Source organism: Brevibacterium sp. SMBL_HHYL_HB1, assembly GCF_018208375.1.
Taxonomy (GTDB): Bacteria; Actinomycetota; Actinomycetes; order Actinomycetales; family Brevibacteriaceae; genus Brevibacterium; species Brevibacterium intestinavium.
The window spans coordinates 4,025,866-4,141,208 of record NZ_CP062936.1; the positions used below are offsets into that span (position 1 = coordinate 4,025,866).

Genomic DNA, 115,343 nt, shown 5'->3' on the forward strand with positions numbered 1-115,343 from the left:
CCGAGGCGGGAGTGCAGCGTTCCAGATTGACGCGATCGCCTGCCTCGAGGCTGCCGAGTCCGGTCAGACGCAGGGTCTCGCCCATCACCTCGGCGGTGAAGAGTCCCGGTCGCCCGGAGTCCTCCTGCCGCGACGACGTCAGGCAGACGCCGTTGACGGCCAGGGACCCGCCGAGGTCGAGGTCGGCGACGAGATCGCCGGCGTCGACGGTGATCTCGGCCGAGTCGTTCGTGTGTTCGATGGCCTCGACGGTGCCGAGTCCTTCGATGATTCCGGTGAACATGTGCCTCCGTGGTGCTGCTTGCTGAATCCTGGTTGGTGAGTCTTGGCTGGTGAGTCGCAGATGCTGAGCCGTGGGCTCCTGCGGTGTGCCCGATCGACGCCGGCTAGGGCGCCGGAGCCGAGTCCGCGACGAAGTGGAGCAGGAAGTCCGGCCCGAGTCTTGAGACCGCGGGCACCTCGGTGTCGTCGGGGAGCAGGCGCAGGGCGTCGGCGAGGGTGTCGATGCCGAGCCCGTCGACGCTGCGCCGGCCCGGACCGATGAGCAGCGGAGCCTGGTAGCAGAAGACCTCGTCGACGGCCCCGGCTGCGAAGAAGGCGCCGAGGACCTGCGGCCCGCCCTCGACGAGGAGGTGGCGGACGCCTTCGGCATGCAGTCGATCGAGGGCCTCGCCGATGTCGTGGGTGGGCAGCCGGAGAGTGTCCGGGTTGAGCGCGAGGAAGGACTCGGGCGGCAGCGGCGAGGTGCCGAACACGACCGGCCGCGGTTGGTCCGGCAGCGGGGAGCCGTCAGCGGCGCGGGCGTTGAGCCGGGGGTCATCGGCCAGCACGGTGCCGGTGCCGACGAGGATGGCGTCGACGCGGGAGCGGATCTGATGCGCATGGGCCCGCGAGTCCGCCGAGGTGATCCACTGACTGGTTCCGTCCGCGGCGGCGACGGCGCCGTCGAGGCTCTGCGCGATCTTGGCCGTGACGAAGGGGCGGGAGGCGGTCATGGTCTCCACCCACCGGGCATTGAGTTCGTGGGCGCGGTCGCGGTGCAGTCCCGAACGCACCCGCAGCCCCGCCTCGGCGAGGATCCGACCGCCGCCGGAGGCGAGTGGGTTCGGGTCGGGGGAGGAGAAGACGATCGATGGGATCGACGCCGCGATGATCGCCTCGGTGCACGGACCGGTCCGCCCCCGGTGGGAGCAGGGTTCGAGGGTGACGAACAGCGTCGAGGCGCTCAGGTCGATGTCGAGGTCGTGGGCGGTGGTGATGACGTCGACCTCGGCGTGGGCGGTTCCGGCTCCTGCGTGATGGCCGGTGACGATCTTCCCGTCCGCGGTCAGGATCGCGGCGCCGACCAGGGGATTGGCCCCACGGCAGCCTTCGCGGGCAGCGTCGAGGGCGGCCGACATCGCCGTGGATTCGAGTTCGGTGAACTCCGCGTCCAATGGAAAACCTCCCGAGCCTTCGCCGGGAGGGAGGATATTGCGGGTGCAACCATCAGGGCGGTCGGACGTGTGCGACGGTGCCGTCGTATGCACCGAACACAGCGGCCGAGGCCACCATGCTCCTCCCATCCAGACTCTGACTGTCGGTCTCGGAATTTCACCGAATCAGCCGCCGGCATGAAGCTGGCGGGTCGCGGACTGTCACCGCCGGTACGGAATTTCACCGTCCCCGGAACATGTGAGCCCAGATTAGCACGCCGATCGTCGAGGCGGGAATGCTCCTGGTCACAGACTGAGATATCGGCGCCGATCCGATGCGCGGGCGGATCGACGCTGGTGTGGGCGCGCGGAGCATCTGAGGGCGGCGAGGGTCAGTTCGTGCCGAGGGCATCGATTTGCGTAGGTGCATAACCTGGGTATATAAGTAGGTTATGGATGATGTGGATTCAGCGGAACTCGTGTCGCGGCTCGTCGTCGTCTCTTCGCGTCTGACCCGAGCGTTTCGGCGAGTCATCGGCAATGAGAACTCCTTGGCGACCCTGCGTGCGCTCGCCGCCGTCGAACAGTATCAGCCCGTTCGAGTCGGCCATTTCGCGCAGGGATACCTGAGTTCGCAGCCTGCGGCGACGAAGCTTCTCGCCCGGCTCGAAGAGGCCGGCCTCGTGCTCCGGGAAGCGAGCCCGACCGACGGACGCGCCTCGCAGTTCTCGCTGACCGATGCCGGCCGGCAGCGGCTGGCCGAGAACCGGGAGATCATGACCGAGCAGATGCGACCCTACTTCGAATCCCTCACACCGGAGGAGCGATTGAGCGTCGACCACGCTCTCGGTCTGGTCTCGGCCTACCTCAGGGACCGGCACCCGGTCGATGTCGGCGAGGAGGACACGCGCGACGACACCTCCACGGCGGGCGAAGCCGCTGGGAACGACTCCGCAGGAGCCGGGCCCGAGGAGGGCGAATCCACCGAGGTCGAGCCCGCCTGAACCGGGCGCGACCGCGCACCATCACAGATTCTGTCAACAAGCACCACAGGGAAGGGGCCGCAGCCACCAGATGAGAGCGTCAACAGACAACGACGCGTCAGGAGACACCGGAGCGGGAGCGTCCATTCTGCACCAGCCGCGTGCTGCGTGGGCCGTGGCCTTCGCCGCGGTCATCGCGTTCATGGGCATCGGCCTGGTCGACCCGATCCTGCCGGCCATCTCGGCCGAGCTCGATGCCACACCGGCGCAGTCGATGCTGCTGTTCACCAGCTACCTGTTCATCACCGGTGGCATGATGTTCTTCACCAGCTACCTGTCCTCGCGCATCGGCGCCAAGACCACGCTGCTCGTCGGCCTCGTCCTCATCGTCGCGTTCTCCGCCCTCGCCGGATTCTCCGGCACGGTCGATCAGATCATCGGATTCCGCGCCGGCTGGGGCCTGGGCAACGCGCTGTTCATCTCCACTGCGCTGTCGACGATCGTCGGAGCCGCCTCCGGTGGTGCCGATAAGGCGATCATCCTCTACGAAGCGGCGCTGGGCGTGGGCATCGCCACCGGGCCGCTGCTCGGCGGCCTCCTCGGCGGCCTGTCCTGGCGCGGGCCCTTCTTCGGCACCGCCGTGCTCATGGCCATCGGCTTCATCGCCATCATCGTGCTGCTGCCGGGTGGAGCGAGCTCGAACGGCCCCACGGCCGAACCGATCGCCCTCAGCGCCACCTTCCGGGCCCTGGCCCGGCCGGGTGTGGCCGTGCTGGGAGTCTCCGCACTGCTGTACAATTTCAGCTTCTTCATCCTGCTGGCCTACAGCCCCTTCCCCGTCGAGGCGGCCGCCGCGAAGATGGGCATCGAGGACTTCGGCGCCATGGGACTCGGCTACGTCTTCTTCGGCTGGGGCATCTGCGTGGCGATCACCTCGGTGTTCGGCGCTCCGCTGCTGACGAAGCGGATGGGCCGTCGTCGCAGTCTCATCGTCACGCTCATCGGCCTGGCCGTGCTGCTGGCCGTCATGTCCTTCCTCATCGAGTCCTTCATCGGCATCATCGTCTGCGTTGTGATCGCCGGACTGCTGCTCGGCCTGCTCAACACGGTCTTCACCGAATCGGCCATGGAGGTCAGCGACCTGCCGCGTCCCGTCGCCTCGGGCACCTACTCGGGTGTGCGCTTCATCGGCGGTGCCGTGGCCCCGATCGTCGCGGGTGCGGTGTCCGAATCGATCAGCGCCGGCGCCCCCTACCTCTTCGGCGCCGGAGCCGTGCTCCTGTCGGTCGTGGTCGTCTCTCTCGGCTGGAAGGCGCTGCGTCGAGTCGACGGGCACATCGACGAAGCCCCGGTCGACGAAGCCTATGCGCTGACCGGAGGCGATTCCTGAGGTCTGGCTCTGCCGAGGCGGCTCCCCGCGCCGTCGAGGCGGGGGAACAGGGGAGTTGCAGATCTGAAACCGGTTCGTCACACGATCGAGATGCGCTGTAGGGCAGAATGGTCACAGTGCTCCCTGGAGGCGGACTGAAAGAATCCTGACAGTCGCCGACGGGGCGCATCGGACAACCATTCCCTACGAACGAAGGCCATCATGACCTACGACGCGAACGCAGCATACACTTCCGGAGCAGGAAATCCCGGCCCTGGAGCAGGCATGCCCGGACCCGGCGGGCAGGGCTTCGGGGGCGCACCTCGCGGAGCCGCCAGCCCCGACGACCTGTCCCTGCCGCTCTACGGTGCGTCCTTCGGTCAGGCCGTCAAGCGCTTCTTCAAGAACTACACGAAGTTCTCCGGACGCGCTTCACGCAGCGAATACTGGTGGGCGACGCTGTTCTGTGCCCTCATCGCGCTCGTGCCCTACATCCTGCTGATGATCGGCGTGGGGGTGGCGGCCGCCTCGGTCTCGAACGACCCCTATGCCTCACCGTCGGGTGCCGGCATCGCTCTGATCGTCATCGGCGGCGGGCTCATGGCGGTCTTCGGGCTCGCGGTCCTCGTGCCCTCCATCGCCGTCGCATGGCGACGTCTGCATGACGCCAACTTCTCCGGCCTGTTCTATCTGCTCAACCTCACGAGCATCGGCGGCATCGTCGTGCTGGTGATGACGATCATGCCGCCCAAGCCCGAGGGCCAGCGCTTCGACGCCTGAATTGCCGGCTGGCCCGCAGGCCCCGGCGCCGGCACCATCACGCCCCGCCCGTGCCGGCACGCACCGTTGCAACGGTGTGAGCCGGCACCGGCGGGGCGCTGTGCTGTGCGAAGGCGGTCAGCGGTCGCGGATGGTCCGGACGAAGGAGGCGACCATGGCGGAGAAGACGATGGCCCAGACGACGAGTCCCACCCAGAACCAGTGCTGACCGATCCACTCGATCGGCGGGACTCGATCCGATCGGCCCAGGTAGATGCTGGCCACCGAGTACATTCCCAAGGGGAACACCATGCTCCACAGTCCCGCCGAATAGGTCATGGGCACACGGTGGATGAAGTGCCGCCAGGCACCGGCGAGGACGAAGGAGGGGATGAGCCAGGTGGCGAAGGCCCACAGCAGCGCCGAGGAGCTGCTGACCAGCAGACGCGTGGCGTCGAGGATCGGAGTGGACTCGAGTTCGAGCAGCCGTGAACCGGCAACGATCGAGATCGCCAGGGCGCCCATCGTCACCCAGTACGGGGCGTCGAGGTCCTCGGGCCCGAACCTGTGCAGCAGCACCCGCATGCCGACGAACAGGGCACAGGCGATGTAGAGCGCCAGCCCCACGGCCCACATGATCACGGCCACCAGGGTGAGTGCGACCACGAGACCGGGCGAGGGGAAGGACTTCGGCAGCTCGAGCGCCAGGCTGGAGGCGACGACTGCCACGGACTGAGTGGCGACCACCCAGACGAACCAGGTGCCGTTGACCCCCTTGACCACGGGGCGGATGCTCGAACCGAGCACAGCGGCGAACGGGATCCCGTAGCCGAGCACGAGCCACAGCAGTGCGCCGATGCCGAAGAGGACCAGGGCCAGCGGAGCCATTCCGAGACCGACCAGGGCCGTGGCGATGACATTCGTGCCGGCGATCGCGGTGAAGAAGCCGAAGGATCGAGTCGGATCGTGCAGGTCGGCTCTCAGCGATTCGCGGAACCGGATCGCGCGTATGACGGACAGGGTGATGAAGAACAGATAGAGGGCCACGGCCAGCCAGAACAGTGCGCCGGAGAGCACGGGCAGGCCCTTGAGCTGCGCCCCGATCGATACGATGCCGGTGGCCATCACCGAGGCGAAGCATCCGGGGGCGAGCGTCGACGGGCTCAGGCCCCAGTCCCGGTGCAATCGCGTGAGATTGCGATCAGCCGTGCTCATCCGCTCCTCGCTCTCGTCTTCCTCGGTCCGCCCGCTCGGTTCCTGTCGCCTGTCCGAGCTTCGACGCTTTCGATATTACGGCCCTCATCGGATTCCTGCTCTCGGGCGGTCGCCTCGGTGTGCGATTGCCGACATCTGGGGCCTTCAGATTTCGATTCACGGGAGAATTCACTAGAGTTACCCATGAGTAACGTCAAGTGTGTCGACCCGTCCCATCCCGCCCCGCGCCCACGGTGGCGTAGTCTCCATTCACATGGGCGGGTGCACAAGCGCCCGGCACGCACTGAGTCGAAGCGGGCACAGACGATTGGGAGCCATGGCAATGGAGAGCACAACGGACACTCTCACCGAACATGACGATATCGACGACACGGCGGTTTCGCTGAGCGGGTGGTCGATGTCGGGCAAGCAGGGCAGCGTCTTCAGCGATATCGACCTCGAGCTTCCGACCGGCGCGATCGCGATCGTCCGGGGCCCGGCCGGCAGCGGCAAGACGTCCTTCCTGCTGTCGCTGGCCGGACGGATGCGGCCCTCGGAGGGGCAGGGTCGCCTCGGCGATCTGGACGTCCGCAAACAGGCCCGAGCCGTGCGTGAACGGGTCGCTGTCGGACACGTCGAGGGGCTGACCGACCTCGAAGGCGATTTCACGGTCGCGCAGCACATCGCCGAGCGGCAGATCATGCTCCAACCCTGGTACAAGCCGTGGGTGTCGAAGAGGTCCCTGCGCGAGGTCATCAGCCTGATCCAGGACACCTTCCGCTCGGCCTCGGACTTCATCGACGACCTGCCCGAGGGCACGTTCTCGACCACGGACGCGCGGGAGGCCGACTTCCTCATCGACGATGAAGGCGAGGTGTTCGTCTCGGACCTGAGCGAGCTGCAGAAGTTCTTCCTCGAATTCGGCCTTGCCAGCCTGAGCCGCCCGCCCATCGTCGTCGTCGACAACATCGACTACCTGCGCGAAGCCTCCGACCGGGCCCGCGCCTGGGCCGGACTCCTCATCTACCAGCAGCTGCGCAGGTCGTGGGATCCTGAGGACCCGCTGACGTTGATCGTCTCCTGCGAGGACTCCGGCGAGTTCGACATCGCCGCCGAGTCCCTCGGAGCGCAGGCAAAACCGGCGGCGGTGGTCGAGCTGGAGATGGTCGCCCACCACCGACCACACGAGCATTCGCGCCACTGACGAGTCCCGGACCGCTGCGCCGCCCGCGCCGAGGCAGCACTTGAGACCGGTCCGACCCCCACAGCAACCACTGCACCACGAATTCGAATAACAGGAGATTCCCGGATGTTCTCCCTTCCCTGGTTAGAGCTCTCACGATTCAAGCGGCACGCGATCACGCGCCTGGCGATGATCGTCATCGCCGTCATCCCCGCGATCTACGGTGGTCTCTACCTGGCCTCGAACTGGTCTCCGACCGACAACCTCGACAAGCTCCAAGCGGCCGTGGTCAACGAGGACACCGGCGCCGAGAAGCCGGACTCCGATGGCGAGACCCTGCACGCCGGTGATGAGCTCGTCGATGAGATCACACCCGAGGGCGAGGGCGGCTTCGACTGGGAGGAGACCTCCCAGGAGGAGGCTGATGAGGGACTGGCCGAGGGCAAGTACTTCGCTGTCCTCGAGATCCCCTCGAACTTCTCCGAGCGTTTGGTCTCCACCGGCGGCGACGACCCGGAGCAGGCAGGGCTGCAGCTGCGCACCGATGACGCCCACAACTTCATCATCGGCCAAATGGCCGGAACCGTGCTCACCGAGATCAAATCGAGCCTGAACAAGACCACCACGGCCGAATACGTCTCGGAGGTCTACGTCGGCTTCAACGACATCCACTCCAAGACCGAGGAGGCCGCCGACGGAGCCTCGCAGCTCCACGACGGCTCCGTCGAACTCCACGACGGCACCGGCGAGCTCGTCGACGGCACCACCGAACTCGACGGTGGTGTCGGCAAGCTGCAGAAGGGCATCGGCGAGCTCGATGACGGTGCCGGAGAGCTCGCGGACGGCAGCGGCGAGCTCAAGACGGGGGCGGACACCCTGGCGAAGTCCACCACCGAGGCGAAGGACGGTTCGAAGGAACTCGCCGACGGCGCCGGGCAGGTCGCCGACGGGACCGGACAGCTGCGCGATGTCGCCGACGGTGCCACCGACAAGGCCGATGATCTCAAGGAGCGGGCCGATGACCTCGTCGACGGGACTCGACCCAAGCTCCAGCAGGCCGAGGACGACTTCGAGGGAGCTCGGACAACGGTCAGAGGCGACGTGGACGACCGGGTCAGGAAACTGCAGGAGAAGTACCCGGACGATCCGGACGTCGCGAAGCTCGCCGATGACGTGGACAGCCTCGGCGGGGAGCTCGACGACGCGCATTCGAGGGCGAAGAAGGCCACCGACAAGGCCAAGGACCTCGAGGACCGGGTCAGGGATGCCGTCGACGGCGTCATGGACAAGATCCACGAAGCCGATAGGAAGATCGGTCAGCTCGACAACGGGGCGCAGCAGGTCGCGACGGGTGCCGATGATCTGCATTCGGGCCTGGTCAAGCTCGATGCCGGCGCGGGCGAGCTCGCCACGGGTGCCGGTGACCTCAATGACGGAGCCAAGCAGCTCAAGGACGGAACCGAGCAGGCGAAGTCCGGCGTCGGCGACCTCAAGGACGGCTCGTCGCAGCTCGTCGACGGGTCGAAGGAACTCGACTCGGGCGCCGGGGAACTCGCCGACGGCTCCGGGGAGCTCGCCGACGGCCTCGAGGAGGGGCTCAAGCAGATCCCGACCTATGACAAGAACGACCGCGATCACCGTTCGGATGTCGTGGCCGTGCCGGTCGATGCCGACAAGGTCGAGGACAATCCGGTCGACGCCTATGGTGAGGGCCTGGCGGCCTTCTTCGTCTCACTGGCGCTGTGGATCGGCGGAATGATCACCTATATGGTCATCAACGCCATCCCGTATCGGGCCCTGGCGTCTTCGGCGAAGTCCACGCGCATCGCCTGGGCCGGCTATGTGCCCGGTCTCCTCTTCGGCGTCGCCCAGGTCGCTGTGCTCTACCTCGTGCTCACCTTCGCCCTCGACTTCTCGGCCGGCGCGTGGCTGTGGACTCTGCTGTTCTCGATCCTCGTGGCCGCGTGCTTCCATGCCGTGCACCAATTGTGTGTGGCGGCGCTCGGCGGTGTCGGCAGGCTCATCGCCCTGGTGCTGCTGATGATCCAGATCGCCTCGGCCGGAGGGACCTATCCGGTCCAGACGGCTCCGGGGATCTTCCAGATCATCTCGCCCTTCCTGCCGATGACGCATGCAGTCAACGGACTGCGCACGCTCATCGCCGGAGGCGACATGTTCATCGCAGCGCAGGCGGCAGTGGTCCTGCTGCTGATGCTGCTGATCAGCCTGGTCGCGACCGTCATCGTCTGCAGCCGCAAGCGCATGGTCACACTCACGCAGCTGCATCCGAGCCTGCAGCTGTAGGCCCGCAGCGAGAACCGACGCCGAGGAGCTGGGGGCCTCCTGAGGCGCTGTCTTCCGAGAAGTGGTCGCGTTCGGATACCGAATCGCCGATTTCCTATCCGAACGCGACCAGTTCTCGCTGTGTCCAGTGCCGCGACAGACGGCGGCGGTGCAAGCGCTCGGACGATCCCGCGACCGGGCCTCCCGAGGCCCGGTCTACCCGAGAGCCAGGCGCACCGCGAGGATGACGAGCACGATCGCGATGATCACATCGAGGACCTGCCACACCCTGGGCCTGGCCAGATAGCGGGAGAGCCCACGGGCGCCGTAGCCGATGCCGAGGAACCACGTGGCCGAACCGAGCATCGCGCCGATCGTGAACGGTCCGACGCCGCCGTGGCCCTGCTGGTGCGCGAGATTGCCGAGCATGACGACCGTGTCGAGGTAGACGCCGGGATTGAGAAAGGTCAGGGCCAGGGTCGTGAGGACGATCGACTTCAGGCTGCGCTGCTGGGTGTCGGCTTCGAGCCCGGATGCCGTCCGAGCCGATCTCAGGCTGGTCCACGCGAACCACAGCAGATAGGCCACCCCCAGCCACCGCAGGACCTCCAGGGCCCACGGTGCGAGGAGGACGATCGCCCCGATGCCCACGGTTCCCGCGCCGATGAGCAGCACATCGGCGAGGATGCAGATCCCGACGACGACGCCGAGGTGCTCGCGCCGGATCCCCTGTCGGAGGATGAGTGCGTTCTGCGGTCCGACAGCGATGATGAGCGACCACCCGGTGAGCAGGCCGGCGACGAGATGAGTGAGCACGGACCCAACAGTAGGGACCGAACGCAGAGAAGGAAAACAACAGAATATGTAATTGATGCACAATTGCTTCATGAACATCGAGCACGTCAAGGCCCTCGCCGCCGCCGTGGACGAAGGCACCGTCGAAGGTGCGGCCTTCGTCCTCGGCATCACTGCCTCGGCGGCCAGCCAGCGCATCCGCACCCTCGAGTCCCGCCTCGGGCAGGTGCTCATCCGACGGACGAACCCGATCACCGTCACCGAGGCGGGGCAGGCCATCCTGCGCTATGCGCGGCAGGTCGAGCTCCTCGAATCCGAGGCCCTCGACCGTCTGCACGGCATCGATGCCGATGCGCTCGGCACGGACGGAGGCAGGCGACGCGAGCCCACGGTGCTGCGGATCGGAGTCAACGCCGATTCGATGGCGACGTGGTTCCGCCCTGTCTTCGCCGAGGCGGCCGGCTGGGACGACGTCGTCATCCGCATCGAGATGGTCGACCAGGACAAAGCACTGCCGCTGCTGGCTTCGGGGGAGGTGCTGGGCACGATCACCTCGGATAGGACCGGGGGATACGGCACGCGCGTCGACGAGCTCGGGACGATGCGCTATGTCGCCGTGGCGCAGCGCTCACTGCTGGAGCGGCACTCACCCGATGCGAATGCGGATCTGACCCGACTGCCGATGGTGAACTTCGGGCAGGACGATGATCTGCAGTTCGAGTTCCTCCGTCGCTGTGAGGCAGAGGGGCGGCCGCCGGTGTCGGTCGTGCCGGGATCGGCCGAGTTCGTCGCCGCGGTCGCGGCCGGACTCGGGTGGGGAATGGTTCCGATCATGCAGCTCGAGGCACTCGACGCCGACCTCGTCGAGATCGGTGAGAACCCACATATCGACGTTCCGCTGTACTGGCACCACTGGACGCTGGCGTCCGACAAGCTCTCCCGGCTGACCGAGGCTCTGCGCCGCGCGGCCGCCGCCATGCGCTGATCCCCGGCGGCCTGAGCCTTCGACGGGCCCGGGTCAGAGGCCGAGGATCCGGCCGATCGTCCACGTGAGCTGCTCGTGGGCGGCATCGACCGTCATGGTCTCGGGCGTGATGATCGAGTGCAGGGCGATTCCGTCGATGGTGGTGAACAGGGCCGTGGCCGCCGGCGCCGTCTCGGAGGGGTCGAGGTGGCCTTCGGCCGCAAGAGTGTTCAGCCAGCGGTGCAGGCAGTCACAGGTGACCCGATGCCCGTGCTCGAGGAGCCGGCGGGAGACCGCTGCCTTCTCGGGTCCGAGAGCGTGCAGGTGCATGGAGAACCAGAGTTCGAGCTGGAGCTCGCGACGTTCGTGAGTGGGCAGGAACTGGGCACAGCACTGAAAGAGACGCTGACCGGGGTCGATCGATGAGTCGGTGATGGAGAAATCGCTGATCACGGTGTCGATGGACCGCAGCGCGACGGCCTCGTGGAGTTCGGACTGAGTCGGGAAGTAGTGGCGCAGCGTCGACGCACCGACTCCGGCCTCGGCGGCGACGGCACGCACGCTGAGATTGGCCTGTCCGGGTTCCGATCGCTCGGCCAGGCGAATAGCCGCGGCGATGATGTCCTCTCGTTTCGACAACTGCCCTTCTTCCTCATTGACAGCGGTGGTTCCAGCCAGTGTATAGTGCGCTGTACTAGTACGGCGTGCTAAAGCGTTCTCAGGCGTTGCGAGTGCGGTGTGCCAGTCCGACCGGAGGACCCGAACGGAAGAAGAGAGCCCTCATGATCGACAGCCTGCAGGAATTCGCCGGAGCCATCCCCGTCTGGCTGCAATGGGCGGGCATTCTGCTCGTCTCCGCCATCCCCTTCGTCGAGTCCTACTTCGGTTCGGTCATCGGCGTGGCGATCGGCATGCATCCGGTCGTCGCCATCCTCATGGCCGTCATCGGCAACGTCATCTCGATGCTCGTCTTCGTCTACGGGGCCGGCGCCATCCGCGACAGAGCGACGAAGAACCGGCAGGCCGAGGAGAAGCCGAAACGGCAGCGCCTCAAGCGCATGTTCGACAAGTTCGGGGTGCCGGGAGTCTCGCTGCTCGGCCAGACGCTCCTGCCCTCGCAGATCACATCGTCGGCGATGGTCGGATTCGGCGCGAACCGCAACGTCGTGGCCATCTGGCAGGTCGTCTCGATCATCCTCTGGGGTGTGCTCTTCGGCGTGCTCGCGACGCTGGGCATCGAGCTCGCTCTGCGCTGAGATCGGCGGGCACGGCCCTCGCGACCGGGACCGCACGGCCCCCGCGACCGGGACCGCACGGCCCCCGCGAGCAGGACCGCACGGCCCCGCGAGCAGGACCGCACGGCCCCGCGGTCGGGCGCGCACGCGGCGCCCGCGACCGGCGGTCATGTCAGTGCCCCGGCCTAGACTGGGCCCATGACGGAAAGCGCACCGACGACCCCGCCCCCGACGACATCGCCCGAGTCCTCCGCCCACGATGACTTCGCCGCCGCGGCTCAGCGGATCCTCTCCGAGCTCACCGCGGACCCGGACGCGCAGTTCCGCGATGGCCAGCTCGAGTCGATCCGCGACCTCGTGGAGTTCAAGAAGCGCGTCCTCGTCGTCCAGCGCACCGGTTGGGGCAAGTCCGCGGTGTACTTCGTCGCCACCCGAATGCTGCGCTCGGCCGGCACCGGCCCCAGCCTCATCATCTCCCCGCTGCTGGCGCTCATGCGCGATCAGATCGCGGCCGCGCAGCGGGCCGGAGTCCGCGCCGCCAGCCTCAACTCGTCCAATGTCACCGAATGGGACTCCGTGCTCGAGGACCTGCGGGCAGGCAGCCTCGACGTTCTGCTGGTCTCCCCGGAACGGCTGAACAACCCGCAGTTCCGCGACGAGGTGCTTCCTCAGCTGCTGTCCTTCCTCGGCCTCATCGTCGTCGACGAGGCCCACTGCATCTCCGACTGGGGGCACGACTTCCGCCCCGACTACCGACGCATCGGTCACATCCTGGCCGAACTGCCCGCGAACACCCCGGTGCTGGCGACCACCGCCACGGCCAATTCGCGCGTGGTCGCCGACGTCGCCGAACAGCTCGGTCACGACACCACCGTCGTCCGCGGCGAACTCGCCCGCGACTCCCTGCGCCTCGGCGTCCTGTCCGGCCTCGATGCGAGTGCCCGGATCGCGTGGCTGGGCTCCCACCTGTCCGATTTCACCGGATCGGGCATCGTCTACACGCTCACCGTCTCCGCCGCTGAGGACATCACCCGGATGCTGCGCGAACAGGGTCACGAGGTCCGCTCCTACACGGGACGCACCGATGCCGAAGAGCGCGCCGAACTCGAGGGCCAGCTCAAGGACAACCGACTCAAGGCGCTCGTGGCCACCTCGGCGCTGGGGATGGGCTTCGACAAACCCGACCTCGGATTCGTCATCCACATCGGCGCGCCGTCCTCGGCCGTGGCCTACTACCAGCAGGTCGGCCGTGCCGGCCGCGCCACGGACTCGGCCGATGTGCTGCTGCTGCCCGGGGCTGAGGACGAACAGATCTGGGAGTACTTCGCCACCGCCTCGATGCCGAATCAGGCTGATGCGAATGCCGTGCTCGCGGCGTTGGCCGAGGCGGACGGTCCGCTGTCCGTCGCCCGCCTCGAGACACTGGTCGGGACCAAGCGATCCCGCCTGAACCTCCTGCTCAAGACCCTCGAGGTCGAAGACGCGGTGATGAAGGTCAAGGGCGGATACGTCTCGACCGGGCAGGGGTGGACCTACGACCGGGAGCGCTATGAGAAGGTTGCGGCCGTGCGTGCCGCCGAGGCCCGGGCGATGCTCGACTACGAAGCAACCGGCCAGTGCCGGATGGAGTTCCTCATCCGTCAGCTCGACGACCCCGATCCGCGCCCCTGCGGCCGCTGTGACAACTGTGCCGGAGTGTGGTTCTCGCCCGAGATCTCCGATGAGCAGCGCCGGGCCGCGGCCGGGAATCTGCACAGGATCGGCCTGCCCATCGAACCGCGCAGCACCTGGCCCAGCGGACTGGCCAACATCGGCGTGCCGCTCAAGGGCCGGATCCCGGCCGAGAAGCTCGCCGAGGAGGGGCGAGCGATCGCGCGTCTGTCCGACCTCGGGCAGGGTCAGACCCTGCGGTCCTTCCTCGCCCCCGATGCGCCCGATGCCGAGGTGCCGACGCAGATCGGCCAGTGGTGCCTCGAGGTGCTCGGGAAATGGGACTGGACCACCCGCCCCGAGGTGGTCGTATCGATTCCGAGCGCCCGCCGTCCCATGACCGTGCGATCCTTGGCCGCGAACCTCGCAGCGGCCGGTCGCCTCGTCGACGGCGGTGAACTGCTGCAGGTCGGTGATCACGGGACCCCGGACGTCAACAGCGCCTTCCGCGTCAAGGACCTCTTCGAAGCCTTCGTCGTCCCGCCCGAGATCGAACAGGCGGTGGCCGGCAGGTCCGTGCTTCTCGTCGACGACGAGGTCGTCTCCCGGTGGACGATGACGATCTGCGCACGCCTGCTGCGACAGGCCGGAGCCGCCTCGGTGCTGCCGTTCGCCCTGGCTCTTCGAGCCTGAACTCGTCCCGGTCCTTACGCTCTGGCCCTTACGCCCTGAAGCGAGCGGCCGGGCCCGAGCACGACTGGGCGAGCCACAGGGTCGCCTCGGCGCCGGTCACGGATTCTGCTGCAGCTGGAGCGTGGCACCTTCCGGATCGGTGACCGTGGCGATGCGCCCGTAGGGGGAGTCCTCCGGACCGGCGAGCACCATGCCGCCGAGCGCGGTCACCTTCGCGGCGGTGGCGTCGACATCCTCGACATTGATGTAGGTGCGCCAGAACGACACCTGCGTCCACTCGCTGGCATCGCAGATGCCGGCCACGGCATCATCACCGGCCCCGTGGGTGGCGTACGGGAACCCCTCCATCGGGATGATGTCGAAGGAGAAGACGTGGCCGTAGAACTCGTTGGCGACCGGGTAGTTGACGGTCATGAGTTCGAACCAGACCGGGGTGCCCGGCGTCAGGGGAGTGTCGAAGCCGGAGAACTCGCCGGGCTGCCACATGCCCACTCCGGCGCCGGTGGGATCGGTGATCACGGCGATCTGGCCCAGTGGGCCGACGGCCATGGGCTCGGCGATGGGGGCGGCACCGGCTTCGAGCGATGCGGCATAGACGCCGGAGACGTCATCGGTGTGGAGGTAGGTCGTCCACATGGCCGGAGCCAGCGGATTCGGGGTGCCGTCCATATGGACCGCGCGCATCGCTCCGCCGACGGTCGCCCCGCCTTTCGTGATCATGTTGTAGTGGCCGAAGTCGGGGCCCTGGTCGGTGAACTCCCACCCGAAGATCTCCGAGTAGAAATTCGTGGTCGATTCGAATTCCTGGCACGTGTAGTCGATCCAGGTGGGCTGTCCTTCGCGGGGGCTGGTCGGCATGGCGGCTCCTCATCGGTTGCAGTCTCTAGTGCCACGTACGGGTGAAATCGGCGAAGCAGTCGGTCAGTGCCGCCTGCAGCAGCGGACCGAAGGTCACGCGACCGACTCCGAGCTCGGTGAGCTGGGTGAGATCGAGCTCCTCGGGGACCGCTCCCTTGATCGGGTGGGCCGTGACGTTCAGCGGCAGGGTGACCTGGGACAGGATCGACTTGAGTGTGTCCACATCGGGAAGCCGGACGGGGTAGACGGAGTCGGCGCCGGCCTCGGTGCACAGGCGGAGACGGCGGACCGCCTCGGCGGTGGGGTCGTCGAAGTCGCCGGGGTACTTGAACACGTCCGTGCGGGCGTTGATGACGACATGGACCCTTTGGGCATCGGCGGCCCGGCGCAGACTCCAGATGTACTCGGCGTGCTCCTCGGGACTGCGCAAGCTGCCGCGGCTGTGGATCGTGTCCTCGATGTTCACCCCCACGGCGCCGGCCTCGAGGAGACCGGCGATGAGATCGGGGGCGGGGGTGTCGTACCCGGATTCGAGGTCCGCGGTGACCGGAACATTCACCGCCGAGGTGATGCGGGAGATCCCCTCGAGCGCCTGCTCGAGGGTCATCGCCTCCCCGTCGGCGTGCCCGAGCGAATCGGCCAGAGGGTGCGACCCGATGCTCAGGGCGTTGAACCCGACATCGACCATCGCACGAGCCGACCAGGCATCCCAGACGGTCGGCAGCACGAGCGGCTCGTCCTGGTGATGGCCCTGCAGCAGGGTGAAGGCGCGTTCGGCGAGAACCGTGTAATCGACCATGGGCAATACTGTTCCACCCCGAGGGGGCGACACGCCAGAGCTCGGAGGCGTTCACCAGAAGGTCTCAGACTCAGGCGTTGATACCATGAACGTCAACCGAGGTTGTCGCAGGGAGGGACCGAGGTGGCCGGTGCGGGCACCATTCGCGTTTCGCCCAAGCCCGAGCGGGTCTGGGCACTTCTCGCCGTGCTCGCAGCCATGATCTGCCTGCTCATCGAGATCCCCGCGGCCCTGGCCGCCGAAGGCGACTATTCGTTCGTGCGGCAGTCGATCAGCCACCTCGGGATGACCGGATGCGGACAGTGGGGAGACTCCGAACCCCCGCTCGAGGTGTGTTCGCCGGCTCACCCGCTGGTCAACGGCGTCTTCATCCTCTCCGGTTCGATGCTTGCGGTGATCGCCTTCGTCTGGCACGACTGGATCTCCCCGACGGCCCTCGGCCGGTGCGGGTCCTTCCTGCTCGCCGCCGGCGGGATGCTCCTGGCCGGAACGGGCATGGTCCCGGCCGATATCGATCCCACCATGCACGCGGTGCTCGGCTTCGGCGGCGCCGTGGTGGAGAACATCGGCCTGCTCACCGTCGGGATCGCCATGACCGCATGGTCGAAAACGCGTCGGATCGGACGCGTCGAATTCGGTGGGCTCACGATCGGCCTGGGCGTGCTCGGGCTCGTCGGGACCGCGCTCATGGCGGTCCCTCCGGAATGGGGCCTGCCGGTCGGGATCATCGAACGTCTCGCGGTCTACCCGTTCCTCATCTGGTTCGTCCTCGCGGGGTGGATGCAGCTGCGCGATGCCGCGAGGCGCCGGCGGCAGCTGGAGGCGCGAAGCTGACTGAAGAGGCATCGCGCGTTTGTGTGATACCCTTAGTGAACAACGTTCACAAAGGAACTTCATGAAGATCCTCATCCTGGCGCCGGGATCGCGCGGCGATGTCGAACCTGCCCTCCGCATCGCTTTGGGGCTCATCGCCGATGGGCATGAGACAACGATCGTCGCTCACGCCGACTACGAACATTCCGTCACTGCTCTCGGATGCTCGTTCGTACCCTTCACAATGCCCCTCGAACCACCTGCTGCCCCCGATGGGAAGGCTCCGGGTGCCCGCGGCTACCTCGCGCACCTGAAGACCTATATGTCCGACCATGCACGGGCCGCGCTCGCAGCCGCGCAGGTCGGCGGATTCGGGGCGGTCATCACGAACCCGATCTCTCCATACGGTCATGACATCGCCGAGGTTCTGGGTGTCCCCTCGGCAGAGGCCCTGCTGCAGCCGTCCGTGCCGAGTCGCGCGTATCCGCCGATGATCGCCTCGAATCTCGATCTCGGGCCCGTACTCAACCGCGGCCTCGGGAGTCTGCTGGGGCGAATCCCCGCACCCGTCGACGCGGCTGTCGCGCATATCCGCAGTGAACTCGGTCTGCCGCGAGAGAGCCGTCACGCCGCTGTTCGTCGCCGGATGCGTGCCGGACTGCCCGCCCACCACGGCATCTCACCCGTGGTCCTGCCACGACCCAAAGACTGGCCGAGCAACCTCAGCCTCGACGGATTCTGGTGGCCCGTCGTCGATGAGGACTGGGCGCCCGAACCCGACCTCGCGGAGTTCCTCGCCGCCGGGCCGCCGCCCGTTCTCATCACTTTGGGCAGCGTCGACGTCCGGACCGGCGGTGATTCGGCCGTCGCCGACTTCGTGCGCACCACCGACCGTCGCGTCATCGTGCAGGGGGCGTCGGGTCTGGTCCTCGCCGAGGCGGCCCCGCACCGGGTCTTCGCCGCCGGTGATGTGCCCCATTCCTGGCTGCTGCCGCAGGTAGCAGCGGCTGTGCACCAGGCCGGCGCCGGGATCACCGCGGCGTGCCTGCGTGCCGGAACCCCGGGTCTGCCGATCCCACAGCACACCGACCAGTTCTACTGGGCGGGCCGGGCACACGCGCTCGGGGCCGCTGCGGCTCCGCTCAAAGGCAAGTCGAGCACTGCCGCAGGGATCGCCGCCGGGGTCGACCAGGTCATCGGAGACGCAGGGTTCGCCCGCCGGGCGGCACGGATCGGGGCGCGACTCGAGGACGGTGACAGCACGGCGCCGCTGCGCCGGTGGGCGGCCGAGCACGATGGCTGAGAGCGCGGCGGATGAGAGCACGGCGACTGAGGGCAGCGGTCGCTACGAAGGAAGGACAGGCCGTCCGGCGCGGCTGAGTCGGATCAGCATCGTCCGCACGGCGATCGGCCTCGCCGACCGCAGCGGCCTCGAAGCAGTGACCATGCGCGCCGTGGCCGCCGAACTCGACGGTGTCGCCGCCGCCCTGTACCGGCACGTGCGCGGCCGTGACGAACTCATCGACCTCATCCGAGACGAAGTACTGGCAGAACGGCGGGAGGTGATCGAGACAGGGGATTGGAGGGCAGACCTGCGTGACTTTGTGCGCGGACTCCTGACCATCCACGAGGCCCACCCGTGGCTGGCGACCGACGGCCTTCCCTCACGCCTTGGTCCGCGGGCGCTCGCCACCACGGAGACCGCAATGTCGCTGCTGTCCTCGCATCCGGCGGGCCGCGACCAGAAGTATTCGGCCATTGCCGTGCTCTTCGAACTCATCTCCGGCTTCGCTCGCAGCGCCGCCGCGACCCGAGCGCTGACGGCTGACGTCACATCGGAATCCGACAGCGGCTCTACTGCAGCTCCGGGTGACCAACCGAGCCCCGTCGCGGCCGAGCGCGATCACGCGATCACCGTCGCGACTCGGCGCGACCATGCGATCGCCGTCATCCTCGCAGCTGTGACGGGGGTCCTCGACGATGAAGAGGTCGGTTCCTGCTCACCGCACTGATGCGCCGGTGGCCGAGAGGCCCCTACAGCCGCGGGGTTCGCGGCGGCACCTCGCGACGCTTGCCCGTGGCCTCGAAGGCCGCGGCGATCTCGATCAGGGCGGTGTCGTCCCAGCCGCGGCCGGCGATCGTCAGCCCCACCGGGATCCCGGTGTCGGCCATCGTGCCCATCGGCACCGTCACCGACGGGATCCCGAGGTGGCGGGGCACGAGGTTGCCGTTGGCCACCCAGGTGCCGTTGCGCCAGCCGAGGTCGGCCGAGGCTTCGCTGACGTCCATATCGGCCGGGCCGACATCGGCCATGGCCGGGAAGATCACCGCGTCGAGGCCGAGCTCGTCCATCCACTCCTCGAGGTCGATCCGGCGGGTCTCCTCGAGTCCGCGGAGACCGGACTCGAGCAGCGGGATCTCGGTCGGAGACGAGTAGCCATTGGCTCGCACCTGCTCGGGATAGGTGGCGATGTCGTCCTCGAAGCCGGTGTAGCGGTCCGGCAGCGCGCCCGGCGGCTGCGGAAAGATCTTCGCACCGTCGACCTCGGCGAGCGAACTGAGCTGCGGGTCTCCGTTCGCTGAGAGGAAATCGTCCCAGGCCCAGGAGGAGAGGTCGTTGATCTCCCGGTCGAGGTACTCGGCGCTGACGAGACCGCGGGTGCGGATCGTCGGTGCCCCGGGGCGGTCGCCCTCGTAGTTGCTCACGACGGGGAAGTCCGTCTCGACCACCTCGGCGCCGGAGGTCTCGAGGTCACGTCGGGCGGCCTCCCACACCTGAATCACCGAGGCGCGGGTGTCGATCCGCTGTCCGGTGGGCCCGCCGATCCCTCCCTCGGGGTTCGTGCCGGCCTCGGGATCGGCGTTGATGTACATCCTCGGCACCCCGAGGCGCTTGCCCGCCAGCGTCGAGGCCGCCGCCCGAGCATCGACCGGCAGCAGCGCGGCATAGGAGTCCGGGCGCACGGCCGCTGCCCGCGGGATCTCGACCCACGGCTGCACACGCCAGAAGTCACCGCGGGTCTCATCATCGTCGGTGACGATGACGTCGAGGACCTCGCACAGATCGGCCATCGTGCGGGTGTGGGGGACGACGACGTCCATGGTCGGCACGAGCGGCCAGTTCCCGCGCACACTGATCACCCCGCGCGAGGGAGTGTAGGCGATGAGCGCATTGTGCGAGGCCGGAGCGCGACCGGACGACCAGGTCTCCTCACCGAGGCCGAAGGCCGCGAAGCTCGCCGTCGTGGCCGTGCCGGACCCGTTCGAGGAACCTGAGGCGAAGGCGCTGGTCAGCCAGTCCGCGTTGTACGGGCTCTCGGCGCGACCGTAGAGACCGCGCTGCATGCCGCCGTTGGCCATCGGCGGCATGTTCGTAAGCCCCAGGCAGATGGCGCCGCCGGCGCGCAGGCGCTCGATCGTGAATGCGTCCTTCTGGGCCACGAGATCGGCGAAGGCCGGCGAGCCCGAGGCGACGGTCAGCCCGGCCACCATGTAGCTGTCCTTCGCGGTGTAGGGGATTCCGTCGAGGGGGCCCAGCGTGCGACCGGCGGCGCGTCTGTCGTCGGCGGCGGCCGCCTCGGCCAGGGCCTGCGGGTTCTCGACGACCACGGAATTCAGTTGGGTCTCGGACTCCGGGCCGTCGAAGGCGCTGATCCGGTCCTGATAGGCCTCGACGAGTTCGACCGAGGTGGTGGTTCCGTCTTCGAGGGCCGTCCGCAGATCGGCGATGGACGCTTCGACGACATCGAACTTCGACATGTTCATCCTCCGGGCACTCGACGGACGTGGGTGTGTTCCTGCCCAGACTAGCCTCGATCCGCTCGAGGCGGGCTGCGGAATCCGTCGCCCCGAGGTCTGGACGCTAGTTCTACCAGCGGTAGAATGGCGGTGGAGATGGGCTCCACGTTGCTCCTCATCGAGCCGGTCGCAAGGAAGTGGTGACATGCCGCGAAGAGTGAACGATCTTCGAGGGCTGGCCGAGGTCAGCCGGGTACTGCTGCTGGGAGCTGTGCAGAAGCATCCGGGCAGTCGACTCAAGGAACTCGCCGCCGAGGTGGGTCTGCACATCAACACCGCCCGTGACCATCTGCACGTGCTCGTCGACGAGGGATTCATCTGCCAGCGGGCCGAATCGTCGGGCACCCGAGGCAGGCCGCCGATGGTCTATCTGCCCGTCGACGATCCCGAGACGAATGCGGCCGCCGCCGAGCGCATCGCCCGCGCCCGCAAACATCATGAGACGCTGCGCCGGATCGTCGCCGACGAGGATCTGCGGCCGGCCGCGCTCGACGGCCTCGGGGACGTCGCCGGGGCCCAGTTCGATGTGCTCTACGAGCATCTCGACGACTCGGGGATGGAGCCCGAGCCCGATGACGAGGAGCTGCGGATCTCGTTGGCCCCGTGTCCGCACTACCGGATGGTCGGCGAGGACCGGGCGATCGCCTGCGGCGTCCACGCGAACCTCGTCCGGGACCTCCTCAAACAGGTGCCGGGTCCGCTCGAGCTCGATCGGCTCCACCCCTATGTCTCATCGGACAGATGCCAGATCCTGCTCCGCCAGCGCCGATGCCCGAACCCGACCGAGGCGGAGCGGACCGAGGCCGGGACCGATTCCGAGTCCGCGGCCTCGGGGGAGACCCCCACTCCGACGGCTCCGACCGGGACGCTCAGTAGTCGATGCGCTCCCAACCGCGGCGCTCGGGCTGGGTCTGCCGGTCCTTGGAGCGGTAGATGATGTACGGACGGGTGATGTAGCCCAGCGGTGCGGCGAAGACGTGGACGAGCCGGGTGAAGGGCCACAGCGCGAAGATGAGGATCGCGGACATGACGTGGATCTGGAATCCCAGCGGTGCCGAGGCCATGAGATTGACGTCGGGCTGGAACATCCAGAACTGGCGGAACCACACCGACACGCCCTCGCGGTAGTCGTAGTCGCTGAGTGCGGAGTCGAAGATCGTCGAATAGACCCCGGCGAGGATGACGACCGAGAGCATGAGGTACATGAGCTTGTCGAGCCGCGTCGTGGCGCCGAAGACGCGGTTGTTCGTGCGTCGGCGGTAGATGAGCAGCGCGAGCCCGCCGATCGTGGCCGCGGCGGCGCCCAACCCCACGGTGATGGCCATGAAGTGGTACATGTGGTCGGTGATCCCGACCGCCGATGTCCACGACTTCGGGATGCCGAGGCCGATGACGTGTCCCAGGAACACGAAGATGATCCCGTAGTGGAACAGCGGCGAGCCGATGCGCAGCAGCTTGGACTCGTAGATCTGCGAGGATCGGCTCGTCCATCCGAACCGGTCACGGCGGAAGCGCCAGATATGGCCGAGGACGAACACGGCCAACGCCATATAGGGGATGATCACCCACAGGAACGTTTCGAGTACTGTCGGCGAGGTCATGATCGCTCTCCTGTCACATCGCTCAGCGGAATGAAGGTGTGCTGCCCGCCGGCCGAGCAGCCGCCCGGGGCCGGTGCGGACGAGCCGTAGCCGCCGAGCCCGTCGAGGCCGACGGTCTCGGTGGCCGGTCCCTCGGCGGCCAAGCGCTGGACCGCGTGGACGTCGTCACCGTCGAGGGCCGGAAGAGTGGAGCAGACGGCGCGGATCGTGCCCGCCCAGGGGGAGTCGATCTCGGTCAGATGCAGGCGCAGCAGCTCGATGCCGGCCCGGTGGGTCAGCAGGATCCGCACCCCCGCGGCCAGGTCGTGCCCGGCCGCGAACTCGAGAACGTAGGTCAGATGGTCGGGCAGCTGCGATTCGTCCATGTCCAGACCCGCCGACCGGTAGATCTCCTTGATCTGCAGCAGCGCCTGCCCCCGCTTGCGCGTGTCCCCATTGGAGAAATAGGTCAGGAACAGGCAGCCGCGCCGCCGGGTGTCGAAGGTCTCGACATAGTCGGCGCGCATGCCGATGGGATCGACGGCGCCGAGGTGGCCGATCGTCTTGTCGAGATCCTCACGCAGGTGCGCGGGCACTCCGGCCCGGTCGAGGACTCCGGAGATCGCCGGCAGCCGCTCCAGCAGCTCGTCACCGGGATAGTCGATGAGCCACGAGGCGGCGGCGTAGACGGCCCGCAGCGCCTCATCGCTGATCCCCTGAGCGGTCTGCCCGCCGGACTCGGCATGCTCGGCGGCGCGCTTGGTCCATTTGGACAGGAACTTCAGCGGACGGTACATCTCAGGCTCCGGCCGGTCCGCCGGTGGTCGGGAACAGTCCGGCGGGCCGTCCCTTCCCGTCCCAGCCCAACAGGTTGAGTCGACCGCGCAGATGCGAGCGGTCGGCATTGCGCTCGGCCAGCGGATCCGACATCCCCGAGGTGCCGGCGAAGCCGACGTCGGGCATCTCGTTCATCCCGGGTCCGCCCTCGGCGTTGAGCGGGCAGTCGGTGCTGATGCCCTCGAGGCTGTGGGCCTGTTCGGAGTGCCCGGCGGGGATGACATAGCGCTCGTCGTACTTCGCGATCGCCAGCAGCCGGTACATGTCCTCCATCTCCTCCGGCTCCATCCCCACCGCGTGCGGGATGCGCTGGTCGGGTTCGACGCCCATGTTGATATCGCGCATGAACGCGCGCATGGCCGCCATGCGCCGCAGCACATCGGCGACGATATCGGTGTCGCCGGCGGTGAAGAGGTTCGCCAGGTACTCGATGGGGATGCGCAGCTCGTCGATCGCGGCGAAGAGGTTCACCGCGTTCTCCGCGTCGTAGCCGGTGTCCTTGACCACGTCGACGACCGGCGACAGCGGCGGGATGTACCAGACCATCGGCATCGTCCGGTACTCCGGATGCAGCGGCAGGGCGAGGTCGTAGTCCTTGATCAGCTTGTACACCGGTGAGCGCTGGGCGGCCATGATCCAGTCGTGGGGGATGCCCGCGCGTTCGGCCGCATCCATCACCTCGGGATCGTGCGGATCGAGGATGAGGTCCTTCTGCGCGGCGAACAGGTCCTTCTCATCGGGCACCGAGGCCGCCTCGGTGACGCGATCGGCATCGTAGAAGACCAGCCCGATATAGCGCAGCCGACCCACGCAGGTCTCGGCGCACACGGTGGGTTCACCGTTCTCGATGCGCGGATAGCAGAACGTGCATTTCTCGGCCTTGCCGGTGCGGTGGTTGAAGTAGATCTTCTTGTACGGGCAGCCGGAGATGCACATCCGCCAGCCGCGGCAGGAGTCCTGATCGACCAGCACGATGCCGTCTTCTTCCCGCTTGTAGATCGCACCCGAGGGGCACGAGGCCACGCAGGAGGGGTTGAGGCAGTGCTCGCAGATGCGGGGCAGGTAGAACATGAAGGTCTGCTCGAACTCGAGCTTGACCTTGTCCGAGATCGATTTGAGCATCGGGTCGAGATCGGCCTTGGCATAGGTGCCGCCGAGGTCGTCGTCCCAGTTTCCCGACCATTTGATGTCCATGCGCTCGCCGGTGAGCAGGGATTTCGGCGGCGCCGTGGGGATGTGCTCCTGCTCCGGGGCCGAGAGCAGGTTGTCGTATTCGTAGCTCCAGGGCTCGTAGTAGTCCTCGATGCCCGGCAGCTTCGGGTTCGAGAAGATGGATGCGAGCTTCTTCAGCTTGCCGCCGGCCTTGAGCTTGAGCCGGCCGTTCTTGCTCAGCGCCCAGCCGCCCTGCCACTTCTCCTGGTCCTCGTAGCCGCGCGGGTAGCCCTGGCCGGGCCGGGTCTCGACATTGTTGAACCACACGTATTCGGTGCCCTTGCGGTTCGTCCACGCCTGTTTGCACGTGACCGAGCACGTGTGGCAGCCGATGCACTTGTCGAGGTTCATCACCATCGCCATCTGCGCCATGATTCTCATCGCCGTGCCTCCTGTTCCCGAGTCTGTGTCCGGTGCTGGTCGTGTGTGTGGGCCATGGCTTCAGTACTCCACGTTCTGATTGCTGCGGCGGCGGATCACGGTGACCTCGTCGCGCTGATTGCCTGTGGGCCCGTAGTAGTTGAACGCGAAGGACAGCTGCCCGTACCCGCCCACGAGGTGGGTCGGCTTGATCATGATCCGCGTCAGGGAGTTGTGGATGCCTCCGCGCTGCCCGGTCGTCTCCGTGAGCGGAACGTTGACCGTGCGCTCCTGGGCGTGGTGCATGAACGCCGTGCCCTTGGGCATGCGGTGGGAGACGACGGCGCGGGCGGCGACGACGCCGTTGCGGTTGATCGCCTCGATCCAGTCGTTGTCGGCGATGCCCACGGCCTCGGCGTCCTCGACGCTCATCCAGATCGTCTGCCCGCCGCGGCCCAGGCTCATCATGAAGAAGTTCTCCTGGTACATCGAGTGGATCGCCCACTTGTTGTGCGGGGTCAGGTAGCGCACTGCGATCGAGGTGCCGTCCGAGTCCCCGATCTGCGGCTCACCGAACAGGGCGTTCATGTCCAACGGCGGCCGGAAGGTCGGCAGCCCGTCGCCCATCTCGAGGAATCAGTCGTGATCGATGTAGAACTGATAGCGACCGGTCAGCGTGTGCCAGGGCTTGAGTCTCTCCACGTTGATCGTGAAGGGGGAGTAGCGGCGCCCTCCGGCCTCGGACCCGGACCATTCGGGCGAGGTGATCACCGGCACCGGGGCCGCCTTCGCGTCCTCGAACGAGACCTGCTTGCCCTCGTGCTCGCCCGAGAGGTCGGCGAGCTTCTGCCCCGTGCGCTGCTCGAGCTTCTTGAACCCTTCGGTGGCCATGACGCCGTTCGTCGTCCCCGACAGGCCGAGGATGTAGTCCGCGGCCCGCCGGTCCGTGTCGAGACGGGGCTGGCCCTTGCCGGCGCCCTTGGTCGCGACTCCGTTGAGCCGACGCAGACGCTCGACGTGGTGGTCGACGTCGTAGCGGATGCCGCGGGCGTTCATCCCCTGGGACTCGAGCAGGGGCCCGATCGTCGTGTACTGGTCGTAGATCGCCGTGTAGTCGCGTTCGACCTCGACGAGCTTGGGCATCGTCCTGCCCGGGATCGGTTCGCATTCGCCGAACTTCCAGTCCTTGACCCGACCGTGCGGAGTGTTCAGCGCATCGGGGCTGTCGTGCTGCAGGGGTGCGGCCACGACGTCCGTGCGGGTGCCCAGGTGCGTGCGGGCGAGTTCGGAGAACTTCTCCGCGATCGTCGCCCAGGTCTCCCAATCGTTGCGGGACTGCCAGGGGGTCGAGATCGCCGGGTTGAAGGTGTTGACGAAGGGATGCATGTCCGTCGTCGACAGATCGTGCTTCTCGTACCAGGTCGCCGCCGGCAGCACGACGTCCGAATGCAGAGTCGTCGTGGTCATCCGGAAGTCGAGGGTCAGCAGCAGGTCGATCTTGCCTTCGGGGGCCTCTTCGCGCCAATCGACGTCGCGCGGCCGCAGGTGCTCAGGCGTCTGTTCGGCGGACACGGAGTTGTCCACGCCGAGGAGATGCTTGAGGAAGTACTGATCGCCCTTGGCCGAGGAGCCCAGCGTGTTCGCCCGCCACATCGACCAGATGCGCGGATAGTTGTTCTCCGCGTCCGGATCCTCGGCGGCGAACCGCAGGCGACCGCCCTTGAGCTCGTCGACGATGTGCTCGGCGCTGGTCTTGCCCGCGGCCTTCGCCTCCTCGGCGAGGTCGAGGGGATTGACGTCGAAGGTCGGATAGTACGGCTGCCAGCCCAGTCGGGCCGACTGGGCGATCGCATCGGCGGTCGACATGCCCTTGAACTTCCCCTGCCCGGCCCGGGCCGAGAGCATATCGGCCCCGAACTGGTCGTAGCGCCACTGGTCGGTGTGCATGTACCAGTACGTCGTCTGCGTCATCTGCCGTGGTGGGCGCGCCCAGTCCAGGGCGTTGGCCAGGTGCAGCCACCCGGTGAACGGGCGGATCTTCTCCTGGCCGACGTAGTGGGCCCAGCCGCCGCCGTTGACGCCCTGGGTCCCGCACAGCGTGGTCAGGGTCAGAAACGTCCGATAGGTCTGGTCGGAATGGAACCAGTGGTTCGTGCCGGCGCCCATGATGATCATCGAACGCCCGCGCGAGTCGCGTGCGTTGGCCGCGAACTCGCGGCCGATGCGGGCGGCCGCCTGCCACGGCACACCCGTGATCGCCTCCTGCCAGGCAGGGGTGTTCGGGCACGTCGCGTCCTCGTAGTTCTCCGCCCAGGTCCCGGGCAGGCCCTGACGGCCGACACCGTATTCGGCGAGCATGAGGTCGAAGACCGTGGTCACCACCCGATCGCCGATGCGGACGACGGGGACCCCGCGGGTGACCTCGTCGATCTCGCCCTGGGCGGCGGTGTCGAAGCGCGGCAGACGGATCTCGGCGGTCCGGTCCGCATCGATGGTGCCGCGGTCTCCGGCGGTCGCCTCGGCGATGGACAGGGCCGGGTCGATGTCCTCGAGGTCGAGGTTCCACTTGCCCTGACCGTCGGCGGCGAAGCGGTGGCCCAGGGTGCCGTTGGGGATCGTGACCCGACCGGTGCGCTTGTCCCAGACGGCGGGCTTGAACTCGGCGTCGGCGGTGTCGGCCTCGGCGGTGACGGTGCTGCCGAGGTCGGAGGCGGTGACGAAGCGGCCGGGCCGGTAGCGGCCGTTGCCGTCGTCTTCGAGGTCGACGAGGAAGGGCAGGTCCGTGTAGGAGCGGACATAGGAGTCGAAGTAGTCGGTCTTCGCGTCGACGAAGAACTCCTTGAGGATGACGTGGCCCATCGCCATCGCCAGGGCCCCGTCGGTGCCGGTGGCAGGGGCCAGCCATTCGTCGGCGAACTTCACGTTCTCCGCATAGTCCGGGGCGATGGAGATGACCTTCTGCCCGTGGTAGCGGGCCTCGGCCATCCAGTGGGCGTCGGGGGTGCGGGTCAGGGGCACGTTCGAGCCCCACATCATCAGGTAGGAGGAGTTCCACCAGTCACCGGATTCGGGAACATCGGTCTGGTCGCCGAAGACCTGTGGGGATGCTGGGGGCAGGTCGGCGTACCAGTCGTAGAACGACAGCATCGAACCGCCGATGAGCTGGTGGAAGCGGGCACCCGAGGAGAACGAGACCGGACTCATCGCGGGGATGGGGGAGAATCCGGTGGTGCGGTCGGGTCCGAGGTACTTCACGGTGTAGACATAGGCGGCGGCGACGATCTCGACGGCCTCGGCCCAGGTCGCGCGCACGAGTCCGCCCTTGCCGCGAACCGATTTGTACCGGCGGGCCTTGACCGGGTCCTCGACGATGGACTTCCACGCCAGGACCGGGTCGTGTCCGTTGGCGGCCTTGGCCTCGCGGAACAGGCGCAGCAGGGCGCCTCTGACATAGGGATAGCGGACACGGGTGGGGGAGTAGGTGTACCACGAGAACGATGCGCCGCGGGGGCAGCCGCGCGGCTCGTACTCGGGCATATCGGGGCCCGGGCTGGGGTAGTCGGTGGCCTGGGACTCCCAGGTGATCAGTCCGTCCTTGACGTAGACGTGCCAGGAGCACGAACCGGTGCAGTTGACTCCGTGGGTGGAGCGGACGACCTTGTCGTGGGACCAGCGGTTGCGGTAGAAGGAGTCGCCCTGGCGCCCGCCCTTGAGGTGGAGCTCGCGCTTGTCGTCTGAGACCTCGGCCCGCGGGGTGAAGAACTTCCGGCTGCCGATGAGCGCATCCATGAGCGAATTGTCGGTGCCCGGGCGGTCGGTCCTGGGCACCGAGGACTCCGCAGACGTGTGCCCTGCGCTGCGCTGTGCCATGTTCTCGGTGGTCATGACCGTGTCTCCTTGTCGTCGTCGCTGGTCTGTGGCTGCGTGGGGCCGCCCTCGTCCGCGGTGTCGCGGGGCCTCGAGGCGGTGTCACCGGCGGCTGCGGCTTCGGGCGCCGGCGGGTTCGTGCCGATCCAGAGTGTGATCAGGAGCGCGATCACCGTGAAGCCGGCGAGCAGCAGCAGCCCCAGTGAGTAGTCCTGGGTCGCCGACCACATCGCGCCGAGCAGGATCGGTGGGACGAATCCGCCCAGTCCTCCGGCGGCACCGACGAAGCCGGTGATCGAGCCGACCCGGGCCGGATCAGAGCGTTGGGCGATGAGCGCGAAGGTCGCGCCCGAGGCCAGACCGAAGCCCGCCGACATGGCGATGAATTCGGAGGTGTAGACGATGAATGCCAAGGGGTGGAACGACAGGGCGATGGCGCAGATGGCGATGATCGAGTAGGCGACGCCGAGGGTCTTGACCGCACCGAGGCGGTCGGAGAGGACACCGCCGATGGGGCGGGTGGCGACGGCGACGATGACGAAGCCGGCCATGCGCAGGGAGGCATCGGTGGGTTCGAGATCGTAGGAGTTGTTGAGGAAGGTCGGCAGGTAGACGGAGAACGCGACGTAGCCGCCGAAGGCGAGCGCGTAGAGGTAGGCCGCCTGCCAGGTCAGCTTCACCGACATCGTCTGGCCCAGGGTGGAGATGAGGCTCTGGCGCACGGGCTGCCAGTCGGGCGGGTTGCGCATCATCGCGAAGGCCAGCACCGCGTAGACGATGAGGACGACGGCCGCGACGACGAAGGGCAGCTGCTCCCAGATGTTGTGCAGGGGCACGGTGGTGAAGGCCGCGATCGCGGTGCCGCCCATGCCCATTCCGTAGACGCCGATGGCCGATCCGCGCGATTCCTTGGGGAACCAGCGGTTGACATAGGGCACGCCGACGGCGAAGCTCGTGCCGGCCACGCCGAGGAAGAACCCGCCGACGATGAGTGTGGCGTAGTTGTACTGGCCGATGAAGCCGATGAAGAGCACGGGGATGACCGTGATCAGGGCGATGAATGACATCATGAAGCGCCCGCCGAGGCGGTCGGTCAGCGCTCCGACGACGATCCGCCCGAGCGATCCGACGAGGACGGGCACGGCCACGAGCAGTGCCGAGTCGTCGGTGAGCTCCTCGTTGACGAAGTGGGGGCCTAACGGGCTGATGATCGACCAGGCCCAGAACGTCACCGTGAACCCGAGGGTGGCGAAGATGAGTGCTCGGGTCCGCTGCGCGTTCGTCACCGGTGCTGATGACCCGGCCGTGCCGGTCTGTGATCGAGACATTTCAGGCTGTGACATCTTCCACCCTCCTGGACGAATGTGCCGTATGTCTTCGATGACAGCAGAGTTGGTCGGAAAGTGGAACTGTTTCCACCGTGTTTAATCCCCGAGGCCGACAGATGCGCCCGAACAGGGGCTGAAACATCGCCTCACAAGGTCACGAAGTGATTTAGGATACACTTCCGTGATCGATTCTACAGTTCGTAGAAAAGCGTATGATCGTACCATGTCGATCACGGTGATGATTCTCAGCGGCGGCCGCTCCCGGCGGTTCGGCGGCGTCCACAAGCCCGGTGTCAGCCTCGGCGGGCAGACGGTGATCTCGAGGATTCTCGGCACCGTCCGTGCGGCCGTGCCGGACGCGAAGGTATGGGTGGCCGGCACGCTCGAGGGGCTGACCGCCGCCGAGGCGGAATCGGTCGGAAACGTCAGGGAGGAACCCGAGTTCTCGGGGCCGCTGGCCGGAATCGATGCCGCGGCCCAGGCGATGGGCGAGTCCGAGGTCACGCTGATCCTGGCCGGGGACATGCCGCTGGTGCCCGCGGTCCACCTCCGGGAGCTCATCGCGGCCTGCCGGGCCTCCGGCCTGCCCGCGGCCGGAGCCGACGACCGCGGCAAGCTCCAGTTCCTCTGCGCCGCCTGGCCCACCGCGCTGCTGCGCCGGCGCCTGGCCGAGATCGGTCGGACACAGGACCGGGCGGTCAAGCTCCTCTTCGACGGGCTCGAGGTGGCACCGGTCGACGTCGACCCGTCGACGATCGTCGACTTCGACACCCGTGAGGAGTACGAGCGCATCCGCGGGAAGCTCGAGTCGGCCGACCCGGACGCGGGCACGGAGTCCGTGGGGGCGGATGCTCCGCGAGGCGGCCGGCCCGTTCCCGATCAGGTGCTGCGGATGCGCGACCGTGCCGCGGCCGAACTGCCGGCGGGGGCGTCGATGAGCGATGCCGAGGTCGCCGCCGTGCTCGAATTCGCCTCGCACATCAAGCATTCGGACTCATCGCTGAGCCCGGTCGTCGCCGCGTTCCTCGCCGGCAGGCTCCATGCCGCCGGCTCGGACGGGGCGTCGGTGACAGAGGCTCTGGCCGAGGTCGAGAGGATCCTCACTCGGTCTCGCGACTGAGCCCGCCCACGAGGTCGTCGACGAAGGACAGCCCGCGGTCGTTGAGATCGGTGCAGGCTGCGGAGTCTGTGCGGCTCGAGGGGTCTGCATCGGCGGCGCAGCCGGCGAGGAAGGTGCCGAAGGGCCCGGCCGCTCGGGTCCCCGTGTCGGCGGACCACCGTGCGCTGGCGCCCAGCAGGGCTGTGACGAGTTCGCCGGCGCGGGTCTTCGTGAGTGGGATCCCCAGCTCTCGAGCGGCGTCGCAGAGCTCGTCCCTCATCGTCGCGATGCGCTCCGGTGAGTAGTCCTTGGCCATGTCGTCCTCCTTGGGCATCGAGACTAACGCAGTCGCAGCCGGCCAGGCGGCGGTTTCGACCGTGACTAATCCTCGGCGAAAGACTCGGTGAGACTCGTTACCATTGACGGGCGAGACGGCGGAACAGACGAGTGCGGGGGTGGTGCCATGGGCAAGCGCAGACTCAGGGAAGCGGTGCCGGTCATCCTGCTCACCGGCTACCTCGGCGCGGGGAAGACGAGCCTGCTCAACCACCTGCTGCGCCATCCCGACGCCCGCATCGGGGTCGTCGTCAACGATTTCGGCGAGCTCAACATCGATGCCGGCCTCGTCGTCGGTCAGGTCGACGAACCGTTCTCGATCTCCGGCGGGTGCATCTGCTGCCTGAGCGACGACTCCTCGCTGGAGGATGCGCTGGTGGCGATGACCGACCCGAGCCTGCGCCTGGACGCGATCATCGTCGAGGCCAGCGGGTTCGCCGAGCCCCTGACACTGGCGCGGATGGTCACGCGCATGGGCCACCACCGATTCCACCTCGGCGGGGTCATCGATGTCGTCGACGCGCCCATGCACTTTCACACCGTCGACACCTCGGACCTGCCGCCGCTGCGCTATGCCGCCACGACGCTGGTGCTGGTCAACAAGCTCGACCAGCTCCCGGCCGGCGAACGCGAGACCGCGGTCGAGGCCGTCCGCGACCGCGTCCACCAGCGCAATCCGCGCGTGATCGTCATCGGCACTCATCACGCCCGACTCGACCCCGCCCTGATCTTCGACCCGGGGGCGGGGGAGCGCGACCACCGGCGCCGAGGTGCGGGCGAGCCCGACGCGGAACCGATCCAGCCCGAGCTGCCGATCCGCGAGCTGCTGCGTCAGGCCTATGCGGAGGCCGCGGGCGATCAGTCCGGCGAGGAGGCGAGGCCGCACCGGCATGCGCAGTCGGTGACCGTCACCGGCACCGGACCGGCCGATCCGGATGCGGTGATGGACTTCGTCGAGGATCTGCCGGCCGGGGTGTACCGGGTCAAGGGGACTGTGCTGATCCGGGATCGCGGGCGCAGCCGGGCCTTCGGAGTGCAGGCCGTCGGCCCGAACGTCTACGTCGCCGATGACAGCCGCCTGCAGGCGCCGACCGGCGACGGCAGCGTGCTCGTCGTCATCGGCGAGGACTTCGATGAGGACGCGGTCCGCCGCCGTGCCGTCAGCGCCCTCGAACCGGCCGGAGACGCCGCGGCCCCGCGCGGTGCCGGAGTCGAACGACTGCTTCACCACGTACGACTTCACAGCTGAGTCCGCACGGTCGGGACGTGCGTCCCTCGAGCGTCGTCGTTCGGGCGGCCGCGCGGGCCGGCGGTGGCTCTCAGGCCTCGGACAGGCCGGGCAGCTGCGCGGCGGCGAAGCGGATGTGCTCTTCGGTCAGCTGCGCGGCGTCCTCGCCGCGCCCGGCGACGATGGCGGCCGTGATCTCACGGTGCTGCGCCTGCAGTCGGGACATCAGGGCCTGCTGGTCGTCGACCCTGTTGAAGGCCGCGAAGATCGATCCGCGCAGGGACGTGCGGATCGCGGCGGTGAGGTCGGAGAAGAGCTGGTTGCCCGCCGCCTGAGCGATGGCGACGTGGAACGCGGTGTCGGCATCGTTGAAGACCTCGAGGCTGACGCCCGGTGTGTCCATCATCGCCAGCTGAGCGTTGATCGCGGCCACGGCGTCCTCATCGGCGCGCGCGGCCGCGAGGACCGCGCTCGAGCGTTCGAGCTGGACGCGCGTGTCCAGCACATCGCTGATACTGAAGTTCGCCAAAGCGACGTGGAGGCGGAGGAAGCGGGTGAGCGCGGCCGAGGGCATGGCGGCGATGAAGGTGCCCGCACCCCGGCCCGAACCGCCGGCGGATCGGACCACGCCGAGGCTGTCGAGCACGCGCAGGGCCTCGCGGACGCTGGCGCGACTGACGCCGAGCTTGTCCGCGAGATCGCGTTCGGCCGGCAGGGGGTCGCCGACTGTCAGGGAGCCGGCCATGATCTGCTCCTCGACGGCGTCGATGACCAGCTCATAGGTGTTCGCCCGGGACACGGGCCTCCACATCGGACTCGCGGGCGCCTCGGCGCCGTCCGATCGCTGCTGCCGAGTCTCGTCCCTGTCTTCACTCACGGTCTCTCCCACCCGGCCATCATGTCATGCCCCTCCTCACGCCGCCTCCTGCGTTCTCGCGCTCCTCGCCTTCTCGCGCGCCTCCCGGCCCGACGGTGGGGAGCGGCCCGACGGTGGGAAGCGTCCGACGGTCGGAACCGCACGGCGGCGGCAGCCGTCCGCAGGACCATTTGACGCAGCTCACGTATCGGTTCTATTCTCACATTAATGGTCTGACCTCACTGAGGTCATGCTGAAAACGTTCATTCATTCGAGTTCGGAGCGCGTTCACAGGGGAACCGCCTCAACGTGGGCAAGCACCGGCTGTGTTGGAGAGTTGATGTACACACCCGAAATCGCGCCGGTGGCCGACAGTCTGCTGTGGTCCGCGCTGCTGGCGATCCTGCCCCTCCTGACGATCTTCATCACCCTCGGTGCCCTCAAATGGAAGGCCCACTGGGCCGGGCTGACCGCTGTGGCCGTCGCGCTCATCGTCGCGATCGCTGCCTACGGAATGCCGGTCGGACTGGCTGGGCTGGCGGCGACGCAGGGCTTCGCCTTCGGCCTGTTCCCCATCATGTGGATCGTCATCACCGCGATCTGGCTCTATGAGCTCACTGTGCGCTCGGGCCATTTCGAGGACCTGCGGCTGGTCATCAATGTCATCTCCGATGATCCGCGCATCCAGGCGATCATCATCGCCTTCTGCTTCGGCGGCCTCCTGGAGGCGCTCGCCGGCTTCGGCGCACCCGTGGCGATCACCGGCGTCATGCTCGTCGCCGTGGGCTTCACCGCGATGCGTGCGGCCGTCGTCGTGCTCGTGGCCAACACCGCTCCCGTGGCGTTCGGGGCCATCGCCATCCCGATCATCACCGCCGGGACCCTGACCGGCATCGACTATCAGGACATCGGTGCCATGGTCGGTCACCAGACCCCGTTCCTGGCCGCGGTCGTCCCGCTCTTCCTCGTGATGCTCGTCGACGGACGGCGCGGACTGCGCCAGATCTGGCCCCTGGCGCTTGTCGTCGGCATCGTCTTCGCCATCACCCAGTACATCTCCTCGAACTTCCTCTCCGTCGAGCTCACCGACATCATCGCCTCGCTGGTCGGCCTCGCCGCCGTCGTCGTGATGCTGCGCTTCTGGAGTCCCCAGGGCGGAGGGCAGGCTCTCGACCGCATGGCAGACGAGCGCGAGCACGAGGACGCCGATGCCCCGGACGCCGGCGGTGCGGCCGCAGCGGTGGCGACCGACGTCGAGAAGCAGACCGCACCCCTGACGGGGTCCCGCGTCTTCCTCGCGCTCTTCCCCTACCTGCTCGTGATCGTGATCTTCTCCGTGGCCAAACTCGTGCCGGCCCTCAACGACTGGCTCGCCTCGACGGATGTCACGATCCCGTGGCCCGGTCTCGACGGGAACATCCTCGAGGCCGGCGGCGAGGCCTCGTCGAGCACGATCTTCAACTTCCAGTGGCTGTCGTCCCCGGGGACGCTGCTGCTCATCTCGGGCATCATCGTGGCCATCGTCTACAGGATGACGGCCAGGGACGCGATCGACGTCTTCATCGTCAACGTCGTCAAGATGCGGTTCTCGATCCTCACGGTCGGCTCGGTGCTCGCACTGGCCTATGTCATGAACCTGTCGGGACAGACCATCACGATCGGCACCTGGATCGCCGGCACCGGAGCTTTCTTTGCCTTCCTCTCGCCGATCCTCGGCTGGCTGGGCACGGCCGTGACGGGTTCGGACACCTCGGCCAACGCCCTGTTCGCAACGCTGCAGCAGACCGCGGCGCATGAGGCCGGCCTCAACCCGCTGCTGCTCGTCGGCGCCAACAGCTCCGGCGGTGTCGTCGGTAAGATGATCAGCCCGCAGAACCTCACGATCGCGGCGACGGCCGTCGGCCTGCTCGGCAAAGAAGCATCGATCTTCCGCCGCGTCATCTGGTGGTCGCTCGGTATGCTCGTCGTGATGTGCCTGCTCGTCGGGCTCCAGTCGACCGTTCTGTCCTGGATGGTCCCCTCGGCCTGACACCGGCCGGCACCCACGCACCGCTCCAGACCCCATACGGACCCGACACCCACCCATACCCCACACCCACCCAGACCCATCGCGATAGTAAGGAGCGATACACCATGGTCAAGAGGCAGATCCCCCAACCGGCCGAGATCTTCGATCTGATGAAGTTCAAGAAGTTCGAGCTCGACCCGAAGAAGCGCCGTCTGGAGAACGCGCTGACGATCGAGGACCTGCGCCGGATCGCCAAGCGGCGGACACCGGCTGCCGCGTTCGACTACACCGACGGCGCCGCCGAGGGCGAGATCTCGATGGCGCGTTCGATGCAGTCCTTCCAGGACATCGAGTTCCATCCCTCGATCCTCAAGGACGTCACCAACGTCGACACGAGCACCCAGATCATGGGCGGCAGCTCGGCGCTGCCCTTCGGGATCGCACCGACCGGGTTCACCCGACTGATGCAGACCGAGGGCGAGGTCGCAGGCGCTTCGGCCGCCGGTGCCGCCGGCATCCCGTTCACGCTCTCGACGCTGGGCACGACCTCGATCGAGGACGTGAAGAAGACCAATCCGAACGGTCGCAACTGGTTCCAGCTCTATGTCATGAAGCAGCGCGACATCTCCTACGGTCTCGTCGAACGGGCGAAGAACGCCGGATTCGACACCCTGTTCTTCACCGTCGACGCTCCCGTGGCCGGTGCTCGTCTGCGCGATACCCGCAACGGCTTCTCGATTCCGCCGCAGCTGACGCCGCAGACGATCCTCAATGCGATTCCCCGTCCTTGGTGGTGGTGGGACTTCCTGACCACTCCGAAGCTCGAGTTCGCCTCCCTGTCCGAGACCGGAGGGACCGTCGGTGAGCTGCTCGACTCGGCGATGGACCCGTCCATCGACTTCGACGACCTCGCCGAGATCCGCGCCATGTGGCCCGGGAAGTTCTCCGTCAAGGGCGTGCAGACGCTCGAGGACGCGAAGAAGCTCGCCGACCTCGGCGTCGACTCGATCGTGCTGTCCAACCACGGCGGACGTCAGCTCGACCGTGCGCCGGTGCCGTTCGAACTGCTGCCCGAGGTGGCTCGTGAGATCGGCAAGGACGTGGAGATCATCATCGACACCGGCATCCGCAACGGTGCCGATATCGTCGCCTCGCTGGCCCTCGGTGCCGACTTCACGCTCATCGGCCGCGCCTACCTCTTCGGTCTCATGGCCGGCGGCCGGGAAGGCGTCGACCGCACGATCGAGATCCTCGGCGAGCAGGTGGAGCGGACGATGCGCCTGCTGCAGGTCGCCGATGTCTCCGAGCTCAACCCCGCTCATGTGACGCAGCTGCGTCAGTTCAACCGCGACGACAGAGCCGAGATCATCGGCTCCCGCCCCGCCCGAGGCTGAGTCCCGCGGCGAACGTCCGACGAACAGATCGGCCGGTGTCGAAGGATCGCATGATCGTCGACACCGGCCGATCTGTCTCTGTCCGGGACGGGCATCGCGCCAACATGTGTCTGATCGCACGGAACCGACTCATCCGCCCCGAGAATCCGGGCCTGGCGGGTGTGCTGCAAGAATTCTCTCCCCGCCGGAATAAAACCAGCCTCAGCAAAGTTGAGTCTAGTGTACGCAACTTTGATGAGGTCGACTTGACGGTCGAAATCTCGAAGAGAATACTTGAGTCCGGTTGGCTCAATGTGTGCGGTCGAGTGGGTCCGCTCTTCGTCCCGCGGCAGGCAATGTCGTGGATGCTCGAACGGCGGATCCGCCCGATCGCGCACATTGGGGCCGCAGGAACTCACTCAATGTAAGGAGAGAACACATGGCACGTGCAGTCGGAATCGACCTCGGAACCACGAACTCCGTGGTCGCAGTCCTCGAAGGCGGTGACCCCAAGGTCATCGCGAACGCGGAAGGCGGTCGCACGACCCCGTCCGTCGTCGCTGTCAACAAGAACGGCGACTCGCTGGTCGGTGAGATCGCCAAGCGCCAGGCCGTGACCAACACCAAGAACACGGTGTCGTCGGTCAAGCGCCACATGGGCACCGATTGGACGACGGAGCTCGGTGACAAGAAGCTGACGGCTCCCGAGGTCTCGGCACGCATCCTCCAGAAGCTCAAGCACGACGCCGAGGAGTACCTGCAGGAAGAGGTCACCGATGCAGTGATCACCGTTCCCGCATACTTCAACGACGCCGAGCGCCAGGCGACCAAGGACGCCGGTGAGATCGCCGGCCTCAACGTCTCGCGCATCATCAACGAGCCCACCGCGGCCGCCCTGGCCTACGGCCTCGAACGCGGCAAGGAGGACGAGCTCATCCTCGTCTTCGACCTCGGTGGCGGCACCTTCGACGTCTCCCTGCTGGAAGTCGGCAAGGATGAAGACGACTTCTCGACCATTCAGGTCCGCGCCACCTCGGGCGACAACCGCCTCGGCGGCGATGACTGGGATCAGCGGATCGTCGACTGGCTCGTCGGTGAGGTCAAGAACGGCTACGGCGTCGACCTGAGCAAGGACTCGACCGCTCTGCAGCGCCTCAAGGAAGCCGCTGAGCAGGCCAAGAAGGAACTGTCCTCGGCCACCAGCACGAACATCTCGCTGCAGTACCTGTCCATGAGCGAGAACGGACCCATCCACCTGGATGAGAGCCTGACCCGCGCGAAGTTCGAGGAGCTGACCAAGGACCTGCTCGAGCGCACCAAGGCTCCGTTCCACGCAGTGATGAAGGACGCCGGCGTGTCCGTCAAGGACATCGACCACGTCGTCCTGGTCGGCGGTTCGACCCGTATGCCCGGTGTCTCCGCAGTCGTCACCGAACTCACCGGAGGCAAGGAGCCCAACAAGGGCGTCAACCCCGATGAGGTCGTGTCGATCGGCGCTGCCGTGCAGGCCGGTGTGCTCGTCGGCGAACGCAAGGACGTCCTGCTCATCGACGTCACCCCGCTCTCGCTCGGACTCGAGACCAAGGGCGGCGTGATGACCAAGCTCATCGAACGCAACACCCCGATCCCGACCAAGCGCTCGGAGACCTTCACCACCGCAGAGGACAATCAGCCCTCCGTGTCGATCCAGGTCTTCCAGGGTGAGCGTGAGTTCACCCGAGACAACAAGAACCTCGGCACCTTCGAGCTGACCGGAATCGCTCCGGCTCCGCGCGGTGTGCCGCAGATCGAGGTCGCCTTCGACATCGACGCCAACGGCATCGTCCACGTTTCGGCCACCGACAAGGGCACCGGCACGGAGCAGTCGATGACGATCACCGGCGGTTCGGCACTGCCGAAGGAAGACATCGAGCGCATGGTCCGTGAGGCCGAGGAGCACGCAGAAGAGGACAAGAGGCGCCGTGAGGCCGCCGATGTCCGCAACAATGCGGAGAACCTCGCCTACCAGACCGAGAAGCTGCTGACCGACAACGACGACAAGCTGCCCGAAGAGGTCAAGACCGAGATGCAGGGCGATGTCGACGCTGTCAAGGAAGCACTCAAGGGCGAAGACGACGATGCGGTGAAGACCGCGTACGACAAGCTCGTCGCCAACCAGCAGAAGATCGGCGAAGCCATCTACAACCAGCAGGGCGCCGAGGGTGCCGCTGCCGGTGACGAGGCAGGCGCCGATTCCAGCACCGGCGCCGAGGACGATGTCGTCGACGCCGAGGTTGTCGACGAAGAGGACGAGGAGAAGAAGTAATGACTGCCGAGGGCAACGACCAGTCGTCCGAGGAGCCAGGCTTCACTTTCAGCGACAAGCGCCGGGTCGATCCGGACACCGGTGAGGTCCGTCCCGAGGCCGACGCCCAGTCGGCCTCGGACGGGGCCGAAGAAGAGCAGATCGTGGATCCGGGTGCCGGTCAGGCCGGAACCGAGTCCGCCGATGCCAGCGACCTCGGGGTGGACATCCCCGCCGATGCTTCGAGTCTCGAGGACGCCGAGCAGACCGAAGAGCCCGAACCGGGCTCGGAGGCCGCGGCTTACCTCGCGGATCTCAAGCGCATCAATGCCGAATACGCGGCATACCGGATGCGTGCCGACCGCGAACGTGAGCGTGCGGCCCTCGGCGGCACGATCAAGGTCGTTGAAGCCCTGATCCCCGTGCTCGACGAGGTCAAGCTCGCCCGTGAGAACGGCGATGTCACCGGGCCTTTCGAGACCCATGTGAACAAGCTCGTCGACTCGCTGGCGAAGCTCGGCGTCGAACAGTACGGAGAGGTCGGCGACGAGTTCGACCCGAACATCCACGAAGCGCTCATGCAGCAGCCTTCGGACGATGTCGAGAATCCGACGGTCTTCCTGGTCATGCAGCCGGGCTATCGAATCGGGGAGCGCATCATCCGCGCGGCCCGGGTCGGAGTCCAGCAGCCGGAGGACTGATCGGCCACCATCGCCGAGGCGGTCCCGGGCCCGTGCATCAGCGAACTGACGTACGGGACCGGGGGACCGCCTCGGCGGCGGTCCGGATCGTCGGGGCACCTTCCCCGGGGACGCGGATTGTGAGGAGACAAGTGAATACGTTGATGACAGGATTGTTGGGAAGGAAGGAGGTGCCAGGTGAATACCGGTCCTCAGAATGATTGGTTCGAGAAGGATTTCTATAAGACCCTCGGCGTCTCCAAAGATGCTTCCGACGCCGAGATCAAGAAGGCCTATCGCAAACTCGCGCGCAAGTATCACCCGGATGCCAACCCCGGTGATGCGAAGGCCGAGGAGAAGTTCAAGGAGATCGGACAGGCGCATCAGGTGCTGTCCGACAAGGAGTCCCGCGCCCAGTACGATCAGGTTCGCGCCATGGGCGGCGGAGCCCGCTTCAGCGCCGGTTCGGGAGGACCCGGCGGTGCTGCCGGCGGCGGATTCGAGGACGTGTTCTCCGACCTCTTCGGAGGCGGCGGAAGGACGCGGACCCGCACCACCTACGGCGGCGGGGGAGACGTGCCCCCGGACCTCGCCGATCTGCTCGGCGGATTCGGCGGCGGATTCGGTGGCGGGTATTCGCCACCGGTCAAGGGCGGCGACATCAAGTCGAGCACGACCCTGTCTTTCACCGAGGCGATCGACGGTGCCTCGGTGAAACTGAATATGCCCGGCGGCAAACCGCTGACCGTGCGCACGCCGATCGGCGTCAAGGACGGACAGAAGATCCGTCTGGCCGGCAAGGGCAAGGCCAGTCCGAACGGCGGCGAACCCGGCGATGTGATCCTGACCGTGCATGTGAAGCCGCACCCGGTCTTCACCCGGGACGGCGACAATCTGCGCATGGACCTGCCGGTCAGCTTCGATGAGGCGGCCCTCGGTGCCGAGGTCAAGGTCCCGACCCTGGGCGGAATGCCGGTCAAGGTCAAGGTCGCCCCGGGTACGCCCTCGGGCCGGACCCTGCGGGTGCGCGGTAAGGGTGTGAAGACGAAGAAAGGCACCGGCGATCTGCTGGCGACGGTCGAGATCGTGGCGCCGAAGAATCTGTCCAAGGAGGCCAAGGCGGCGGTCGAGGCATTCAAATCCGCGACCGAGGGGGAGGATCCCCGCGATGGTCTGCTGGACAAGGCAAAGGCCAGTTGAGGTGGTGAAGCACAATGCACATTTCATCGAGTGCGGCGGTGTATGTCATCTCGGTGGCTGCGGATCTGGCGGGAATGCACCCGCAGACTCTGCGCCAGTATGACCGCCTGGGGCTAGTCACTCCGGAACGCACTGCGGGACGGGGACGACGGTATTCCGGCAAGGACATCGCCAAGCTCCGGCTGATCCAGCAGCTGTCCCAGGATGAGGGCGTCAACCTCGTCGGGATCAAGAAGATCATCGACCTGCAGAACGAGGTCGATGCGCTCAAGAGCCGCAACGAAGAACTCGAAGCCGAGGTGCGTTCGAGGATGTCGGCGCAGGAACGCGAGGCACGCGTCTTCGCTGCCGGCACCGACGGCGGAGACGTCGTCTCGATCTCCCGCGGGCGTCGCCCACAGGGTCGCCCTGAACCGGGAGCCCTGGTGCTGTACAACCGGTACCGCCGCGGCTGAGTTGAACGGCACGATTGAGCCGAACGGCGAGGTCGGGTCGGAGCGCAATAGCGAACGGCAGCCATGAACGCCGAGGCGGAGCGCGTACCCCATTGTGGGTGCGCGCTCCGCCTTTCGAATGTGCACCTGATTGTGACTTTCAACTTCGCAGATTGGTGCAGATGTCGTGCGACACTGACTTCTGTGAACGAGAAAGAGAAGGTTCGACAGGTCGCCGACAGTGCCGATTCGGCGGCTCAGGAAGCCGCGGACAGCCAGTGGTTCGAAAGAGTCGCCCGTGCGGGTTTCATTGCCAACGGACTGGTCCACGCCATCCTCGGGGCGACCGCTGTGACGATCGGACTGGGCCAGGGCGGAGGCGAGGCCGATCAGGCGGGAGCCATCGGGCAGATCGCTTCGCAGCCCTTCGGCATGGTGCTGATCATCATCTGCTTCCTCGGCTGTGCGCTCATGGCGCTGTGGTGCCTGATCAATGCGTTCTTCGGTTCGGCCTCGCTGCGCGGCGCTGGAACGAAGGATCCGCAGCAGAAGCAGGGCCGGAAGCAGTGGACCGGCTTCCTCACCATGGTCGGCTCCGCCATCGCCTACCTGGTGGTCGCCGCGACATTCGCGCAGTTCGTCTTCGGCGGGGGAGCGGACTCGGGCAAGTCGAGCTCACAGGCTTCGACGACCGTGGCGAAGGCGCCGGGCGGACTGTATATCCTCATGGCCGCCGGCGCCGTGATTGCGATCATCGGCATCGTGTTCTGTATCAATGGTCAGCGACGGAAATGGAAAGAGGAGCTGCGTCGTCCGCAGAGCGCGATCATTCGCTTCCTCGTCGGATTCACCGGCGTCGTCGGGTACCTGGGCAAGGGCGCAACGCTGCTGTCAGTGGGCATCCTCATCGTGGTGTCCGCGACGACCGGTGATCCGGAGGAGTTCACCGGAATCGACGGCGCGCTCAAGGGCATGCGCGACCAGCCGTTCGGGCCGTATCTGCTGTTGGCGGTGGGTCTCGGCCTGGTCCTCTACGGAGGCTTCCTCGCCTTGCGTTCGAGGTACGACCGCATGGAATGAGCTGTCGTCCGCCGGGCTGCAGATGTTGGCCGCGGATATTTGGCTGTAGAGAGACGAAGAAGGGCGCGAACCCACATTGGGTTCGCGCCCTTCTTCATCTCACGCCCGGCTCAGTCGAGCTCGGACGATCAGTCAGGTCAGTCGCTATCAGATCTCAGCGGGATCCTGGGCGACCTTCTTGCGACGCATGGTCATAGCGACTGCGGCTCCACCGATGAGGAGGAGGCCCGCGCCGCCGACGAGGCCGGTCAGCTCGGTACCGGTGCGAGGCAGGTCGCCGCCGTTGCCGGCATCTCCGTTGTCGCCATCGTCGTTTCCGCCTTCATTTCCGTCGCCGCCACCGGCATTCGGATCCTCTTCGACCGAGAAGTCACCGGTCAGTTCGTCATCGCCGCAGGTGACGGTCACATCGTAGTCGCCGATGTAGGCCGAGGCATTGGACGCGCTGGTTCCGTAGACGTTGACGTTGGCCTTGCCTTCGTCGTCAGCCTGAACGGTCTTGTCGAAGGCGGTGACGCTCGACTCGCCCTTGGGGGTGACGAGGAAGCGAACGTCTTCACCGGGCTCGCAGTTCTCGACGGCGAGGGTGACGCCCTTGTCTTCCTTGACGAAGTCAGCGGGGGTGATCGACTCGGGGGAGACGGTCAGCTTGGCTTCTTCAGCAGGAGCGGTGGGCTCTTCTGTCTCGTCTTCGGTGATGGTGAAGTCCTGAGCCGGGGAGTTGGTCTCGGTCTCCTGGTCGACGCCCCAGACGGAGTAGTCGCCGGCCGGAAGTGCTTCGTCGCCCTCGAACTTCAGGGTGGCGGAGATCTTTCCTTCGTCGTCGGCTTCGACCTCCTTGGTCGCGAACGGCGACGTCGCGTTGCCGCCGACGACGGTGACCTTGCCGTTCGGGGTGAAGCCCTCGCCGGTGACCTCGATGCCGTTCTCGTTGAATTCGCTCTGCGAGATCTTGTCGGTGTTGAGCGAGACCTTCGGGTCGACTTCGGGCGCCTCGGGCTCGTCGGTGTCATCGACGACGTTGAAGCTCAGCCCGTCGTAGGTGCGCTGCTCACCGTCGCGAGTGATCGTGACGGAGAAATCAACCGTACCGTTTTCGATGTCCTCGGCAGGCTGAGTGGAGTAGATGTTGTATTCGAAGGTATCGCCCTCAGCAGTTCCGGCTTCGCCGGTGAGCGAATCCGAGATCTTGTCTCCGGCCTCAAGGCCGGTGATCGTGACGACGATTCCCTTGTCCTTGTTGGCGAGATCCTCGGCGGTGATCTCCTTGGGGGAGGTCGTCACCTCTGCCTCGATAGCCTGCGCATCAGCCTTAGGTGATTCAGGTGCAGTGCTTTCCTGGGCGTCGCCGGAGTTCTTGACGACAGAGTGCGAGTAGTTGACCGAGCCGGGGGCAGCGATGACTGGGGATGCGGCCAGGCCGGTGATGGCGATGGCCACTGCGGGAGCGAGGGCGAGCTTCTTCATGTATTTCCTTAGAAAATGACAGCTGGGTGTGAATTATTACGAATGTAACAGTAATGCAACATTCACCACACGCATAGTTGTGGTCGTTTTGTTCAGCACTGACTTCGGCCCCGTCACAGAGTTCATTTTCCATTCACCTGGAAGCACCGATTCGTCTCGGACGGCAGAACAGACGAAGGGGCGGCTCAGTGTGTGCTGAGCCGCCCCTTCGTCTGTCGTTCCAGGCTGACCGCCTGGCTCGGATCAGAAGCTCGTCGGAGTCTGTCCGAACTTGTTCTTGCGGCCGGTCAGTGCGATCGCAGCACCACCGACGAGGAGGAGCAGGGCTCCCGTCGTCAGTCCGCCGAGGTCGGCACCGGTACGCGGCAGCTGGCTGCCGTCGTCTCCGCCGTTTCCGGCATTTCCGTTGTCGCCGCCGTCAGATCCGCCGCCATTGGCGCCACCGGTGACTGTGAAGGAGTCTTTCATGGTGTCGTCACCGCAGGTCGCGGTTGCGGTGTAAGCACCGACGTAGGCCGAGACATCCGACGAGGTGCCGAAGACGTTGACCGAGGCATTGCCTTCGTCATCAGCCGTGACGGTGTTCTCGTACGCCGTGACGTTGATGCCCTTCGGGTTGACCTCGAAGTGGACATCCGCACCGGGCTCGCAGTTCTCGACGGCGAGGGTGACGCCCTTGTTCTCATTGGCGAAGTCCGCGGCCTCGATCTTCTTCGGGGAGACCGTGAAGGATGCATCGGCGGGAGCTTCGGTCTCACCGTCGTCCCCGTCGACGCTGCCATCCTTGCCATCGTCATTGCCGTCTTCGTTGCCGTCGTCCCCGTCATCGTCTCCGTCTTCGGCGACAACGTTGATGTTGCCCTCGAGGGTCTCCGACTCGGTGCCTTCACGGTCGATGGTGACGGTGAACGGAACCTTGCCGACCTCGAGGTTGTCGGGGTTGCCCTCGTACCAGAGGTTGAGCTCGTAGTCACCGTCGGCTTCTGCCGTCTCGGTCTCTCCGGTGAGGGAGTCCGTGATCTTGTCACCCTTCTTGACACCGGAGACAGTGACCGTCACGCCCTTTTCCCTGTTGGCGAGATCCTCGGCAGTGATCTCCTTCGGATCAACCTTGAGTGAGGCATCGATCGGTTCAACAGCGTCGTCTTCGGTGATGGTGAAGTCCTGAGCCGGAGAGTTGGTCTCGGCCTCCTGATCGACGCCCCAGACGGAGTAGTCGCCGGCCGGAAGCGGTTCGTCGCCCTCGAACTTCAGGGTTGTTGCGGAGATCTTTCCTTCGGCGTCTGCTGTGACTTCCTGGGTTGCGAAGGGCGAGGTCGCGGTGCCGCCGACGACGGTGACCTTGCCGTTCGGGGTGAAGCCCTCGCCGGTGACCGTGATGCCGTTCTCGTCGAAGCGGCTCTGCGAGATCTCGGTGGTGCTGAGCGAGACCTTCGGGTCGACCTCGGGAGCCTCGGGGTCTTCGGCCAGCGGGACCACGCTGGTTTCGGTTGCCGGTGCCGTGCCTTCACGCTGTACCTGCACTGCGAAGGACACCGACTCCTGGGTGACTTCATTGGCTGAGCGCAGCTTCATCGTCGCGGTCGAGCCCTGAGCGGTCGTGGCCGGGCCGGTCAGTCCGGACTTCGCCGAGACCTTGTCGCCCTTCTCCAGGCCGGTGACCTTGACGGTCACGCCTTCCTCGGCGAGCTCTTCGGCCGTGACCTCACCCGAGGTTACCTGCACCGAGGCGTTGATCGGGTTGGCCTCGTCCTCGGACTTGTCGTCGTCCTTGGCGTCTTTGTTCTCGTCCTTGGGGGCAGGAGCGGGCTTCGGGTCGACCTTCTTCGGCGGCTTCTCGGCGTCGTCCTTCTTGTCCGCCTTGTCCTCAGCGGCCTTCTTCTTTTCGTCCGCCTTCTTCTCAGCGGCGGCCTTCTTGGCTGCCTCAGCCTTTTCCTTGGCCTTCTTTTCAGCGGCCGCCTTCTCTGCCGCTGCCTTCTTCTCGGCTTCAGCCTTCTCAGCCGCGGCCTTCTTGGCCTCTTCCTTCTTCTTGGCTTCGGCCTTTTCGGCTTCTGTCTTCTTCTGCTCGGCAGTCTGCGTGGACGACGACTGGGCGGACGTCGATTCCGCGGCAGCGACCGGGCTGGCGACAAGACCGGTGAACGCTAGCGCGACTGCCGGCGCGAGGATGATCTTCTTCATTGGAGTGCCTTCAATCTCAGTTGCGAGGGGTGTGATACGGCACTCATCCTAGGTTCTAAGGGTTTTCCAAACTATTTCTGTACGTTTTGTTCAGGCTTAAAAGGGCTCATCGTAATTGAGAGTGTAGAACCGGTCTGAAGCCACCGGACTCGAGCAGACACCTGGCGATGTAGTGGGTGATGTTACGGAACCCCAAAGCAGACCCGCGCAGATGTTCAAGCCTGCCGTTGATCGCTTCAGTCGGACCATTGGACGTTCCCGGTCGGGTGAAGAACGCCAGCACATCGGCAGCTCGGCGCTTCAGAGTCCGTCCCAACCGTTTGAGCTCGACCAGCTCTGTCGGCAGATTCGTCGTCAGTGCGTCGATGACCGTTCTCAAGAGCTTCTTGCCCTCGTTGCGGTCGGCGGTTCGGTAGGCGTTGACTATGTCTTGGTAAACAGCCCAGGTGACTTCGACTTCGGTGAAACTCGAATCGGCGAACAGGCCTGCGATCCTCTCCTGCTGCTTGGTCGTGAGCAGATCAGCGCCTGTGTGCAGAGTCCTCCTCGCTCGATACAAGGGGTCTTTCGCTCGTCCACGATGACCAGTGGTCTCCTGCTGAATACGACGACGAACATCATCGAGAGCATCACCGGCGAGCTTGACGACATGGAAGGGGTCCATGACTTCGACCGCATCGGGCAGTTCCTCGACCGAGGCTGTTTTGAAGCCGGAGAATCCGTCCATCGCGACGACGTCGATGCCATCACGCCAGTCCTTCGGACGGGCTTTCAACCACTGCTTGAACACCTGCTTCGACCGTCCGGGCATCATGTCGAGCAGACGTGCTGGGCCTGTTGCCTGGCTGATCGGGGTGAGGTCGATGATGACGGTGACGTACTTGTCGCCACGCCGAGTGTGCCGCCATACGTGCTCGTCGACACCAATGACGCTGACCCCGTCGAAACGCGTCGGGTCGTTGATCAACAACCGCTTACCTTCAGCGAGGATTGCGGAGTTCGCGGTGTGCCAGGACACGGCGAGTTTGCGTGCGATCACGGACACGGTGTCGTGGTCGATGACGAGGGCACGCAGCGCCCAGTCGAGGCCGGTTCGAGAGATCTTCGCTCGTGGGGGCGCCGCAGCAGTGGTGTCTTGACGCCATACGCGGTCGCACTCGACGCATTTGTAGCGGCGGAGGCGAATATGAAGCGTGGTCGGTCGGTGGCCGAAGGGTTCGTGGGCGAGACGGCGGACGACGGTATCGCGAACGATCCCGTGGCCACCACACCGTCGGCACCAGTCATCGGCAGTGTTGGGCCGGCATTCCAGGATGGCTTTGTGTCCGGTGATGTGTTGGCCGGTGCAGGTGAGGTCGAGGGTGTCGAGTCGGCAGAATGTCGTGAGGTCAGGGGTTGAGAAAGTAGGCTTGGCCACGTCGAGGTCTTTCGGATGGGTTGTGTGAGAACTTCCATCATCGGAAGACCTCGACATCTATCCGGGTAGCGACTCGCCGTGTCCTGGAATCACCGTTCTACACTCTCGTTTACGATGAGCCCTTAAAAGCGGTAACACTTAGGTGAATTCCATTAGCCGTTTCGTGACCTACTCATCGGTAAATGAATGACTGTCACGGCCGCCTCGGCGAAGGGCGGCATCGGCCGCGTGATCTCAGCGGTTCCGAGCTAGACCGGCCACGCCTCGGCGCGGATCTGCTTGCGCTGTTCGACGGTTGGCACACGCACGGTCAGGGCCGAGGGATTGACCTCCATCTCGAGGTACGACGACTGCCCCAGCGGATCCCCGTCGAGCTGAATATCGACGTCGTCACCGGCTTCGATGACGACCTTGCGGCACTTCCGGATATTCGTGTGCAGTCCGCGTGAAGCCCGGCGGCCGGCGATCGATGCGAGGACGCCGACCCATTGGCCGAGGTTCTTCGGGCTGACGATGAGCACGTCGAGCATGCCGTCGTCGATGACCGCCTGCGGCAGCAGCTGGATGCCGCCCTGCAGGCGGCCGCAATTGCCGCCGAGGACCGAACGCACCCTCGCCGAGATCCGATATTCATCGTCGAACGTGACTTTTACATGACTGGGTTTGCCCGTGAGCTTCCGTGATCCTGCTTCGACGTAGGCGAGCCATCCGAGGCGGGACTTGAGGTCGTCGCTGGTGTCGGCCATGACTGCGGCATCGAAGCCGAGCCCGGTCATCACTGTGAAGATTTCGGTGTCGCCGTCCGGATCGGTCTTGGCCATCCCCACGTCGATCTCGCGATTGCGCCCCCACAGGGCGATCCGCAGCGCCCACTCCGTCTTGTCGAGGACGAGGTCGATATTGCGGGCGAGCAGGTTCCCCGTTCCCAGCGGCACGATCCCCATCGGGGTCGATGTTCCCGCCAGCGCCGAGGCGACAGCGCGGATGGTCCCGTCACCGCCGGCGGCGATGACGACGTCGACCCCCTCGTCGAGGGCACGGGTGGCGGCTCCCTCACCCGAGTCGTCGACGGTGGTCTCGAGTACGAGCGGAGGGCTCCATCCCTCGAAACGGCAGATCGCGTCGGCGGTGGAGGCCAGCCGGCGCACATCGGTCTTCGTGGGGTTGACGATGAGGGCGGCGCGATAGCGGGCCGAATCGCTGACCTCACCGTCGGAGAGGTTCGCCGGATGGGTGAGGTGTCGGGCCGCGCTGAGGCTGCGGCGCAGACCGGAGCGTCGGCCGAGGAGGAACGCGGCCGCGAGCACGACGAGGGCGCAGACGACGATGACCCAGGTCATCAGGGGATCCAACGCGATGGTCATGTCCCAAATCTACCGTGTCGGTCTCCGGGTCTCACCGAGGGTCGCTCCCGTGGACATGCGGGCCCCGCCCCGACGTGCGGGCCCGGCGTCGGCCCGGCGTGGAATGTCGAAAACAGGCCCGGGCCGTTAAGCTGAGAGGGTGATCGATCTAGCGCTTCTCAGAGACAACCCGGCCCTGTTCAAGGCATCGCAGGAGGCTCGCGGGGAATCCGTCGAGCTCATCGACGAGGTCCTCGCGGCCGACTCCGCGCGACGTGCTGCCATCACCGCCTACGAGGACGCTCGCGCGGACCAGAAGTCGTTCTCCTCCCAGATCGCGAAGGCGCCGAAGGAGGACAAGCCCGCACTCATCGCAGAGGGCAAGCAGAAGTCCGAGGCCGTGAAGTCCCTGTCGGCCGAGTCCGAGGAAGCGAGCTTCGCCTTCGACCAGATCGTGTCGAAGGTCCCGAACCTCATCATCGACGGCGTTCCTGCAGGCGGCGAAGAGAACTTCGTGACCCTCAAGACCGTCGGCGAGCCCCGCGACTTCACCCCCGACGGCTTCGAACCGCTCGACCACCTCGAGATCGGGGAGAAGCTGGGGGCCATCGACACCGCTCGCGGCACGAAGGTCTCCGGCTCCCGCTTCCACTACCTCACCGGGTTCGGGGCGAAGCTCGAGATGGCCTTGCTCAATCTTGCCCGCGATGTCGCCGAGGAGGCCGGCTTCAGCCCCACCATCACCCCGACGCTGGTCCGGCCCGAGGTCATGCGCGGCACCGGGTTCCTCGGCGAGCACGCCGATGAGATCTACCGCCTCGAAGCCGACGACCTGTTCCTCGTCGGCACCTCCGAGGTGCCCCTGGCCGGATTCCACATGGACGAGATCATCGACCTGAGCGATGGGCCTCTGCGCTATGCGGGCATCTCCTCGTGCTACCGCCGGGAGGCCGGCTCCTACGGCAAGGACACCCGCGGCATCATCCGCGTCCACCAGTTCCAGAAGGTCGAGATGTTCTCCTACGTCTCGGTCGAGGACGCTGAGGCCGAGCACGAGCGGATGCTGAGCCTGCAGGAGAAGATGCTGGGCCTGTGCGAGCTGCCCTACCGGGTCATCGACACCGCGGCCGGCGACCTCGGCGATTCGGCCGCCCGCAAGTTCGACTGCGAGGCCTGGGTGCCGACGCAGGGCACCTACCGCGAGCTGACCTCGACGTCGAACTGCACGACGTTCCAGGCCCGCCGCCTGCAGATCCGTGAGCGCCACGAAGGAGCGACCCGTCCGGTCGCCACCCTCAACGGCACCATGGCCAACACCCGCTGGCTGGTGCCGATCCTCGAGAACCACCAGCAGGCCGACGGCTCGGTCACCGTGCCCGCGGCGCTGCGGCCCTACCTCGGCGGCATGACCGCACAGGGACCGGAGGGTCCGCGCTACTGAGCGCAGGCGATAACGAAACAGACACCGCAAGCTCAAGTTGGGAGACACATTGGCCCCTCACCTCATCGCACTCGACGTCGACGGCACGATCGTCGGCTACGACGGATCACTGTCGGAGTCGGTGAGGCAAGTGCTCGATCGGCTCGCCGAGGACGGGCACCATCTCGTGATCTCCACCGGCCGTGCCCTGCCCGGTGCCCTCGAGGTCGTGCACGCCCTGGGCCTCAAGCACGGATTCGTCGTGTGCTCGAACGGCTCCGTCGTCGTCCGCCTCGACCCCGAGCAGCCGCTGGGCTGGGAGCTGCACCATGTGGTCTCCTTCGACCCCCGGGATGCGCTGGAAAAGATGCACGAGGCACTGCCGAGCGCGCTCTTCCTCGTCGAGGACCCCGACCTGCACCGGTGGGCGTCCGGCGAGTTCCCTGCCGGTGAGCTCGCCGAGTCCGACACCCTCGACATCGTCGACTTCGAGCAGCTGCTGACGAAGCGGGCCACACGCATCGTCATGCGCGAGGTCAATGGGACGGCCGAGGAGTTCGCCGCCGCCGTCGACCGGCTCGGGCTCCACGAAGTCAGCTATTCGGTGGGGTGGAGCAACTGGCTCGACATCGCCCCCGACGGGACTTCGAAGGCCAGCGGCCTGGAACTCGTGGCCGCCGAACTCGGCATCGACCGCGAGCACACGGTGGGCGCCGGCGACGGCCTCAACGACCTCGAGATGATCGAATGGGTCGGCCACTCGATCGTCATGGGCCAGGCGAAGGACGAGCTCAAGGCCCTGGCCACCGTGATCACCGGTCGGATCGAGGACGACGGCCTGGCCACGGCGCTGGTCGATCGCTTCGACCTCGACCGCGCCCTCCTCGGGGCCGTGGGCACCACCGACACCCGCCCCTGAGCGGCAGTTCCCGGGACGGCCTCCTCGGCGGCCGCCGCTGGGGCGGCCCCTGAACAGAGGCTCCCGAGTCAGCGGCGGGCGTCGAGGACCGCGTCGAGGTAGCGGGCGACCCCGTCCTCGTCGACCTCCTCGGTGACGGCGGCGGCGATCGCCTTGACCGAACCCAGGGCATTGCCCATGGCGACCCCGTGCCCGGCCCACGACAGCATCTCTATGTCATTGGGCATATCGCCGAACGCCATGACCTGCGACCGGGCCACGCCGAGGTGGTCGCACAGGTCCGACAGCGTCTTGGCCTTCGTGATTCCGGCCGGGGCGAGCTCGACGAGCCCGTTGTCCGGTTCGGAGAACGAGGCATGGCAGGTGCCCTCGACGAGCGGGTCGACGAGGTCGTGCATCGCCTGCGAATCGCTCGTGTCCAGCCGTACGAGCACCTTGACGACCTCGTGGCCGTGCAGCTGGGAGACATCGTCGATGATGCGGGCCTCGCGCGGTCGGTGAGCGACGAACTCGCGGTCGATGAATCCCCCGGTGAGCGTCTCATAGGCGAATCGGGCCTCCGGGTGGGCGGCCATGATCGCCGAGGTGATCTCGGACAGAGTGTCGGTTTCGATGCTGTGGGCTTCGACGACCGAATCGGAGGCGATGTCGTAGACGACGGCGCCGTTGAGGCAGACGACCCGGCCGAGGTCGGGGATCTGCTCGGCGATCGGGGCGAGCCAGCGGATCGGCCGGCCGGTGACGGGAACGAAGGGGATGCCCGCATCCTGGCAGCGATGGATCGCATCGATCGTGGCCGTTGAGATCGGCTGCCAGTCGAGCAGCAGCGTCCCGTCGATGTCGCTGGCCACGAGGCCGAGTGAGAAGTCGTCGGGAGGCAGGCGGTCAATGGAGATGGGAGGTGTCATGGTCGCTCCAGCCTAGCGAGATTCTGCCGCGCCCGCTCCAGCAGCTCCTCGGCGTCGGAGATGAAGCGCTCGGTCGCCTGTGCACTCGAGCCGATCGGCTTACCGGCCGGGACCTCGCTGCGCGCCATGGAAGCAGCCAGCACCGCCTCGGCGACCTTCGATGATGCCTTCGTCAGCAGCTCGGGGGCATCTCCGACGGCCTGCCGTGCGGGCCCCGGGACGATCTGCCCGGTCACGGGGTGGGTCCGGTGCAGTGCAGCGGTGATGTCGTCGACGACGGGCACGAGGGAATTGAGCCGGTGGGTGCCGTCGACGATGACGTCGATCGGGTCGTGTTCGGCAGTCCCGTCCGTCGGGTCAACGGCCGTGCCCTCCGTCTCGTCACGCGCCGAGGCGGCCGCGGACTCGGCCGTATCACCGGAGGTGCGGGCCTCGTGGAGGGCGAGAGCCGTGGTGTAGTAGCGGTCGACGGCGCGGAGGAAGCGGTCGTGGTTGTGCCGCCACAGACCGGTGCCGAAGCGCTGATCGTCGGTGCCGGCCTCGGATCCGCTGCGGCCCGCGCCGCGGCCGACCCTGCGTCGCAGGCGGTCGAAGAAGCCGCTCACAGATAGTTGCCGGTGCCGCTGTCGTCTCGCTCCGATGCCGATTTCTGGCTCGACTGGGATTCGGCCCCGGGCGGGGGCACGACCGCTCCGGGCGGCAGCTGACCGGAACCGGCCAGCTGCTGGGCCATCGCCTGCTGGGCCATGATGGCTGTCTGGATGCCGTGGAAGAGGCCTTCGAGCCAGCCGACGAGCTGGGCCTGCGCGATGCGCAGCTCCGAAGTCGTGGGCGGGCCGTCCTGCGAGTCGAAGGGCAGATCGAGGCGTTCGAGCTCGTCGATGAGCTCGGCCGACAGGCCCTCTTCGAGCTCTTCGATGGAGCGACGGTGGATCTCCGCGAGCCGCTCGCGCCCCTTCTCGTCGAGCTCGGTGCTGCGGACCTCTTCGAGCAGCTGCTTGACCATCGTGCCGATGCGCATCACCTTCGCCGGTGACGAGATGTCGGCCTCCCGGTCCTCGGACCGGGCCAGACCGCCTTCGACGCGGCTCTCATCTGGGGTCTCGGTCATGCGTTCTCACCAACCTCTGCGACGACGAGCAGGACCTTGCCGATGTTCTCGCCCTCTTCCAGCGCCCGATGGGCGCCGGCCGCGTCGGCCAACGGCAGGGTCTCGTGGATGATGGGGCGGATGTCGCCGGAGATCACGCCTGGCCAGACGTGTTGGCCCACATCGGCGATGATGGCGATCTTCTGCTCCTTCGGCCGTGCCCGCAGGGTCGTGCCGGAGACGGATTTGCGCGACTGCATGAGCCAGCCGAGGTTGATCTCCGTCTTCGTCCCGCCCTGCATGCCGATGATGACGAGCCGACCGTCGGCGGCCAGTGCCTTGATGTTGCGTTCGAGGTACTTCGCGCCGATGATGTCGAGGATGACATCGGCTCCGGTCCCGCGGTCGTCATGGACGCAGATCTCGTGGACTCGGGCGACGAAGTCCTCTTCGCGGTAGTTGATGACGGCGTCGGCGCCGAGTTCGCGGCAGAATTCGGCCTTGCGCTCGGACCCGACGGTGACGGCGATCTTCACGCCGAGGTGGCGTGCGATCTGGATCGCGGCCGTGCCGATTCCCGATCCGCCGCCGTGGACGAGCAGCCATTCGCCTGCCGTGACTCGCCCGCGGCCGACGATGTTCGACCACACGGTGGCGAGCACCTCGGGCAGAGCGGCGGCCTCGGTGAGGTCGAGGCCATCGGGCACGGGCAGGAGCTGACCGGCCGGGACGGGAACGTACTCGGCGTAGCCTCCGCCGGACAGCAGGGCCGCGACCCGGTCGCCGACCGACCACCCGGTGACCTCTGCGCCGAGCTCGTCGATCACGCCGGAGACCTCGAGGCCGGGGATAGTCGTGGCTCCGGCCGGGGGATCGTAGAAGCCCTGGCGCTGCAGCAGATCGGCCCGATTGACGCCTGCGGCATGGACGCGGACGAGGACCTCGTCGGCGGCGATGTCGGGCGTCGGCTCATCGGTGACCTGCAGAACTTCGGGTTCACCTGGGGAGGAGATCGTGATTGCTCGCATGCCCCCACTCTAATGGCTGAGGTGATCGCGGGGGCAGGGGCGGACTCGGGCGGGACAGGCGTTCACTTCTGCTGTTCTGTGAGCTCTGCGTCCGCTCTGTCGGACTCCGGCGGCTCCTTCGCCGCGCGACGCATCGATGCGATCCCTTCGATCGAGACGAGGATGCTCGATCCGATGATGACGATGTCGATGGCCAGAAGCAGCCAGTCCGGGTCGGCCGGGTCGGCGAACGAGACGAGCTGCTCGATCGCAGCCCAGAACGAGAGGACGAAGACGAAGGCCAGAGGGATCAGAGCCGGCCAGGGGTTCCGACGCTTGCGGATGAGGACCACGGCGATGACGATCAGCGTGAGCGCGGCCAGCAGCTGGTTCGTGGTGCCGAACAACGGCCAGATGCGCATGCCGCCCTCTCCGCTCATTCCCTGTGAGAAGGTCAGGCCGCCGCCGAGGACCAGCACCACGACAGTGGCAGGGACCTTCGACAGCCGGATGTTCATGTTTCCGGAGATCTCTTGGACGACATAGCGCATGAGCCGGACCACCGTATCGAGCGTGGTCGCGGCGAACAGCACCGCCATCGTCGCCAAGACGGTTGCGCTCAGCGCTGCGGGCAATCCGATCCCGGTCTCGAGCAGCCTGCCGCCTCCTTCGACGAACGACTGGACCCCGGCGTCGCCGAACTTGCTGTAGACCTCTTCCCACTCGGCGACAGTGCGGTAGCCGCCTGCGATCGCGAGGATGGACCCCAGCGCCAACATGCCCTCTCCGACGGCGCCGAAATATCCGACGAATCGTGCATCGGTCTCCGAGTTGAGCTGTTTGGCGGTGGTTCCGGATGCGATGACACCGTGGAAGCCCGAGATGGCACCGCACGCGATCGTGACGAACAGAAGGGGGAGGATGCTCGGCGTGCCCGCGGGCAGATCGGTGTTGATGGCGGGAGCGACCAGCTCGTGTCCGCTGCTGAAGAAGGCAGAGGCGATGACGGCGCCGTAGAGGAGGATGAGGGCGATGAAGAGCTGGACGCCGTTGATGTAGTCGCGGGGCTGCAGGAGCACCCAGACGGGCAGTACGGAAGCGATTCCGCAGTAGACGAGCAGGACGATGATCCACAGGGCCGTAGGTTCGAGCCCGAGGAACGAGTCCGGCATCGACACCGGGAACCGGTCGCCGACGAGGATGAGCGCATAGAGGGCGGCGACTCCGACGACCGTGACGGGGATGAGGGGCCACCGCAGCTTGTAGATTGCCACACCGACGAGCAGTGCCACGCCGATGGCGCCCCAGGAGGGGATGACCGCGGAGGGCAGCGCGACGAGCAGGTCGGTGATGACGACGGAGAACGCGGCGATGACCATGAACCCGAGAATGAAGATCACCAGGAGGAAGAGCGCGGCTCCGCGTTTGCCGATGTAGCGAGCAGACAGTGCTGCAATGGTCTGTCCCCTGTTCCTCGTCGAGGCCCACAGGGAGCCGAGGTCATGCATTCCGGCGAAGAAGATCGTGCCGATGGTGACCCAGAGGAATGCCGGCAGCCACCCCCAGATCATGGCGATGGCAGGTCCCACGATGGGAGCGGCTCCTGCCACGGAGGTGAAGTGGTGCCCCCAGAGGATGAATCTGTTGGTGGGAACGTAGTCGACGTTGTCGCGCAGTTCATGCGCGGGAGTCGTGAATGCACCGTCGAGCCGGTAGACCCGTCTGGACAGATACTTCGAGTAGAACAGGTACCCGAATGCGAAGATCGCGACTCCGAGCAGGAGAAGCAGTACGGGACTCATCGTTGAATTCCTTTCGGCGACTGGACGAAGTCGTCGTCCTCACCCGGCTGCAGGTGAGTTCTGACCCGGTCAGGATTTGTTGGCTTCTTCGTCGAATCTTAGCAAGCGTTCCACTCCCTGGATCCATGTTCGCCTCCGACAGCGTCCGGTTCCCGGTGGCCGACCACAGTTCCGCCGCGGTGCTGGTCGGGAATGCAGGCAGTGGTCGCAATCGGATACCTCTGGCGAGCAGAAGCATCCGATTGCGACCACTGTTCGGGCACGGCCGCGTGTCCGCGGTGCCCGGGGCCCGGTCGCAGCAAGACTGCCCCACCGCGCGGCTGCGCGAAGACCGGGCAGCCGTGAGCCTGTGCGAAGACCGCCCCGCCGCGCGGTTACGCGAAGAGGCGGAACATCGGCGAATTCTGGTGGACGCGCTCGACCTCGATCGAGGAGGCCTCCATCCGCTCGAGCAGGTTCGGCAGATCCTCGGCGTAGCCGAGCTGGATGCCGACGAACGCGGGCCCGGTCTCACGGTCGGAGCGTTTGACGTACTCGAACATCGCGATGTCGTCCTCGGGGCCGAGGACCTCGTTGAGGAAACGGCGCAGGGCACCGGGCTCCTGCGGGAAGTCGACGATGAAGTAGTGCTTGAGGCCTTCGTGGACCAGGGAGCGTTCGAGGATCTCCGGGTAGCGGGAGATGTCGTTGTTGCCTCCCGAGACGAGGCAGACGACGGTGGAACCGGGTTCGATGGTGATCGCCTTGCCCGATTCCGGACCGCCGATGCCGGCCGAGGCCAGGGCCCCGGAGGGTTCGGCGATGATGCCGTCGACCTGGTACATGTCGAGCATCTCCGTGGCCACCGCGCCCTCGGCGACGGGACGGATGTCGAGGCCGAGTTCGGACACGACCTCGAAGGTCATGGCACCGGCGCGCTTGACCGCGGTGCCGTCGGCGAAGCGGTCGATGTTCTCCAGAGTCACGGGGTGGCCGGTCTTGAGCGCGGCGATCATCGAGGCGGCTCCGGCGGGTTCGGCACCGATGATCTTCGTGTTCGGCATGCGCTCGGCCGCGTAGGCGGCGATGCCGGCGATGACTCCGCCGCCGCCGACGGGCACGATGATGTAGTCCGGGTCGGTCTCGAGCTGCGCATGGATCTCGGCGGCCACGGTGCCCTGACCGGCGATCGTGCGACGGTCGTCGAAGGCCGAGACCAGCAGCGCGTCATTGCGTTCGGCGAAGCGATAGGCCAACGCGGAGGCATCGTCGTAGGTGGAGCCGGCGATCTCGATGGTCACCTGCTCACCGCCGAAGTGGCGGACCCGTTCGATCTTCTGCTTCGGGGTGGTCTTGGGGACGAAGATCGTGCCCCGGATGCCGAGCTCCTTGCAGGCGCGGGCGAAGCCCTGCGCGTGGTTGCCCGCCGAGGCGCACACGACTCCGCGTGCCCGCTCGTCCGGATCGAGCTGGAGCATGAAGTTGAACGCCCCGCGGATCTTGTAGGAGCGGACCATCTGCAGATCCTCGCGCTTGAGGTAGATGGTCGAACCGGTCGCGGCCGTCAGCCGCTCGCAGATCTGAAGTGGTGACAGGATGACGGAATCGGAGATGCGCGACGCGGCCGCCTCGACCTCGTCGGCGAGTGTGAGCTTCTGGGATGTCATGTCTGTTTCAACCACCAGACCATTGTGCGCCTTCTGTCTTGCCATATGGCAACTCGTATCGAAATGAGGACAGCGATGGCCTCGGATCAGCCCCGATCCGAGGCGACCTGACGAGGGTTCTCCGGGTTTCGGGTGCGGCATGATCGGTCATCGCCGCCTATCATGATTGGATGGAGGATGCCCGTAATCCCTTCTAGGAGACGACATGGCCATCAGCAGTGAGCTCGAACAACTGTTAGCCAGCTGGATACCTCGGCAGCCGTGGTTTCCCAAGCTCGCTGCAGATTTCGGCAGCGACCCCGACATCACCCCGATGTCGGTGGCCCGCGCGTTCACTTACACCGCCGAGGAGCTGGGCGGCTTCGTCGGACTCGTGACCGTGATCTCCGTCGGTGATGGCCCCACCCTGCGACGGCTGAACATCCCGCTGACCCTGCGCGGTGCCGAGGACATGCACCTGCGCCACGCTCTCATCGGGCACATCGACGAACTCGCGCTGGGACCCATGTACGTCTACGACGGCGCCGCCGACCCCGTGTTCGTCAATCTCATGGCCGATGCCATCACCAAACGCAAGGTCTTCGACGGCGGACAGCTGTCGACCGAGTCGCTGCGCCACAGCCAGGAGAAGACCGAGGCCCGGGACCGAGCGCCGATGCCCTTCCCCGTGTCCGCGAACGGCAGCCCCGCCTCGGTGACGGGATCGGACACCCCCGCCGAGGTGGTCCCGCCGAAGCCGTCGAGGGCCGCCATCGAGGTCGCCGAAGGCGATGGTCTTCCCGTCGAGATCCGGCCGATCGAGGTCTCGGACTCCGGGCCGCACAAATCCACCGTCATCATCCACGACGAATACGAACCGATGGAGCTCAGCTTCTTCCGGGTGCTGGAGAACGGGATGCCGTCGTCGCTGACGATCCCCGTTCTGCTCACCGAGGCGGGTTCGCGCAGCGTGCCCGAAGTCATCGGGTGGGGTTCGGGACGCTGGTACGACATGTTCGAGGTCCAGGAGATGGAGGCGCCGATGGCGCTGCTGTCCCACGTCGACGTCGAGGCCGAGCCCGCGTGGCGGGAGGCCGTGGACACCGTCTGCGCCGTGGACTCCGGGTCGATCGGCGCCTACAACGCCCACGCCGCGGAGATGGGGCGGCGGATCGGCGAACTCCATGCCGATATGGCCGCCGAGTTCGGCGTCGTCGAAGGTGGGGGAGAGCCGACCGAGCAGCTGGTCGCCAAGTGGATCGAGCGGATCGACTGGGCTCTGGGCCGGGCGCCGCTGGCGCTGGACGCGCTGGTTCCCGAGCTGCGTGCCCACCGGTCGAAGGTGCAGGGGCTCGAGACCATCGGCACCCTGCAGAAGATCCACGGTGAGCTGACCCTGGACCATGTCGTCAGTTCGCCGTCCGACGGCTATTCGGTCGTGAAGTTCACGGATTCGACGGACTCCGATCCGAAGCCCGCCGCCTTCGATCTCGTGGCCCTGCTGCGCAGCATCGACTACGCCGCCGGCTTCGCTCGCCTGCAGCGCACCGATGCGCTCGATTCCGAGGACGGGACGCTGGTCGTCAACGGCTTCGGCAGCGATCCCTCAGCGCTGCGGGCGATCATCGACTCGCCCGAATATCTGTGGGCCTCGCAGGTGCAGAACTCCCTGCTGTCCGGGTACTCCCGAGCACGCGGAGAGAGCGTCGGGCTGAATGATCCGGTCCTGCGCGCGGCGTTGGTCGACCGTCTGCTCGTCGAGGTCGTCACCGAGCTGCGCAACCGCCCGAACTGGCTGTCCGTGCCGCTGGCCACCCTGACCCTCGTGCTCAAGGGCAAGCCCGCCCGCGAGGAGGAGACCACCGAGTCTCGTCCGGCCTGGGCTGATTCCGCCGAGGCTGGGTCTGATGCAGCCGAGGACTCATCGGCATCCGACGACTCCGACGGTGCTGCCGATGCCAAGGCCTCGGATGCGGATGCTGAATCGAGTGATTCGTTCGCTGTGGCCCCTCCTGCCGACGAGGCGGCGGCCGCCGATTCGGAATCGGTCGTTGCGGCACCCCGCGGTGCATCCGGCTCCGTCGCGGCTGCGATCGCGAACTCGGCGGCCGAAGACGCAGACTCCGAAGAGTCGGCCTCCGAGGAGCCGGCTGCGGCGAGCGGCGCAGGCGAAGCGGCGGAGTCAGAGCCTGAAGCCGATGGCCCCGAAGCCGATGAGGTCGACGTCGTCGATACCGCGGAGAACACCGTTGACGCTGTCGCGGATGCCGACATCGACGATGTCGAGGACTCCACCGTGGTTCCGCCTCAGGACGATGCACCTGAAGCGGCGCAGGCTGAAGACGAAGAGTTCGTCAATGAGGAAGAAGCGGAAGTTCCGGTCCGACGAGTCCCGGCCTCTTTCGCGGCTCGCGGTGCCACCTCGGAGGACGCCGACAGCACCGGACACGAATCGCAGCCGGCCAAGCCGAAGGACGCACCGAAGCTCGGCCATACCCGGAGTGAGCGTACGCATCACGGCAGTGACCGCGGCACATTCGGCGAACCGGTTTCCGATCGATCGGCCACGAGCCGCGATGATGCCGCGGCACGGCCCGGCGAGCCGTCGGGCCGTGCCGGCGAGCCGTCGGGCCGTGCCGGCGAAGTTTCGACATCTGCCAGCGGATCCGTGTTCGATGACCTCCTGGGCACCGAGCGCAAGCGGAACCGGATGAAGAAGCGCAAGAAGGACTGACCGTCTTCGCGGCCCCGTCGCCACGGTGTCGGTCGCGCTCCGGGCCGGTGAGAGTCGCTTGCTCGACGGCCAATTGGCAGATGCTGTTGCGGTTGTGAGAAACTATGGTGGCTCGGCCTCGTGTCGAGCAGGCCGGGTTCGCTCCATCGCCGTCACAGGCATGGAAGAACCAAGGGAAGCGTGTCCGAGCGGCCGAAGGAGGCGGTCTTGAAAACCGTTGTGCGGCAACCCCGCACCGTGGGTTCGAATCCCACCGCTTCCGCCGAGTGAAGGGCCCCCGAACATGTCGCAGGCAGCGATGCGTTCGGGGGCGTCGTCGTCTCCGGAGAGGCGAGCGGTGGTCGCAATCGGATACTTTTTCGCGTGAAGAGCATCCGATTACGACCACCGTTGGGGAAGGAGAGCGGCTCCGCCCGGCCGGGGCGGGCCGAACTCAGTCCCGGACAGACGATCCCGGCTCTGGTGACTCCGGCCCCGAAGCCTCGGGAACCTCCGGCCCCGAGGCTTCGAAAGCCTCCGGCGCCTCCACCCCGGCCTCCGACGCTTCCGCTCCCGCCTCCGGAACCTCCGGCTCGGACATCTGCGCATCGGCCTCGGGGTCGTCGAAGCTGCGCACCGAGCGCCGGAAGCCGCGGGTCATCACGGCCAGGTAGATGATGCCGATGGTCAGCCAGATGATGCCGCCGACGAGTGCGGTCTTGTGCAGGCTCACCCACAGGACCCCGGTGAGGATGGCGCCGATGGCGGGCATGATGACGTAGTCGAACGTCGTCTTGAGGTCGACGACCTGCCTGGCCCGGAACGCATAGTGGGCGATCACCGTGAGGTTGACGAAGGTGAAGGCGATGAGCGCGCCGAAGTTGATGAGCGCGGAGATGAGCTCGAGGCTGAACGACATCGCCAGCAGGCACACGGCGCCGACGAGCACGATGTTGAACACCGGGGTGTGCGTCTTCGGGTTGATGTAGCCGAAGGCCTTCCGCGGCAGCACGCCGTTGCGTCCCATCACCAGCAGCATGCGGGACACGGACGCGTGTGAGGCCAGCCCCGAGGCGACCGTGGCGGCGAAGGCCGCAGCCAGGAAGAAGCCCTGGAAGAGGTGTCCGCCGGTGAGGAAGCCGATCTCCGGCAGCGGGTCGTCGACGATGGTGAACTGCGAGTTGTCCGGGAACAGCTGCTGAGCGAAGTAGCTGGCGATGAGGAAGATGGCGCCGCCGGAGACGACGGTGAGCATGATCGCCTTCGGCATGATGCTGATGTGCTTCGCCTCGTTCGTGTACATCGTCACGGCATCGAAGCCGATGAAGGAGAAGCAGACGACGGTGGCACCGGTGAGCAGTGCGGACAGCTGCACCCCCTCGTGGACGAAGGGCTCGGAGCTGAAGACGAGACCGGATCCCTCGCCGTTGGTGAGGTTGACGATGGCGAGGACGCAGAAGAGTGCGACCATCGTGACCGCGAAGATGAGCAGGACGGCGTTGAAGTTCGCCGTCCCGCGCATCGACGAGGTGACGATGCCGGTCATGATGATCGTGTACAGCACGACCCAGACCCAAGCAGGCGCATCGGGCACGAGCGATTCCATGTACAGGCGCGCAATCAGGCAGTTGACCATCGGCAGCAGCAGATAGTCCATGAGCGAGGTCCACCCGACGAGGAATCCGAGACCCGGAGACATCGTCTCCCGCGTGTAGGTGTAGGCCGAACCGGCAGTGGGGAAGACCCTGACCATCTTGCCGTAGCTGAATGCCGTGAAGATCATGACGATGAGAGCGATGAGATACGCCGAAGGCACCGCTCCGTCGGTTTCTCCGGACACGATTCCGAACGTGTCGAAGACAACTGTCGGCGTCATGTATCCGAGGCCGAGTCCGACGATGGACCACAGCCCGAGGTTGCGCTTCAGTGAGCCCGAAGCAGCCATACCAATCCTCCCCAATGAGTCTTGTCCGCCGCCGCTGGGTGCGCGAGATGATCGCAGGTGCCCGCCCGGCAGTGATGTGCGTCATGATCCTACCCGCTCCGCTACTGAAAGCGAAAGACTTCCCAGAGAGATAGTTATAAATTAGTCGAGAAATATGAATGATTCGACGCTTTCAGTCGAGTTTGCCAACGATATCGATAGTCCCGGTGAAGTGGGGCGATGGCCCTTGAGCGGCTGCACCGGAACACGGTCCGTCCGTCCCTGGAGCGACCCTTCAGTAACAACCGGAAACAGAGTAGATTGCAGGACTAGGACGATGTGGCCCATTCGAGAGGTGTGAGAGAAGTATGGCGATCGAAACGCTCAGTTCCCGGCAGTCGGCGGCGTGGAGGGATCGGGTCCTGCCGCCGGTCGAGAGGGTCGCTGAAGGGGTCTGGGCCGTTCCGGTCCCGATTCCGGACAATCCGCTCGTGTACACCTACTGCTACGCCATCGCCGACGGCTCCGGCGTCGTCCTCATCGACCCGGGCTGGGACGGCAAGGACCAGTACAAGGCCCTCACCTCGGCGCTGGCCGACCTCGGCTTCACGGTCGCCGACATCCACGGAATCGCGATCACGCACTACCACCGCGACCACATCGGTCTGGTGCCGGCGCTGCTCGCGGACAACCCCGCCGCCTGGGTCGCCATGCACGGTGAGGATCTGCGCTCGGTCAAGCGCTTCTTCTCCAACACCGTCGACTTCGGCACCGGCATCGACCCCAACCTCAACATCGCCCGCGCCTACGGAGTCCCCGAGGACCGCTGGGCCGAGGTCGAGAGCCTGCAGGCCGACTCGAGCAGATCCGGACAGGGGAGCGGGTCGACGGGCCTCTACCGGCAGGCGATGAGCCGACTGCCGGAGACGATCCACATCCTCGACGATGGTATGAGGCTGCCCATGGACGAGGGCACGGTCACGGCCATGTGGACGCCCGGCCACACCTACGGGCATTCGGCGTTCGTCCGTGCCGACGACGATCTGCTGTTCTCCGGTGACCACGTGCTGCCGACCATCACCCCGAACATCGGGCTCGACAGCGGAGCGATCACGCACAGCCTCGGCGACTATCTGGGCTCGCTGGACAAGATCGGCCAGCTGCCTGAGGACGTGGCCGTGCTGCCCGCCCACGGATTCCGCTTCACCGGACTCCACGATCGCAGGGCCGAGCTCGTCGAGCACCACCGGCAGCGCCTCGACGAGATCCGCGCCCGCATGGCCGCCACCGACGACCACAGCGTCTATTCGATCGCGCAGGGTCTGCACTGGTCGCGCGGATTCGACAGCCTGCACCGGTTCAACCTCTTCGCCGCCCTTGCCGAAACCGCCGCGCACATGCATTATCTCGGTATCGACATCGGCGTCGGCTCGCTCGTGGGTACGGACTGAGCCGGGGCCGGGCTGAGGAGGAGCCGATATGAGCGCACCGTTCGTCCCCGCCGTCCAGGCGCGTCCCGAGACCTTCGCCGTCCGCGCCGCCGACCACATCGACCGCGGTCGCAGGCGCGGCCGCGAGCTGAGCACCGGGATCGACTCCGCCCTGAGCGCCTATCGGCACTTCTTCTCCCACCTGTCCATCGCCGAGGCGGATGTGGCCGGCGCGGCAGCGTCGAGCCACGCGCGGCTGCGGGAATGGTCGCCGACGGCCGCCGAGGAGGTCGCGGCCGTGGCCGACGGGGCCGGCATCGAAGTCAGCGAGCTGATGGAGATCATCGCGCGCACCGAGATCATGACCCAGGCCCCGGTTGCACCGACCGAGTGCTCGACCATCAGCCACACCCGACCGGGCGCCTCGGTGGCCGCGCAGAACTGGGACTGGGCCGTGGACTTCTCGACCCTGTGGCACATCAACGACGTCGGTGCCGTGCCCGGTCAGCACCGTCACGTCGGCATCGCCGAATACGGGATGCTCGGCAAGATCGGGCTCAACGAGGCAGGCGTCGGCGTCCTGCTCAACATCCTCAAGCATCGCGCCGACGGACCCGGGGGAGTGCCCGTCCACATGATCCTCGAACGGGTGCTCTCCGAGGCGGGCAGCCTCGCCGAGGCGCTCGAGATCATCCATTCGGCCCCGACCTCGTCATCGTCGATCATCACCGTCATCACCGCCGAGGCGGCCGTCCAGGTCGAGATCGCCGGCGAGGCCAAGCGCGAACGACGGGCCGGAGCCGACGGGTTCCTCGTCCACACGAACCACTTCCTCCACCCCGATCTGCTCGACGGGTCGCTCGAGCTGCGGCCCGGCTCGACCTCACGAGCTCGACTCAGGCACCTCGACGAGGCGGTGGCAGGCTTGAGCGCCGGACGCTCAGAGGCGGCTGGCGGGTCGGCTCACGGCGACCCCGCCCGTGCCGAGGGTGACCCCGCCCGTGCCGAGGACGCCCCCGCCCGTGCGGAGGCCGCGGAGGCCGCACCCGGGCCCGGATCGTCGGGCCCGTGACGATCGGCGATCTCACGAAGCTGCTGACGACGGGGCCGGATGAGCCGCCCGTGTGCGCCGTTCCGGGCCCCGATGCCGCCTATGGCGACCGTTCGGCGACGCTGGTGACCGTGCGCATCGATCCGGGGCGGAAGCAGATCGACCTCGCTCCCGGATCGCCCGCCGAAGGGCTGCGCGGAAATCGCCGCTTCCAGCTCTGAGCGGCGTCAGCGGTCGACGCGGGGCGCAGCTCGTGTGCCCCGCGCGGGCGGCGAGGGTGCTCGTGCCTCGACGCTCAGCCCTCTGACTCGGGCTCGGCCGCGTCGTCACCGGCCGCCTCGGCGGCTTCCTTCTCGCGCATCTCGATGACCGCGTCGAGTGCCGAGGCGATCGCCTCGGAATCCTCGAGTGCGGCCTGGATGAGGCGCCAGGGCACGAGGTCGAGGTTCTGGTCGCCGATGACGAAGCGGATGAACGGCTGCCGGGTGCGCGGATCATCGTCCTCGAACTCGGTGCCGTAGCGCCACTGGCCGAGGCCGATGCGGCGGACGGTCTCGCCGATGAAGCGCATGGCGCCGGCGACGAACGGGGTCTCCTCCTGGCTGACCATGTCCTCGCGGGCGTCATAGCGGGCGGCGACCTGCTTGCCCAGCCGGGCCAGGCTCTCCCGATCGAATCCCCAGGAGGTGGGATCGGCCTGCTCCTGAGTCCAGGCGGCGATGCCCGGCTCGACGGTGCCGATGAAGCGGGAGAGGAACTCGACCTCCTCCTCGCTCGAGTTCTCGGCCGTGAGCATGCCCAGCGACAGCCCCGTGCACTTGCGGCGCGGCAGCCCGTCCCCGCCGAGGTTCTCCCTCGCCTTGTCGAGCACCGCGGTGAAGACCTCCGCGCTGCGCTGATCGACGGCCGTGAGGACGATGGCCACGAGCGGGATCGGCTCACCTGCGGCCGGACCCTCCTCGGTGTCGGGGCGGATGAACGGCATGCCGTTGCCGGTCGTCTCGTCGTGATCCCAGACCCCGCCGATCGCACGCAGATAGGTCTCGCCGAGGTAGCGGATGAGGCCCTCGAAGAAGCGCCGATTCTCAGCTTCGAGGATCGCCTCGGTGCCGGAGAACTTCGAGAGCACGAAGAGCTCGAGCATCGGCAAGGACTTCGGCCCGAAGTCCTTCGGGAACTTCACGGTCTCCCCGTCCTCCTTCTCGAAGGTCTCGGGCAGGTCGGCGAGGACGAACGCGCCGAGGCGGACGTCCATATTGTTGATGAAGGCGGTAAATTCTCGCTGGAGTTCATTCACGCCCACCACCCTAGTGCCTCGGGCCGCGGGGGCGGAGCGCTTGAGTCCGCAGGGGCGAATCGCCCCACCTCGCAGGGCTGGGCCGGGCCAGTCCGCAGCGACGGACCTGTCCTTCTGCGGCTTCGGGCAGCTCAGCCCGCTGCGACGAGCTGGCTTTCCGCTGCGACGGGGCCGGTCAGTCCGCTTCGCAGGGGCTGAAGTCGATGAGGTGCATGAGGACGTCGACGATGAGCGACGGATCGATGTCGACGGGCTCATCCATCGCCTTGCCGGCGGCCGCGGTCAGCGCGATCCGGTTGAACACGGAGATGATGACGGTGAGGAAGTCGGCGATCGGCTGCTTCGTCGTGCCTCCGGCGACGTCGAGGGCCGTGGTCACCAGGGCCTCGAGCCGATCGAGCTGCGAGGCGTTGAGCTCGACGTAGCGGGCGTGGAGGTGGGGGACCCGCAGGCAGTAGAGCTCGATCTCCTGCTCGGTGATGGTCTCAGCCACGGTCTGCTTCTTCTCATTGAAGACGTCATCGATGAACGTCGTCATCAGCGCCTTGATCTCCGGAACGCCGGTGGTGTCGGTCAGCTGCTGCGTCCACCGCTGGATCGTGCGGTCGAGACGGTCGAGACTCTCCGAGGTCTGCATCTCGATGATCGCCAGCACCAGGTCGTCGCGGCTGGAGAAGTTCGAGTAGAACGCGCCGCGGGTCAGGCCGCCGGCCTCGCAGATCTCCTCGATCGAGGCGCCGTCGATGCCGCGCACGGCGAAGACGGAGATCCCGGCCTTGACCAGGGTGGATCGGGTCTGCTGTCGGCGCGGGCTGAGGGTGTCTGAGTTCATCGTCATCTCGGTGGTGTCGGTCGTGTCTGCGGCTGAGCATCCCATGGGAATTCCTGAGAATCCTGGGCTGCGTTTGCATGGACGGTGAGGATTCAACAACAATACAATACTGTATCCAATACACTTTTGTATCGAGGTTTTCGTGTCAACTTTCCTCTACGCCCTGGGCCGTCGTGCGTACCGGACCCCGTGGCGGTTCATCGCCGCGTGGCTGCTCATCCTCGCACTCGTCGGTGCCGGAGTCGCCGCCTTCTCCAAGGACTTCGACGACGACTTCACCCTGCCCGGCTCCGAGGCGCAGACCGCTCTCGACTCGATGAAGTCGACCTTCCCCGAGGCGGCCGGAGTCTCGGCCTCGGTGATCGTCGTCGCCGAGGACGGTGATTCGGTCGAGGACGCGAAGTACGAGGACGCGATCGAGGACGAGGTCGATCGGCTCGAGGACCTGCCGCACGTCGACCAGGTGACCTCCCCCTATTCGACGATGGTCAACGGCGCCATCAGCGATGATGAGACGGCGGCCATGATCTCCGTCCAGTACGACGGCACCCAGCAGGAGGTCGGCGAAGACGCCGGCGACGAACTCCTCGATGCGCTCGATCCGCTGCGGGACGACCTGCCCGGAGCACAGGTCGAGGGCGGCGGCGAGCTGTTCCAGATCACCGGCGTCTCGATCTCCTGGGTCGAAGGCGTCGGCGTGGCCATCGCCTTCATCGTCCTCCTGCTCACCCTCGGATCCTTCCGCGCCGCCGGCATGCCGCTGATCACCGCGCTCGTCGGCGTCGGTATCTCCGTGCTGCTCGTCGTCGGAGGCACGGCCTTCGGTTCGGTCAACTCCTCGTCGATCATGCTCGCGCTCATGCTCGGCCTGGCGGTGGGCATCGACTACGCGCTGTTCATCGTCTCCCGCGCCAGAGCCCTGCTCGCCGAGGGCCACGACCCCCTGGAGGCGACCGGACGCGCGGTCGCCACGGCCGGATCCGCCGTCGTCTTCGCCGGCATGACGGTGATGATCGCCCTGCTCGGACTCTCCCTGGCCGGCATCCCCTTCCTCACCATCATGGGCGTCGGCGCCTCGGGGGCGGTGGCCGTGGCCGTGCTCATCTCCCTGACGATGATCCCGGCGTTCCTCGGGCTCGCGAAGTCCCGGATCACCCCGAAGCCGACCAAGCGGTACCGACAGGCCTTCGCGGCCGCCTCGGCGCGGGTCTCGACCCGGGAGGAGGCAGCGGTCCATGCGCGCGCCGAGGCGGGCGAGCCCTATCCGAAAACGATCATGGACACGTTCTTCTCCGGCTGGCTGAAGATCGTGACGAAGATTCCGCTGCTGACGATCATCGTCATCGTCGGCGGGCTCGCACTCTTCGCCATCCCCGCCACCCAGCTCCAGCTGTCCCTGCCCACCGCGGGCGACCAGGAGGAGGGCACCCCGGCACGGGCGACCTACGATCTCATCGACGAGCACTTCGGACCCGGCTTCAACGGCCCGCTGATCATGACCAGCCAGATCGTGACCAGCGACGATCCGCTCGATGACGTCGAGAGGATCGAGGACCGCATCGAAGGCGTCGACGGCGTCGACCAGGTCGTCATGGCCACCCCCAACCGGGACGCCACGACCGCGCTGTTCCAGATCATCCCGACCACGGCCTCCGACGATCCGGCGACGCTGGACACCGTCGACCGGCTGCGGGACCTCAGCGATGAGATCGAGGACGACTTCGACTTCGACACGGCCGTCACCGGAGCCACGGCGATCCAGATCGACGTCTCCGACCAGCTCGGCAAGGCGCTGCTGCCCTTCGGCATCTTCGTCGTCGGACTGTCCATCATCCTGCTGATGATGGTCTTCCGCTCGATCGCGGTGCCGCTCAAGGCCACCGGCGGATTCCTGCTGTCGGTCTTCGCCTCCTTCGGCACGGTCGTCCTCGTCTTCCACGACGGCTACTTCGCCGCCCCCTTGGGCATCGACTCGACCGGCCCGGTGATCAGCTTCCTGCCGATCATCGTCATGGGCATCCTGTTCGGCCTGGCCATGGACTACGAGGTCTTCCTCGTGTCCGGGATCCGCGAGGCCTATGTCCACGGGTCCTCGGCCAGGGATGCCATCAGGGCCGGTTTCGCCTCCTCGGCGCGGGTCGTCTCGGCCGCGGCGGTCATCATGTTCTCCGTCTTCGCGGCCTTCGTCCCGGCCGGTGAGCCGATCATCAAGTCGATCGCCCTGGCCCTGGCCTCGGGCATCTTCGTCGATGCCTTCATCGTGCGCATGTCGCTGGTGCCCGCGATCATGCAGCTGCTCGGCGACAAGGCCTGGTGGCTGCCGAAGTGGCTCGATCGGATCCTGCCCAGACTCGACGTCGAAGGCGAGGGACTGGCCCACGAGGTGGCTCTGCGCGATTGGCCGGAAGCGGACTCCGGCTACCGGGTCTACGGTCGCGGCATCGGCGTGTTCTCCGGTGACCGCGGATTCGCCCGCGTCGACATCTCCCTGGCCCCCGGCCAGATCCTCGTCGCCAGCGGTGCCGCCCGTCGGGCCCTGCTGCTGGCGGTCTCGGGCCGGGTCGGCCTCACCGCCGGTGAGATGAAGATCGGAGAGAACGTCCTGCCCGAACACGCCGGACGGGTCCGCCGCGAGGTTCCCTACTTCGATCTGACGGGCGATGAGTCTGCCGACGGTGGACGCGGCCGAACGGTCAGTGCGCGCGATCTGTCCCGGTTGGCCGCCTCGGCGCCGGACCTGCTCGTCATCGACGGAGCCCAGGGACTGACCACGGCCGAGGGGCGCGGACTGGCCGAGCTCATCCCCGACCTCGTCGAGGCCGGCACCGCAGTCGTCCTCGGCCTGCCCGACGGCGATGTGAGCGGGATCCTCACCCCGGAGACGAACTACTACCACCTCGACCTCGACGAAGCCCGACCCGCCCAGCCGAGCGGGACCGACAACGAAGGCGGCGAGCACATCAGCGCCGCCGGCACCAACATGGAAGGCGTGCAGTTGTGAGACTCGAACGTGCGAACTCGAAGCGGCCGGTGACCTGGATTTCCCTGATCGGCCTCGTCCTCGTCCCGATCATCGTGGCGGCCGGGTTCATCCTCGCCACCTGGAAGAGCGGCGACCGTCTGGAGACCATCGAAGCCGCCATCGTCAACAACGACGACGGCGCTGAGGTCGACGGCGAGACCGTGCCCATCGGGCGGCAGCTGACCAGCGGACTCGTGGGTGAGGACGAGAACAACATCCACTGGGTCATCACCGACGAAGACGACGCCGAGGCGGGGCTGTCCGACGGCACCTACGCCGCGAAGCTGACCATCCCCGAAGGCTTCTCGCGCGCTGTGACCTCGGTCGATGACGCGAAGTCGGCCACGCAGACGCAGATCGACGTCGACGTCTCCGGCACCGCCCCGGCCACGGACACGCAGATCTCGCGGTCGGTCGCCGAGGTGGCCCGCACCACCTTCAACACGCAGATGACCGAGAACTACCTCGACAACATGTACCTCGGCTTCAACAAGATGGGCGAGCAGATGGAGGACCTCGGCGACGCCGCCGAGGAGCTCGACGAAGGCGCGAAGGGGCTGAAGGAAGGCACGGACAAGTCCGCCAGCGGGGCGGACGAGCTGTCCGAGGGCATGGACCAGCTGAGCAGTTCGGGCGGTGAGCTCAAGACCGGTGCCTCGGATCTCGCCGATGGTGCCGGAGACCTCTCATCGGGCGCGTCCGAACTGTCCTCTGGGCTGAACGAACTCGACAAGAAGACGTCCAAGCTGCCCGAGAGCACCCAGAAGCTCGCTGACGGCTCCGGTGAGCTCTCCGACGGCGTCGACGAATACACGAAGTCCATCGATGAGATCATCAAGGGCTTCGCCGGCTCCGGGGATTCCGATCAGGGAGGACTCGACGACCTGGTCGACGGCGGCAAGGAACTCGACAAGGGCGCACAGGGCGTGTCCGAGGGAGCCTCCGGTCTCTCCGACGGACTGCACCAGTACCGCGACGGCCTCGAACAGGGCGCGGACCAGGCCGATCAGCTGGCCGGAACGAACCCCGACCTCGACGGACTCGTCGACGCCGGCATCATGACCGAGGATGAGGCTGACCAGGCACGAGCCGAGATGTGCCCGTCGGGCACTCCCGACCAGGTGTGCCAGGGCATCGAGCAGGCCTATGCCCAGGGGCTGCTGAACGGCACCTCGGGCGGACTCAACCAGGCCGTCGACGGCCTCGAGCAGGAGAAGAACGGCTCCTCGCTGATCGGCGGTGCCGATGACCTGTCCGACGGCACATCGGAACTCAGCGATGGCATGTCGAAGTTCGTCAAGGGCCTCGAGGACGGCATCGAGAAGCTGACGAAGGGCATGGAGGACATCACGAAGAACGCTCCGAAGCTGCTCAAGGCCTCGAAGGGTCTGCGCGACGGAGCGGCCGGTGTCGCCGACGGCAACCAACAGCTCGCCGACGGCATGCCCGCCCTGTCCGAGGGCGTGGGGAAGGTCGCCGACGGCTCGTCCGAACTCTCCGACGGTGCCGGACAGTTAAGCGACGGGCTCAACCAGTACAGCAGCGGTGTGGGCGAATACACCGACGGCGTCTCCGAGGCCGCGACCGGCACCTCGGACCTGGCCGACGGGCTCGAGGACCTCGACGAGGGCACGGGCAAATACGCGAAGGGCGTGTCCGAGTTCGCCGACGGGGTCGTCGACGGCGCCGACGAGGTGCCCACCTACACGGCTCCCGAACGTGACAAGCTGGCGAAGGTCGCCTCGGCGAACATCGAAGCACCCGACAACGACGGGGTGACGAACGTGCTGGCCGGCTCGACGATCGCGGTGCTGATCATGCTCGCGCTGTGGGTCGGCGGACTCGTCACCTACACCGTGCTCAAGCCGATCCCGGCATCGACCCTGCTCTCGACCCGATCCTCGTTCGCCGTGTGGCTGAGGGGGTTGGTGCCCGGCGTGGTCGTCGGCCTGCTGCAGGCGCTCGTGCTCTCGATCCTCGCGGTGACGGTGATGGACATCGATGCCGTCCAAGGCTTCGACATCGCGGTGCTCACCTTCGTCTCCGCGCTCGTGTTCATGATCGTCAACTTCGCGCTCGTGGCGTGGTTCGGCGGTGTGGGCCGGTTCCTGTCGGTGATCGCCGTGGTGCTGGCCGTGGCGGGTCGGACGATCGGCGCGGTTCCGGGCTTCTTCGACTTCGTCGCCCCGATCCTGCCGCTGACTCCGGCGATGAACGGGTTCGCGGCGATCGCGGCCGGCACGACCGGGCAGGCCGCGGCCTACGGGGGACTGCTGGCCTGGGCGGTGATCGGCATCGCGATGTCGCTGCTGGCGATCGTCCGCGCCCGAACCACGAAGCCCGAAGCCGCCCTCGCCATGGCCTGACGAGTGTGGGGAGGCGGCGCCTTTGCCCGAGAGCTCGGTCCACGACAGACAGCTTCGGTTGCACACCGAGCTCTCTGTCGTGGATAGGGCTCTCGGCGAAACCGCGGCTCAGAGGAGGTCGAGGATCGCCTCGGCGGCGGCGTGCGAGTCGTTGAGCGTGGCGGCGTCGACGCCCGGGTTCGCCGCGATCGCCAATCCCCACTGCATCGCGGACAGTTGGATCGACAGGGCGAATCGGCGCGGATGGACCGTGCCCTCGACATCGATCGTCCGGTAGGGGCGGGGAGTGAGGGCGAGCCCGTTGAGGGACTTCTCGCGCCCATCGTCCAAGGTCAGGCGGGCCGCAGTGAGCTGGCCGCGTTCGAGCATCCCGTGCAGCAGCACATCGGCGGCGCGGGCGACGGAGTTCGTCGGTGAGGCGGCGTCGATGACGACCCCGCCGGTGATCTCGCCGACGACCTGCGCCGAGGTGACCGTGAAGATCTCCGGGTGCGTCTCCTGCGCGTGTGGCCTCGGTTTCTCGGCATCGTCAGAAGCAGCCGTGTCGAGTGCGGCGGTGTTCTCCTCGATGCGCATATCGGGTCCGATGAAGGAGACGACGCCGGCTTCGGCGAGGGCGAGGAGTTCGGCGATCCGCTGTGGGGGAGGACCATCGCAGATGCCGGAGACGAAGCCCTCGAACCAGCCGCAGATCTCCATGTCGACGCTCACGCGATCGATGTGACCGGCGACGATGAGTTCCTTGAGCAGCAGCCGGGACTGCCACAGCACGGGGAACAGAGCCTTCTCCGGACTGCCGGTCGGGCCGGCCAGCGAATTGCGCAGGTCGGTGCGCAGGAAGTCGAGCATCCATTCGTGCAGCGAGTCGGGATCACCGGGCTCGCGGCTGGTGAAGAGTTCGCCCTCGAGCGGATTGAGCAGTGAGTGCAGGGACATCCGGTCGGCGGGGTCGGGGACCAGGACCTCTTCGATCTCGGACCAGGCGAAGGCCTCACGAGTGACACGTCCCTGACGGGCGGAGTCCTCGGCTGCAGTGGCGCTTGCGGCAGCACTCGTGTCCGCGGCAGCAGTGGCCGTGCCAGTGGCAGCGCTCGGCTGCGAAGCTGTGTTCGCTCGTGCAGCCGGCTGCGGATTCTCAGAGGTCTCGCGGGCGGCCGCCTGCGGGTGGGTCTCGTGCCAGGTGCGCCGGGTCAGGTGCCGTGAGACCGCCTCGGCGATGGCCTCGCGCAGCTGACCGGGATCACCGGCGAACGCCTCGGGGCGGACCTGAGACAGGGTGTGATAGTACGCCAGGCGGAGGTCGGCGAGGATGAGCGGCCACAGCTGGTCGTTGAACCGGGCCTCAGCGAAGCGGTCGCCGTCGAGATCGTCGAGGCCGGCGAGCAGGGCGACGTTGTCCCGAGTGAAATAGCGCAGCGGCCAGTCCTGTTTCGGGTGCTCGTGGCAGATGGGTTTGCTGCGGTAGGGGATGCCGCGACGTGAGCCGAGTGCCAGATGGGGTTCGAGCCCGCTGGGCTCGTAGCGCAGCCGTCCTCCGCAACGGGCGTCCGTCCCGGCCAGCGGCAGGAACCGGCCACCGCGCTCGTGGGTGAACAGGGTCTGCAGGTCGAAGTAGTTCAGCCCCATGCCGCGGACGATGACACGGTCGCCGGGAGCCACCTCGGCGACGGGGGCCTCTGCCGGCAGACCCTGCGGCAGGTACAGGCCGCCGCGGCGTTCGGCGAACGCGGCCAGCCGGGCGCGCTCCTCGGGTTGGGCGCTGGGGATGTGGCCGACGGCCAGCACCACCGCCGAGGCGATGATCGTCGTCCCGTTCTGACAGCGCACGAGCTGTTCGGGAGCAGAAGCGAACGGGCCGGGAGACGTGCCGGGCGCGGCCGAGGCTGCGTCCTCCGCGGCCTGCTGCGTGCCCGGGCGGGCTTCGGGCAGGTCCATGGCGGGCAGGTCGATGACCGACTCGGCCATCGTCCGGTGTTCGACGATCTCGACGAAGTCCGGTGCGCTGCGGCGGATGCGGGCATAGGCCTCGCGCAGATAGCGGCCGTAGAGGGCACGGCTGGGGAAGGTCGAATCGAGCGGATCGGTGCCGCCGTTGGCTGAGTACCATTCGGCCATTGACGGACCGGTCGGCTCGTCGTCGGCGTCGAGGAAGGAGCAGCTGGCGTCGGGGAAGACGGTCTGCTCGGCGATGGTGGTGTTCATCAGCAGCGATTCCGGCTGATCGGTGCGCCACACGATGCCCGCTCCGGGCGGATACGGGTCGATGAGGTGGATGGTCAGCGCCGGCCCGGCCGACTCAGGCACCTGCCGGGCGAAGCGCTTCGCGGCCAGAGCCACGAGCCGCTCGAGGACGGTGAGACCGCGCGGGCCGACGCCGATGATCGCGACCGCGGGAGCATGTGTCCGAGCGGGCTCACTCACTCCTGCTCGCCGGTTCCGCCGTCGGGGCCCGGGTAGCCGGGGAAGTCATCGCCCGGCTCATACCCCTTCGGGTAGCACTTGCCCTCGGCATTGGGCTCACCCGGCTTCTCGGAGGCACTCGCGTCCTCCTCGTCCTCGGTCTGATCCTCGGCGGCCTCATCGGAGGAGTCCGCGGGCTCGTCGTCCGAGGTCTCCGTCGAGGTGTCCGCGGACGAGTCCTGGGACTCGCTTCCGTCGTTGGTCGGCTTCGGCGTCTCCTCACCGTCCGAGGCTCCCTTGACCTCGCCGAGGATCCACTCGTGGAGGACATCGAAGTCCGGGTTGTAGGTGGGGGTGACATCGTTGTTGATCTGGACCGAGGTCACATCGCCCTTCTGCATCATGAGGGCGAGTTCGATGAAGGCCGGGATCTCGTTCTGCGGGATCGAGGTGGCGATGTTCCGCGTCGCCGAGTTCGCCAGCTTCGGATAGGCCGAGGCGATCTCCTGCGGGTCGATCTGCTCCAGGGTGGTCTTGAGCATGCGCTGCTGACGGCACATGCGATCGTAGTTGTCGCTGCCCTCACGGGAGCGGACGTACCACAGCGCATCCTTGCCCTTGAGCGTCTGCGGTCCCGGATCGACCCAGCCGTAGACTTCGTTCTTGACCCCGGACATCGACTTTCCGCCGCCCATCGGGATCGGGCGTTCGACGTCGATCTTGACCCCGCCGATGGCGTCGACGACGTCTTCGAATCCGGCCATGTCGACCGAGGCCCAATAGTCGAGGTCGAGGCCGAGCGAGCCCTCCACGGCCTGCATCGTCGCCCACATTCCGGGTTCGAGTCCGTGGGTGTTGCCGATTTCGTCCTCGTTCTGCTCGCCCCACTGCCACACGGCGTTGATGAGATCCTCGGAGGAATCGCCGGAGGGGCGGAATCCGTCGGGCCACTCCTCGGCGAGTTCGCTGCCCTCGGGAAAGACCGGGAAGGCGAGGTTGCGGGGCACGGAGATGAGCGCGGCATTGCCGGTCTTGGTGTCGATCGAGGCCACGAGCATCGTGTCCGGGCGGGTGCCCTCACGGTCGTCGCCGTTGTCGCGGCCCATGAGGAAGACGTTGATGTAGGGCTTGTCCGCCCACAGGTCCTCGGCGTTCTGGGACTCGCCGGTGCTGTCGCCGAAGAGGCTGGACACCGTCGACGACTGCACCCGGGCGAAGACCGACCCCACGCCGAGGGGGATGCCGATGATCAGTGCCAGGGAGACGACGAGGAGTCCCGCCATCTTGTTCTGCCAGGGCCGGTATCGGTGCCCGCGCCGCAGCCCGAGGTGGGACACGACCATCACGAGGATCCAGATCACGGCCACGAGCACGGCGCCGATGGCGAGGAAGTTGAGCAGGGTGGGGCTGGAGACGATGGTGGCGACCGCACGCACGGGCCCCTTGACGAGCAGATAGACGGCCCCGGTGAGCAGGGTGAGGACGAAGAGCCCGAACACCACGAGGCCGACAGGGCGGAAGCGCGTGCGCAGCAGTCCGACGCCCGGTAGCAGTGTGCTCAGCGAAGTCCAGCCGACGAGGCTGGGGAAGGTCTCGCCGAGGCGGGAGGAGTGACGTCGGGCCCGTGCCGGTTCGTGGGCGTCCGCTCGCTGCTCTTCGTTCCTCTGCCGGTCCCGTTTCCGGCTGCGCCCCCGGGCGCGTTCCTCGGCTGCGCGCCGTTCGCGCGCGTCTCGCCGAGTCGTCGGTCCCGCGTCCTCGCCGTCGGTCGGTCCGCCGGCGGAGCCGCCATCCGTCGCGGCGGATCCGCCGTCTGCCGCGTCCCTCGCCGAGGCGGCCGTGCCCTGGTCCGTGAATGTGCGCGGGGTGGTGTGGCCGGCTGAGTCCTCGGAGGTCTGCGGCCGGTCGGACCGCTCATCACGAGGCGTGTTCGAGCTTGCGGCGGCAGCCACACCGGCCGCCGATGCACCGCTGGCGGCTGCGGCTCGCAGCATGCGTGCCTCACGGCGTGTGCGGGGAGCCACGGGGCGAGGAGTCGGTGCCTTCGCAGAATCCGGCGAACCGGACGAGGAGCCGGCCGGTGAGCCCGACGACGAGCTGTCGGAGTTCGTCGGTTTTGCGGGTCGAGCCCTGGTGTAGGCGCCGCCTTGCCTGTCGGTCGAGGCTCGGTCGTCCGAACGTGTGGGCCGGGGCCGATCGGCACTCGACCGGTGCTGACCGGATGAGGAGGTGTGTGACTGGTCGGACTCGGGCGGCGTCGTCGAATCGCCGTCGCTGGCGGCGGTGTCGCCCCGGAATCTGGGGCGGGAGGAGGCGCGGAGTCGACGACCTGCGGCGGGAGAATCGGGGTTGCTCCCATTCGGTCCGCGCTTGTCAGGGGGAAACTCTGGCAAGTTGTCTACTCCTCAACGACTCTCTTCTCGTGCACAGCGGCCCGCTGCCGCTCTCGTTCGCCGGCACAGGACGCACCGGCAGATATCGGCAATCCTGACCGGCGGTCCCGAGGGGGAGACGAGAGCAGACCGCAAAGCACTTCATGCCGATTTTACGCCGCGACATTGATGAATGCTGGATTTCCTGTGTGGACGAGCAGGGGAGAGCCGGCGGTCGGCCCGGAAATTCGCCGATCGCGGGCCACTGAGACTATGACGAACGACACTTCGGAATATGACGCGGGACACTCTTGCGGCCCAAGCTTTGCCCTGGGTGGGCCCTGTCCCTTAGGCTGTTACCCGTAATGCTGGAAGGTCTGTCGCCGGACCGATGCGTCGGAGGCGATCACCGCATTGCGAATGGAGTCGTGGCTGAGCGGCCGAAAGCGTCACCCTGCTAAGGTGAAGTCCTCCGGACGGGGGACCGTGGGTTCAAATCCCACCGGCTCCGCGCACTGTTGAATCCCCGCGATCCGATGACAGATCGGATTGCGGGGATTCTGTCATTTCGTCCCCGGCGTCGGGCAGGCCGGTTCATCGAAGATTCACCGACAGCGACAAGGTCTGTAGTGAAAGTTGAGCGATTTCGGGCTAGGGTGAAATGAGTCCGCCCGCAGAGCCGCCGGAGATCACCTGAGCCGATCGGGTCCGGCGACATACGAGGAGAACTGAAATCACCATGCGCTCCATTCGCAGGACAGCACTGTCCGCAGCCGCCGTTGTTCTGGCCGTGACCCTGACCGCATGTTCGTCCGGAGACGACTCCGAGGCGTCGACGACCGAAGGTTCCGAATCCCAGGAGGCGGCCGAAGAATCGGGCGAATCCGACGGCTCCGATTCGAAGGGCGAAGCAGGATCCGCCGAGGCGGCCGGTCTCGACCTGAATGACCTGCCCGATCCGATCGCGAGCCAGGATATCCCCGCCGTCGTCGAGGGCGACGATGACGCTACGATGACCGTCGATCTCTTCGCGCTCAAACGTCAGGGTGAGACCGTCGTCGGTCAGTTCGGATTCACCGTGAACTCGAGCTCGACCGAGGAAGACTGGCTGTATGGCTACCTCGGTGACTCGGGTTGGTCTCCATTTCTCGTCGACTCGCAGAACCTGCGGAAGCACTCGGTGCTGAAGAAGAGCATCAATCGGGCGCAGACGGCAGTTCAGGGCCCGAAGTTCACCCCCGGTGAAACCTATTACGCTTTCGCTGTCTTCGCCGCACCCCCGCCGGACGTCGATGAAGTCGAGGTCTCGGTCGTCGACGGCACGAACCTCGTGACCGGAGCGACGATCTCGTGAAGATCGCAGTCGCCTGCTCTGCAGCGGCGCTTGCCGTCGGAATCGTCATCGCAGGGCCGCCCGGATCCGCAGTCGCGAACTCCTTGAATCCGCAAGATGTCGCTGACAGGGACACTCCGACACCCGAAGATTTCACCGACCCCGACCAGTCGACGATCGACGAGAGCATCGTCGACCTCGATCAGGGAATCGATGAGCTCGACAAAGGTATCGAGGATCTCGAATCGACCGAAGTCAGCGGCGACTCCGCCGTGGTCACCCTCGACACCGACATCCTCTTCGACTTCGACTCCGCCGAACTCAGCGACGCGGCGAAGAAGAAGGTCGCCGACCTCGTCAAGGACCTGCCGACGGATTCCGAGATCACCGTCGACGGCCACACGGATTCCAAGGGCGAGGACGACTACAATGAGAAGCTCTCCGAAGACCGCGCCGAGGCCGTCGCCGAGGTACTCACCTCGGAGAGCTCAGACCTCGACGTGACGGCGAAGGGGCATGGGGAGTCCGAACCCGTCGCCGCGAACGAGAAGGGCGGCGAGGACTACCCCGAGGGCCGGGCGAAGAATCGCCGCGTCGAGATCCGCTACGAGAACTGATCCAACCACCGCGAGGGCTGGTCGGATGGGGACACATCCCCTAGACTCGGGATTGTCAGTCAATAAAGGAATGTCTGACAAAATCTTTCATCGTCCGAGCGGTCGATGCAGCGTTCGAACAGCGCAAGGAGGTCAGGATGAAGATTCTGCTGGTGGGATCAGGCGGACACGTCGGCGGTGTGGCGCGGGCCGAACTCGAGAAGCGCGGGCACGACGTCATCGGTGCCACTCGCTCGACCGACCCGGGCGTGGACACCTCGGACGCCGATTCGATCTCCAAGCTGCTCGAGGCGGTCGGCGTCGTCGACGCGATCGTCGTCGCCGTCGGCGCCGCCGCATTCAAGCCGGTCACCGAGCTCACTCGTGAGGACTACACCGAGGCCTTCGTCTCGAAGACGCTCGGGCAGATCGAGTTCGTCACCCAGGGGCTCGACCACCTCAGCGATGGTGGATCGATCACCTTCGTCACCGGAGTGCTCAGCCGCGAACCCGTGCCCACTGCCTCGGCCGCGGCCATGGCCAACGGCGCCGTCGAATCCTTCGTCGTCTCCGCCGCGCCCGAACTGCCGCGGGGCATCCGCATCAACGCGGTCAGCCCGAATGTGCTCGCGAACTCCCCGCACTTCCATGACGCCTTCGCCGGGATGATCCCGGTGACCGACGAGGAGGTGGCCAGCGCCTTCGTGCGCTCGGTCGAGGGCAACGTCACCGGTCGCATCCTCACGGTCTGAGACCCTTGCCCCGCCGCGGCCCTTCACGTGCAGGGGCCGCGCAGGGGCGGAGAAGCGACCCTCCGCCGGCACGGGGCTGATCAGTACAATGAGGAGAAGTCGGTCCGGATATGCGGATGAGGCCGTCCGTGAGCGTCAAGCCGGCCCCGGCCGCTCATGGGGGGCCGTCCCGAGTGACATCGGGCCGGCAGCAGAGAGTCGTATCGAGAAGGCAGTCAGACAGTGGACCCGGTGGAGACAGCGCGCGGCGCAGCGGAACGGACGTCTGCGCGGACTCCGGTCTCGAACACCGAGCGCCGGCAGCGCGTCATCGACGAGATCAAGCGCCGTATCGTGCTCGGTGAGCTCAGGCCCGGGGAGCGGATCATCGAGGCGGATCTGACCTCATCGCTCGAGGTCAGCCGACCCACGGCTCGTGAGGCGCTCAACCAGATGGCCCGCGATGGCTTCCTTATCCAAGAGGCTTACCGCGGCCTGCGGGTGGCCGATATCGAAGTCGACTCGATGCTCGAGATCGCTCGCGTCCGCGTTGCTCTCGACACCGAGGCGATCGACGAGATCCTCGATGATTCCACCGGCGCGCGCATGGCCCGACTCGAAGAGAGCTGGGAGCGCTTCGAGAGCGAGAGCAATGCGGCCGATCCGCTCGCCGTCCACGAGGCTCATATCCGGTTCCATCGCGGAATCTGGGAAGCCGCGGGCAACTATCTGCTGATGCGCATCTGGCCCGTCGTCGAAGCGCAGATGACGATCATCCTCGCCTACGACCAGTTCACCAGACGCGACGCCGAGCGTGCCCATGCCATCCATGCGGCGCTCATGCGCGCCATCCGCAGCGGCGACCGCGCCCGGATCCGCACCGCCCTCGACGTCCATACGATGGACAGCGCCCAGGAGCTCGCGCTCCTCGTCTCCGGCTCCTCCGATCAGGACTGATGGTCCTTCCGCCCGGGACTGACCCCGCCCGGGACTGACCCCGCCAGGACTGACCCCGCCCGGGGCCGATCGCGCCGAGGCGGCCGTGCGCCCCTTCGCCTGCACGGCCGGTCCCGCGTGCGCTCCGCCCCCACGCGCACGGACATCACCCGAACAGTGCCCATCCTTGACCACGGTGGAGGGATTGACGCGCCTGCCAACAGTGCGTAACGTATTCAACAAGTGATTGTCATACAATAAACTCATGAGCCCGTGAGGCCGAATGACGGCCGAGGAGACCAATGGAGGTAACCGGATGAGGACTGTCGTAGTCGGCGGTGGCGTGGTCGGGCTGACCACGGCCTACGAGCTGGCCGTTCGGGGCCACGAGGTCACGGTCATCGAGGCCGAGCGCTGCGGCGCCGGCGCCTCACACGGAAACGCCGCGAAGATCGCGATCGCCGAGAGCAATCCGGTTCCGGCCCCCGGCGTCCTCCTCCAAGGCATCAAGTGGATGCTCCGGCCCGACAGCCCGCTGTCGATCAAACCCTCGCTGGCTCCCGGCTATCTCAAGTTCCTCCTGCGCATGGCCAGACACTGCAATGCGCGTGACTTCGAGTCCGGGCTCGACCTTCATCTGCGCCTCGGCGAGGATGCGAACGAGCTGTTCGACGAGTACCAGCGACAGGGCATCGATTTCGAGATGCACGATCGCGGAGTGCTGCTGGCCTTCGAGACCCGGAAACGGTTCGACGAGCACTGCGAGAGCCTGCCCGCCCTCGAATCCGCCGGTCACCACCCGCAGCACCTGCACGGTGACGAGGTGCAGGAGGCCGAACCGGCGCTCAGTGATCGGATCCGCCACGGACTCTTCTTCCCAGCCGATCGGCAGATCGAGCCGGATTCGCTGACCGCCGGCCTGCTGGCGAAGCTCGCCGAACTCGGCGTCGTCGTGCGCGAGCACACCCGCGTGAAGCGGTTCGTCCGCTCCGGCGAGACCGTCACCGCCGTCGTCACCGACGACGCCGAGGTGATTAGAACCGAGGCACTCGTCATCGCCGCCGGCGTCCCCTCCGGTGGCCTGCTGGGCGAACTCGGACAGAGGGTCCCGATCTACTCGGGCAAGGGCTACAGCATCGACTACTCGCCGGCGCCGTTCGAGCTGCGCACCTCACTGACCCTCGAAGACGCCCGAGTCGCCGTCACTCCGCTGAACGGAATGCTCCGCCTGGCCGGAACCATGGAGTTCGGCAGCACGGACGACAGCGTCAACGAGATCAGAGTCGAGGCCATCCGCCGCGCCGGCCGCGAAGCCTTCCACGCCTGGAGGGACGGCGAGGGGGAGCGCACTCCGTGGGCGGGATCGCGTCCGATGACGCCCGACGGGCTGCCGGTCATCGGCCGCCTCGACTCCGTGGCCAATGCCTACGTCAATTCCGGCCACTCGATGCTCGGTCTGACCCTGGCACCGGGATCGGCCCGCCTGCTGGCCGAGCTGATGACCGACGGCAGCCCCAGCCTGCCGGCCGAGCAGCTGGCGAAGGTCTCACCGAACCGCTTCTGACAGGGTGCCTCGAGAGGACCGCACCCCGCGGGGTCCTGCCTCGGCAGGGCTGAACCTCGGCCCGACGGACCCGGCCATCGCCAGCCGGCCCGACGGACCCGACCACCGCCCAGTGCACCGTCCCCACCGGCCCGCACGGGCCGGTTCGACCGCACGGGCCGGTTCGACCGCATCGCCCGCCCACACCAACCGACTCTCAGAGACAACCGACCCCGACAAGGAAGACAGATGACCACTGAGCAGTTCAGCGGCGTGCTCGCCGCCGTCGTCACCCCGTTCACCGCAGACGGTTCCGCCGTCGATGTCGAAGGCGTTCGCCGGCAGGCCGACCACATCATCTCCGGCGGCGTCAACGGGCTCGTGCCCGGAGGCTCGACCGGCGAGTTCACCGCCCTGACCGTCGAGGAGCGCAAGGCCTCGAACCGCGCGTACATCGAGGCCGCAGCCGGCCGCGCCCCGTCGTCGCAGGCACCGGAGCCCTGAGCACCGCCGAGACCATCGAACTGACCCGGGACGCCAAGGACGCCGGAGCCGATGCCGTGATGGTCGTCCCGCCCTTCTACGACGCCCCCGACTTCGATGCCCTGATCGCTCACTACTCGGCGATCACCGAGGCAGTCGACATCCCGATCATGTACTACAACATCCCGGCCGCCACCGGGGTGGAGCTGAGCTCGCAGCAGCTCGGCGAACTCGGCCGCAGAACCGGAGTGACCAGCTACAAGGACACCGGCGGCGACTTCCCGAAGTTCACCGAGGTCCACTTCGATGAAGCCGAGGACATCCAGGCCCTCAACGGCTGGGACACCCTGACCTTCGCCGCCTTCGCCCTCGGTGCCCGCGCCGGAGTGTGGGGCGCGGCCAGCGTCATCCCCGGCCTCTGCGCCGAGCTCTACCAGGCCGTCGCCGTCGACGGAGACCTCGCCCGCGGTCGCGAGCTGTGGGCGAAGATCAACCCGATCTGTGTCTTCCTCGAGTCACACAGCTATGCTGGCGCCATCAAGGCAGGAACGGCACTCGTCGGAGTCGACGCCGGTCCGACCCGTTCGCCGATCCTGCCGCTGGCCGAGGAGTTCGTCGACGAACTGCGCGGCCTGCTGCGCGATGCCGGCGTCTCGGTCGTCGGCTGATGAGCCGCGGAAGCGAGGAAGTGTGACAAACAGGCAGATCATCCAGGCGGTCGACGTCCATGCCGCCGGAGAGCCGGGCCGAGTGCTTCTCGGCTCGAACCTCAAGGTCAAGGGCTCGACCATGGTCGAGAAGCTGCGCTACTGCCAGGAGCACCTCGACGACTTCCGCACTCTCATCCTGCAGGAGCCGCGCGGCTATCCCGGAATGTGCTCGCCGATCGTCGTGTCCGCGCCCGATCCCAGCTGCGACTTCGGGATGATCGTGATGGAGCAGGGCGGGTTCAAGCCGATGTCCGGCTCGAACCTCATCTGCACCGTCACGGCCCTGGTGGAGACCGGTACCGTCGACATCAGCGAACCCATCACGGAGCTGCGCATCGACACGGCGGCCGGCGTCGTCACCGCCCGCGCCGAGGTGGTCGACGGTCGAGCGAAGAACGTGACCTTCGACAATGTGCCGGCGTTCGTCCACGGACTCGACCTGCCGCTGACGGTCCCCGGCTACGGAACGATCCCCGTCGACCTCGTCTTCGGCGGACAGTTCTACGTCCAGACCGCGGCGGACAACCTCGGCGTGGATCTCGAACCGGACAACGCCAAGGAGATCATCCGTGCGGCCAGCGTGATGCTGCAGGCGGCGAACGAGACCTTCGAGGTCAGCCACCCGCTCATCTCCGAGATCGATTCGATCGGCCTGCCGATGATCCACGGACCCGCCCGCACCGAAGGCACCGACGGACGCAACGCCGTCGTCCTGCCCAACGGTGCGGTCGATCTCAACGATGCGAGCACCTGGTCGGGCACGCTCGACCGGTCGCCGTGCGGAACCGGCACCAGTGCACGTGTGGCCGCCAAGCACGCACGCGGCGAACTCGCCGTCGGTGAGAGGTTCGTCCACGAATCGATGATGGGAACGACCTTCACCGCCGAGGTGAGGGAGGAGACGACGCTGGGCGGGGTTCCGGCCGTGGTCCCCTCGATCAGCGGGCGGGGCTGGATCACCGGATTCCAGCAGCTCGTCGTCGAAGCCGATGACCCGTTCCCCGTCGGCTACACCGTCGGCGACATCTGGGGACGGGGAATCGGACGGATGACCGCCGAAGGCGTGGACTGAGGGCCGTGCCGCGACCGCTGCGCGCGGCAGACTCTGCCACCAGGAGAGGACCAGCCATGGAACTGCAGTCCCACACCATCATCGTCACCGGAGCGGCCGGCGGCATCGGATCGGCCATCACCGCGGCCTGCGCCCGGCAGGGTGCGCGGGTGGCCGCCGTCGACCGCGTCGAAGCGGTGGCACCGTCCGGTGAGGGCATCCCCGCCGAGGCGGTCACGCCCTTCCTCGCGGATCTGTCCGAATCCGCCGGGTGCACCGATCTCCTCGCCGAGGTGACCGACCGCCTCGGCGCCGTCGACGGGCTCGTCAACTGCGCCGGGGTGATGCGTCGCGGCGATCTGCTCGAGATCGACGAGGACGACTGGGCGGCGACCTACGCCGTCAACGTCGACGCAGTCATGCGCCTGTGCCGGGCGGCGCTGCCCCTCCTCAAGAAGGCCGATTCGGCCGCCATCGTCAATATCGCCTCGCAGTGGGGGGCTGCAGCCGGCCGGCGGACACATCGCGTACAACAGTTCGAAGGCCGCGGTGGTCTCGCTCACCCGCAGTCTGGCCAGGGACTTCGGGGCCCACGGGGTGCGCGCGAACTCGATCTGCCCCGGTGAGATCCTCACCCCCCCCATGCTGCAGCAGAAGCTCGACGACGGCGGCATCGCCGAATCCGAGCTGGCCGCTTCGATTCCGCTCGGGCGGCTCGGCCGGCCCGCCGAGGTCGCGGAGCTGACGACCTTCCTGCTCAGCGACCGGGCTTCGTTCATCTCGGGCGCGGCCGTCGAGATCGCAGGAGCCCAGCAGGTGGGCTGAATCGGCGCGGACTGCGCGCTGGGATGTGTCTGACAATCACGGGCCGGGCGTCCCTTCATGATCGGTCACGCTTGTGGAATGATGTGACAGAAGATGAGGGCGAGGTCAGCCCGTCCTGATTCTTGCCTGTAAGACAAAGATGTTCGAACGAGAGCGGCTGAGAGAGGCGAGTCGGATGAGCGGCAATGGTGCGGCGCGGGGCTACGGAGTGTCTTCGGCAGGAGAGCGCATCGGCTTCGACGAGCTGGCGGCGGCGATCGAATCGAAGCTGATCGCTGCCGGAGCATCCCCGGCGACGGCGCGCGTGCTGGCGAGCAACTGCGCCGCCTGCGAACGTGACGGCACCCTCAGCCACGGAGTCTTCCGGGTGGCCGGCTACCTCGATTCGCTCGAGCGCGGGTGGGCCAACGGATCCGCCGAGGCGACCGTCGATGTCGTCAGCTCCTCCTTCGTCCGCATCGACGGGGACAACGGATTCGCCCAGCCGGCGCTTGCCGCGGCCGGGGCGGAGATCGATCAGGCGCTCGCCGATACGGGTGTCGCGGTCATCGCCCTGGCCAACACCCACCACTTCAGTGCACTGTGGCCCGAGCTCGAGTCCTTCGCCCGCGACGGCCGGGTCGCCATGGCGATGATCGCCAGCGGCAAACTCGCCGTCGTCCCCGAAGGCGCGACGCGGCCGGTCTTCAGCACGAACCCCTTCGCCTTCGCGACCCCCGTGGCCGGGGGCGATCCCGTCGTCTTCGACTTCTCCACTTCCTCGATGTCCCATGGAGACCTGCAGCTGCTGCGGGCCGAGGGCCGGGAGGTTCCGATCGGCACCGGCGTCGACTCGACCGGCGCCGACACCAGGGACCCGGAGACCATCCTCGACGGAGGCGGCATCCGCCCCTTCGGCGGGCACAAGGGTGCGATGCTGTCATTCATGATCGAGACGCTGGCGGCCGGACTGACCGGCGGGGCCTTCACCTTCGAGATCGACGCCGAGGCCCCCGAGGGGGTTCACACCTTCCGCACCGGCCAGCTCTACATCGTCATCGATCCCGAGCGAGGTGGGAACGAAGCCTACCTGGCCCGCGTCCGGGGATTCATCGATATGCTCCGGGACGCCGGAATGGACCGACTGCCCGGCGATCGTCGCTATGCCAATCGCGCCGAGGCTGCCGAGGCCGGAATCCCCGTCACCGACACCATTCGCGCGCTGCTCGACTGAACGGAAACGGCGGAGGAGACCGCGCGCGGTATCGAGCTCAACCGTGCATCCGCCACCACAGCAGCGCAACGTGCAGTGCCGTGCGCGACTCCGCATCGTCGAGAGAGACGCCGAGGCGGTCCTGCAGCTTCGCGATCCGAGCGTAGAGCGCGGGTCGGGACAGGTATCCGGCTCGCGCCATCGCGGACTTGTTCCCACCATGGGCGAGGTGGAGACCGAGGAGATCCAACAGCTCCTCGTCGGCCGTGTCCCCGAGCAGCGGTCCGAGCTCGCCCTCGGCGAAGGCCCGCAGCCGCGAGTCCTCGGCCAGCAGCGACAGCAGACCGCGAAGGCGGACGTCCGATGAGCGGTAGAACGAGCGCCGGCGGACGTCGAGGGTGGAGGCGACCTCGGCGACCTGGGCGGCAGCCTCGAGCCGGGCGACCGCCCGGCGCAGGGACGTGCTGGCCCGACCGACCCCGACGACCCGGCCGTCCGCGGGTCCCTCGAGCTCGGCGAGGACATCGGTGAGGACGGCCTCGGGCTCATTACGCGCAGCAGGCCGAGGTCTGCGCTCCGTCGTCCGGCCGGCCGGAGCCAGAACGAACCCGAAGACTCCCGACTGCAGGCTGGTCATCAGGCAGCACCGCCCCAGACGCGCGACGGCGGCGACGATCTCCTGAGTCAATCCGCGCTCCTGCAGCTGGATGCGCGTCGGGTCGGCCTCCTCACCCCGATCGAGGCGGACGACGACCGGGATGAGTTCGGCTCCCTCGGCGGGGGAGAAGCCCAGGGACCGCGCGCGCTGCAGCGCCGCATGTTCGTCGAGGCCATCGGAGTCCGAGATCTCCCGGATCAGTCCGCTCTGCGCCTGCAGCAGCAGATCCTGTTCGTCACGGTCGGCCATGCGGGTCAGCGTCAGAGCCTCGCCGGCGCGTTCGATGATCTGTTCGAGGGCCGCGCTCGTCTCCGTCGGACTCGGCACGACGAGCCGACCCCACCGGCGAGCACTCAGTCCGACGGGAGTCTGCCTCCAGCGCGCCGCCTCACCGACCCCGGGCGCCGTGGCCCTGCCGGTGACCAGGTCCGCCCACTTCTGGACCAGCGACTGGGAGTCCCGGCCGGCATGGGCGAGAACGCGATGGGAGACATCCTCGAGGACCACGGGCACCGCCAGCAGTTCGGCCGTGCGATCGACGATCGTCTGCGCGCTCGCCCGCTCCAGGCTCAGCTGGGTGTAGGTCTCGTGGATCTCCTGTGCGTGCTCGAGCCGGGACAGCTGCTGAGCCAGGAGCCGACGGTGGGCGAGTTCGGTGATCCTGACGAACTTGACCCGTCGCGGCAGCAGGACGATCGGCAGTGAGCGCCCCGCCGCGGCCGCGCGCACGATCGTGCTCGCCTGCTCATCAGGGGCCGAGTCCTCGTCGACGAGCTCGACGATCGTTCCGGCAGCGCCGACTGTCTCGAGCTGGTCGAAGAACTCCGACATCGCCGCGGCCGAGCGGCGGAATGTGGTGGCCGTGGTGAGCACGAGCTCCCCGCCTTCGAGGAAGCGCTCGACGTGCTCGGAATCGGCGATGTGGACCCACCGGATGGTCCTCGACAGCTCGTCCTCGCCCGCGAGCACCTCGGGCGCGGCACTGCTGACCTCCCCGAATTCGAGCAGGCCGGCGATGCTCAGCGATCCCTCGCCCGAATCCTGTTCGGCCGTGCCCGGCGAGCCCTCCTCAGCCATGCCCGGCGAGTGCTTCCCGGCCGCCGGCGAGTCGGTGTGCCGCGCGAATGATCGAGCGTCCATTGACACAGTGTAAGGCCACTGGCTCCTGTTATTACAGTCTGACACTACTGCGAACGGCAGCGACGACGGAAGATGGAGCCAGCCGACCCATCGACGACGAAGAAGGACACCGATGCCCACTCTCTCCCATTGGATCAACGGACAGACCGTCACCGCGAGCACCGACACCCGCCTCGGCGATATCACGAACCCCGCCACCGGCGTCGTCAGCGGCCAGGTGGCGCTCGGTTCGAAGGCGACCGTGGAATCGGCGATCACCGCCGCCGCCGAGGCGTTCCCCGCCTGGCGCGACACCTCGCTGGCGAAGCGGACGAGCGTCCTGTTCGCCTTCCGCGAGCTGCTGAACGCGCGCAAGCAGGAACTGGCCGAGATCATCACCGCCGAACACGGCAAGGTCGTCTCCGATGCCCTCGGTGAAGTCGCCCGCGGCCAGGAAGTCGTCGAATTCGCCTGCGGCATCGCCGCCCACCTCAAGGGCGGTCACACGCAGAACGCCTCGACGAACGTCGACGTCCACTCGCTGCGCCAGCCCCTGGGCGTGGCCGCGATCATCTCGCCGTTCAACTTCCCGGCCATGGTGCCGATGTGGTTCTTCCCCGTGGCCATCGCCGCCGGCAACACCGTCGTGCTCAAGCCCTCGGAGAAGGACCCGACGGCGGCGAACTGGATCGCCGAGCTGTGGAAGGAAGCGGGCCTTCCCGACGGCGTATTCAACGTCGTCCACGGTGACAAGGAAGCCGTGGACACGCTCCTGACCAGCCCCGAGGTCGCCTCGGTGTCGTTCGTCGGATCGACCCCGATCGCGAAGTACGTCTACGAGAACGGCACCGCCGCCGGCAAGCGCGTCCAGGCCCTCGGCGGGGCGAAGAACCACATGCTGGTCCTGCCCGACGCCGATCTCGACCTCGCCGCCGACGCCGCCGTCAACGCCGGCTACGGTGCCGCCGGTGAACGCTGCATGGCGATCTCCGTGGTCGTGGCCGTCGACTCGATCGCCGATGAGCTCGTGGCAAGGATCGCCGAGCGCACCCGCACTCTGCGCATCGGCGACGGCAGAGGCGAACCGGATATGGGCCCGCTGGTGACCGCCGCCCACCGCGACAAGGTCTCCGGCTACATCGACGCGGGAGTCGAAGCCGGCGCGAAGCTCGTCCTCGACGGACGCGAGCACGACCACACGGACGGCTTCTTCCTCAACCCGACCCTGTTCGACGAGGTCACGACCGATATGTCGATCTACACCGACGAGATCTTCGGCCCCGTGCTCGCCGTCGTCCGCGTCCCCGGCTACGACGAAGGACTCGACCTCATCAACGCCAATCCCTACGGCAACGGCACCGCGATCTTCACCAATGACGGCGGTGCGGCCCGGCGCTACGAGAACGAGGTCGAGGTCGGCATGGTCGGCGTCAACGTCCCGATCCCCGTGCCGGTGGGCCACTACTCCTTCGGCGGATGGAAGAACTCGCTGTTCGGCGACACTCACGCCTACGGCGAAGAGGGAGTCCACTTCTTCACCCGCGGCAAGGTCGTGACCTCACGCTGGCTCGACCCCAGCCACGGAGGTCTCGACCTCGGATTCCCCACCAACGACTGATGTCTCGCGCACTCGGACCCACCTCGGCGAAGGAGCAATCATGACAACGACGACCCCAGAACACACGCAGGCGGCGACGGCGGAGACGATCGGTGAGGAACGCCTCGCGGCCGGGCGGCGGGCCCACGAACTCGATCGAGCGCACGTCTTCCACTCCTGGCAGGCGCAGGGACCGTTCCAGCCGATGACGATCGTCGATGCGGCCGGCCCCTATGTCTGGGACGGTGAGGGGCGGAAGCTGCTCGACATGTCATCACAGCTGGTCAACACGAACATCGGGCACCAGCACCCGGCCGTCGTCGCGGCCATTCAGGCCCAGGCGGGCACGCTGTGCACGATCGCCCCGCAGCACGTCAACGAGGCCCGCTCCGAAGCGGCCAGACTCATCGCCGAGCGCACCCCGGGCGATCTCGACCACGTGTTCTTCACCAACGGCGGGGCCGACGCGAACGAGCACGCGATCCGCATGGCCCGGCTGCACACGGGACGGACGAAGGTGCTCTCGGCCTACCGCAGCTACCACGGCGGCACCCAGCTGGCCGTCAATGTCACCGGCGACCCCCGTCGCTTCGCCAACGACTATTCGGCCGAGGGCGTCGTCCACTTCGTGCCCGCCTACCAATACCGTTCGCACTTCTCCTCGACCTCGGAGACGGAGGAGACGCAGCGGGCGCTGGCCCACCTCGAGGACATGATCACCCTTGAGGGCCCGGACAACATCGCCGCCCTCATCCTCGAGACCGTTCCGGGCACCGCCGGGATCTACGCCCCTCCGGCCGGATACCTCGAAGGCGTGCGCGAGCTGACGGCCCGCTACGGGATCGTCTTCATCGCCGACGAGGTGATGGCCGGGTTCGGACGCACCGGACGCTGGTTCGCCGTCGACCACTGGGACGTGACACCGGATCTCATCACCTTCGCCAAGGGCGTGAACTCCGGTTACGTCCCACTCGGCGGAGTGGCGATCTCCGATGCGATCTTCGAGACCTTCCGCGACCGCGCCTACCCCGGCGGGCTGACCTACTCGGGGCATCCGCTGGCCTGCGCGGCGGCGGTGGCGACGATCACCGCGATGGAGACCGAGGGCATGGTCGACAACTCCGACCGCCTCGGCGCCGAGATCATCGGTCCGACGCTGCGGGAATTCGCGCAGCGCCACCCCTCGATCGGGGATGTGCGCGGCATGGGGTGCTTCTGGGCGGTCGAACTCGTCAAGGACCGGACGACGAAGGAACCGCTGGCCGCCTACGGTGGCAGCTCACCGGAGATGAACGAGGTCATCGCCGCGCTCAAGGCCGACGGTGTGCTTCCGTTTGCGAACTTCAACCGGATTCACGTCGTCCCGCCGCTGAATACGCCTGACGACGACCTCCGGTTCGGGCTCGCCGCTCTCGACCGGGCCCTCGACGTCGCCGATCGCTTCGTCACGGAGTGAGCCGGATTCGGGCCTGATCGGCGATATTCGCGTCCACGGACCCCTTCGGACTGTGACAGTTCTTGCACTCGTCCAGACGATGGGGTCCGTTTGCGCATGTCAGAAGTGAACATCCGGTGAACGAGGTGGAGTATGGTCGAACTGCGGATGAAGATCAGCAGAACTGGGAGGTAGACTTCTGCGGGATAGTGATCGCTGGCCGCCAGTCGAATCATCCACGGTCCGAATAGTGTCTACACCCAAGGTCGATTAGTGGAAATCATCTTCGTCGTCGTGCTTGTCATAGCACTGGCACTGTTCTTCGACTTCACCAATGGCTTTCACGATACAGCCAATGCCATGGCCACTCCGATCGCCACGGGAGCGATCAAACCCAAAACGGCGGTCACTCTCGCCGCGATCCTCAACCTCGTCGGTGCCTTCCTCTCCACGGAGGTGGCCAAGACCATCTCCGGCGGAATCATCAGAGAAGGCAATGGGGGAGTCCAGATCACCCCCGACTTCATCCTCGCCGGTCTCATCGGCGCGATCATCTGGAACATGGCCACCTGGCGCTTCGGCCTCCCGTCCTCGTCGTCCCACGCGCTCTTCGGCGGCCTCATCGGTGCGGCCATCGTCGGCGCCGGACTCAACTCCGTCGATTTCGGAGTGTTCCTGTCCAAGGTCGTCATCCCGGCGCTGGCAGCCCCGATCATCGCGGGCGTCAGCGCCTATATGTGCACCCGCATCGCCTATGCGATCACCCGCCGCAACGAGGAGGGCAAGACCGCTCGCCGGGCTCCCTTCAAGTACGGGCAGATCTTCTCCTCTTCGCTGGTGGCGCTGTCGCACGGGACGAACGATGCGCAGAAGACGATGGGCGTGATCACCCTCGTGCTCGTCTCCGCGAATCTGCAGGAGCACGGGACCGGCCCGCACATCTGGGTCATCACCTCGTGTGCCCTGGCGATCGCGCTCGGCACCTACATCGGCGGCTGGCGCATCATCGACACCCTCGGCACGAAGCTGACGACGGTCAAGGCCGCTCAGGGTCTGTCGGCCGAGACCTCGACCGCCGCCGCCATTCTCGCCTCGTCGCACCTCGGCTTCGCCCTGTCGACGACGCAGGTGGCCTCCGGTTCGGTCCTCGGTTCGGGCCTGGGGCGCAAAGGCGCCGACGTCCAGTGGTCGACGGCCGGACGCATCGCCTCGGGGTGGCTGCTGACGATTCCCGCTGCCGCCATCGTCGGCGCGGTCGCCGCCGGCATCGCACACCTGGGGACGATCGGCATCCTCATCGACACCGCCATCGCCGTGGTCGTCGTCCTCTGGATCTACCTGAGTTCGCGTCAGGTCGAAGAGACCGACCTCTCGGGCTTCGACACCGTCGGCGAAGCCGTCAACATCCGCGGTCGCAAGCGCAAGCTGCGCAAGGACCGCAACCGCAAGCGAGCCATGGCCAAGCGGAAGGCCCGCCGCGAGGCGTGGGAGGAGAAGCAGGCGGCCAAGGAGAAGCGTCGCGCCGCTCGGAAAGCGAAGAAGAACGGATCCGTCGCAGACACCGAGGCCGAGTCCGGCGCGAGCTCCGGCAAGGGTACGGACTCCGCCAAGGGCGCGAAGGCCGGCAAGGGCGCGAACTCCGGCAAGGGCGCGAAGGCCGAGTCGACGGCGGCCGGCACGTCAGCGGATTCGGGCGCCTCTTCGACCGGGGCCGATGCGAGCGATAAGGGAGACGCGAAATGATCGAATGGAGCTCGTTCCTCATCGTTGCCGCCGCGACCTGGATCTCGGCAGTCATCGTCATCACGCTGTTCTCCACGGCGGTGCGGATGCGCGCCTCGCACCTCGATCGGGTCGAGGAGGGGCGCAGAAGTCCTGCGCTTCAGTTCGCCTACTGGGCGGTCTTCGGCATCTGCGGACTCGTCGTCATCCTCGGCGTCTACCTCATCGTCCCCGCACTGCACGGAGCCTGAGCCTCAGGCACGGCCCGTTCCGGAGTTTGCGGTCGCACCAGGGCACTTGCGCCTCCCGGCCAGAGCCCCTCGCGGTATTTTCGACGCCCGGGGCTGCCGCCTTGGCAGGTGCTCTTCGCGGCATGAACTCGCATCGGGCACCTTTGGCCGCGATTCCTACCGTTGCACTGGTGCGCAACGTCTCTTCGGAGACGCATTGCGGCGCATAGTCTGAGATGCCGCTGACGGTGGACGCAATTTCCGGGAAGCGGCCCTCGAGATGCGGCCCGACTCGTCCACGACCCGGCACCAAGACGAGGCATCTACACTCGACCTGTGACAATTCGACAGAATGACCCTGGGCTTTCTGCAGATCTGCTCAAGGAAATCGCCCGGGTCGATCACCGCCGCCTCGACCGGTGGACCGCGGAAATGCGCCGCAATGGTCGCGTGGTGCTGCGGACGAACCTGTTCAAGACGATTGTGTGGGACCTCGTCTGCTGGCTGTTCGTCGGAGCGAGCATCTTGATGTTCACCGTCAATGCGGGCTCATGGAACCCGCTGTCCGAAGACTTCGGCGGTTGGCTGGTGTTCTTCTTCTTGCTGGTGTTCGCCGCAGGTTTTGTGCTGTTCGGCCTGGGCGCAGTGCTGTGGACATTCATCTTTCCCCTCGTGCGACCGCAGCTGGTCGTGTCGCGGTGGGGTGTGGAAGCCTCGTGGTGGAAGCCCGGCGGACGGACGATACGGTTCGCGGCCCCGTGGACGGGCATCGTCAGCCTGGGCGGACAGTTTCTGCCGAGGAGATGGCCGATGCCGGACGGGCTGATCGTGACGATCACTGCTCATGGGGCCACCGCTCATCAGAACAGGTTGATGGGCAGGAAACCGGCGATGGTCACCCACCGCGTATCGACCATGCTTCACGGGCGCTCGCGTGATGTGCTGGCATTTCTCGTGCAGGTGAGAGGGGCGCCCCCGGGGCAGAGCTGAGTCCGTTCCGTGCCACCTCAACGGGACACGAAGATCCCCCAGCCACCTCGGCGGCGGTTGGGGGATCCTCAGCGGCCGGAGGGCTCAGGCCCTCAGGGGCTCAATCAAGCGAATCGGCCCGGACCGGCGAGCCGATGCGACTCAGGCCAGGCCGAGGCGCTCGCGGAGCTTGTCGACCTCATTGCGCAGTTCGGTCGGAACCGAATCGCCGAGCTCGGCGTACCATTCCTCGATGAGTCCGAGTTCGGTCTCCCACTCCTCGGGCTTGATGGCCAGTGCCTTGCGCAGCTGCTCGTCGGTGAAGTCGAGACCCTCTGTGTCCAGACCGCCCTCGACCGGGGTCAGGCCCAGCGGGGACTCGACGGCCTCGGCGGTGCCGGCCACGCGCTCGAAGATCCACTTGAGGACGCGCGAGTTCTCGGAGAATCCGGGCCACAGGAACGAGTTGTCGTCATCGCGACGGAACCAGTTGACGTAGAAGATCTTCGGCAGCTGAGCACCTTCGGTGTTGCCGATGTCGAGCCAGTGCTGGAGGTAGTCACCGACGTTGTAGCCGATGAACGGGCGCATGGCCATGGGATCGCGGCGGACGACGCCGACGGCCCCGGTGGCGGCGGCCGTGGTCTCCGAGGACAGCACCGAACCCATGAACACGCCGTGTGTCCAGTCCTTGGTCTCGGTCACCAGCGGCATCGTGGTCTTGCGACGACCGCCGAAGAGGATGGCCGAGATCGGCACACCGTTCGGGTTCGTCCACTCCGGGGCCAGCGTGGGGACGTTCGCGATCGGGGTGCAGAAGCGCGAGTTCGGGTGAGCGGCGGGAGTCTCGGACTCGGGAGTCCAGTCGTTGCCCCTCCAGTCGGTCAGATGCGCCGGCGTCTCGTCGGTCTTGCCTTCCCACCACACATCTCCGTCGTCGGTCAGAGCGACGTTGGTGAAGATGTTGCCGCCGGCCTCGATGGCGCGCATCGCGGTCGGGTTCGTGGTGTAGCCGGTGCCCGGCGCGACGCCGAAGAGACCGAATTCGGGGTTGACGGCGTAGAGCTGACCGTCGGCGCCGAAGCGCATCCAGGCGATGTCGTCACCGAGAGTCTCGGCCTTCCAGCCGGGGATGGTCGGTTCGATCATGGCGAGGTTGGTCTTGCCGCAGGCCGAGGGGAACGCGGCGGCGATGTACTTGACCTCGCCCTCCGGGCTGGTCAGCTTGAGGATGAGCATGTGCTCGGCCAGCCAGCCTTCGTCGCGAGCGATCGCCGAGGCGATGCGCAGGGCGTAGCACTTCTTGCCCAGCAGCGCGTTGCCGCCGTAGCCGGAGCCGAACGACCAGATCGCACGCTCTTCCGGGAAGTGGGTGATGTACTTCGTGGGGTTGCAGGGCCAGGCGACATCGTCCTGTCCTGCTTCCAGCGGAGCGCCGACCGAGTGGACGCACTCGACGAACTCCGCGTCCTGGGCCTCGATCGCGTCGAGGGCGTACTTGCCCGAGCGCGCCATGACGAGCATGGAGAGGACGACGTAGGGAGAGTCCGTGACCTCGATGCCGAACATCGGCTGATCCGCCTCGGCATGGCCCATGACGAAGGGGATGACGTACATGGCGCGTCCGCGCATCGAGCCGTCGAACAGTCCGTTCAGCGTCTGCTTCATCTCGTCCGGGGCGACCCAGTTGTTGAGCGGGCCGGCGTCCTTCTCGTCGACGGAGCAGATGTAGGTGCGATCTTCGACGCGGGCGACGTCCTCGGGGTCGGAGGCCGCGTAGTAGGAGTCCTCGGTTCCGGCCACGCGCACAATGGTCCCGGACTCGACGAGCTGCTCGGCGATCCGGTTCTTCTGTTCGTCGGAACCATCGACCCAGACGATCTCGTCCGGGGTGGTGAGGGAGGCGATCCGGCCGACGAACGACAGCACCGATTCGTTGTCGGTCGGGGCGTTCTTCAGCTGGTCAGCGACGACATCATGGTCGAGGACAGTCATGAGTGGTCTCCTGTTGGGTCGAGAGTGCGGGGGTTTCGTCTCGGGCGGTGGCTGATTCCGTCGAGCGGTTGGTACACCTCCACCGTAGGATGGGGACAGCCGCGAAAATCGCCGGTTTCGGTCACGTGAAGATGTGCATTGGATCACAACGCAGTCACTTTTGACGTGAAAGAAGCAATCAATTGACGTTTCTTTTCAGTATTATGACGTGCAATTTCAGTGGGAGTCTGTACTGAAATCTGCCGGTTCTCATCCGTCGATCCGCGTTCGGTTTCCGAACGGACCCGTTCGCCGAGGCCGCTCCTGCCCTCTCATGCGGAAATGCGCACCTCATGCGAAGGCGGGCGAGTGTGGCGAAGCGCACGTTGGGGCGATTTGAGCTGGAGTGAGCACGGTGTGTATAGTTGATCGAGTTGCAGGGCGATGGCCTAGGCAACACGCGCCACTAGCTCAACGGATAGAGCATCTGACTACGGATCAGAAGGTTGGGGGTTCGAATCCCTCGTGGCGCACCGAAGAGGAAGTCCCCCGCCAGTTCTGGCGGGGGACTTCTTGTCTGTTCTGCCCTGACCGAGTGCCGATGATCAGTCCTTGACGGCGAGCACCGGGACGGGGGAGTCGAGAAGCAGCCTCTGACTGATCGATCCGATGAGCATCTTGCCTACTCGGGACCGGCGGCGCATCCCGATGACGAGGCGGACGACCTCGGGGCGGTCCTCGAGTTCGTCGAGGACCGCCTCGGCGGGGTCCCGGTCACCGCGGCCCTTGCGGTTGATGACGGTGTAGTCGATTCCGCTCTCGTCGAGGGCTGAGGTGTCGAACGAGGAGGCGAGACCGAGCGGAACGATGACGAGGTCGGTGTCGAGGAGTTCGGCTTCGGCGATGGCGGCGGTGACAGCCGAAGCACCCTCCTTGCGGTCAGGAACGGCGACCAGGATCGACATGATGGACTCCTTCGTGGCAGAGATCGGAAGACGAGGTTGGCGAGCTCGGGCGGTTTCGGCGAGGGCCGAAGGGGCGAGTGACTGGGACAGGGTGTCTCATCTTACTCACCGTACTTCGCGCGGAACTCGGCCTCGAGGTCCTCGAGGGTCTTGTTCCGGGTTTCGGGAACGAAGAAGTAGATGAACAGAAGCGCCAGCACTCCGAGCCCGGCGAAGAGGAAGAAGGTGTTCGAGATCCCGAGCCCGCTGACCACGCTCGGGAAGAACTGGGCGACGGCGGCGTTTGCCATCCACAGTGCGAACACGCAGATGCCCATTGCGAAGGAGCGGATCTTGAGCGGGAAGATCTCGGCGAGCATGAGCCATACGAGCGGTCCCAGCGTTCCCTGCATGGAGAAGACGAACAGGACGATGAAGACGAGGATCGCATAGGCCTTGAAGGTCCCGTCGGGTAGGAACACGGCAGAGAGGCCGATGAGCAGGTGGAAGGAACTGGTCAGCGTGAATCCGCCGATGAGCATGAACCGGCGTGGAAGCCGGTTGATGAGCAGGATGCCGACGGTGACGCCGAGGACGGAGAAGAGCCCGTTGAAGGTGTTCGCGATGATCGCGGCATCGGCGGAGAACCCGGCGTTGGTCAGCAGCTGAGTGCCGTAGTACATGACCGAGTTGATGCCTGTCAGCTGTTGGGCGATGCCCAGACCGACTCCGATGAGGACGAGTCTGAGCACCCATTTCGAGGCGAGGTCGGACACGCCGCCGGTCTTCGATTCCTCTTCCTGCGCGGCGAGGATCTCGACTTCCTTCATCTCCGCCTCAGCCCGTTCGTCGGAGCGGACCTGCTTGAGGACTCCCAGAGCCTGTTCGTCGCGGTTCTTCGCGATCAGCCAGCGGGGACTCTCGGGCAGGAAGAGCATCCCGATCAGCAGCGCGATGGCCGGCAGAACAGCGACGGCGAGCATGTAGCGCCACACGCCCTCGTGCTCGCCCCAGATGTTGAAGATGATCGCGTTGATGACGAAGGCGGCGAACTGACCGACGACGATCATCACCTCGTTGCGGGTCACGAGCGAGCCGCGCTTCTCGAAGGGAGCGAGCTCGGCCAGATAGACCGGCACGGTCGTCGATGCCGCACCGACGGCCAGGCCGAGGAAGAAGCGCGCTCCGGCGAGGAACTGCCAGTTCGGGGCCAGTGAGCAGGCCAGAGTTCCGACGATGAAGAAGGTGGCCAGGAGCAGGATGTTCGAGCGTCGCCCGAAGGCGTCGGAGAGCCGCCCGCCGATGACGGCACCGAAGGCCGCACCGATGGTCAGGAAGCTGACGACGATGCCCTCGGTGCGCGGAGTCAGTCCGAAATCGTGGGTCAGCGGTTCGAGGGCGCCGTTGACGACGCCGGTGTCGTAGCCGAACAGCAGTCCGCCGAATGTGGCGACGACGGCGATGATGCCCAGGCGTGAGGTGTGCGGACCCTTGGTGTAGGGTGGAAGGTCCACCAGCGACTTGTGTTGACCGCTCATGGTGTTCACTCTCCTTCGAATGATTCTCTGGTGATCCGTCGGACAGCTCGCAGAGGAATCCGACAGGCAGCCCCACAACGCTGTGGTGACGGGTCGTCCCACCGCTTCGAGGCGTCAGGGCGGCCCCACCATGTCGAAGTGGTGCGGTGGAGCAGGACTGTTCAGTTGTGGTGCCGTTGCCGGTGCTGGTGCCGGGACCGCGCACCGACTGCGATGCCGCGCACCGACTGTGGCACCGGTGCGCGGCGGTGGTCAGTCGCGGGTGTCGGCCGATGACGAGGCGATGAGTTCGTCGATGCGCTGCTTCTGATAGCGGCTGACGGCATCGTTGTTCTCGTTCTCGCCGAAGACGTTGGACACGATGAGTCCGTCCTCGCGGTCGAGGAACCCGGTTCTGCGCAGGGTCGCGAACAGTGCGTCGAAGTCGACATCGCCGTCTCCGACCTTGAGGTGCTGATGCACCCGCGCCGAGGTGGTCGGCGGGTTCGCGATGTAGCGCAGTCCGTTCGAGGCCCGGTGGTCGAAGGCGTCGGAGATGTAGACGGCGTTCAGCCGCTCGCCGAGTTCATCGGCCAGGGTCTCGAGGCAGTCACCGTAGTGAAAGGTGTGGGAAGCGACGTAGACGAAGCCGACTGATGCGGAGTCGAGTCCGCGCAGGACCCTCCACGCCTCGTGTCCGTCCTCGACGAAGTCATCAGGGTGTGGGTCGATGTTCAGGCGCATCCCCTCCCGCTCGATGATCGGCAGAAGTTCATCCATCGACCGGTAGAACGACTCCTCGGAGTCCTCGAAGGCTTCGGGACGTCCGCTGAATTCGGTGTTGATCGTCTTCACGCCGAGGTCGACGGCGATCTCGATGACGCGGCGGAAGTTCTTCACCGCCGCCGCCCGCTTGGCCTCGTCGGGCCAGGAGATCCGCTGCACGGGCAGCAGGGCCGGAACCGTGATGCCGGCGGCTTCGACGGCGCGCTTGAAACGCCGGATGAGGTCGCGGTCCATCTTCGGGTACCGGAAGTGGGTGGCGAAGTCCGGGTGAGGGGTCAGCTGCAGGAAGTCGTACCCGAGGTCCGCGGTGGCGGAGGGGAAATCGAGCAGACGGTGTGTCGGATGCAGCGGGGTGGGATCGTAGGCGATCTTCATTGGTGCTCCAGGTGATCCAGTGATGTCAGTGTCGGATGGCAGACGGGAGAGGCAGGACGGAAGGCGGCCGGCGTCAGCGGTAGAAGGCGGGGACCTCCGGCAGATCGAGGGTGCGGGGTTTGCCGTCGAACAGCGAGGCGACGCCCTCGCGGCAGGCCACGGCCACCTTGTAGCCGTCCCAGGCCGAAGGTCCGGCGATGGTTCCGCGGCGGGCGGCATCGACCCAGGCCTGAACCTGGTCGTCGTAGGCGGTGGCGAAGCGAGTGGTGAAATCGGCGTGCTCGGCGAGTCCGGAGCGTCCCCGGTGCCACAGTTGCAGGCCGTGCGTTTCGCCGATCCGGGCGATGCCGGAGTCGAAGACCGCCTCGGTGGTCACCTGGTAGCCGAACTGGATGCTCACGTTCATCTCGAGATCGACCAGGGTGCCGTTGGCGAGTTCCATGAGCACCAGGATCGGCTCCTTGAGCCTCTCGGGTGTCAGCCGGTTGCGGCGAGTGTGTTTGACCTCGAGGCCGACGATCGGCGAGTCCGCCAGCCACGGAACGACATCGAACTCGTGGACGACCGAGTCGTTGATCAGCGATTCCTGCTGGTACGAGTCGGGCACCGTGGGATTGCGGTGGGCGCAGCGGAGCATGAGCAGCTGACCGGCCTCCTCGCTGACGATGAGCTCGCGCAGCTGCCGGTATTCGGGATCGAAGCGGCGCATGAAGCCGACCTGGATGAGCTGGCGGCCGGTGGCCTGTTCTGCCTCGAGGACCCGCCACGAGGATTCGGGGTCCGTCGTCAGCGGCTTCTCGCACAGGATCGGCACCCCCGCCGCGAGGCAGGGCAGCAGCACCTGTTCGTGGAGGAAGCCGGGAGTGGCGATGAGCACACCATCGACCGCATCGGCCTCGAGGGCGTCTTCGATGCGTGAGTAGCCGGTCGCTCCCGGGGCGTTCTCCAGCGCCGAGGCGAGCCGGGGCTGATCGGGGTCGACGACCGCTGAGACTCGGGCGCCGCTGATCGTCGAGGTGATGCGTTTGACGTGGTCGGCACCCATCATGCCGGCGCCGACGATGCCGACGCGGAAGTCCTGGGGCGGATCTGAAGCGGTCATTGTCACTCCTGTGTGTCTGCGAGGTTGTGTGTCGGTGAAGCTGTGTGGGTCTGCGGCGGGCGGCCCGATCGGCGAAGCGTGGTGGTCACCGGTCGACGACGGCCGCCTCGGTGGAGGTCAGGATCGTCTGCAGCGTCCGCTGGGCGATCGGGAAGGGGGCATCGACGCTGCAGCCGAACATGTCCTGCTCGACGATGGCGAAGATGTCCTCATCGAGTGCGGCGACGGCCTCGATGATCGGATCGAGCGGAGGGACCCCCTGATCGGGTTCGACCATGATGCCGGCTCCCACGGCGTCCCCGAACGGCGTGTCGGACTTGAGCACATCGAAGATCATGACCGGATCGACCTGCTTGAGGTGCAGGTAGCCGATCCGCGAGGGATGGTCGGCGATGAGTCCCAGGTTGTCCCCGCCGTAATAGGAGAAGTGCCCGGTGTCGAGGCAGAGGTTCGTGTAGCGCTCATCGGTGAGTTCGAGGAAGCGCTCGACCTCCGAATGCGTGCCCACATGCGAATCGGCGTGGGAATGGAACTGCTGGCTGAGACCGAACTCCTCATACAGCGCCTTGCCCAGACTGTCGTGGCCGGCGGCCATGCGCGCCCACTGTTCGTCATCGAGGGTGCGCGGCTCGAGGGCCTGGCCGGTGGTGTCGGAGCGCCAAAGGTCGGGGATGACGACGATGTGCTCGCCGCCGAGTTCGGCGGTCAGGGACGCGACCGCTTCGGCCTGCCTCCAGGCCCGATCGAACTGGTCGTCCGTCTTGTGGAAGCCGGTGAACACGGTGCCGCCGGAGAGTTTGAGTCCGCGGGATGCGAGCTCCTCACGCAGCTGGTTCGGGTCCGTGGGCAGGTAGCCGTAGGGACCGAGCTCGATCCACGTGTACCCGGCCTCCACCACCTCGTCGAGGAAGCGCTGCCAGGGGACCTGGCCGGGATGGTCGGGCAGCCAGACGCCCCAGGAGTCGGGGGCGGTGCCGATGCGAAGTGACTGCGTCGTCATTGGTGTGTCCTAAGATCAGGGTTCTTCTGAGTTCATCGCTGGCCCATGGGGGACGCCGATCGGGCCGGGCCCGACCCTCACAGGAGCGGGCGCTGGGTGCTGCGTTCGTCCTCGTAGGCGGCGCGGGCGGCCTGGGTGTCGGCCATCGTCGAGGCGGCCGCGGCGGGCACGTCCCACCAGCCCTCACCCTCGGGGGCGTAGACGAGCGGGTCGGAGTTGATGTGGATGAGCGTCGAGGTCTCGGCCGCACGTGCGGCTTTGACGGCCTCGGTCAGCCGGGCCCCGGCCCCGGCCCCGGGCTCGATCTCGACGACGTCGATGCCGTAGGAGCGGGCGTTGGCAGCGAGGTCGACGGGCAGGACCTCATCGGTGCGGAACTCCGGTGAGTCCGCGTCGTACTTCCGGTACCAGGTGCCGAACCGCGGCGCCCCCACGGTTTCGGACAGGTGCCCGATCGAGGCGTAGCCGTGGTTCTGGATGAGCACGACGATGAGCTTGAGCCCTTCGGCGACCGCGGTGACCAGCTCAGTGTGGAGCATGAGGTAGGATCCGTCGCCGACCATGACGACGACATCGCGGTCGTCTCCGGCGGCGTCGATGGCCCGACGGACGCCGAGTCCGCCGGCGATCTCGTAGCCCATGCAGGAGAACGCGTACTCGACGTGATAGCCGAGCGCGTCACGGGTCCGCCAGAGCTTCTGCAGATCCCCGGGCAGGGACCCGGCGGCCTGGACGACGACATCGCGGGGCCCGGTGGCCCGGTTGACGGCCCCGATGATCTCGGGCTGACCGGGCAGCTCGGCATCGGTGTGAGCGGTGGAAGCGTCGACCTCGGCGTTCCAGTTCGCCTTCTCGGTCTCGACCCGACGACTGTGGACCGACTCGACCCGGAACCGGCCGAGGCTGCCGCTCAGCCCCTGCAGTCCCGCGCGGGCGTCGGCGACGATCGGATAGCGGCTGCCGTGCTTGTAGGCGTCGAAGCCGGCGACGTTGAGGTTGACGAAGCTCACGTCCGGGTTGGCGAAGGCCGTGCGGCTCGAGGTCGTGAAATCGCTGTAGCGGGTGCCGATGCCGATGATCACGTCCGCCGAGGCGGCGATCCGGTTCGCTGCCGCCGAGCCGGTGGCTCCGACCCCGCCGAGGTTGAGAGGATGATCGTGATCGAGCGCTCCGCCGCCGGCCTGGGTGGTGGCCACGGGGATGCCGGTCGCCTCGGCGAAGGAGCGCAGCTCGTCTTCGGCCTCGGAGTAGATGACCCCGCCGCCGGCGATGATCAGCGGTTCCTTCGCCTGGCGGATCGCGGCGGCCGCGCGGTCGAGGGGTCCGGGTTCGGGCAGGGGGCGGCGGATGTGCCACTCGCGTTCGGCGAGGAATTCCTCGGGAACGTCGACGAGCTCGGCCTGGACGTCCTCGGGCAGGGCGATGGTCACGGCCCCGGTCTCCGCCGGATCCGTGAGCACCCGCATCGCGGCCAGGGCGATGGAGAAGAGCTGTTCGGGCCTCTCGACCCGGTCGAAGAACCGGGAGAGCGGACGGAAGGCATCCGTGACCTGCAGTGATGTGTCATGCGGGTGCTCGAGCTGCTGCAGGACCGGGTCGGCGACGCGGGTGGCGAAGGCGTCCGAGGGCAGGAGCAGGACCGGCAGCCGGTTGGCCGTGGCCAGGGCCGCGCCGGTGAGCATGTTCGACGCACCGGGACCCACCGAGGCGGCCGCGGCGAAGGTCGAGCGCCGACGGTTCATCCGCGCGAAGCCCGCGGCCTGATGGACCATGGCCTGTTCATTGCGGCCCTGGTGGTAGGGCATGGCATGCGGATCCTCATGACCGAGCTGGCGCAGGGCCTGACCGATGCCGCCGATGTTGCCGTGTCCGAAGATGCCGAACGTGCCGGCGATGGTCCGCACCCGCACATCGCCGTCGACGGTGTACTGGCGGGAGAGGAACGTCATCAGCGCCTGAGCGACCGTCATCGTGGTCATGTCACTTCTCCTTCGAAGGCTCGTAGGGCAGGCGGGAGTCGAACTCGAGGTCCTCCCACTCCTCGCGGACCCAGCCGTGAGCGGGATCGTCGCTGATCAGCCACACCCGCTCCTCGTCGGGGCCGGCCATGACGTTGAGGTAGTAGTTGTCGTAGCCGGGGGCGGCGGCCAGCGGCCCGTGGTAGCCGAAGGGCACGAGCGCGATGTCGCCGGTGCGCACCGTCGCCGAGGTGGTGATCTCACCGGCGGCCGAGGAGTAGGTCGAGAACAGGGAGAACGGATCGGCCTCGGCCGGTGCCCGGCAGCCGCGGGAGACCGCGGTCTCGAAGTAGTAGATCTCCTCGAGGCGGGACTCGGATCCGGCGATCGCCTCATCGTGTTTGTGCGGGGGATAGGACGACCAGTTGCCGCCGGGGGTGATGACCTCGCAGGCGATGATCTTCACGCAGTCGAGTCCGGCCGGGGTGGCGAAGTTGTGGACCTGGCGGCTGGAGATGCCCGAACCGCGCAGTTCGACGGGAACCTCGGCGGCGGACATGAACTGGACGGGTCGGGTCTCCTCGGTCGATGCCTCGGCGACGGCGATCCGTCCGGCGGGCGAGGACAGGGCGGCACTGGTCCCGGTCGGCAGGTAGAGGCAGTCGGCGGGACCGTGGAAGACCGAGGTCCGACCGCTCAGCTCCTGGCTGCCCGTGGTGCCGTCGGACAGGGTGTAGTCGACGGTGAACGTCTCACCGGCGAGCGGGACGATGACCCGTTCGACCGCGGCGGCGGGCAGATCGATCGAGGTCGGGAGCGTGCCTCCGGCCGTGGTGCCGGCAGGTGCCGAGGGCACGGCCAGGCCCGAGGCGTCTCCCAGGGTGACCGAGCGGAATCCGGTGTGCGCCCACCCTTCGATCCGTGCGTCGACGACGGAGTCGAATCCGTCTCGGGCGAGGGTGCCTGCAGTGTGGAACCATTCGTTGATCATGTCTTCAGATCCTCTCCTGTCCGTGGACGAGTTCGGCTGCACGGTCGACGGCCGAGACGAGGTCGCCGTCGGCGGGGTAGAGGATCGAGCGGCCGATCACGAGCCCGCGCACGCCGGGCAGCCCCAGAGCGCTCTCCCAGCTGCGGAAGGTCGCCTCGGGGTCGTTCGAGCGCTCCCCGCCGAGCAGCAGCGTCGGCAGCGTGGTCGCGGCCATGACCCGTTCCATGTCGTCGACGACGGGAATCTTCAGCCAGGTGTGGGTCGAGGTCGCCCCGAGGCCCTGGGCGATGCCGATGGAGTTGATGACGGCCTCGGGCGTGAGCCGGTTGCGGACCCTGCCGTCGACCCATTCGTTCATGAACGGTTCGAGCATGACGGGCAGATTCGCCTCGGCGCAGGCGTTGACGGCCTGCGCATTGGCCTCGAGGGCCGCCGGGGTCGCCGGGTCGTCGAGGTTGATCCGCAGCAGCGTCTTGGCCAGGTCGATGCCGTCGCGGGCCATCTGCGCCACGGTGTGTCCGGTGAACCGGTCGTCGATCTCGAAGCTCGAGCCGGCCAGGCCGCCGCGGTTCATCGACCCGACGACGAGCTTGTCCTCGAGGTGTCCGAGGAAGGCGAGGTCGTCGAGGATCTCCGCGGTGGCCAGCACACCATCCACTCCGGGCCGCGACAGGGCGGTGGCCAGGCGGGTGACGAGATCGGCGCGATCGGCCATCGCCAGGGCGTCCTCGCCGACCTTCATGGCCCCGCGGGCCGGGTGGTCGGCGGCGACGATGAACAGGCGCGAGTCGGTCCCGGCCAGCGTGCGGCGGGAGCGGCCGTTCCAGGCGCGGGTGATCGCGCCGGGGTCGGTGAAGCGGACCTGGCGCAGTGCGGCGAAGGCCTCGGCGTCGAGGTGCTCGGGCGCTGCCGAGTGCGTCGCAGGTGCCGCCGCGGTCGAGGAATCGGTGCTCATGCGCGGGCTCCCTTCGCCTCGGGGGCTCCGATGACGGCGGTGATCTCATCGGTCGTCGGCATCGCGGTCGAGCATTCGCGGCGGGTGGCCACGACGGCCCCGGCGACATTGGCGAAGCGCAGCAGGTAGTCGAGATCCCAGCCGGCCAGCAGTCCGTGGCACAGGGCTCCGCCGAAGCCGTCTCCGGCGCCGAGGCCGTTGACGACGTCGACGGGGTAGGGCGGAACCTCGACCCGCTCATCGGCGGTCTTCGCCAGCACGCCCTTGGGGCCCTGCTTGACGATCGCGAGTTCGACGCCGCGTTCGAGCAGGGCGTCGGCGGCGCGCTCGGGTTCGGTCTCGCCGACGGCGATCTCGCATTCCTCGCGGTTGCCCACGGCCACGGTGACGTGCTCGAGAGCGCGGGCCACCTCGGCGCTGGCGATCTGCGGGCTCTGCCAGAACATGGGCCGGTAGTCGAGGTCGAGCACGGTGTGCTCGGCACGCCCGCGCGCGGCCCAGGCGGCGTGATGGGTCCCGCGGCTGGGCTCGAGGCTCAGTCCGGTCACGGTGGCCCAGAAGATCTTCGCCGAGGCGATCTGCTCGAGGTCGAGGTCGGACTCGCTCAGGTCGAGGTCGGGTGCCTTCGGATCGCGGTAGAAGTAGAGCGGGAAGTCATCGGGCGGGAAGATCTCGCAGAAGGTCACGGGAGTGTTGTAGGTCGAGTTCGTCCCGACCCACCGGTTGTCCACGCCGAGGCGGGCGACCTCCTCGTGCAGGTACCGTCCGAAGGGGTCGTCACCGGTGGCGGTGATGACGGCGGAGTCGAGACCGTGCTTGGCGGCGGCGACGGCGACGTTCGAAGCCGAACCGCCGAGGTACTTGCCGAAGGTCTCGACCTGTTCGAGGCCGATGCCGTCCTGGAGCGGGTAGATGTCGACGCCGATGCGTCCGATCGTGATCAGGTCGAACGGCGAGGTTCGAGGTGCCGGTGTCGGCGAGGAGGTCATGGGGGCCATCCTTCTCTACGGCGGCGATGCCGTGGCGGTATTTGTTAGGACAAAGTATTTGTCATGACAATAGCACTGTTCGAGTGCGTCGTCACCCCTTGGGGGAAAATTTCTCCGGTGGCGGCAAGGGGCGATGCGGTCACGGATGGTGCGCGGAATGAGGCAGGGCGGCGGCAGGGCCCAGGCGCCGGCGAGGGCGTCGATGAGCAGGGTGCACGAGCGATGGAATGGGACGACCGAGCGGGCCGGTGGGTGCGAGTCTGCGGCCTCAGCGGGAGACGAGGGTGGTTTCGAAGGAGTAGAGATCGGGACGGTAGCAGTGGTCGCCCCATTCGACGATGGTGCCCGAGTGGTCGAGGGCGGTGCGATTCATCGTCAGCAGCGGTGAGCCGGTCTCGATTTCGAGCAGTTCGGCCTCGGCGGAATCGGCGGCCTTCGCGCCGATCGTCTGCTGAGCGACGGAGAAGACGACTCCGCGGGCCCGCAGGGTCTCGTAGAGGCCGGTGCTGACGAGCTCTTCGGCGGAGATGTCGGTGAAGGGGGCGGGCAGCACATTGTGCAGCACCGCCAGCGGCGTCGATCCGACCAGGCGCAGCCGCTGCAGGTGGAGGCTGGGGGTGCCGATCGGCACCCCCAGGTGCTCGGCCGCCTCCGCGTCGGCGGCTTCGACTCGGTGGGACAGGACGACGGTCGAGGGTGGGTTGCCGGACTTCTCGAGGTCCTCATAGAGGCTGGTGAGATCGACCGGCCGAGCCACAGGCCGTTGGATGACCTGTGTGCCGATCCCACGGCGGCGCACGAGCAGTCCCTTGTCGACGAGGTCCTGGATCGCCTGTCGGATCGTCGGTCGGGACAGGCCGATGCGCTTGGCCATCGCGACCTCGTTCTCCAGCCGGGTCCCGGCCACGAGGGTGCCGGCGGCGATGGCGGCTTCGAGCTTGCGGGCGATCTGGATGTAGAGGGGCATGGCTCCGGGGGAGCGGTCGAGGGGACCGAAGAACTCCGCAGGGAGCTCGGTCTCGGGTTCGCGTGCCATGGACTCCTGCCTCGTCGGGGATCTGTCTCGAGCTTACTCGGGCCGCCGCTGCCCGGGTGCGGTGACTCGCGCGGGCCACCGCACCCAGGTCGTCGTTTTCAGCGGCTGCGTGCGGTTCTCAGCGGCTGCGTGCGGCTCTCAGCAGCACCTCGGCGGCGGTCTGCAGTCCTTCGATCCGGCCGAGCGATTCGTCCTCGTGCTCGATGTGCACGGCCATATCCGCATCGACGCGGGACAGGGCGGCGACGAACCGGTTCCAGAAGTCCTGATCGTGGCCTTTGCCGAGGGCGACGAAGTCCCAGGCCGAGTTCTCCGGCCAGGCGCTGATCGCCGCCCCGCCGCGGATGTTCGTGATCCGGTCCCCGGTGAAGCGCGTGTGACGGTCGTCGAGGACCCCGTGGACCTTTGCGGCGTCGTTGATGCGCACGTCCTTGGCCGCGGCGTGGACGACGAGCTCGCCGAGGTGGTCGACGGCGGCGACCGGGTCGATGCCCTGCCAGAACAGGTGCGAGGGATCCATCTCCGCGCCGATGTTCGTCGCCGCGATCGTCTCGACGAGGCGTTCGAGCGTGGCCGGGTTGAACACGAGGTTGTGCGGGTGCATCTCGATGGCGATCTGCACGCCGTTGTCGGCGGCGAGGCGGTCGAGATCGCGCCAGATCGGGGTGGCCGCCTCCCATTGGGCGTCGCGGATGTCGAGCAGGGACGATTCCCAGGGGTTGACGATCCAGGTCGGCGATTGGGCGGTGGAATTCGCGCCGGGCAGGCCCGACATCGTCACCACGCGGGTCTGGCCGAGCCGGTTCGCGACCCTGATGGCCCGTTCGATGTCCGAGCGCGTCGGCGGGCCGATCTCGGGATTCGGATGCAGCGGGTTGCCGTTGGCGTTGAGACCGGCCAGCTCGACACCCGCCTCGGCGAAGGTGGCGAGATATTCGTCGCGGGCATCGTCGGAGGTCAGGATGTCATCGATCGTGGGCATATGGGCGGGTGGGAGGAATCCGCCGACGTTGATCTCGGCCGCGTCGAGGCCGAGATCCCTGATCACGGTCAGGGCGTCGGCCAGGGGCGGTCGTGGAGGATGGCGGTGTAGATTCCGTACTTCATGCTGGGACCTCCTTGGCGGTTCCGTTGTCGCTGGCCGAGTCGATGACGGCGTCGCGGACTCTCAAGGCGTGCAGGCCCTCGGAGAAGTGGGCGCAGCGGGGCAGGGAGTCGGCCTCGGAATGACCGGCGACCTCGTCGAGGAAGGCGCGGGCCTGGAAGACGAAGCCGTCGTTCTGACCGACGCCCACACCCGGGGCGGCCATGGCGAGGCCATCGGCGATATAGGGGTGGTCGGGGCCGAGCTGGATGGTCGTCAGTCCGGTTCCGCCGCTCCCGTCGGTGGTTCGGCTGAGCACGATCTGTCCGGGGTGGCGGAAGTCGAATGCGGCCGAGCCGTTTCTGCAGAAGACCTCGACGCCGAGGCTGTTCGGATGGCCGGCGGCGATGCGCGAGACCTGGAGGGAGCCGGAGCCGGTGGGGAATTCGACGCCGAAGCCGGCGTAGTCGTCGTTGCCGACGGGTTCGAACTCGTCGCTGACCTCGGCGTGGTCGTGTCCGACGACGTGGCCGAGCGGCAGCGGGCGAGAAGTGATCGCGGTGTGGAAGCGTCCGCCCGAGACCTTCTGGATGGGACCGGCGAGGAATTCGACGGTGTCGGTCAGGTGGCTGCCGACATCGGCCAGCGCTCCGCTGCCGAGCTCGCCCTTGTAGCGCCAGCTCATCGGTGCGGTGGGGGAGCAGGCGTAGTCCGTCCAGTACCAGGCGTTGATGTGCTGGACTTCACCGAGCGTTCCGTCGTCGATGAAGTCCTTGATCGCGGCCAGGCCCGGGGCTCGCCGGAAGGTGAAGCCGAGGCGGGCCAGCGAGTCCGCCCTGTCTGCCGCGGCAACCATGGACTCGGCATCGGTGACGGTGTCGGTCAGCGGCTTCTCGCACAGGACGTGCTTGCCGGCCGCCAGCAGGGCCTCGACGATCTCCCGGTGCAGGGAGTTCGCGACGACGACGCTGACGATGTCGATGTCCTCGGCGTTGACGATGTCGTGCCAGTCGGTGTTGTGGCGGGCGTAGCCGAAGCGGGCGGCGGTCGCGGCGGCGAGGTCGCCGGCGATATCGCAGACGGAGACGAGCTCGACCGGAGGGAGTTCGGTGGTTCCCGCGGTGGGCGCGGCACGCCAGGCGGCGGCGTGGGCGCGGCCGGCCATGCCGGCTCCGATGACGGCGATCCCGAGGGGCTGCCTCATGTGATTCTCCTTTGAATGCGTGAGAGTGGCATCGGGTCCGGCCTGCACTGGTCCGATCCCGAGGTCTGTGGAGCGCTCACCACATTACACGCGAATTTGTCAGGTCAAAAGAGGTTAAGAGGGGTAGTTTGTCATGACATGAAGATGATTGAGCGGATGGTCGTCGAGGGTGTCGTCGCAGCTGTTCAGAGGGGTCGGTCACGGGCGGCCGGTGGTGTCAGCGCGGACCGTCGAGCGGCGGATGACCAGCTGAGGTGTGATGAGATGCTGCTTGGCCGGTTCTTCGGGGTCGGCGAGCATGTCGAAGACGGCGCGGGCCGACAGTCGCCCGATCGTCTGGTTCTGCGGGTCCACCGACGTCAGCGAGATCCTCTTCAGTGCGGACAGGGAGATGTTGTCCACGCCGACGACGGCGAGCTCGTCGGGAACGGCGACTCCGGCGTCATCGGCGGCGGCGAGGACGCCGATCGCCGAGATGTCGTTGATCGACACGATTGCCGTCGGCGGGGAGGGCAGCGCCAGTAGCTCTTCGGCGGCCGCGTAGCCGTCGTGTTCGAAGTATCCCGCCGGGCGGACGATCGGGGTCAGGCCGCGCGATTCCATCGCCCGCCGGTAGGCCCTCTCCCGTGTCCTCGCCACGGCTCCGCCCTGACCTCCGACGAAGGCGATCCGCTCGTGGCCGAGCCCGCGCAGGTGGTCGATGACCAGCTCGGCGCCCTGGGTGTCGTCCATGCGGACCGAGGTGCATCCCGAGTCCCGGCTGGGTTCGGAGCTGGCATAGACCGTCGGGATGCCGTCGAAGAGCCCTTCGTGTTCGAGCACGGTGCCGACGACGATCAGCGCCTTGGGCCGCAGGTCCTGAAGCATCGCGATGACTCGGGAGTCGATGCGGCCATATGGCCGCTCGGGATCGTCATCGTCGGCCACCGTGGCGCTGGTGATCAGCCCGTACTCTCCCCTGGCGTCGAGTTCGACCCGGACGGCGTCGGCGATCTCGGCGAAGATCGGATTGTGGAGATTGACGACCAGGATGCCGACGAACGGCGAGCCGTCGGTCGCCAGCGAGCGGGCGAGGAAGTTCGGTTGGTACCCCAGCGTCCGAGCGGTTCTGAGGATCAGCTGACGTCGCTTCTCGCTGACGCGCTGGGGGTCCTTGAATGCGAGGGAGACCAGTGACTTCGACACTCCGGCCGCCGCTGCGACATCGCGGATCGTGGGCCTCGACCCCGAGGCCCGCGGTTCGTCGCCGACAGCTGATCCCATGGCTTCATCTTCACACAGGTCCTCGTGCGGGGTGTACCGGAGGTGGCTGTTTCCGGTGGCGGCGGAGAATTTCCGGAGTTCCTCTTGACTCATGATCCGAATCACACTAGATTCGCACTGATCCCATTTTGAACCGGTCCAAAACGTTGGACGAGATCCGATGAACTCCTTCTTGGACCGGTTCAAAATGGGGAAGCCAGACGATCGAAAGAATATGGAGTACGCAATGACGCGCAGCGAATTGCTGATCGGCGGGACGTGGCAGGCCCCTCGCTCCGGCAGCGGCCGGCTCACAGATGTGGTGTCGCCCTTCGATGGGCGCACCGTCGGACAGGTGCCGGTCGCCGGTGGCGCCGATGTCGAGGCCGCTGTTCGATCCGCCTCGCACGGCGCCGAGATCTGGCGCAGGACTCCGGCCCATGAGCGCAGCGAGATTCTGCTCAGGGCCGCGGCCCTGGCCGACGAACGCAGCGAGCAGATCGCTCAGGTGCTCTCGGCCGAGAACGGCAAGACCCTGCGCGAGGCCCGCGCCGAGGCGGGCCGGTCGGGCTCGATCATCCGCCTGGCCGCTTTCGAAGGCACGCAGCTCTACGGTCAGACGCTTCCCCTCGACGCGAACCCGGGCACCGGCCTCGACAAGGTCGGATTCACTCTGCCCCAGCCGGTCGGCATGGTCGTGGCGATCACTCCCTTCAACTACCCGGCGCTGTTGGTCAACCACAAGATCGCCCCGGCACTGGCCGCAGGCAACTCCGTGATCCTCAAACCCGCGAGCACCACCCCGCTGACGGCGTTGGCCCTGGCCGAATGCTTCATCGACGCCGGGCTGCCCGAAGGCGTGCTGTCCGTGCTGACCGGTTCCGGCGGTGAGCTCGGCGATCGACTCGCGGCCGATGAGCGGGTGCGGAAGATCTCGTTCACCGGATCGACCGGCGTCGGGCAGCACCTGGCCTCGATCGCCGGAGTGAAGAAGCTGTCCTTGGAACTGGGCTCCTCTGCTCCTGTCGTCGTCCTTCCCGACGCCGATCTCGACCTCGCCGCGACCGCCGTCGCCGCCGGCGGGTACACGAACGCCGGTCAGGTCTGCATCTCGGTGCAGCGGGTCATCGTCCACGAGAGCATCCAGGGCGACTTCCTCGACGCGCTGCGCGACAAGGTCCGTCAGCACCGGACCGGCGATCCCGAAGACGAAGCGACGACGGTCGGAACCCTCATCACCGAGGCCGAGGCCGAGCGCGTCGAGGGCTCCATCCGCCAGGCCGTCAGCGCCGGTGCGCGACTCGAGCTCGGCGGCGACCGCGACGGAGCGATGATCGAACCCGCGATCCTCAGCGGCGTCGATCCTGCTGCCCCGATCGCGCAGGACGAGATCTTCGGGCCCGCCGTGGCCGTGTCCAGCGCACCGGACGTGACCACCGCCGTCGAACTGGCGAACTCGACCGACTACGGCCTGGCCGCCGGGATCTTCACGAACGACGTCGACGCCGGCGTGCAGTACATGCGCGAGGTCGATGCGGGCAACATCCACATCAACTGGACCCCGCTGTGGCGAGCCGACCTGATGCCGTACGGAGGCCTGAAGGCCAGCGGAATCGGCAAGGAGGGTGTGCGGGCCGCCGTCGCGGAGATGACCGAGTCCAAGACCATCGTCATCCACGGCCGTCCCTGGAGCTGAGGCTCCGTCACCGACAGCACAGTCGCCGGGCCGGGAGGACCGGCAGCACAGCCCGGCAGCACAGCCCGGTAGCACAGACTCGGCGTCGATGATCACACGATCACGGCGCAGCACACCCGTTCGAAGGAGAACCCATGAGCCACGAACCGACCATCAGACTGACGGTGGCCCAGGCTGTCGTCAAGTTCCTGAGCAGCCAGTACTCCGTCCTCGACGACGACCGTCAGCGATTCATTCCGGCCGCGGCCGGGATCTTCGGCCACGGCAATGTGGCCGGCTTCAGCCAGGCGTTCTCGCAGTACGCCGACGAGATCCCGTTCATCCAGGGCCGCAACGAGCAGTCGCTGGCCCACGCGGGAAGCGCCCTGGCCAAGGCCAGCGGCAGACGGCAGACGCTGGCCGTCACCGCCTCCATCGGCCCCGGAGCGATGAACCTCGTCACTGCGGCCGCATTGGCGACGGTCAATCGGCTTCCGCTGCTCCTCCTGCCCGGCGACACCTACGCCACCAAGCGCCAGGGGCCCGTCCTGCAGGAGCTGGAGAATCCCCAGGATGCGGATCTCACCGTCAACGACGCCTTCCGGCCGGTCTCGGCGTTCTTCGCCCGGATCACCCGACCCGAACAGCTGGTCACCGCACTGCCCAAGGCCTTCCGGGTGCTCGCGAACCCCGCGGAGACCGGAGCGGTCGTGCTCTCCCTGCCGCAGGACATCCAGTCCCACGCCTTCGACTTCCCTGTCAGCCTGTTCCGCGAGCGCGAGTGGTCGATCCGTCGGACCATCCCGCAGCCCGGCGACGTCGACCGGGCGGCATCCGTCCTCGCCTCGGCGAAGAAGCCGGTGATCATCGCCGGCGGCGGCGTCCACTACTCCGAGGCCCGCGAAGCGCTGGCCGAGTTCGCTGAGTCGACCGGAATCCCGGTCGCCGAGACCTTCGGCGGCAAGGGCGCGGCCCTCAGCGACGCCGATTGGGCACTCGGCGGGATCGGGCTCGAGGGCAATCCCGCGACGAACCGCCTCGTCGCCCAGGCCGATGTCATCGTCAGCATCGGCACACGACTGACCGACTTCGCCACCGGGTCGCAGACGATGTTCAAGAACCCCGATGTGGCCTTCGTGGCGATCAACATCGCAGAACTCGACACGATCAAGCAGGGGGCAGTCGCGGTGCTCTCCGATGCGAAGCTCGGAATCGAAGCCCTGAGCCGGCGGCTGTCGGCCTATTCGGTGCCCGGTGACTGGACGACCGAGATCGCCTCCCAGAAGGCCGATTGGGCCGCGCGGCGCAATCGGGCGCTCGATCCCGACACCGTCTTCGACAGGCAGGCACCGGAGAACGCCGAACTGGCGATCCCCGACACGGACGCCGTCGTCACCCAGGGTCAGCTCATCGGTCTGCTCCAGGAGCACGCACAGGCCGGCGACACGCTCATCGCGGCGGCCGGAGGCCCGCCGGGCGATCTGCTCAAGGTCTGGGACGCCACCGATGACCGCCGCTGCCACCTCGAGTTCGGCTTCTCCTGCATGGGCTACGAGATCCCCGCCGGCATCGGAGTCCGACTCGCAGATCCGCAGAGCACCGGGCGCGTGACGGTCTTCATCGGCGACGGCACCTTCCTCATGAACCCCACCGAGATCCTCACCGCCGCGCAGGAGAACCTCGACATCACCTATGTGATCTCGGAGAATCACGGATTCCAGGTCATCCGCCGGCTGCAGATGATGAAGTACGGCCAGCAGTTCGGCAATGACTTCCGCTACCGCGGTGACGGAGATCCCGCCGGACTCTCCGGCGACTACCTCCACGTCGACCTCGGTGAGATCGCCTCGGGACTCGGCGCCGAGACCATCCGCGCCACGAGCGCCGAAGAGATCCGTACGGCCCTCAACGACACCCGCACCACCCACGGGCCCGTCGCCATCATCGTCCCGACCGTCCCACTGGTCGACCTGCCCGGTTCGGAGGTGTTCTGGGACGTCGCACCCGCCGAGGTGGCCGAACAGGAGTGGGTGGGACCGCTGCGCACCGAGTACGAACGGGGACTGGAGGACCAGAGATGGCACGTGTGAACACAGACCTGACCCCTTTGGACAGGGGCGGTCTGGCCGAACGGATCCGAGCAGGTGAGACGACGACCGGCAGCTTCGCCGGCCTCGGCTCCACGATGGCCATCGAGGTCCTCGCGGCCGCCGGGCTCGACTGGATCCTCGTCGACCTCGAACAC

The 115,343-nt window shown here is 67.0% G+C and carries 91 protein-coding genes, 3 tRNA genes, 2 pseudogenes and 1 riboswitch (2 of these 97 only partly in view); of the genes and pseudogenes, 51 read left to right on the plus strand and 45 right to left on the minus strand.

The window, feature by feature from the left end; all coding sequences use genetic code 11:
- Together IG171_RS18260 and ribD are read right to left on the minus strand one after the other, a co-directional pair.
- Positions 1-283, minus strand: partial view of a riboflavin synthase gene (locus IG171_RS18260; RefSeq protein ID WP_212128729.1) — the start only. Its footprint begins 416 nt before the window's first position; only the first 283 of its 699 coding nucleotides appear in the window; the start codon lies at positions 281-283; its stop codon lies off the left edge, out of view.
- Between the two features lie 103 nt (positions 284-386).
- Complete coding sequence (gene ribD / locus IG171_RS18265; protein WP_249203818.1) at positions 387-1,436, minus strand: bifunctional diaminohydroxyphosphoribosylaminopyrimidine deaminase/5-amino-6-(5-phosphoribosylamino)uracil reductase RibD; 1,050 nt, start codon at positions 1,434-1,436, stop codon at positions 387-389.
- A 113-nt stretch (positions 1,437-1,549) separates the two neighbouring features.
- Positions 1,550-1,677, minus strand: a riboswitch (FMN riboswitch).
- 190 nt (positions 1,678-1,867) lie between these two features.
- Between ribD and IG171_RS18270 the strand changes: the two genes are divergently transcribed.
- The 3 genes from IG171_RS18270 (at position 1,868) to IG171_RS18280 (ending at position 4,547) form a co-directional block, all read left to right on the plus strand.
- Positions 1,868-2,419, plus strand: coding sequence for a MarR family transcriptional regulator (locus IG171_RS18270; RefSeq protein ID WP_212128731.1), 552 nt, complete (start codon positions 1,868-1,870; stop codon positions 2,417-2,419).
- A gap of 70 nt (positions 2,420-2,489) precedes the next feature.
- The gene (locus IG171_RS18275; protein ID WP_212128733.1) at positions 2,490-3,788 is read left to right on the plus strand and encodes an MFS transporter; all 1,299 of its coding nucleotides are present in this window, start codon (positions 2,490-2,492) and stop codon (positions 3,786-3,788) included.
- 264 nt (positions 3,789-4,052) lie between these two features.
- Positions 4,053-4,547, plus strand: a complete 495-nt coding sequence (locus IG171_RS18280; RefSeq protein ID WP_212128735.1) for a DUF805 domain-containing protein — start codon at positions 4,053-4,055, stop codon at positions 4,545-4,547.
- 117 nt (positions 4,548-4,664) lie between these two features.
- Here the strand turns inward: IG171_RS18280 and IG171_RS18285 are convergent, their stop codons facing one another.
- Complete coding sequence (locus IG171_RS18285) at positions 4,665-5,741, minus strand: tellurite resistance/C4-dicarboxylate transporter family protein (protein ID WP_212128737.1); 1,077 nt, start codon at positions 5,739-5,741, stop codon at positions 4,665-4,667.
- 322 nt (positions 5,742-6,063) lie between these two features.
- Between IG171_RS18285 and IG171_RS18290 the strand changes: the two genes are divergently transcribed.
- Both IG171_RS18290 and IG171_RS18295 read left to right on the plus strand, forming a co-directional pair.
- On the plus strand, positions 6,064-6,924 hold the full coding sequence (locus tag IG171_RS18290) for an ATP-binding cassette domain-containing protein (protein WP_212128739.1): 861 nt from the start codon (positions 6,064-6,066) through the stop codon (positions 6,922-6,924).
- 105 nt (positions 6,925-7,029) lie between these two features.
- Positions 7,030-9,207, plus strand: coding sequence for a YhgE/Pip domain-containing protein (locus IG171_RS18295; RefSeq protein ID WP_212128741.1), 2,178 nt, complete (start codon positions 7,030-7,032; stop codon positions 9,205-9,207).
- A gap of 195 nt (positions 9,208-9,402) precedes the next feature.
- Here the strand turns inward: IG171_RS18295 and IG171_RS18300 are convergent, their stop codons facing one another.
- The gene (locus tag IG171_RS18300; protein WP_249203822.1) at positions 9,403-10,002 is read right to left on the minus strand and encodes a LysE family transporter; all 600 of its coding nucleotides are present in this window, start codon (positions 10,000-10,002) and stop codon (positions 9,403-9,405) included.
- A gap of 70 nt (positions 10,003-10,072) precedes the next feature.
- Here IG171_RS18300 and IG171_RS18305 point away from each other — a divergent pair, with 70 nt between their 5' ends.
- Positions 10,073-10,966: an ArgP/LysG family DNA-binding transcriptional regulator gene (locus IG171_RS18305; RefSeq protein WP_212128743.1), complete on the plus strand. Its 894-nt coding sequence runs from the start codon at positions 10,073-10,075 to the stop codon at positions 10,964-10,966.
- A gap of 33 nt (positions 10,967-10,999) precedes the next feature.
- On the opposite strand, the gene IG171_RS18310 is transcribed toward IG171_RS18305, so the two are convergent.
- Positions 11,000-11,584, minus strand: a complete 585-nt coding sequence (locus IG171_RS18310; RefSeq protein ID WP_212128745.1) for a TetR family transcriptional regulator C-terminal domain-containing protein — start codon at positions 11,582-11,584, stop codon at positions 11,000-11,002.
- Positions 11,585-11,727: 143 nt separating this feature from the next.
- On the opposite strand from IG171_RS18310, the gene IG171_RS18315 reads away from it, so the two are divergent.
- Positions 11,728-12,201 (plus strand): hypothetical protein, encoded by a 474-nt coding sequence (locus IG171_RS18315; protein WP_212128747.1) that lies wholly within the window; start codon positions 11,728-11,730, stop codon positions 12,199-12,201.
- A 177-nt stretch (positions 12,202-12,378) separates the two neighbouring features.
- Positions 12,379-14,523: a RecQ family ATP-dependent DNA helicase gene (locus IG171_RS18320; protein ID WP_212128749.1), complete on the plus strand. Its 2,145-nt coding sequence runs from the start codon at positions 12,379-12,381 to the stop codon at positions 14,521-14,523.
- Positions 14,524-14,619: 96 nt separating this feature from the next.
- Here IG171_RS18320 and IG171_RS18325 read toward each other — a convergent pair whose 3' ends face one another.
- Positions 14,620-15,381 (minus strand): VOC family protein, encoded by a 762-nt coding sequence (locus IG171_RS18325; protein ID WP_212128751.1) that lies wholly within the window; start codon positions 15,379-15,381, stop codon positions 14,620-14,622.
- A 25-nt stretch (positions 15,382-15,406) separates the two neighbouring features.
- Positions 15,407-16,180, minus strand: coding sequence for an isocitrate lyase/phosphoenolpyruvate mutase family protein (locus tag IG171_RS18330; RefSeq protein WP_212128753.1), 774 nt, complete (start codon positions 16,178-16,180; stop codon positions 15,407-15,409).
- Between the two features lie 102 nt (positions 16,181-16,282).
- On the opposite strand from IG171_RS18330, the gene IG171_RS18335 reads away from it, so the two are divergent.
- The 3 genes from IG171_RS18335 to IG171_RS18345 all read left to right on the plus strand — a co-directional run bounded on the left by IG171_RS18335 (position 16,283) and on the right by IG171_RS18345 (position 19,005).
- Complete coding sequence (locus tag IG171_RS18335) at positions 16,283-17,014, plus strand: DUF998 domain-containing protein (RefSeq protein WP_212128755.1); 732 nt, start codon at positions 16,283-16,285, stop codon at positions 17,012-17,014.
- Between the two features lie 61 nt (positions 17,015-17,075).
- A complete protein-coding gene (locus tag IG171_RS18340; RefSeq protein ID WP_212128757.1) occupies positions 17,076-18,296 on the plus strand; it encodes a glycosyltransferase in 1,221 nt (406 codons plus the stop codon).
- Complete coding sequence (locus tag IG171_RS18345) at positions 18,289-19,005, plus strand: TetR family transcriptional regulator (protein WP_212128764.1); 717 nt, start codon at positions 18,289-18,291, stop codon at positions 19,003-19,005. The genes IG171_RS18340 and IG171_RS18345 overlap by 8 nt, the downstream gene beginning before the upstream one ends.
- A gap of 22 nt (positions 19,006-19,027) precedes the next feature.
- On the opposite strand, the gene IG171_RS18350 is transcribed toward IG171_RS18345, so the two are convergent.
- Positions 19,028-20,752 carry an amidase gene (locus IG171_RS18350; protein WP_212128765.1) on the minus strand — a complete coding sequence of 575 codons (1,725 nt, stop codon included), beginning with the start codon at positions 20,750-20,752 and terminating at the stop codon, positions 19,028-19,030.
- 196 nt (positions 20,753-20,948) lie between these two features.
- Here IG171_RS18350 and IG171_RS18355 point away from each other — a divergent pair, with 196 nt between their 5' ends.
- Positions 20,949-21,728, plus strand: coding sequence for a helix-turn-helix domain-containing protein (locus tag IG171_RS18355; protein ID WP_212128767.1), 780 nt, complete (start codon positions 20,949-20,951; stop codon positions 21,726-21,728).
- On the opposite strand, the gene narI is transcribed toward IG171_RS18355, so the two are convergent.
- The 5 genes and pseudogenes from narI to IG171_RS18380 form a co-directional block, all read right to left on the minus strand.
- A complete protein-coding gene (gene narI / locus IG171_RS18360; protein ID WP_212128769.1) occupies positions 21,661-22,392 on the minus strand; it encodes a respiratory nitrate reductase subunit gamma in 732 nt (243 codons plus the stop codon). The two genes, IG171_RS18355 and narI, sit on opposite strands and share 68 nt — an antisense overlap.
- Positions 22,389-23,168 (minus strand): nitrate reductase molybdenum cofactor assembly chaperone, encoded by a 780-nt coding sequence (narJ, locus tag IG171_RS18365; RefSeq protein ID WP_212128771.1) that lies wholly within the window; start codon positions 23,166-23,168, stop codon positions 22,389-22,391. The genes narI and narJ overlap by 4 nt, the downstream gene beginning before the upstream one ends.
- Position 23,169: 1 nt before the next feature.
- Positions 23,170-24,801 (minus strand): nitrate reductase subunit beta, encoded by a 1,632-nt coding sequence (gene narH, locus IG171_RS18370; protein WP_212128773.1) that lies wholly within the window; start codon positions 24,799-24,801, stop codon positions 23,170-23,172.
- A 60-nt stretch (positions 24,802-24,861) separates the two neighbouring features.
- A pseudogene (locus IG171_RS18375) lies at positions 24,862-28,569 on the minus strand (nitrate reductase subunit alpha).
- Between the two features lie 92 nt (positions 28,570-28,661).
- Positions 28,662-29,990 carry an MFS transporter gene (locus tag IG171_RS18380; protein ID WP_249203824.1) on the minus strand — a complete coding sequence of 443 codons (1,329 nt, stop codon included), beginning with the start codon at positions 29,988-29,990 and terminating at the stop codon, positions 28,662-28,664.
- Positions 29,991-30,198: 208 nt separating this feature from the next.
- Between IG171_RS18380 and IG171_RS18385 the strand changes: the two genes are divergently transcribed.
- Complete coding sequence (locus tag IG171_RS18385; protein ID WP_212128775.1) at positions 30,199-31,095, plus strand: molybdenum cofactor guanylyltransferase; 897 nt, start codon at positions 30,199-30,201, stop codon at positions 31,093-31,095.
- On the opposite strand, the gene IG171_RS18390 is transcribed toward IG171_RS18385, so the two are convergent.
- Positions 31,076-31,390: a hypothetical protein gene (locus IG171_RS18390; RefSeq protein ID WP_212128777.1), complete on the minus strand. Its 315-nt coding sequence runs from the start codon at positions 31,388-31,390 to the stop codon at positions 31,076-31,078. The genes IG171_RS18385 and IG171_RS18390 overlap by 20 nt on opposite strands.
- A gap of 147 nt (positions 31,391-31,537) precedes the next feature.
- On the opposite strand from IG171_RS18390, the gene IG171_RS18395 reads away from it, so the two are divergent.
- Positions 31,538-32,659 carry a CobW family GTP-binding protein gene (locus IG171_RS18395; protein WP_212128779.1) on the plus strand — a complete coding sequence of 374 codons (1,122 nt, stop codon included), beginning with the start codon at positions 31,538-31,540 and terminating at the stop codon, positions 32,657-32,659.
- A 70-nt stretch (positions 32,660-32,729) separates the two neighbouring features.
- Here the strand turns inward: IG171_RS18395 and IG171_RS18400 are convergent, their stop codons facing one another.
- Positions 32,730-33,515: an FCD domain-containing protein gene (locus IG171_RS18400; protein WP_349252130.1), complete on the minus strand. Its 786-nt coding sequence runs from the start codon at positions 33,513-33,515 to the stop codon at positions 32,730-32,732.
- A 319-nt stretch (positions 33,516-33,834) separates the two neighbouring features.
- Here IG171_RS18400 and IG171_RS18405 point away from each other — a divergent pair, with 319 nt between their 5' ends.
- The 8 genes from IG171_RS18405 (at position 33,835) to IG171_RS18440 (ending at position 42,553) form a co-directional block, all read left to right on the plus strand.
- Entirely contained in the window at positions 33,835-35,523 is a 1,689-nt protein-coding gene (locus IG171_RS18405) for an L-lactate permease (RefSeq protein WP_212128781.1), read from the plus strand.
- A gap of 104 nt (positions 35,524-35,627) precedes the next feature.
- On the plus strand, positions 35,628-36,896 hold the full coding sequence (locus IG171_RS18410) for an alpha-hydroxy acid oxidase (RefSeq protein ID WP_212128783.1): 1,269 nt from the start codon (positions 35,628-35,630) through the stop codon (positions 36,894-36,896).
- A gap of 50 nt (positions 36,897-36,946) precedes the next feature.
- The gene (locus IG171_RS18415; protein WP_212128785.1) at positions 36,947-37,303 is read left to right on the plus strand and encodes a hypothetical protein; all 357 of its coding nucleotides are present in this window, start codon (positions 36,947-36,949) and stop codon (positions 37,301-37,303) included.
- A gap of 11 nt (positions 37,304-37,314) precedes the next feature.
- A complete protein-coding gene (dnaK, locus tag IG171_RS18420; RefSeq protein ID WP_212128787.1) occupies positions 37,315-39,180 on the plus strand; it encodes a molecular chaperone DnaK in 1,866 nt (621 codons plus the stop codon).
- A complete protein-coding gene (locus tag IG171_RS18425; protein ID WP_212128789.1) occupies positions 39,180-39,860 on the plus strand; it encodes a nucleotide exchange factor GrpE in 681 nt (226 codons plus the stop codon). Before dnaK ends, IG171_RS18425 begins: the two co-directional genes overlap by 1 nt.
- Before the next feature lie 177 nt (positions 39,861-40,037).
- Positions 40,038-41,039: a DnaJ C-terminal domain-containing protein gene (locus IG171_RS18430; protein ID WP_212128791.1), complete on the plus strand. Its 1,002-nt coding sequence runs from the start codon at positions 40,038-40,040 to the stop codon at positions 41,037-41,039.
- Between the two features lie 14 nt (positions 41,040-41,053).
- The gene (locus IG171_RS18435; RefSeq protein ID WP_212128793.1) at positions 41,054-41,494 is read left to right on the plus strand and encodes a helix-turn-helix transcriptional regulator; all 441 of its coding nucleotides are present in this window, start codon (positions 41,054-41,056) and stop codon (positions 41,492-41,494) included.
- Between the two features lie 183 nt (positions 41,495-41,677).
- Positions 41,678-42,553 carry a DUF1206 domain-containing protein gene (locus IG171_RS18440; RefSeq protein WP_212128795.1) on the plus strand — a complete coding sequence of 292 codons (876 nt, stop codon included), beginning with the start codon at positions 41,678-41,680 and terminating at the stop codon, positions 42,551-42,553.
- A 147-nt stretch (positions 42,554-42,700) separates the two neighbouring features.
- On the opposite strand, the gene IG171_RS18445 is transcribed toward IG171_RS18440, so the two are convergent.
- The 4 genes from IG171_RS18445 to IG171_RS18460 all read right to left on the minus strand — a co-directional run bounded on the left by IG171_RS18445 (position 42,701) and on the right by IG171_RS18460 (position 48,982).
- Positions 42,701-44,020 carry a lipoprotein 17-related variable surface protein gene (locus IG171_RS18445; RefSeq protein WP_249203825.1) on the minus strand — a complete coding sequence of 440 codons (1,320 nt, stop codon included), beginning with the start codon at positions 44,018-44,020 and terminating at the stop codon, positions 42,701-42,703.
- Positions 44,021-44,263: 243 nt separating this feature from the next.
- A complete protein-coding gene (locus IG171_RS18450) occupies positions 44,264-46,201 on the minus strand; it encodes a hypothetical protein (protein ID WP_212128797.1) in 1,938 nt (645 codons plus the stop codon).
- A gap of 106 nt (positions 46,202-46,307) precedes the next feature.
- Positions 46,308-47,618, minus strand: a complete 1,311-nt coding sequence (locus tag IG171_RS18455) for an ISL3 family transposase (protein ID WP_212127363.1) — start codon at positions 47,616-47,618, stop codon at positions 46,308-46,310.
- A gap of 248 nt (positions 47,619-47,866) precedes the next feature.
- Positions 47,867-48,982: a diacylglycerol kinase family protein gene (locus IG171_RS18460; protein WP_249203826.1), complete on the minus strand. Its 1,116-nt coding sequence runs from the start codon at positions 48,980-48,982 to the stop codon at positions 47,867-47,869.
- Positions 48,983-49,121: 139 nt separating this feature from the next.
- Here IG171_RS18460 and serS point away from each other — a divergent pair, with 139 nt between their 5' ends.
- Positions 49,122-50,402, plus strand: coding sequence for a serine--tRNA ligase (gene serS / locus IG171_RS18465; RefSeq protein WP_212128799.1), 1,281 nt, complete (start codon positions 49,122-49,124; stop codon positions 50,400-50,402).
- A gap of 49 nt (positions 50,403-50,451) precedes the next feature.
- Positions 50,452-51,300 carry an HAD family hydrolase gene (locus tag IG171_RS18470; protein ID WP_212128801.1) on the plus strand — a complete coding sequence of 283 codons (849 nt, stop codon included), beginning with the start codon at positions 50,452-50,454 and terminating at the stop codon, positions 51,298-51,300.
- A gap of 68 nt (positions 51,301-51,368) precedes the next feature.
- Here IG171_RS18470 and IG171_RS18475 read toward each other — a convergent pair whose 3' ends face one another.
- From IG171_RS18475 to ilvA, 6 genes are all read right to left on the minus strand, one after another.
- Entirely contained in the window at positions 51,369-52,208 is an 840-nt protein-coding gene (locus tag IG171_RS18475; protein WP_212128803.1) for an HAD family hydrolase, read from the minus strand.
- A complete protein-coding gene (locus IG171_RS18480) occupies positions 52,205-52,813 on the minus strand; it encodes a hypothetical protein (RefSeq protein ID WP_249203828.1) in 609 nt (202 codons plus the stop codon). The genes IG171_RS18475 and IG171_RS18480 overlap by 4 nt, the downstream gene beginning before the upstream one ends.
- On the minus strand, positions 52,810-53,319 hold the full coding sequence (locus tag IG171_RS18485; protein ID WP_212128805.1) for a proteasome activator: 510 nt from the start codon (positions 53,317-53,319) through the stop codon (positions 52,810-52,812). The genes IG171_RS18480 and IG171_RS18485 overlap by 4 nt, the downstream gene beginning before the upstream one ends.
- Positions 53,316-54,326: an NAD(P)H-quinone oxidoreductase gene (locus IG171_RS18490; RefSeq protein WP_212128807.1), complete on the minus strand. Its 1,011-nt coding sequence runs from the start codon at positions 54,324-54,326 to the stop codon at positions 53,316-53,318. The genes IG171_RS18485 and IG171_RS18490 overlap by 4 nt, the downstream gene beginning before the upstream one ends.
- A gap of 62 nt (positions 54,327-54,388) precedes the next feature.
- Entirely contained in the window at positions 54,389-56,107 is a 1,719-nt protein-coding gene (locus IG171_RS18495) for a carbon starvation protein A (RefSeq protein ID WP_212128808.1), read from the minus strand.
- Between the two features lie 374 nt (positions 56,108-56,481).
- Positions 56,482-57,753, minus strand: a complete 1,272-nt coding sequence (gene ilvA / locus IG171_RS18500; RefSeq protein ID WP_212131789.1) for a threonine ammonia-lyase IlvA — start codon at positions 57,751-57,753, stop codon at positions 56,482-56,484.
- Between the two features lie 205 nt (positions 57,754-57,958).
- Here ilvA and IG171_RS18505 point away from each other — a divergent pair, with 205 nt between their 5' ends.
- Both IG171_RS18505 and IG171_RS18510 read left to right on the plus strand, forming a co-directional pair.
- Complete coding sequence (locus tag IG171_RS18505; protein WP_212128809.1) at positions 57,959-60,466, plus strand: hypothetical protein; 2,508 nt, start codon at positions 57,959-57,961, stop codon at positions 60,464-60,466.
- Between the two features lie 174 nt (positions 60,467-60,640).
- Positions 60,641-60,728, plus strand: a tRNA-Ser gene (locus tag IG171_RS18510).
- Between the two features lie 171 nt (positions 60,729-60,899).
- Here the strand turns inward: IG171_RS18510 and IG171_RS18515 are convergent.
- The gene (locus IG171_RS18515; protein WP_212128810.1) at positions 60,900-62,390 is read right to left on the minus strand and encodes an APC family permease; all 1,491 of its coding nucleotides are present in this window, start codon (positions 62,388-62,390) and stop codon (positions 60,900-60,902) included.
- A gap of 347 nt (positions 62,391-62,737) precedes the next feature.
- On the opposite strand from IG171_RS18515, the gene IG171_RS18520 reads away from it, so the two are divergent.
- Genes IG171_RS18520 through IG171_RS18530 form a run of 3 tightly spaced genes read left to right on the plus strand, consistent with a single transcriptional unit; the run spans position 62,738 to position 65,071 of the window.
- The gene (locus tag IG171_RS18520; RefSeq protein WP_212128811.1) at positions 62,738-63,820 is read left to right on the plus strand and encodes an MBL fold metallo-hydrolase; all 1,083 of its coding nucleotides are present in this window, start codon (positions 62,738-62,740) and stop codon (positions 63,818-63,820) included.
- A 28-nt stretch (positions 63,821-63,848) separates the two neighbouring features.
- Complete coding sequence (locus IG171_RS18525; RefSeq protein ID WP_212128812.1) at positions 63,849-64,871, plus strand: C45 family peptidase; 1,023 nt, start codon at positions 63,849-63,851, stop codon at positions 64,869-64,871.
- Positions 64,868-65,071 carry a hypothetical protein gene (locus IG171_RS18530; protein ID WP_249203831.1) on the plus strand — a complete coding sequence of 68 codons (204 nt, stop codon included), beginning with the start codon at positions 64,868-64,870 and terminating at the stop codon, positions 65,069-65,071. Before IG171_RS18525 ends, IG171_RS18530 begins: the two co-directional genes overlap by 4 nt.
- Before the next feature lie 74 nt (positions 65,072-65,145).
- Here the strand turns inward: IG171_RS18530 and IG171_RS18535 are convergent, their stop codons facing one another.
- Positions 65,146-66,147, minus strand: coding sequence for a hypothetical protein (locus IG171_RS18535; RefSeq protein ID WP_212128813.1), 1,002 nt, complete (start codon positions 66,145-66,147; stop codon positions 65,146-65,148).
- Between the two features lie 175 nt (positions 66,148-66,322).
- Positions 66,323-67,024, minus strand: a complete 702-nt coding sequence (locus tag IG171_RS18540; RefSeq protein ID WP_249203832.1) for a TetR/AcrR family transcriptional regulator — start codon at positions 67,022-67,024, stop codon at positions 66,323-66,325.
- Positions 67,025-67,121: 97 nt separating this feature from the next.
- On the opposite strand from IG171_RS18540, the gene IG171_RS18545 reads away from it, so the two are divergent.
- Positions 67,122-69,980, plus strand: coding sequence for an MMPL family transporter (locus tag IG171_RS18545; RefSeq protein WP_212128814.1), 2,859 nt, complete (start codon positions 67,122-67,124; stop codon positions 69,978-69,980).
- Positions 69,977-72,367, plus strand: a complete 2,391-nt coding sequence (locus IG171_RS18550; protein WP_212128815.1) for a YhgE/Pip domain-containing protein — start codon at positions 69,977-69,979, stop codon at positions 72,365-72,367. The genes IG171_RS18545 and IG171_RS18550 overlap by 4 nt, the downstream gene beginning before the upstream one ends.
- A gap of 108 nt (positions 72,368-72,475) precedes the next feature.
- Here the strand turns inward: IG171_RS18550 and IG171_RS18555 are convergent, their stop codons facing one another.
- Together IG171_RS18555 and IG171_RS18560 are read right to left on the minus strand one after the other, a co-directional pair.
- The gene (locus IG171_RS18555) at positions 72,476-74,788 is read right to left on the minus strand and encodes an FAD/NAD(P)-binding domain-containing protein (protein WP_212128816.1); all 2,313 of its coding nucleotides are present in this window, start codon (positions 74,786-74,788) and stop codon (positions 72,476-72,478) included.
- Positions 74,785-76,788: an LCP family protein gene (locus IG171_RS18560; protein WP_249203834.1), complete on the minus strand. Its 2,004-nt coding sequence runs from the start codon at positions 76,786-76,788 to the stop codon at positions 74,785-74,787. The genes IG171_RS18555 and IG171_RS18560 overlap by 4 nt, the downstream gene beginning before the upstream one ends.
- 770 nt (positions 76,789-77,558) lie before the next feature.
- Between IG171_RS18560 and IG171_RS18565 the strand changes: the two genes are divergently transcribed.
- The 11 genes and pseudogenes from IG171_RS18565 (at position 77,559) to IG171_RS18620 (ending at position 86,557) form a co-directional block, all read left to right on the plus strand.
- A tRNA-Ser gene (locus IG171_RS18565) sits at positions 77,559-77,647 on the plus strand.
- Between the two features lie 228 nt (positions 77,648-77,875).
- Positions 77,876-78,490 carry a hypothetical protein gene (locus IG171_RS18570; protein ID WP_212128818.1) on the plus strand — a complete coding sequence of 205 codons (615 nt, stop codon included), beginning with the start codon at positions 77,876-77,878 and terminating at the stop codon, positions 78,488-78,490.
- Positions 78,487-79,086, plus strand: coding sequence for an OmpA family protein (locus IG171_RS18575; protein ID WP_212128820.1), 600 nt, complete (start codon positions 78,487-78,489; stop codon positions 79,084-79,086). Before IG171_RS18570 ends, IG171_RS18575 begins: the two co-directional genes overlap by 4 nt.
- A gap of 137 nt (positions 79,087-79,223) precedes the next feature.
- Positions 79,224-79,817 (plus strand): short chain dehydrogenase, encoded by a 594-nt coding sequence (locus IG171_RS18580; RefSeq protein WP_212128821.1) that lies wholly within the window; start codon positions 79,224-79,226, stop codon positions 79,815-79,817.
- Positions 79,818-80,048: 231 nt separating this feature from the next.
- A complete protein-coding gene (locus tag IG171_RS18585) occupies positions 80,049-80,753 on the plus strand; it encodes a GntR family transcriptional regulator (protein WP_249203836.1) in 705 nt (234 codons plus the stop codon).
- A gap of 295 nt (positions 80,754-81,048) precedes the next feature.
- Positions 81,049-82,296 (plus strand): FAD-dependent oxidoreductase, encoded by a 1,248-nt coding sequence (locus tag IG171_RS18590; protein WP_212128823.1) that lies wholly within the window; start codon positions 81,049-81,051, stop codon positions 82,294-82,296.
- A gap of 228 nt (positions 82,297-82,524) precedes the next feature.
- A pseudogene (locus IG171_RS18600) lies at positions 82,525-83,426 on the plus strand (dihydrodipicolinate synthase family protein).
- Between the two features lie 22 nt (positions 83,427-83,448).
- Positions 83,449-84,540 (plus strand): proline racemase family protein, encoded by a 1,092-nt coding sequence (locus IG171_RS18605; RefSeq protein ID WP_212128825.1) that lies wholly within the window; start codon positions 83,449-83,451, stop codon positions 84,538-84,540.
- 56 nt (positions 84,541-84,596) lie between these two features.
- Positions 84,597-85,145 (plus strand): SDR family oxidoreductase, encoded by a 549-nt coding sequence (locus IG171_RS18610; protein ID WP_212128827.1) that lies wholly within the window; start codon positions 84,597-84,599, stop codon positions 85,143-85,145.
- Positions 85,069-85,344: an SDR family oxidoreductase gene (locus IG171_RS19290; protein ID WP_212128829.1), complete on the plus strand. Its 276-nt coding sequence runs from the start codon at positions 85,069-85,071 to the stop codon at positions 85,342-85,344. Before IG171_RS18610 ends, IG171_RS19290 begins: the two co-directional genes overlap by 77 nt.
- 175 nt (positions 85,345-85,519) lie before the next feature.
- Positions 85,520-86,557, plus strand: coding sequence for an Ldh family oxidoreductase (locus tag IG171_RS18620; RefSeq protein WP_212128831.1), 1,038 nt, complete (start codon positions 85,520-85,522; stop codon positions 86,555-86,557).
- Positions 86,558-86,594: 37 nt separating this feature from the next.
- Here IG171_RS18620 and IG171_RS18625 read toward each other — a convergent pair whose 3' ends face one another.
- Positions 86,595-88,334, minus strand: a complete 1,740-nt coding sequence (locus tag IG171_RS18625) for a PucR family transcriptional regulator (RefSeq protein WP_249203840.1) — start codon at positions 88,332-88,334, stop codon at positions 86,595-86,597.
- Between the two features lie 112 nt (positions 88,335-88,446).
- Between IG171_RS18625 and IG171_RS18630 the strand changes: the two genes are divergently transcribed.
- The 5 genes from IG171_RS18630 to IG171_RS18650 all read left to right on the plus strand — a co-directional run bounded on the left by IG171_RS18630 (position 88,447) and on the right by IG171_RS18650 (position 94,287).
- Entirely contained in the window at positions 88,447-89,931 is a 1,485-nt protein-coding gene (locus tag IG171_RS18630; protein ID WP_212128833.1) for a CoA-acylating methylmalonate-semialdehyde dehydrogenase, read from the plus strand.
- A gap of 40 nt (positions 89,932-89,971) precedes the next feature.
- Positions 89,972-91,366 carry an aspartate aminotransferase family protein gene (locus IG171_RS18635; RefSeq protein ID WP_212128835.1) on the plus strand — a complete coding sequence of 465 codons (1,395 nt, stop codon included), beginning with the start codon at positions 89,972-89,974 and terminating at the stop codon, positions 91,364-91,366.
- A 252-nt stretch (positions 91,367-91,618) separates the two neighbouring features.
- On the plus strand, positions 91,619-93,088 hold the full coding sequence (locus tag IG171_RS18640) for an inorganic phosphate transporter (RefSeq protein ID WP_212128837.1): 1,470 nt from the start codon (positions 91,619-91,621) through the stop codon (positions 93,086-93,088).
- Complete coding sequence (locus IG171_RS18645) at positions 93,085-93,318, plus strand: hypothetical protein (RefSeq protein ID WP_212128839.1); 234 nt, start codon at positions 93,085-93,087, stop codon at positions 93,316-93,318. The genes IG171_RS18640 and IG171_RS18645 overlap by 4 nt, the downstream gene beginning before the upstream one ends.
- Positions 93,319-93,633: 315 nt before the next feature.
- Entirely contained in the window at positions 93,634-94,287 is a 654-nt protein-coding gene (locus IG171_RS18650; protein ID WP_212128841.1) for a hypothetical protein, read from the plus strand.
- 141 nt (positions 94,288-94,428) lie between these two features.
- Here IG171_RS18650 and IG171_RS18655 read toward each other — a convergent pair whose 3' ends face one another.
- Complete coding sequence (locus IG171_RS18655; protein WP_212128843.1) at positions 94,429-96,261, minus strand: phosphoenolpyruvate carboxykinase (GTP); 1,833 nt, start codon at positions 96,259-96,261, stop codon at positions 94,429-94,431.
- A 439-nt stretch (positions 96,262-96,700) separates the two neighbouring features.
- Between IG171_RS18655 and IG171_RS18660 the strand changes: the two genes are divergently transcribed.
- A tRNA-Arg gene (locus IG171_RS18660) sits at positions 96,701-96,773 on the plus strand.
- Positions 96,774-96,845: 72 nt separating this feature from the next.
- Here the strand turns inward: IG171_RS18660 and IG171_RS18665 are convergent.
- From IG171_RS18665 to IG171_RS18725, 13 genes are all read right to left on the minus strand, one after another.
- The gene (locus IG171_RS18665; RefSeq protein WP_212128845.1) at positions 96,846-97,205 is read right to left on the minus strand and encodes a universal stress protein; all 360 of its coding nucleotides are present in this window, start codon (positions 97,203-97,205) and stop codon (positions 96,846-96,848) included.
- A gap of 101 nt (positions 97,206-97,306) precedes the next feature.
- Complete coding sequence (locus tag IG171_RS18670) at positions 97,307-98,722, minus strand: sugar porter family MFS transporter (protein ID WP_212128847.1); 1,416 nt, start codon at positions 98,720-98,722, stop codon at positions 97,307-97,309.
- A gap of 252 nt (positions 98,723-98,974) precedes the next feature.
- Positions 98,975-99,862: a sugar phosphate isomerase/epimerase family protein gene (locus tag IG171_RS18675; protein ID WP_212128849.1), complete on the minus strand. Its 888-nt coding sequence runs from the start codon at positions 99,860-99,862 to the stop codon at positions 98,975-98,977.
- Positions 99,863-99,935: 73 nt separating this feature from the next.
- Complete coding sequence (locus IG171_RS18680; protein WP_212128851.1) at positions 99,936-100,964, minus strand: Gfo/Idh/MocA family oxidoreductase; 1,029 nt, start codon at positions 100,962-100,964, stop codon at positions 99,936-99,938.
- An 85-nt stretch (positions 100,965-101,049) separates the two neighbouring features.
- Entirely contained in the window at positions 101,050-101,964 is a 915-nt protein-coding gene (locus IG171_RS18685; RefSeq protein ID WP_212128853.1) for a sugar phosphate isomerase/epimerase, read from the minus strand.
- A 77-nt stretch (positions 101,965-102,041) separates the two neighbouring features.
- Positions 102,042-103,943 (minus strand): 3D-(3,5/4)-trihydroxycyclohexane-1,2-dione acylhydrolase (decyclizing), encoded by a 1,902-nt coding sequence (gene iolD, locus IG171_RS18690; RefSeq protein ID WP_212128855.1) that lies wholly within the window; start codon positions 103,941-103,943, stop codon positions 102,042-102,044.
- A gap of 1 nt (position 103,944) precedes the next feature.
- Entirely contained in the window at positions 103,945-104,913 is a 969-nt protein-coding gene (gene iolB / locus IG171_RS18695) for a 5-deoxy-glucuronate isomerase (protein WP_212128857.1), read from the minus strand.
- A 4-nt stretch (positions 104,914-104,917) separates the two neighbouring features.
- Positions 104,918-105,868 carry a deoxyribose-phosphate aldolase gene (locus IG171_RS18700; RefSeq protein WP_249203841.1) on the minus strand — a complete coding sequence of 317 codons (951 nt, stop codon included), beginning with the start codon at positions 105,866-105,868 and terminating at the stop codon, positions 104,918-104,920.
- Positions 105,865-106,857 (minus strand): 5-dehydro-2-deoxygluconokinase, encoded by a 993-nt coding sequence (gene iolC, locus IG171_RS18705; RefSeq protein WP_212128859.1) that lies wholly within the window; start codon positions 106,855-106,857, stop codon positions 105,865-105,867. The genes IG171_RS18700 and iolC overlap by 4 nt, the downstream gene beginning before the upstream one ends.
- 268 nt (positions 106,858-107,125) lie before the next feature.
- Positions 107,126-107,893, minus strand: a complete 768-nt coding sequence (locus IG171_RS18710) for a GntR family transcriptional regulator (protein WP_212128861.1) — start codon at positions 107,891-107,893, stop codon at positions 107,126-107,128.
- 118 nt (positions 107,894-108,011) lie between these two features.
- Positions 108,012-108,941: a sugar phosphate isomerase/epimerase gene (locus tag IG171_RS18715; RefSeq protein ID WP_349252131.1), complete on the minus strand. Its 930-nt coding sequence runs from the start codon at positions 108,939-108,941 to the stop codon at positions 108,012-108,014.
- Between the two features lie 55 nt (positions 108,942-108,996).
- Positions 108,997-110,181 (minus strand): Gfo/Idh/MocA family oxidoreductase, encoded by a 1,185-nt coding sequence (locus IG171_RS18720; RefSeq protein WP_212128862.1) that lies wholly within the window; start codon positions 110,179-110,181, stop codon positions 108,997-108,999.
- Positions 110,182-110,379: 198 nt separating this feature from the next.
- A complete protein-coding gene (locus tag IG171_RS18725) occupies positions 110,380-111,444 on the minus strand; it encodes a LacI family DNA-binding transcriptional regulator (protein ID WP_212128864.1) in 1,065 nt (354 codons plus the stop codon).
- A 226-nt stretch (positions 111,445-111,670) separates the two neighbouring features.
- Between IG171_RS18725 and IG171_RS18730 the strand changes: the two genes are divergently transcribed.
- The 3 genes from IG171_RS18730 to IG171_RS18740 all read left to right on the plus strand — a co-directional run.
- Entirely contained in the window at positions 111,671-113,119 is a 1,449-nt protein-coding gene (locus IG171_RS18730; RefSeq protein WP_249203843.1) for an aldehyde dehydrogenase family protein, read from the plus strand.
- Positions 113,120-113,253: 134 nt separating this feature from the next.
- On the plus strand, positions 113,254-115,188 hold the full coding sequence (iolD, locus tag IG171_RS18735) for a 3D-(3,5/4)-trihydroxycyclohexane-1,2-dione acylhydrolase (decyclizing) (RefSeq protein WP_212128868.1): 1,935 nt from the start codon (positions 113,254-113,256) through the stop codon (positions 115,186-115,188).
- Positions 115,176-115,343, plus strand: partial view of an aldolase/citrate lyase family protein gene (locus IG171_RS18740; RefSeq protein ID WP_212128870.1) — the beginning only. The gene runs 621 nt beyond the window's last position; 168 of the gene's 789 nt are visible here — the first part of the coding sequence; it begins with the start codon at positions 115,176-115,178; its stop codon lies beyond the right edge, outside the window. The genes iolD (IG171_RS18735) and IG171_RS18740 overlap by 13 nt, the downstream gene beginning before the upstream one ends.

What these genes read in the sequence shown, in the direction of transcription:
- iolD (WP_212128855.1), bottom strand. Translation starts at nt 103,943, where the DNA reads ATGACCACGATGACGGTCGCTCAGGCGCTGATGACGTTCCTCTCCCGC.
- IG171_RS18580 (WP_212128821.1), top strand. Translation starts at nt 79,224, where the DNA reads ATGAAGATTCTGCTGGTGGGATCAGGCGGACACGTCGGCGGTGTGGCG.
- IG171_RS18275 (WP_212128733.1), top strand. Translation starts at nt 2,490, where the DNA reads ATGAGAGCGTCAACAGACAACGACGCGTCAGGAGACACCGGAGCGGGA.
- IG171_RS18670 (WP_212128847.1), bottom strand. Translation starts at nt 98,722, where the DNA reads ATGAGCGGTCAACACAAGTCGCTGGTGGACCTTCCACCCTACACCAAG.
- IG171_RS18270 (WP_212128731.1), top strand. Translation starts at nt 1,868, where the DNA reads ATGGATGATGTGGATTCAGCGGAACTCGTGTCGCGGCTCGTCGTCGTC.
- IG171_RS18635 (WP_212128835.1), top strand. Translation starts at nt 89,972, where the DNA reads ATGACAACGACGACCCCAGAACACACGCAGGCGGCGACGGCGGAGACG.
- IG171_RS18405 (WP_212128781.1), top strand. Translation starts at nt 33,835, where the DNA reads ATGTACACACCCGAAATCGCGCCGGTGGCCGACAGTCTGCTGTGGTCC.
- ilvA (WP_212131789.1), bottom strand. Translation starts at nt 57,753, where the DNA reads ATGACATCCCAGAAGCTCACACTCGCCGACGAGGTCGAGGCGGCCGCG.
- IG171_RS18730 (WP_249203843.1), top strand. Translation starts at nt 111,671, where the DNA reads ATGACGCGCAGCGAATTGCTGATCGGCGGGACGTGGCAGGCCCCTCGC.
- IG171_RS18325 (WP_212128751.1), bottom strand. Translation starts at nt 15,381, where the DNA reads ATGCCGACCAGCCCCCGCGAAGGACAGCCCACCTGGATCGACTACACG.
- IG171_RS18505 (WP_212128809.1), top strand. Translation starts at nt 57,959, where the DNA reads ATGGCCATCAGCAGTGAGCTCGAACAACTGTTAGCCAGCTGGATACCT.
- IG171_RS18665 (WP_212128845.1), bottom strand. Translation starts at nt 97,205, where the DNA reads ATGTCGATCCTGGTCGCCGTTCCTGACCGCAAGGAGGGTGCTTCGGCT.
- IG171_RS18710 (WP_212128861.1), bottom strand. Translation starts at nt 107,893, where the DNA reads ATGGCACGCGAACCCGAGACCGAGCTCCCTGCGGAGTTCTTCGGTCCC.
- IG171_RS18330 (WP_212128753.1), bottom strand. Translation starts at nt 16,180, where the DNA reads ATGGTCGATTACACGGTTCTCGCCGAACGCGCCTTCACCCTGCTGCAG.
- IG171_RS18380 (WP_249203824.1), bottom strand. Translation starts at nt 29,990, where the DNA reads ATGTCACAGCCTGAAATGTCTCGATCACAGACCGGCACGGCCGGGTCA.
- IG171_RS18525 (WP_212128812.1), top strand. Translation starts at nt 63,849, where the DNA reads ATGAGCGCACCGTTCGTCCCCGCCGTCCAGGCGCGTCCCGAGACCTTC.
- IG171_RS18295 (WP_212128741.1), top strand. Translation starts at nt 7,030, where the DNA reads ATGTTCTCCCTTCCCTGGTTAGAGCTCTCACGATTCAAGCGGCACGCG.
- IG171_RS18395 (WP_212128779.1), top strand. Translation starts at nt 31,538, where the DNA reads ATGGGCAAGCGCAGACTCAGGGAAGCGGTGCCGGTCATCCTGCTCACC.
- IG171_RS18385 (WP_212128775.1), top strand. Translation starts at nt 30,199, where the DNA reads ATGTCGATCACGGTGATGATTCTCAGCGGCGGCCGCTCCCGGCGGTTC.
- IG171_RS18390 (WP_212128777.1), bottom strand. Translation starts at nt 31,390, where the DNA reads ATGGCCAAGGACTACTCACCGGAGCGCATCGCGACGATGAGGGACGAG.
- IG171_RS18285 (WP_212128737.1), bottom strand. Translation starts at nt 5,741, where the DNA reads ATGAGCACGGCTGATCGCAATCTCACGCGATTGCACCGGGACTGGGGC.
- IG171_RS18655 (WP_212128843.1), bottom strand. Translation starts at nt 96,261, where the DNA reads ATGACTGTCCTCGACCATGATGTCGTCGCTGACCAGCTGAAGAACGCC.
- IG171_RS18315 (WP_212128747.1), top strand. Translation starts at nt 11,728, where the DNA reads ATGATCGACAGCCTGCAGGAATTCGCCGGAGCCATCCCCGTCTGGCTG.
- IG171_RS18515 (WP_212128810.1), bottom strand. Translation starts at nt 62,390, where the DNA reads ATGGCTGCTTCGGGCTCACTGAAGCGCAACCTCGGGCTGTGGTCCATC.
- IG171_RS18700 (WP_249203841.1), bottom strand. Translation starts at nt 105,868, where the DNA reads ATGAGCACCGATTCCTCGACCGCGGCGGCACCTGCGACGCACTCGGCA.
- IG171_RS18445 (WP_249203825.1), bottom strand. Translation starts at nt 44,020, where the DNA reads ATGAAGAAGCTCGCCCTCGCTCCCGCAGTGGCCATCGCCATCACCGGC.
- IG171_RS18435 (WP_212128793.1), top strand. Translation starts at nt 41,054, where the DNA reads ATGCACATTTCATCGAGTGCGGCGGTGTATGTCATCTCGGTGGCTGCG.
- narJ (WP_212128771.1), bottom strand. Translation starts at nt 23,168, where the DNA reads ATGTACCGTCCGCTGAAGTTCCTGTCCAAATGGACCAAGCGCGCCGCC.
- IG171_RS18425 (WP_212128789.1), top strand. Translation starts at nt 39,180, where the DNA reads ATGACTGCCGAGGGCAACGACCAGTCGTCCGAGGAGCCAGGCTTCACT.
- iolB (WP_212128857.1), bottom strand. Translation starts at nt 104,913, where the DNA reads ATGATCAACGAATGGTTCCACACTGCAGGCACCCTCGCCCGAGACGGA.
- IG171_RS18685 (WP_212128853.1), bottom strand. Translation starts at nt 101,964, where the DNA reads ATGACGACGCAGTCACTTCGCATCGGCACCGCCCCCGACTCCTGGGGC.
- IG171_RS18410 (WP_212128783.1), top strand. Translation starts at nt 35,628, where the DNA reads ATGGTCAAGAGGCAGATCCCCCAACCGGCCGAGATCTTCGATCTGATG.
- IG171_RS18645 (WP_212128839.1), top strand. Translation starts at nt 93,085, where the DNA reads ATGATCGAATGGAGCTCGTTCCTCATCGTTGCCGCCGCGACCTGGATC.
- IG171_RS18520 (WP_212128811.1), top strand. Translation starts at nt 62,738, where the DNA reads ATGGCGATCGAAACGCTCAGTTCCCGGCAGTCGGCGGCGTGGAGGGAT.
- IG171_RS18540 (WP_249203832.1), bottom strand. Translation starts at nt 67,024, where the DNA reads ATGGGATGCTCAGCCGCAGACACGACCGACACCACCGAGATGACGATG.
- iolC (WP_212128859.1), bottom strand. Translation starts at nt 106,857, where the DNA reads ATGACCTCCTCGCCGACACCGGCACCTCGAACCTCGCCGTTCGACCTG.
- IG171_RS18345 (WP_212128764.1), top strand. Translation starts at nt 18,289, where the DNA reads ATGGCTGAGAGCGCGGCGGATGAGAGCACGGCGACTGAGGGCAGCGGT.
- IG171_RS18630 (WP_212128833.1), top strand. Translation starts at nt 88,447, where the DNA reads ATGCCCACTCTCTCCCATTGGATCAACGGACAGACCGTCACCGCGAGC.
- narH (WP_212128773.1), bottom strand. Translation starts at nt 24,801, where the DNA reads ATGAGAATCATGGCGCAGATGGCGATGGTGATGAACCTCGACAAGTGC.
- narI (WP_212128769.1), bottom strand. Translation starts at nt 22,392, where the DNA reads ATGACCTCGCCGACAGTACTCGAAACGTTCCTGTGGGTGATCATCCCC.
- IG171_RS18475 (WP_212128803.1), bottom strand. Translation starts at nt 52,208, where the DNA reads ATGACACCTCCCATCTCCATTGACCGCCTGCCTCCCGACGACTTCTCA.
- IG171_RS18450 (WP_212128797.1), bottom strand. Translation starts at nt 46,201, where the DNA reads ATGAAGAAGATCATCCTCGCGCCGGCAGTCGCGCTAGCGTTCACCGGT.
- IG171_RS18460 (WP_249203826.1), bottom strand. Translation starts at nt 48,982, where the DNA reads ATGACCATCGCGTTGGATCCCCTGATGACCTGGGTCATCGTCGTCTGC.
- IG171_RS18495 (WP_212128808.1), bottom strand. Translation starts at nt 56,107, where the DNA reads ATGAGTCCCGTACTGCTTCTCCTGCTCGGAGTCGCGATCTTCGCATTC.
- IG171_RS18610 (WP_212128827.1), top strand. Translation starts at nt 84,597, where the DNA reads ATGGAACTGCAGTCCCACACCATCATCGTCACCGGAGCGGCCGGCGGC.
- IG171_RS18680 (WP_212128851.1), bottom strand. Translation starts at nt 100,964, where the DNA reads ATGACCGCTTCAGATCCGCCCCAGGACTTCCGCGTCGGCATCGTCGGC.
- IG171_RS18675 (WP_212128849.1), bottom strand. Translation starts at nt 99,862, where the DNA reads ATGAAGATCGCCTACGATCCCACCCCGCTGCATCCGACACACCGTCTG.
- IG171_RS18725 (WP_212128864.1), bottom strand. Translation starts at nt 111,444, where the DNA reads ATGGGATCAGCTGTCGGCGACGAACCGCGGGCCTCGGGGTCGAGGCCC.
- IG171_RS18720 (WP_212128862.1), bottom strand. Translation starts at nt 110,181, where the DNA reads ATGAGGCAGCCCCTCGGGATCGCCGTCATCGGAGCCGGCATGGCCGGC.
- IG171_RS18490 (WP_212128807.1), bottom strand. Translation starts at nt 54,326, where the DNA reads ATGCGAGCAATCACGATCTCCTCCCCAGGTGAACCCGAAGTTCTGCAG.
- IG171_RS18290 (WP_212128739.1), top strand. Translation starts at nt 6,064, where the DNA reads ATGGAGAGCACAACGGACACTCTCACCGAACATGACGATATCGACGAC.
- dnaK (WP_212128787.1), top strand. Translation starts at nt 37,315, where the DNA reads ATGGCACGTGCAGTCGGAATCGACCTCGGAACCACGAACTCCGTGGTC.
- IG171_RS18620 (WP_212128831.1), top strand. Translation starts at nt 85,520, where the DNA reads ATGAGCGGCAATGGTGCGGCGCGGGGCTACGGAGTGTCTTCGGCAGGA.
- IG171_RS18590 (WP_212128823.1), top strand. Translation starts at nt 81,049, where the DNA reads ATGAGGACTGTCGTAGTCGGCGGTGGCGTGGTCGGGCTGACCACGGCC.
- iolD (WP_212128868.1), top strand. Translation starts at nt 113,254, where the DNA reads ATGAGCCACGAACCGACCATCAGACTGACGGTGGCCCAGGCTGTCGTC.
- IG171_RS18350 (WP_212128765.1), bottom strand. Translation starts at nt 20,752, where the DNA reads ATGTCGAAGTTCGATGTCGTCGAAGCGTCCATCGCCGATCTGCGGACG.
- IG171_RS18570 (WP_212128818.1), top strand. Translation starts at nt 77,876, where the DNA reads ATGCGCTCCATTCGCAGGACAGCACTGTCCGCAGCCGCCGTTGTTCTG.
- IG171_RS18485 (WP_212128805.1), bottom strand. Translation starts at nt 53,319, where the DNA reads ATGACCGAGACCCCAGATGAGAGCCGCGTCGAAGGCGGTCTGGCCCGG.
- IG171_RS18415 (WP_212128785.1), top strand. Translation starts at nt 36,947, where the DNA reads ATGATCGTCGACACCGGCCGATCTGTCTCTGTCCGGGACGGGCATCGC.
- IG171_RS18625 (WP_249203840.1), bottom strand. Translation starts at nt 88,334, where the DNA reads ATGGACGCTCGATCATTCGCGCGGCACACCGACTCGCCGGCGGCCGGG.
- IG171_RS18320 (WP_212128749.1), top strand. Translation starts at nt 12,379, where the DNA reads ATGACGGAAAGCGCACCGACGACCCCGCCCCCGACGACATCGCCCGAG.
- IG171_RS18305 (WP_212128743.1), top strand. Translation starts at nt 10,073, where the DNA reads ATGAACATCGAGCACGTCAAGGCCCTCGCCGCCGCCGTGGACGAAGGC.
- IG171_RS18340 (WP_212128757.1), top strand. Translation starts at nt 17,076, where the DNA reads ATGAAGATCCTCATCCTGGCGCCGGGATCGCGCGGCGATGTCGAACCT.
- IG171_RS18280 (WP_212128735.1), top strand. Translation starts at nt 4,053, where the DNA reads ATGCCCGGACCCGGCGGGCAGGGCTTCGGGGGCGCACCTCGCGGAGCC.